Genomic DNA, 115,343 nt, shown 5'->3' with positions numbered 1-115,343 from the left:
TAGCGTCAGCAAGACCGTCTCCGATGAACTGGCGGCCAGTGATGGCACGGCGGGTTCTGACGGCGCGGGTTCGGTGAAGGATCAGTTTCTGTCCTACATGAACCAGACCGACGCGGAGAAGGTGCGGCAGCGGTTGACGGGCGTCAGCAAGGCGGAATACGACGCCATGACGCCGGAAGAGCAGGCGGCGGTTGACAAGCAGGTGACCGAGCTGCAGAAGCAGAAGACGGATCAGCAGGTCGCTGAGCGGGAGGTGAAGACCAGGATCGCCATGGCAAAGGCGGAAATGGCCTGATCTGTTGGCGCCTCGGGTGCTCTGCCTAACGGCAGAGCGTTTCGCCTTCGGCGAGTTACTTGGAAAAGCACCCCAAGTAACCAAGGGTGCTTGCTCTCGGTTGGGCCCGACTTCGTCGGGTTCCTTCACTCCGGTCCCGCTCCGTGGGCCCGCGCCGAACGGACATCCATGTCCTGACGGCGCTCTCGCGGCATCCATGCCGCTCGACCCACTCCGCGAAACCTGCGTTCAGCCTGCACCAAAGTCGCGATAGGTGTCGTCTGAGGGTTATGTGTTTGGAGATCAAAGTCAAAAGCAGATCAGAAGCAGATCGAGGGCGGGTCAAGCGCCAAGGACGTGTGGGAGTGAGCTTGCTCACGAAGGGGCCGGTACATCCATCGGATATCTGGCGTGTTGGATAAAGCATTCGCGAGCAAGCTCGCTCCCACAAGGAGGGGGGCTATCAGCAAAAATATCGGCGCCTGAGCTGGCCTCTTCCCGGCTAAAGCCGGTCCCACTAACAGCAGCGCGTGCAATCAGTGGGACCGGCTCCGACTGTAGGACCGGCTTTAGCCGGGAAGCTCTTGACCTGCTCTTGATCTGCTTTTGATCTTCATACGCAAAAAGTCCAGTCACCGCCAAACGCGACTTGGGTGCAGGCTGAACGCAGGCGACGCGGAGTGGGCCGAGCCGCAGGGATGCGGCGAGAGCGCCGTCAGGACATGGATGTCCGTTCGGCGCGGGCCCACGGAGCGTCGCCGGAGTGAGGGAATTCCGACGCAGGAGGAACCTAGCCAGGAGCAAGCACCCTTGGTTACTTGGGGTGCTTTTCCAAGTAACTCGCCGAAGGCGAAACAGTCTGCCCCCAGGCAGACGCCCTTGATCTTGATTTTGCTTTTAATAGTGCTCGGCGCTAAACGACTTCCGCCCGATAGGGCAAATCCGGCCCCTCCCGCGTACAGGTCACCGCCGCTGCCGCCACCGCAAACTCCAGCATCTTCGTCAGCGTCTCCCGGTCCACGCCCGCCAGAGCAGCTGGCGCATCCAGACCCCGCTCCGTCAGAAACGCAATCAGCGCCGCCTGAAACGTATCACCGGCACCCACCGTATCCACCGTCTCCACCTTGCGCGCCGCCACCGACCACGTACCCAGCGCCCGCGTGAATATCGTCGCGCCCTCACGCCCGCGGGTCATGATCACCCACTGGCAATTGTCCTTCAGCCAGCCCTCGGCCACCGCCGCCGCGTCCTTCTGCGGATACAACAGCTCCAGGTCCTCATCACTGACCTTGATGATGTGCGCGTGCTCGGCAAACTTCGCCACCTGACCGCGCCACAGCTCAATGCTCGGCGCCGGATTCAGCCGCACGTTGGGATCGAAGGTAATCAGCCGCTTGCCGCTTTCCCGCCGAACCAGCGTCAGCAGCGCGGCGGCGATCGGCTGCACCACCAGCGAAAACGAACCGACGTGCAGGCCCCGCACGCTGTCGTCCAGCGCAGGCAGATGCTCGACGCTCAGCATCCGGTCGGCGCAGCCTTCGCCGCGAAAACTGTACTGCGGCGAGCCGTCGGCACCCACGGCGACCATCGACAGCGTAGTCGGCGCGTCGATGTGCACGAGAAAGTCATCGCGCACGCCTTCTTCAGCCAGCACTTTCAACAGGCGCTTGCCCAAGTAATCGCTGGAGATGCCGGCAAAGAACCCGGCATCGATGCCCAGCCGGCGCAGCCCCACGGAGACGTTGAACGGCGAACCGCCGGCGATGGCCTGATAACCCACTTTGTTGCTTTGTCCGCTGTCCGGCTGACAGAAAAAGTCGAACAGTGCTTCGCCACAGACCAGATACATAGTTGCTCCATAAAGGCCGACGGGGCTGTCCGTCAGAGGCCCTGCAATTGAGTGCGATAGTGCTGATAAACCGCCTGATACGCCGTAACGTGTTCGGCAACCGGCCGGGTTTCGCTGGCCGGATCGAGGCTGACGCAACGTTCGGTCAGCGCCTGCAGCGATTCGCCGTCGCCGACACCCCCGGCATCGGCGTGGGAATGACACCACGCCGCCTGGATCGCCGCGCCCAGTGCCGCCGCTTCGGTGCCGGTGGTGCAGATGACCGGCGTGTCCATGATGTCGGCGACGATCTGCCGCCAGATCGCGCTTTTAGCGCCGCCGCCGATCAGGCGGATGTTATCGCTTTTAATGCCGCTGTCACGCAACAGGTCCAGACCGTAGCGCAGCCCGAAGGTGGTGCCCTCGACCACCGCGCGGCACAGGTTGGCCTGGGTCAGGTTGGTGCTGTCCAGCCCGAGAATGCTGCCGGTGGCGTGGGGCAGGGCGGGCACGCGTTCGCCGTTGAGGAACGGCAGCACGAGTACGCCCTGGGCGCCAATCGGTGAGGAGGCGACCGCCGCGTTGAAGGCGCCGATGTCCAGGGTGAACAACTCGCGGATGGCACTGGTGGCGTTGGTCAGGTTCATGGTGCAGATCAGCGGCAGCCAGCCGCCCGACGAGGAACAGAAGGTCGCCACTGACGGCTGCGCACTGACATTACCCGCTTCGGCGAAGGCGTAGACCGTGCCCGACGAACCCAGGCTCATGGTGATTGAGCCCGGTGCAATATTCCCGGTGCCGATCGCGCCCATCATGTTGTCGCCGCCGCCGCTAGAGACGATGGCGTTCGGATTGAGGCCCAGCCGCTGGGCGATGGCAGGAAGAATCGTGCCCACCGGCTGATGCGCTTCGATCAGTTCCGGCAGAGCCCTGACCAGCCGGCCATTGGGTTCGATGTGCTCAAGAATGTCGAGGTCCCACGCGCGGGTGCGCACGTTGAAATAACCGGTGCCCGACGCATCGCCGAACTCGCTGCAGCTGCGGCCGGTCAGCCAGTAATTGAGGTAGTCGTGGGGCAGCAGGATCTTGTCGATGCGGGCGAACAGTTCGGGGAAGTGCTCTTTGCTCCACAGCAGTTTGGAGACCGTGTAGCCCGGCGCGATGGCGATACCCAAGCGCTCCAGCGAACCGGCTTCACCGCCCAGATACGCCAGCAGGCGATCATTTTCCGGGGTGGATTCGGTGTCGCACCACAGCTTCGCCGGGCGCAGCACCTGGCCTGAGTCATCGAGCATGACCAGCCCATGTTGCTGCCCGGACACGCCGATGGCCTGGATGTCGGCACCGGACACACCGGCCTGCTGCAACGCCACCGTCGTGGCCTGCTCGAACGCATCGAGCCATTCCTGCACATCCTGTTCGCGGCGACCGTTGGCGCCACTGATCATGTGGTGCGCACCCGAGCCTTCGCCCAGAACCTTGCCGCTGACCGCATCCAGAACAATCGCCTTGGTGCCTTGGGTGCCGCAATCGATGCCGAGAAACATGTTCCACCTCAGACGGTTTTCGCCAACAGGTTTTCCAGGGTTTTGCTGACGCCCAGTTCTTTCAGGCTGTTCAGGTTGTGCTCGAACGATGCCACGAACTCGGCAGACTGGGGAATCGCCGCGCCGAAGATTTCTTCCACTTCAAGCAGCCGCTGAGTGACCAGCACGTCATCGGCCACCAGCGCCTTGCAGAAGTCCGCGCGCGGGTCGACCACGGTGTACGGCACGCCGTTCTCGCCGGTGAAATCGCCCGTGCGGTTGCCCTGCAGGTACAGCGCCCAGGCCGCGACCACCAGCGAGGCTCGGTCCATGTTGCCGCCGTCGAGGATCAAACGGTTGATGGTCGGCACGGTGAATTTCGGAAATTTCGACGAGCCGTCGGAGCACACCCGCTCCAACTGATCGGCGATGGCCTGATTGGAAAAGCGGTCGATCAGGGTCTGTTTGTACTCGGTCAAATCGATGCCCGGCACCGGCGCCAGTTGCGGGGTGACGTCCAGGTCCATGTAGGTGCGGATGTAGTCGACGAACAACGGGTCATTCATGGTTTCGTGGACGAAGCGATAGCCCTTCAGCGCGCCCAGATAGGTCAGCGCCAGGTGGCTGCCGTTGAGCAGTTTGATTTTCATTTCTTCGTACGGGGTCACGTCGTCGGTGAACTGCACGCCGACCTTCTCCCAGGCCGGGCGGCCGTTGACGAACTTGTCTTCCAGCACCCATTGCACGAAGGGTTCGCAGACCACCGGCCAGGCGTCATCAATCCCTTTCTGGTCGTGCAGCTGCAGGCGGTGGGCGGTGCTGGTCATCGGCGTGATGCGGTCAACCATGGCGTTGGGAAAACTGACGTTTTCAGCGATCCAGTCATGCAGCTCCGGGTCTCGCAGTTGGGCGAACGCCAGCAGGGCCTTGCGGGTCACGGCGCCGTTGTGCGGCAGGTTATCGCAGGACATCAGGGTGAACGCCGGTGTGCCTTCCGCGCGGCGTCGGGTCAATGCCGCGCACAGGTAACCGAAGACAGTTTTCGGTGTGGCAGGGTGTTCGAGGTCGTACTGGATCTGCGGCAGGTGGCTCATGAATTCGCCGGTGCTGTCATCGATGCAATAGCCGCCTTCGGTGATGGTCAGCGAGACGATGCGAATGTCGGCGCTGGCCAATTTGTCGATCAGCGCCAGGTCACTGTCGGTGGACATGAGCATCTGGCTCATGGCGCCGATCACGCGGGTTTCGGTGTCCTGGGTGTCGCCCAGTTCGAACAGCGTGTAGAGGAAGTCCTGGCCCTTCAGCGCCTCGAAGTTGCCGCGGTCTTCTTCGCGCAGGCTGACCCCGCAGATGGCCCAGTCCAGGCTTTCGCCGCTGCGTTCATTGGCGCCGAGGGACATCAGCGCATCGGTGTAAAACGCCTGGTGGGCGCGGTGGAAACCGCCGACGCCGATGTGAGCAATGCCCTGGCGGCGCTCATCGAGGGAGTAGGCGGGGATGGCAATGCCGGCGCCCAGATTGGAGAGGTTCTGCTTGTTCAGTTTCATGACGGTGTTCCCGAATTCTGTGATGGGCGATGACTCAGGCAGCGGCCTGCAGCGCGCGGCGGATGACCTGGCCCTGGGCGTCGAACAGGTGGCAGTGCGCGCTGTTCAGGTGCAGTTTCAGGGTCTCGCCGTACTGGCTGGCCAGGTCACCGCGAATACGCATGGTCAGCGGCTCGCCCGAGGTGGTGCGCACGTGGCAGTAGGTGTCGCTGCCCAGGCGTTCGCTGACATCGGCGATGACGGTCAACTGGCAATCGCCTTCGTTGGCCAGCTCCAGGTGCTCGGGACGAATGCCCAGGGTCACCGAGTCGCCGACGCTCTGTTGCGCGTTGGTGAAAGGCAGCAGCACTTTCGTCCCGGCGTCCAGGGTGACTTCGCAGGCCGAGGCCTGGACGCCGCTGATGATGCCCTTGAGAAAGCCCATTTTCGGCGTGCCGAGAAAGCCCGCGACGAACAGGTTGGCCGGGTGGTGGTACAGCTCCAGCGGCGAGCCCACCTGTTCAACGCGACCGCCGTTGAGCACGACCACCTTGTCGGCCAAGGTCATGGCTTCCACCTGATCGTGGGTGACGTAGATCATCGTTGCCTGCAGCTCTTTATGCAGGCGCGACAATTCCAGCCGGGTCTGCACCCGCAGGGCGGCGTCGAGGTTGGACAGGGGTTCATCGAACAGGAAGATTTTCGGGTTGCGCACGATGGCGCGACCGATCGCCACCCGCTGGCGTTGACCGCCCGACAGCTGCTTGGGCTTGCGCTCCAGCAACGGGCCGAGCTCGAGGATACGCGCGGCTTCATCGACCTTTTTCTTGACCTCGGCCTTCGGCGTGCCGGCCAGATCCAGCGCGAACGACAGGTTTTTGCCGACGGTCATGTGCGGGTACAGGGCGTAGGTCTGGAACACCATCGCTAGGTCGCGCTTGGCCGGTGTTACTTGAGTGATCTCGCGGCCATCGAGTTCGATGCTGCCGCTGGTGACGTCTTCCAGGCCGGCGATCAGGCGCAGCAGGGTGGACTTGCCGCAGCCCGACGGACCGACGAAGACCACGAATTCGCGATCCTTCACGTCCAGGTCGATGCCTTTGATGATCTGGTGGCCGTCAAAGCCTTTTTGCAGATTTCTGATTGTCAGGTTAGCCATGATGGGCTCCAGTTTTATTCTTCAAGAATATCGGGCGGTGTGCATCTACCTGCGGGATCGTTCCCACGCTCAGCGTAGGAACCCTCATGTTTCGGTTATTTCACGGCACCAAACGACAGCCCGCGAACCAGTTGTTTCTGGCTGATCCAGCCGAAGATCAGGATCGGTGCGCAGGCCAGGGTCGACACAGCCGACAACTTGGCCCAGAACAAGCCTTCAGGGCTTGAATACGAGGCGATTAGCGCAGTCAGCGGTGCGGCATTCGAGGAGGTCAGGTTCAGCGACCAGAACGCCTCGTTCCAGCACAGGATCAGTGACAGCAGCGCCGTCGAGGCCAGCCCGCCCTTGCAGATCGGGATCAGCACGCGAAAGATTTCCTGACGCGTGGTGGCGCCGTCCAGCCGCGACGCTTCGAGAATCTCTCCGGGAATGTCCTTGAAGTAGGTGTAAATCATCCACACCACGATCGGCAGGTTGATCAGCGTGTAGATCACAATCAGCGCGATGCGCGAATCCAGCAGGCCAAAGGTCTTGGCCAGCAGGTAGATCGGCATCAGCACGCCCACCGGCGGCAGCATCTTGGTGGAGAGCATCCACAGCAGCGTGCCCTTGGTCCGTTTGGTTTCGAAAAACGCCATGGAGTAGGCCGCCGGCACGGCGATCAGCAGGCACAGGATGGTCGCGCTGAAAGAGATCAGGATCGAGTTCCAGGCGAAGTGGAAGTAGTCACTGCGCTCCTGGATGTGCAGGTAGTTTTCCAGGGTCGGGGTGAAGAAGAACTGCGGCGGCGTGGCGAACGCGTCGATCTCGGTCTTGAAGCTGGTCAGGACCATCCAGAAGATCGGGAAGAAAATCAGCGCCGCGATCAGCCACGACAAGGTGCCCAGCAGGGCACTTTGCAGGCGACGGGATTGTTTGAGCGTCATCATGGCCTTGCCCTCAAGACTTGTCGGTGAGGTTTTTGCCGATCATCCGTACCAGGATGATTGCAGCAATGTTGGCGATCACGACGGCAATCAAACCGCCTGCCGATGCCATGCCCACGTCGAATTGCAGCAGTGCCTGGTTGTAGATCAGGTACGCCAGATTGGTGGAAGCGAAGCCCGGGCCGCCATTGGTGGTGGTGAAGATTTCGGCGAACACCGAGAGCAGGAAGATCGTTTCGATCATCACCACCACGGCGATCGGGCGCGCCAGGTGCGGCAGGGTCAGGTGCCAGAAGATCGCGATCGGGCCGGCGCCATCCAGACGCGCCGCTTCTTTCTGTTCCTGATCCAGGGATTGCATGGCGGTCATCAGAATCAGGATCGCGAAGGGGAGCCACTGCCACGACACAATGATGATGATCGACAGCATCGGGTAATTGGCCAGCCAGTCCACCGGCTGGGCGCCGAACAGCTTCCAGACCCAGGCGAGGATGCCGGACACCGGGTGGAAAATCAGGTTCTTCCAGATCAGCGCGCTGACCGTCGGCATGATGAAGAACGGCGAAATCAGCAGCACACGGACGATGCCGCGACCGAGGAATTCACTGGCCTCCAGCAGAGCCGAGATCAGTACGCCGAGGATCACGCTGATGGCCAGCACGCTGCCGACCAGCAACAGCGTGTTCATGGCGCCGGGCAGGAAGCCTGCGTCGGTGACGAAGAATTCGAAGTTCTCCAGCCCGACGAATTCGTTTTCGCCGGGGTTGAGCAGGTTGTAGCGGATCAGCGAAAAGTAGATGGTCATGCCCAGCGGCACGATCATCCACACCAGCAGCAACAGCACCGAAGGGCTGACCAGAAACCAGCCGGGCTTGGTGACGCTGCCTTTGACGGACGACTTATCATCGGCTGCAGCGGTGCGTGGGGTGAGGGTTGAGGTGTTCATGTCGACTCCGAACCGGGCAAACGCGTGAGCGTGAACGTGGGCGGCAGGCGATCTGCGCCTGCCGCCTTAAAGCAGCGGGTGTCAGCCCTTTTTCGGGTAACCCGCGCGCTTCATTTCACGCTCGGCCACGCTTTGCGCGCTGGTCAATGCCTGATCCACGCTGGAGGTGCCCACCAGTGCTGCCGAGAACTGTTGGCCGACGGAGGTGCCGATCGACTGAAACTCGGGGATGGTTACCAACTGGATGCCCACGTACGGCACCGGCTTGAGGGTCGGCGCTTTCGGCGTGACGGCCTTGAGGGATTCCAGGGTGATATTGGCGAACGGCGCGGCTTGTTTGTAGGCATCGGTGTAGGTCGATGCGCGGGTGCCTGGCGGAACGTTGGACACGCCGTCTTTCTCGGCGACCAGCGCGGCGTACTCTTTGGACGTGGCCCATTCGGTGAAGGCGCGCGCGTCCTTGTCGTTCTTCGCGCTGGTCGGGATCGCCAGTGCCCACGAGTACAGCCACGCCGAGCCCTTGTCGGTCACTTCGTGTGGCGCGTAGGTAAAGCCCACGCTGTCAGCCACTTTGCTCTGGGATTTGTCTGTCACGAACGAGCCGGCGACGCTGGCATCCACCCAGATTGCGCATTTGCCGCTGTTGAACAGCGCGAGGTTTTCGTTGAAACCGTTGCTGGAAGCGCCGGGCGGGCCGTCCTTCTTCATCACGTTGGTGTAGAAGGTCAGCGCGTTCTTCCATTCAGGCTGGTCGAATTGCGGCTTCCATTGTTCGTCGAACCAGCGCGCGCCAAAGGAGTTGGCGATGGTGGTGATCAGCGCCATGTTCTCGCCCCAGCCGGCCTTGCCGCGCAGGCAGATGCCGTACTGTTCCTTGGACTTGTCGGTGAGTTTGTCGGCGAATTCGGAGATCTGCGTCCAGGTCGGACGCTCCGGCATGGTCAGGCCGGCGGCCTTGAACAGGTCTTTGCGGTAGTAGGTGATCGAGCTTTCTGCGTAGAACGGCAGGGCGAAGAGTTTGCCATCAACCGACAAGCCATCGCGTACCGAAGGAAACACGTCGTCCAGCGCGTAGGACGCAGGCAGATCGTTCATTTCCTTGAGCCAGCCCTTAGCGCCCCAGAGTGAGGCTTCGTACATGCCGATGGTCAGCACGTCGAACTGGCCGCCCTTGGTGGCGATGTCGGTGGTCAGGCGCTGACGCAGCACGTTCTCTTCCAGCACGACCCACTTGAGCTTGATGTCCTTGTGCTGTTCTTCGAAGGTCTTGGACAGCCGCTGCATGCGGATCATGTCGCTGTTGTTGACGGTGGCGATGGTGACTTCACCGGCTGTGGCGGTGGTGCAGAGAGACAGGAGGGTCAGACAGGTACCGGCAAGGAGAACGTTTGCAGAGGTCTTCATTTATCACTCCTCTTCTGCGCCAAGGCTGACGTCAGAAGCTTGGTTATTGTTTTTGTTTCTTCCGGAGGCCAGGAAGAATGTCAGTTGATTACAGCCTTGTACGCGCCGGTTGACAAATCCTGCGGCGCACTTGAACTGATACTTTTTTGCACCGGGGATTCAGCCGGCCACGTCGTAGAACTGCGCCCGCGCATGGTGCGGGGCAGTTCCAGCGTAGTTGAAGGGTGCGAACGGGTAACGAATCAGTACAGGTTTTGTTCGGTCAGGCGCTGTACGGCGAGGCGGCGATAGTGGGAGGGAGTCATCCCTTTGAGCTTCTGGAAGCGCCGATTGAAGTTGGAGATGTTATTGAAACCCGACTCGAAGCAGACATCCGTCACCGGCCGGTCGCCGTCGGCGAGCAGTTCGCAGGACTTGCTGATGCGCAGGCGATTGACGAATTCGACGAAGCAGCGACCGGTCGCCTGCTTGAACACCCGAGAAAAGTACGTCGGCTTCATGCCCAGGTACTCTGCCACTTCTTCCAGCGGCAACTCGCGGGCGTAGTGGGTGAAGATGTATTCCACGGCCTTGTTGGTGCGTTCCACGGCGTGATCGTCGGACAGCTGCGAGGCGGTGGTGCCCGACAACAGCTGGAAATCATCACTGGCCGCCAGCAATTCCAACAGAATGAAGAAATGCCCCAGGCGGGTCATGCCCGTGGTGTCGGCGATTTTCTGCATCAATTTGGTGGCCTGGCGGAGGGTGCGCTTGCAGCGGAATTCGATGCCGTACCGGGCGCGCTCGAGCAGTGGCGCCAGGGTCTTGAGTTCGGCGAAGACCTGATTGCCGCTTTCGAGCAGCTCTTCGGTGAAATTCACCAGCATGTCGCGCTTGGGGACGACCTCGTCTTCCTCGATCTGGCTGATCCAGTTGTGCGGCAGATTGGGGCCGGTGAGGAACAGGGTCTCAGGGTAGAAATTGCCGATGTAATCACCGACGAAGACCTTGCCGGAGCTGGCAACGATCAGGTGCAGCTCGTATTCCTTGTGGAAATGCCAGCGCACCAGCGGGCAGGGGAAACCATGCTCACGGTAGATGATCGACAGGCCATTGTGGTCGTCCATCAGCTCGTAGGAAGGTTCGGTGACTCTTGTTGTTTTGGTCATGCGTGTGCCGGTCTGGAGAGTGGCGTGGGAATAATGTGCACTATTTATTGGGCGGAATACAGATGCGGGTTTTAAACAGATGCAGCTGAACGCACGAATTCAGTAGGACCGGCTTCAGCCGGGAAGAGGCCGTTTGAGCGCCATCAATCCTGCGGTGTGACGTCCGACGCCTTCCCGGCTAAAAGCCTGCAGTGGGTCATTGGGAAGGTCTTCAGCCAGGGAGGGCGCGAGCAGGATCGCCTCGGGACCACGTTACATACCGTCGCTTAAAAAATTCTCCGCGAAGTGGCGCATGAAAGTTCGATGTGTACTATCCACATCAGTCGACAAAGGGATAGGCTGATGCGGAGCAGGGACATGATCAGAATGGTCGAGGACGATGGTGGGTATGTGGTCGAGGTCAAAGGCAGTCATCGCCAATACAAGCACCCGTTAAAAATGGGACGCGTCACGGTTCCTCATCCCAAGGATGACCTGCCAAAAGGGACGGTTCACAGCATATTGAAACAGGCCGGCCTCAAATGAATGTCCCAACGCGAATGAGCTCGGAAGGATAAAGCATGAAATTACCCGTCGTTTTACACAAGGATCCCGACTCGGTGTACGGCGTCACCGTGCCTGATATCTCGGGATGTTTTTCCGCTGGCGCGACCATTGGCCAGGCGCTGGACAATGTGAAAGAAGCCCTGGCGCTGCACTTTGAAGGGCTGGTCGCTGATGGCGAGGCGCTGCCGCAGCCGATGGACATCGACGCGCATATCAATAACCCGGACTATCAAGGAGGCGTGTGGGCTGTGGTCGAATTTGACGTGACGCCGTATTTTGGCCGCTCGGTGCGGTTCAATGCGACGCTGCCGGAAGTGCTGCTGGAACGCATCGATGCCCGCGTCAGGAGCGATCAACGTTACCGATCGCGTTCGGGATTCCTGGCAACAGCGGCGTTGCGCGAGCTGCACGAATAAGTCCGCGCAATGCCGCTTGGCTGCGGCGTTGCGAGCACCGTCCGCGAACGCCTCCAGAGAGCCGCCACCCCATGAAAAAAATCCTTGTGATTGGCATTGGCGCGGGCAATCCCGAGCACATCACCGTTCAGGCCATCAAGGCGCTGAATCGCACCCAGGTGTTTTTCATCCTCGACAAGGGCTACGCCAATGACGACCTGCTGGCGTTACGCCGGGACATTTGCGAGCGCTATATCGAGGGGCATGACTATCGTCTGGTGCAGGTGAGCGATCCAAAGCGCAGGGGCGATTCTTCGTCTTACCGCAGCGGGATCGAACACTGGCACGAGCAACGCGCCGTGCTGTTCGAGCAGTTGATTGCCGATGAAGTAAAGGCCGGCCAGACCGGGGCGTTTCTGGTGTGGGGCGACCCGGCGCTGTACGACAGCACGATGCGGATTCTCAACCAGGTGCTCGCCCGGGGTCGCGAGTCATTTGACTATGAAGTCATCCCCGGCATCACCAGCGTGCAGGCGCTGGCCGCCGGGCATCGCATCGGCCTGAACCGCATTGGCGAGCCGATTCACATTACCACCGGCCGGGAGCTAGCAGCGCAGCAGGGCGCGCACATCAGCAACAGCGTGGTGATGCTAGACGCCCATTGCACCTTCGAGCGGTTTGTCGATGAAGACTTGCATATCTATTGGGGCGCTTACCTGGGCACCCCTGACGAAATGCTCATTTCAGGCCCGCTGCACGATGTCAGCGCGCAGATACGTCAGGCGCGTGAAACAGCGCGAGCGCAGAAGGGCTGGATCATGGACACCTACCTGCTGCGCCGCGCCGTCCGCTAGGCACAATGCCTCAAGCGTTTCTGTTTTTAGCTTCTATCCACTGCGACATGTATTGCGTGCTCTTGTGCTGATGGTGGCGAAGCATGGCGCCGGTGAAGTTGGCCGTGCGATGGGCCTGGAGCGTGTCACGCAACGCGAGTATGCGTTCGATGAGCGCGGCGCAATGGCGATCATGGCCAAAGCGCGCCGGCAGCAATTGCCAGCCGTCCCGTTGCGCCTGTTGCCAGCGCGCCTGATCGGTGTAAAGGCTGACGGCCGCGTCGGCCAGCCCCTGCGCATCGCAGGCCACGGCTCCGGGAAACGCCAGCTCGCCGTGCATGGCTTCGGCACCGATGGGCGTGGTGACGGTCGGCGTGCCGCAGACCATGGCGTCGATGATCTTGCCCTTGATCCCCGCGCCGAATCGCAACAGCGCAAGGGAAATCCGCGCTGCGCCCATCACCTCCAGCGCATCTTCAGCCCAGTTCATGATGTGAAACCCCTGGGCGCCGTTATGCAGCGCTGCGGCCTTGGGCGGCGTGTACGCGCCGTACACATGAACCTGAGCGGAAGGCAGTTGCGCGCGGATCAGCGGCCAGACGGTGTTTTTCAGCCACAGCACCGCATCCCAGTTCGGCGCGTGGCGGAAGTTGCCGATGGTGATGAAATGCGCCCGCTCTTCAAAGGAGCGAGCGCCATCGGGCACCTCCCTCACAAGCAGCGGTACCCAATGCAATTGGGCGGCGGGCACTGAAAACCGCTCGGTCAGCAGGCCGATTTCGACATCCGACACCATCAGGCTCAGGTCACTGCGGTGGATGGCGGCGATCTCGCGCTGGGCCAGGTCAGTGGTTGCCATCCGGGTGAACAGATGATCCCGTGACGACTGAAAATAATCAGTCAGGTCAGCATCAGGCTTGCCGTCGAGCCGTTCCTTGACCGCCTGATGACGGGCATGGCGCAGGCTCTGCAGGTCGGAACTCTCCAGCAGACGGATCGCGTTCGGGCAGTGTTTTTCCACCCGCCAGCCGAATTGCTCTTCCATCAGGAACTGGTCGAACAACACCACGTCGGGCTGCAGCTCACTGATGAAGGCGTCGAAGCTGCTGTGATTGAGGGCGATGGCGACTTCGGTGATGCCCAATGCGGCGAGATCGGCCTTGTGCTCGCCTTCGGTGGCGGCGCTGGCGAAGGTGATCTGCCAGCCCTGTTCGAGAAAACAGTCGATCAGCTGCATGACATGGCCGCTGGCCGCTGACGATCGCGGCTCTGGCCAGACGTAGCCGATAATCAGCACATGGATCGAGGGGCGCTGCGTCAGATGCTCAGTTGCCAAGGATGCCCTTCACCTTGTCACGCAGCTGGTCGATGGAAAACGGCTTGCCGATATTGTGCATGCCCTCCGGCACATCAACAGAATCCGCGTAGCCACTGGCGAACAGCACCGGGATGTCGGGGCGAATCTCACGTGCCCGATTTGCGAGGTCTTTACCGTTCATGTCGGGCAGGCCCAGGTCGGTCATCATCAGATCGATGGTCTGGTCAGCGTTGTTCAGAAACGCAAGGGCCTCGGCGGCGTCGGCTGCTTCCAGCACGGTGTACTCAAGCTCCTCGAGGACGTCGACAATCAACATCCTGACGATGTTGTCATCTTCGACCACCAGAATCGTGCGGGGTGAATCGGACATGAAAAGTTCCTTAATTAGGCAGGGAGCGCATCGCACGGCATAGGGGGTATACAGCGTTTCGCTGCGGGCGCAATTGTGACAAGTTCCGCGACGCAACAACATGATTCAATTGAGTGTAGTGGCTTTTGGATTGCACTCAAATGTACAGTGCGAGCCCAATTGTTCTCCGTCTATTGTCAGAAAATTCAACCTTCTACGTCAGATGCTGGAGTTTTTGCCGCGATTTGCGGCAAACTCCGTCGTTTAGACGAATCCGCCTGAGCCCTTGCGATGATCACCCACTCTGCAGTCGATGAGCAACGTTTCCGCAAACTGTTAAGCCGCAACGTCAGTTTACCTTTGGCCGTCGGCGTACTGAGTGCGGCCTTCTTTGTCATTCTGATTTCCTACTTGTTGTCGGCGATCCAGTGGGTCGAACACACCGACCGGGTGATCAACAATATCAATCGCTCGCTCAAGCTCTCGGTGGACATGGAAACCGGGATGCGCGGCTTCCTGCTGACCGGGGATGAGCGTTTTCTTGACCCCTACGAAGTCGCCAAACCGGCCATCATGAGCGAGCTCCAAGGGCTTGAAGAGCTGGTCGCCGACAACCCGGATCAGGTCGACCGCTTCAAGCGCCTGGCCGCGCTGCAATCATCGTGGAACGAGTTTGCTCAGGAGATGATCACCCTGCGGCGCACCGGCGGCGACTACCAGACGCCGATCAAGGACCGTCGCGGCAAGCGCCTGGCGGACGAGATGCGTGAGCAATACGAACAGGCGGCGAACGTCGAGCATCAGCTGCGACTGACACGCAACACCGACGTGACCCACACCACGGTGATGTCAGTCTCGCTGTACATCGCGTTCATTCTGATCGTCAGCGGGATCCTTGCCTGGGTCGGCCGTCGCGACATGACCACGCTGTCCAATACCTACGCCGCGAACCTCAAGGCCCAACAGCTTGACGCGGATCGCTTGTCCCACGTCGCCTGGCTGCGCAACGGTCAGAGCGAACTGGCCGAGCAGGTCATCGGCCAGCTCACCCTCAATCTGCTGGGCCGCAATGTGCTGCACTTCTTCGCCCAATACCTGGGCGCGGTGGTGGCCGCGGTTTACGTGCGCCAGGAGCACGGCGGTCTGGTGCGCGTCGCATCCTATGGTTTCTCCCGGGAGCAGGAGCAGCACGAGCAGTCGATCTACAGCGGTGAAGGGGTGGTCGGCAAGGCGGCCGAGCAGGATCAGATCATCACCCTGAACAACGTCCCTCAGGATTACTTCAAAGTCACCTCCGGCCTGGGCGAAGGTTCGCCGCGCAGCGTCGTGGTGGTGCCGACCAGCAACGATGACCACGTCAACGGCGTGATCGAGCTGGGCTTCCTCCGTGAGCTGACGCCCCGTGACCTGGAGTTTCTCGAACTGGTCGCCGAGAACGTCGGCACCTCCATCGAGGCCGCGCGCTATCGTCAGCGCTTGCAGGAAGTGCTCGCCGAAACTCAACAGCTCAACGAAGAGCTTCAGGTGCAGCAGGAAGAATTGCGCACCGCCAACGAAGAGCTGGAAGAGCAGTCGCGGATCCTCAAGGAATCCCAGGCCCACCTGGAAACCCAGCAGGCGGAGCTTGAGCAGACCAACGAGCAGTTGGCCGAGCAGGGCAAGGCACTCGCTGACCAGCGTGACGCCCTGGACCGCAATAACGAAGAATTGCACATCGCCCAGATTGAGCTGGAAGCCCGAGCCGACGAGTTGCAGCGCTCCAGCAAATACAAATCCGAATTCCTCGCCAACATGTCCCACGAGCTGCGCACGCCGCTCAACAGCTCGCTGATTCTGGCCAAGCTGCTGGCGGAAAACCCCCAGGACAACCTCTCCGAAGAGCAAGTCAAGTTCGCAGAATCGATCTACTCGGCCGGCAACGATTTACTCAACCTGATCAACGACATTCTGGATATTTCCAAGGTCGAGGCCGGCAAGCTCGACATGCGCCCGGAGAACAGCAGCGTCAGTCGTCTGGTGGACGGCCTGCGCATGACCTTCGAACCGCTGGCGGCCGAGAAGAAGCTGGAGTTCTCCGTGGAGATTCAGTCGGGCACGCCGGTGTCGCTGTACACCGATCGCCAGCGCCTGGAGCAGATCCTCAAAAACCTGCTGTCCAACGCGATCAAGTTCACCGAAAGCGGCGCGGTCAGCCTGACCGTGTCGCGGCAGCCCGGCGAAGGCGTCGCCTTCACCGTTCGAGACTCCGGCATCGGCATCGCCGAGGAGCAGCAGGAAAGCATTTTCGAAGCGTTCCGTCAGGCCGATGGCACCACCAATCGCCGCTACGGCGGCACCGGCCTGGGTCTGTCCATTTCCCGGGATCTGGCGCGCCTGCTTGGCGGCTCGATCAGCGTGACCAGCGCGCCGGGGCAGGGCAGTATTTTCACCCTGGTGCTGCCGGAAGAGTACGTCGAGCAGGAGCCTTCGCAGTACGCCGAGGCACCGGTGATTGCCGTGCAGCCTGCGCCCGTTGTGGCGCGCGTCACCCCACCGACGCCAACTCCCGCCAGGTCTGCACCTCCCGCAGCGCCGATTCCGCGTTTTGCCGATGACCGTGAAAAAGCGCCGTTCAGTAAACGCTGCATTCTGGTGATCGAAGACGAAGTGCGCTTTGCGCAGATCCTCTATGACCTGGCCCATGAGCTGGGCTACAACTGCCTGGTGGCCCACGCCGCCGACGAAGGCTTCGATCTGGCGTCCTCTTTCGTGCCGGATGCGGTCCTGCTGGACATGCGCCTGCCGGACCATTCCGGCCTGACGGTGCTGCAACGCCTGAAGGAGCTGCCGAGCACCCGGCACATCCCGGTGCACGTGATTTCCGTCGAAGACCGTCAGGAAGCCGCGCTACAAATGGGCGCCATCGGCTACGCCGTCAAGCCGACCACCCGCGAGGAACTCAAGGACGTCTTCGCCCGCCTCGAAGCCAAGCTGACGCAGAAGGTCAAACGCATTCTGCTGGTGGAAGACGATGCTTTGCAGCGTGACAGCATCGCGCGTCTGATCGGCGACGACGACATCGAGATCACCGCGGTCGGGTTCGCTCAGGATGCCCTCGACCTGCTGCGCGACAACGCCTACGACTGCATGATCATCGACCTGAAACTGCCGGACATGCTCGGCAACGAGCTGCTCAAGCGCATGTCCACCGACGAGATCTGCGCGTTCCCGCCGGTCATCGTCTACACCGGGCGCAACCTGACCCGGGACGAAGAAGCCGAGCTGCTGAAGTACTCGCGCACCATCATCATCAAAGGTGCGCGCTCGCCGGAGCGCCTGCTCGATGAGGTGACGCTGTTCCTGCACAAGGTCGAGTCGCAGCTGTCGAACGAGCGCCAGAAGATGCTCAAGACCGCGCGCAGTCGCGACCGCGTGTTCGAAGGGCGCAAGATTCTCGTGGTCGACGACGACGTGCGCAACATCTTCGCCCTGACCAGCGCGCTGGAGCACAAGGGCGCGATCGTCGAAGTCGGGCGCAATGGACTGGAAGCGATCGAGAAGCTCAATACCGTCGATGACATCGACCTGGTGCTGATGGACGTGATGATGCCGGAAATGGACGGCTACGAAGCCACCATCGAGATCCGCAAGAACCCCCGCTGGCGCAAGCTGCCGATCATCGCCGTGACCGCCAAGGCCATGAAAGATGACCAGGATCGCTGCCTGCAGGCGGGTTCGAATGACTATCTGGCCAAGCCGATCGATCTGGACCGGCTGTTCTCGCTGATTCGCGTGTGGCTGCCGAAGATGGAACGTATCTGAATGGATCGGATCAATTGACCGCCCGTTGCCCGACCATGAGTGTTGCCGATGCCTGAACGAGACGCCGATATCGAGTTGCGCTTGCTGATTGAAGCGATCTACTTGAAGTACAGCTACGATTTCCGCGATTACTCGGGGGCGTCGGTGAAACGACGGGTCACCCACGCGTTGCGTCAGTTTGAACTGAAGACCATTTCCGCGTTGCAGGAGCGCGTGCTGCATGACCCTTCGGCGTTCATGCAGCTGCTGCAGTTCCTGACGATTCCGGTCAGCGAGATGTTCCGCGACCCGACGCACTTTCTGGCCATCCGCGAAGAAGTCGTGCCGTTGCTGAAGACCTACCCGTCGGTGAAAATCTGGATTGCCGGGTGCAGCACCGGGGAGGAGGTCTACTCGATGGCGATCCTCCTGCGCGAGGAAGGGCTGCTTGAACGCACGATCATCTACGCCACTGACATCAATCCCCATTCCCTGGAGAAGGCCAAGCAGGGCATCTTCTCCATGGAAAACATGCGCGGCTACAACGAGAACTACCTGAAGGCTGGCGGCAAGCGGCTGTTTTCCGAGTACTACACTGCGGCCTACGATTACGCGATCTTCGACAAGACCCTGCGTGAGAACGTGACCTTTGCCGACCACAGCCTGGCAACCGACAGCGTGTTCTCCGAGACCCAGTTGATTTCCTGCCGAAACGTGCTGATCTATTTCAACAAGAAGCTGCAGGACCGCGCGTTCGGGCTGTTCCATGAGTCCCTGTGCCACCGCGGCTTCCTCGTGCTGGGCAGCAAGGAAACCCTCGACTTTTCCGGGTACAAAAACCAGTTCGACCCTCTGGTCAAACACGAGCGGATCTACCGCAAATCATGAGAACGTCGTTTCCCGGCAACACCCCGGAGCAGCCCGCGCTGCCGGCGGTGGACGCGATTGTGGTCGGCGCATCCGCCGGTGGTGTCGAAGCGCTGCTGAAGATTTTCCATACGCTGCCCAGAGGCTTTCGCTTGCCGATCCTCGCGGTGCTCCACGTGCCGGACCAGCGTCGCAGTCAGTTGGCCGAGGTTTTTGCCGTGAACCTGGCGATCCCGGTCAAGGAAGCGGACGATAAAGAAACCATCAAGCCCGGCACGCTGTATTTCGCCGGGCCGAGTTATCACCTGTCGATCGAGAAAGATTTCAGTCTGTCCTTGAGTCAGGAGGAACGGGTGCATCATTCGCGCCCGAGCATCGACATCCTGTTCGAATCGGCTGCAGACGCCTATGGTGAACGGCTGGCAGGCGTGTTGCTGACCGGTGCAAACAGCGATGGCGCGCGCGGCACGGCACGAATCAAGGAGTACGGTGGTCTGACCGTGGTCCAGGACCCGGCCCAGGCGCTCGCGCGGGCCATGCCCGAAGCGGCGCTTGCCCTTCATACGCCGGATTTTCTATTGCCTTTGCCCGACATTGGGTCCTTGCTTGTCGAGCTGGAACGAATTGCATGCTGAGTGAAATCAAAGCCAAACTGCTGATCGTGGATGATCTGCCTGAGAACCTGCTCGCCCTCGAAGCGCTGATCAAGCGCGAGGACCGTCAGGTGTTCAAGGCGTTGTCCGCAGACGAGGCGTTGTCGTTGTTGCTCGAGCACGAGTTTGCGATGGCGATTCTCGACGTGCAGATGCCGGGGATGAACGGCTTCGAACTCGCCGAGCTGATGCGCAGCACCGAGAAGACCAAGAACATTCCCATCGTGTTCGTCAGTGCCGCCGGGCGCGAGCTGAATTACGCGTTCAAGGGCTATGAAAGCGGTGCCGTGGATTTCCTGCACAAGCCCCTCGACATTCATGCGGTGAAGAGCAAGGTCAACGTCTTCGTCGATTTGTATCGCCAGCGCAAGGCCCTGAAGCAGCAGCTCGAAGAGCTTGAGCGCAGCCGCGCGGAGCAGGAAGCCCTGATGCGCGAGCTGAAATCGACGCAGAGCGAGCTGGAGCGTGCGATCCGCATGCGCGATGACTTTATGTCGATCGTCTCCCACGAGGTGCGCACGCCGCTCAACGGCCTGATTCTCGAAACCCAGCTGCGCAAGTTGCACCTGGCCAAGGACAACGCGTCGGCGTTCACCATGGAAAAGCTCCGGGCCATGGTGGATCGCGATGAGCGGCAGATCCAGAGTCTGATACGGCTGATCGAAGACATGCTCGATGTGTCGCGGATTCGTACGGGCAAGTTGTCGATTCGTACCAGTCCCTTTGATTTGTCGGAGTTGGTGGTCAATCTGGTGGAAAGTTATTCCGCGCAGATCGCCGCCGCCGGCAGTGTGGTGACGCTTCACGCTGACACGCCGGTGATTGGGGTGTGGGATGAGTTTCGCATCGAGCAGGTGGTGGCGAATTTGTTGACCAACGCGTTGCGCTACGGCGCGCATAAGCCGATCGAGTTGCGCGTGTACAGCGAGGCCGGCGAGGCACGGGTGGAGGTGCGCGATCACGGGATCGGGATCAGCGCGGAAAACCAGAAGCGTATTTTTCAGCAGTTCGAGCGGGTCGCGGCCAGTCATGCGGTGGCGGGGCTTGGTCTTGGGTTGTTCATTTCCGATCAGATTGTCAGCGCTCATGGCGGGCGGATCAGTGTCGAGAGCGACGAAGGGTCGGGGTCGATGTTTCGGGTATCGCTGCCGCTCTGATCAAGATCTCTAAGATCAAGATCACAAGCGTCTGCCTGGGGGCAGACTGTTTCGCCTTCGGCGAGTTACTTGATAAAGCCCCAAGTAACCAAGGGCTTGTGCTCCTGGTTGGGCTCCTCCTTCGTCGAAGTACCTTCACTCCGGTCCCGCTCCGTGGGCCCGCGCCGAACGGACATCCATGTCCTGACGGCGCTCTCGCCGCATCCATGCGGCTCGGCCCACTCCGCGAAACCTGCGTTCAGCCTGCACCCAAGTCGCGATTGGTGTCGTCTGGGCTTCCTGCGTATGAATATCAAAATCAACGGCAACGGCTTCCCGGCTAAAGCCGGTCCCACTAAACACAAGCGCTGCTGTTAGTGGGACCGGCTTTAGCCGGGAAGAGGCCAGCCCAGGCGCCAACATTTTGCTGATGGCACCGCCTTCATGTGGGAGTGAGCTTGCTCGCGAATGCTGTTACTGTCGCTGTGCTTTAGATCTTCATACACAAATATCCCAGACGACGACAATCGCGACTTGGGTGCAGGCTGAACGCAGACGACGCGGAGTGGGCCGAGCGGCATGGATGCCGCGAGAGCGCCGCTAGGACATGGATGTCCGTTCGGCGCGGGCCCACGGAGCGTCGTCGGAGTGAGGGTACTCCGACGGAGGAGGAGCCCAACCAGGAGCACAAGCCCTTGGTTACTTGGGGCTTTTCCAAGTAACTCGCCGAAGGCGAAACGGGAGGCCGTTAGGCCGACCCATCTGGTGATCAATCAAATAACTGATCACTCTGCGCAACCTCCAGCGCGGGCCATGGTCGTAATGGCAGCTATCTATAAGATCAAAGGCGTTCAAATGAGCTCTGATGCAGAAAATGTCGTACTCATCGTCGAAGACGAGCCGCTCATTCTGATGCTGCTGTCCGACTACCTGTCGGGCGAAGGCTATCGGGTGTTGCAGGCGGAGAACGGGGAGCAGGCATTCGAAATTCTTGCCACCAAACCCCACCTCGATTTGATGATCACCGATTACCGCCTCCCCGGCGGGGTGTCTGGTGTGATGATTGCCGAGCCCGCCGTCAAGCTGCGACCGGAACTCAAGGTGATCTTCATCAGCGGCTACCCGGCAGAGATCGTCGATTGCGGCAGCCCGATCACCAAAAAGGCCCCGATCCTGGCCAAGCCGTTCACCATGGAAACCCTGCATTCGCAGATCCAGACCCTGCTCAACTGATTCCGCCGCCCTTCGGATACAAACAACAAAGCCGGCAATCGCCGGCTTTTGTGTCTGCACCGGTCTCGCGTCAGCCCTCGATCATCTCCCGCACCTTGGCCGTCAGTTGGTCAAAGGCAAACGGCTTGGTGATCATCTGCATCCCTTCTTCAAGGGACCCCGAGCGGGCGCTGGCGTTTTCCGCGTAGCCGGTGATGAACAGCACTTTCAGGTCCGCGCGCAGCTGGCGGCCAATGTCGGCCAGCTGCCGGCCATTCATGCCCGGCAGGCCAACATCGCTGATCATCAGATCAATACGCTGGCCGGATTCCAGAATAGGAATCGCCCCGACCGCATCACCAGCCTCGACGTACGCATAACCCAACTCGCTCAACACCTGACTGACCAGCGCGCGCACCGCTGGATCATCTTCGACCAGCAGGATGGTTTCGCCCTCACGGGCCTGCGCCGTGTCGTTGGGGAGGGCGGGAGCATCTTGCTGCGACACCCCGTGATAACGCGGCAGGAACAGCTGAACCGTGGTGCCGTGGCCAACCTGGCTCTCGATCGCTACGTGTCCGTGGGACTGCTTGCTGAAGCCGTAGATCATCGACAACCCCAGGCCGGTGCCCTGGCCGATCGGCTTGGTGGTGAAAAAGGGATCGAATGCCCGGCTGATGACGTTCTCCGGCATGCCGCAGCCCGTGTCGCGCACGCTGAGCACCACGTAGTCGCCGGGCAGCAGGTTTTCGTAGGCGTTGGTGAAGTCGCGGTCGAGGCGGCGGTTGAAGGTCTCGATCATCAGCATGCCGCCATCGGGCATGGCGTCGCGGGCGTTGAGCACCAGGTTGAGCAGGGCGCTTTCAAGCTGATTCGGGTCAGCCTCGGCGGTCCACAGTTCCGGGTCCAGGCACATGTCAAGGCGGATGCTCTCGTTGACGCTGCGGTTCAGCAGTTCGCCCATGGAATTGACCAGATCGTTCATCAAGACCGGCTTGGGGTCCAGCGACTGACGGCGCGAGAACGCCAGCAAACGATGGGTCAGGGCGGCGGCGCGATTGGCCGAGGTCACGCCCAGGTCGATCAGGCCATCGAGATCGTCGGTGCGACCCCGCGCCAGACGACGCCTCAGCAGTTCGAGGCTGCCGATGATGCCGGTCAGCATGTTGTTGAAGTCGTGGGCGATACCGCCGGTGAGCTGGCCCACCGCTTCCATCTTCTGCGACTGGCGCAGGACTTCTTCGTTGTGGCGCAGCTGGGAGGTGCGTTCCTCGACCTGCTGCTCCAGGGTTTCGTTGAGCTGTCGCAGCTGCTGTTCGGCCAGCTTGCGCTCGGTGATGTCGGAGGTCACGCCGGACAGCAGGCTGACGCGGCCATTGCGCGCACGGATCGCCCGAGCCCGGATATCGATCCAGTGCACCGAGCCGTCCGGCCAGACATTGCGAAACTCGATGATGAAATCGGCGCCGCTGTCCAGCGTGTGCTGCAACACGGATTGCATGCGCGGCTGGTCTTCGGGGTGCACCGAGCTCAGCCACTCGTGATAGGAGAGCGGATCGCGCTCATCCCGGCCGAAGTGCGCCTTGGTGATGTCCGAGCAATCCAGATCGAGGAACTCGGTGTCCAGCTGCCACGACCCCAGCCGTCCGGCTTTCAGCGCATGTTGCAGGCGCTGCTCGCTTTCCAGCAGTTCTTCCAGTCGAGTCCGTGCTTCGTATTGTCGTCGACGCCCGCGCACGGCGGTGCTCACCAGACTGATGAGCGTGGCAGGGTGAAACGGCCGCTCCAGAAACGTGACGTTGCCGAGCATCTTGCCCAGGTGCGCCGAGGGGTTCTGTTTCGGGCCGCCGTGATGAGTCAGCAACACGATGGGAAAGTCAGACCAGGCCGGTTGGTTGGCCAGCAGGCTGAGCAGCGGGTTGATGTCCGCGCTGCGCAACGCTTCATCAGCGATGATCGCAAGTCCCGCGCCGGACATCAGTTCACTGCACAGCTGCGGCAGATCGTGGGTGATGATCGCCGGGTAGCCGGCTTCCTGCAGCATGGTCAGCGCGAGCTGACTGTCGCGTCCGAGGGGGGCGAGGATAATCGCCCGCTCCGATAACTGTCCCGGAGTGCTCACGCGTCGGTGTCCGGTAGTAGCGGATTGTTATCGCCGTTGTACTGAGGGATGCCACGCAATACGCCCTGAAAGGCTTCCAGCGGTTCGCCGATGGTCATGCCGGACCCACTGATGCGGTATTCACGAATGGTTGACTCATGGGTGCCTGTGCGTTTTTTGATGACGGAAATGGCCCGACGGACCTGACCCATTGCTTCGAAGTACCGCAGCAGAATTACCGAATCCGCGAGGTAGGTGATGTCCACCGGCGTCTGCATGTCGCCGACCAGACCGTGCTGGGCGACGGTCATGAACGTCGAGGCGCCATGACGGTTGAGGTAGAGCAACAATTCGTGCACGTGCAGGACCAGCGCGTTTTCTTCAGGCATCGCCGCCTGATAGCCGTTGAGGCTGTCGATCACCACGGTCTGGATGCCCAGGTCGTCGACACAGCGGCGAACGCGGTGAGCGAATTCACCCGGGGACAATTCTGCCGCATCGACCTGCTCGATGAGCAGATTGCCGGTCGCTTCAAGTGCACGGAGGTCAATGCCGAGTTTGCTCATGCGCGTGTACAGCAGGCCGAGCTCTTCATCGAAGATAAACAGCGCGGCCTTCTCGCCACGCTCCACCGCTGCAGCGGCGAACATCAGCGAAATCAGCGATTTACCGGTCCCGGCTGGCCCCAGAATCACCGTGCTCGAACCGCTGTCCAGCCCGCCGCCGAGCAGGGCGTCAATTTCCTTGATGCCGCTGCTCATCTGGCGGCTGACATACCCGGTGCGGTGCTCGGCCGCCACCAGACGCGGAAACACCTGGATCCCGTCGTCCATGATGTTGAAGTCGTGGTAGCCGCCGCGGTACTTCTGGCCGCGGTATTTCACCACCCGCAGGCGTCGACGCTCGGCGCCATAGGTCGGCGTCAGGCCTTCGAGACGGATGACGCCGTGGGCAACGCTGTGCACGGTTTTGTCCAGGGATTCGGTGGTGAGGTCGTCAAGCAGTACCACCGTGGTGTCGTAGCGCGCGAAGTAATGCTTGATCGCCAGGATCTGCCGGCGATAACGCAAGGAACTCTGCGCCAGCAGGCGGATTTCCGAAAGACTGTCGATGATCACCCGCGAAGGTTTGACCTGCTCGACAATTTCGAAAATCTGTTTGGTGGCCTCGCCCAGTTCAAGGTCCGAGGAATACAGCAGACTCTGCTGATGGGCAGCGTCCAGCAAATTTTCAGGGGGCGTCAGTTCGAACACCGAGATGTTCTCGTCCAGATCCCAGCCGTGGGAGCGTGCGCCGTCGCGCAATTCGCGTTCGGTTTCAGACAGCGTGATATACAGACCACGTTCGCCCGCCGCCGAGCCAGCCAGCAGAAACTGCAGCGCGACGGTGGTTTTGCCGGTGCCGGGCTCTCCTTCGAGGAGAAACACGTGGCTGCGCGAAAGACCACCCGTAAGGATGTCATCCAGGCCCACGATACCGGTTGCCGCTTTTGATGTAGTCAAGAATCGCCCTCTTGCGACCTGAGAAAGGGTCGGGCGCCGAAACGGGTTCGACTGCCCAGGCCGTCATGGTCGGGAAGTCCGATTCCATGCAGCCATCACTCTGGACCGTGCCGGGCTGAGACCGTTCAGTTTATTGCCGGCCGACCGATGGCATTCCCGTGGATTTCTGCGGGTTCGCTGTCCGGCAAATGGCGCAACCGTGGCCTGCGGGCGCACATAGTGACTTGCTATGATCCGGCGTCAAGCAATTACCCTCGTCTGGCCCCCTACAAGGATCCCAAGCCGTGTCTGACTACAGTGCGTTCAAGGTCGAACTGGCCGACCACATTGCCCACGTCCAGATCAATCGTCCGGAAAAAATCAACGCGATGAACGCAGCGTTCTGGCTGGAGATCATCGAGATTTTCCGCTGGGTCGAGGACACCGACGACGTCCGCGTGGTGGTGCTCAGCGGCGCAGGCAAGCACTTCTCTTCCGGTATCGACCTGACACTGCTCGCGTCGGTGGCCAGTGAACTGGGCAAGGACGTGGGCCGCAATGCGCGCCTGCTGCGGCGCAAGATCCTGCAGATGCAGGAATCGTTCAGCGTGGTCGACCGCTGCAGCAAACCGGTGCTCGCTGCCATTCAGGGCTATTGCATTGGCGGCGCCATCGACCTGATCAGCGCCTGTGACATGCGCTACGCGGCGGACGATGCGCTGTTCTCCATTCGCGAAATCGACATGGGCATGGCGGCGGACGTCGGCACTTTGCAGCGCCTGCCGCGACTGATCGGCGACGGCATGATGCGCGAAATGGCCTACACCGGTCGCAACGTTGGCGCCGAAGAAGCGCTGCGCATTGGCCTGGTCAATCGCACCTTCGCCGACCTGTCGCAGTTGCACGAAGGCGTGTTCGCCATCGCCCGGGACATCGCCGGTAAATCACCCATCGCCATCAGCGGCAGCAAGCGCATGATCGGCTACATGCGCGATCACAGCGTGGACGACGGCCTCGAATACGTTGCCACCTGGAACGCTGCCATGTTGCAATCGGCCGACCTGAAGCTGGCGATGGTGGCTCACATGAGCAAACAGAAGCCGGTCTTCGACAATTGACTGACCTATTTGAATCCGTAGCCACCTGCCGTTTCTGAGCCTCTCTACCGGGCCGCAGACGGCCAGGCCGGTGAGCAGAGGAGTTGAGGCATGACGCGCCCGAAGCGTTGGACCACCGCCGTGCTTGATGTTCAGGCCCCCGGCGGTTGGGCTGTGGTTCAGAGTGACCAGGGCTTTTTGAAAGACAGCAACGGCGTGCTGTTCCCCCGCGAATGGCTGAAGCGGCAGGACCTGCCCTTGATGCATGAACACGGCATTGGCCATTTCGATGGCGAGCCGGTGTACGTGCAGACCCTTCGCGATTCTCAGGCGTTGGCGCTGGAGGGCACGCAGTGGCAGACCCTGCGCCAGTTCATGCTCGCCGACGACGCCGATGTGTTCCAGATGCTCGGCTACGCGGCGCAGATCAGCACCTGGGCCCGGGAATACCGTTTTTGCGGCAGTTGCGGCCAACCGGCCCGGCAGGTGCCGGGGGAGCGGGCGATGTATTGCCCGCACTGCGATCTGCGTGCCTATCCGCGGATCTCGCCGAGCATGATCGTGCTGATCACCCGCGGCGATGAGGTGCTGTTGGCGCGCTCACCGCGTTTTGTGACCGGGGTCTACAGCACTCTGGCCGGGTTCGCCGAGCCGGGTGAGTCGGCCGAGGACTGTGTGCGGCGGGAGGTGATGGAGGAAGTGCAGGTCACGGTCAAGAACATCCAGTACAAGGGCAGCCAGTGCTGGCCGTTTCCGCACTCGATGATGCTGGGCTTTCACGCCGAATACGACAGCGGCGACATCGTGCCCCAGGCGGACGAAATCGAAGACGCACAGTGGTTCAGCATCCACGACCTGCCGCCATTGCCGGCCAGTCGCTCGATTGCGCGCTACCTGATCGATCTGTATCTGGCCCAGCGCTCAGGCTCAGTTGAACCAGTGCTGCCAGGCCAGGCGGACGGTTAACCCCAGCACCACGGTGATGAACACAGGGCGGATGAACTTGGCGCCGCCCTTGATCGCTGTTTTAGCGCCCATAAAGGCGCCGGCCATTACCGCCACGCCCATCGTCAACCCGATGACCCAGTCCACCGAGCCGTTGATGGCGAAGATCATCAGCGCGGCGGCGTTGCTGATGAAGTTCATGCTGCGGGCGACGCCGCTGGCTTTCACCAGATCGACCGGGTAGATCAGCAGCGTGCTGACAGTCCAGAACGCTCCGGTGCCGGGACCGGCCACGCCGTCGTAAAAGCCCAGCCCCAGGCCTTGGGGCAGTTGCCATTTGGTCTTGATCGGCGCGTTGCTGTCCAGCGGCGCCTTGGGCGTGCCGCCGAAAAGCAGGTACAGCCCGCAGCCGAACACGATCACCGGAAGCATCTGGTTCAGCAGTTCGGCGGGGAGATAATGCGCGACCACCGCACCGATCAGCGCGCCCACTGCGGTACCGATCAGCGCGGGTTTCCACTGCGCCGGATGAAACAGCTTGCGGCGGTAAAAGGTGTAGCCGGCGGTGGCGGAGCCGAAGGTCGAGCTGAGCTTGTTGGTGCCCAGCACCAGGTGCGGCGGCAGACCGGCAGTGAGCAGGGCAGGCGTGGTCAACAGACCGCCGCCGCCGGCAATGGCATCGATGAAACCGGCGACAAAGGCAACGACAGCCAGCACCAGCAGGGTGGTGGGTTCAACGGTGAGTTCGAACGGCATGGGAAGGCGCTTATCGGGCAGATGGGCAGAAGGGCTGCCCGTAAGCGCAGCATTCTACCTGCAAGGCGTGGCAGCGGTGAATGGTTGATTGGGACTTGGGGCACACGGTGTAGGACCGGCTTCAGCCAGGAAGAGGCCGGCGTGAACACCCTCAATTTCGCGGTGTGGCGCCCGACGCCTTCCCGGCTAAAGCCAGTCCCACTCACAGCGTATGCGGTGTGTCAGGGCGTACGCGCTCTTTATTGTGGGACCGGCTTCAGCCGGGAAAAGGCCGGCGTGAACACCCTTAATTTCCGGTCTGACAATTGACTCAAATATCCGAAACATTCACCCAGCGCATCTCCTTCGCCGCAATGCGAATCGCTGTGGCCAGGCGCTCGACCTCCATGGCCTCGGCGAAGTCCGTCCCGTTCGAACCCTGCCCACCCAGCGCCTGAATCAGTTCAAAAACCTCCAGCGTCTTTAGCTCGTTGTAGCCCAACTGATGCCCCGGCGCCGGGCAAAAAGACGCATAGCCCGGTTGCGCAGGTCCCGCCAGAATCCGCTGGAAGCCGTCCCGCCCCGGGGCGCCGGCCTGGTACAGCCGCAGCTCGTTCAAGCGTTCCTGATCAAACGACAACGTGCCTTCGGTGCCACCGATCTCGAAGCTCAGGTGATTCTTGTACCCGTGCTTGAGCCAACTGCTGCCGAACGTACCCCGCGCGCCGTTGGCAAAGCGCAGCAGGGCGTAGGTCTGGTCATCGATGCTGATCGCCCGTTGCTCTTCGCTGCCGTGGGTGGCCGGGCGTTGTCGGTGCACCGTTTGCGAGTCCGCGCACACCGCCTCTACGTCGCCGAGCAGGTACCGCGCCATTGCCAGTAAATGGCTGCCGAGGTCGGCCAGGGCGCCGCCGGCATGGGCCTCTTCACAGCGCCAGGACCAGGGCGACAGCCCATCGCCCATGAAGTCCTCGCTGAATTCCCCCTGGAAACTGACGATCCGCCCCAGCTCGCCGCTTTCGATCATCTGCTTCGCCAGCCCGATGATCGGATTGTGCTGATAGTTGTAGCCCACCCTCGTCACGACGCCTGCTTTAAGCGCCGCCGCCTGCATCTCCCGCGCCTGTTCCAGACTCACCGCCAGCGGCTTCTCGCAGTACACCGCTTTGCCCGCTTCAAGAGCGGCCATCGCCATGGGGAAATGAAGTAGGTTCGGCGTGGTGATCGCCACCAGACTGACCGCCGGATCGCTGATCAACTGTTGCCAGTTGCCATGACTGCGTTGGAACCCCCAACTGCCTGCGCACTGTTCCGCGCGCGCAACATCCGCATCGGCCAGCGCGACGAGCTTGAGGTTGAAGGGAAGATCGAAGGTGGTGCGTGCGTTGTGGAACGCCAGGGCATGAGCCCGGCCCATGAAACCCGTGCCGATCAGGCCGACGCCCAGTTCTGGAAGAGAATTCCCGCGCATGACAGCGTGTCCTTTGAGACCTGTTGTTGTGCGGAAAATGTAGGCGGTCGGGGGTTCCCGATGGAATCTTTATTCCATCAGGAACGCCTCAGGTTTACCTCAGCGGCTCAAGTGTGCTCAAGAGGCTCAGGACAGGAACCCGCCGTCCACATTCAATGCCACGCCCGTGGTGTAGCTCGAGGCATCGCTGGCCAGGTACAACACCGTCCCCGCCATTTCGCTCGGCGCCGCCACCCGCTTCAGGGGAATCTGCGCCAACGCGGTGTTGAGGATCTTCTCGTTACTCACCAGCGCCGAGGCGAATTTGGTGTCGGTCAGGCCGGGCAGCAGGGCGTTGCAGCGGATGCCGAACTGCGCGCACTCCTTGGCGAACACCTTGGTCATGTTGATTACTGCCGCCTTGGTCACCGAATAGATGCCTTGATACACGCCCGGCGAGACGCCATTGATCGACGCCACGTTGATGATGCTGCCGCCGCCGTGTTCGCGCATCAGCTTGCCTGCCTCCACGGACATGAAGAAGTAGCCCCGGATGTTCACGTCGACGGTCTTCTGGAACGCGCCGAGGTCGGTGTCCAGCACGTTGCAGAACTGCGGGTTGGTCGCCGCGTTGTTCACCAGAATGTCCAGCCGACCGAACTGTTCGCGGATCTGCGCAAACACTGCTGTGATCTGTTCCATTTCACCGATGTGGCAGGCAATGGCCGTGGCTTGACCGCCCTCGGCGATGATCGCGTCCGCCACTTGCTGGCAGCCGTCGATCCTGCGGCTCGAGACGATGACATGGGCGCCTTGCTGGGCCAGCAGCTTGGCAATCGCCTCGCCGATGCCACGGCTGGCGCCGGAGACGAAAGCGATCTTGCCATCGAGGTCGAACAGTTGAGTCTTGGACATTGTTGTTTTCCTTGTCGTGTCGCAATCAGAGGCTGGAACGCTCAATCACTTGCAGGGCCATGCGCTCGAGCAGCGCGTTCATGTGAATGAACTGAGCGAAGCGCTTGTCCTGGGTCTGGCCGTGGAAGAAGCGGTAGTAGATTTGCTGGACGATGCCGGCCAGACGGAAAAGCCCGTAGGTGTAGTAAAAGTCGAAAGTGTCGATGGCAATGCCCGAGCGCTCGGCGTAGTACGCCACGAACTGCTCGCGGGTGAGCATGCCGGGCGCATGGCTGGGCTGGCGCCGCATCAGTTGCACCGGCGCCGGGTCGTCCGCCTGAATCCAGTACGCCAGGCTGTTGCCCAGGTCCATCAGCGGATCCCCCAGGGTGGTCAGCTCCCAGTCGAGCACGCCGATGATCTGCATCGGGTTGTCGGGGTCGAGGATCACATTGTCGAAGCGGTAATCGTTGTGCACCAGACTTGAAACGGGATGGTCCGCGGGCTTTTTCTCGTCCAGCCAGCGCGCGACCTTTTCCCAGCTGGGCGCGTCGTCGGTGCGTGCCTTCTCGTAGCGCTCGGTCCAGCCGCGAATCTGCCGCTCAACGTAACCTTCGGGCTTGCCCAGATCGCCGAGCCCGCAGGCGGTGTAATCCACTTGATGCAGCTCGACCAGCCGATCAATGAAACTCTTGCACAGGGTTTCGGTTTGCGCGGCGTCGAGGTTCAGCTCGGCGGGCAATTCGGCGCGCAGGATGATGCCCTTGACCCGCTCCATTACGTAAAACTCGGCACCGATCACCGTCTCGTCGGTGCAGTGCACATAGGCCTTGGGGCAATAAGGAAAGGCATCGCGCAACTGGTTGAGAATGCGGAATTCGCGGCCCATGTCATGGGCGCTTTTCGCCTTGTGACCGAACGGCGGGCGGCGCAGAACGAATTCCTGCTCGGGGTACTTCAGCAGGTACGTCAGGTTCGACGCGCCACCGGGAAACTGGCTGATCTGCGCGCTGCCGCTCAGGCCGGGGATATGGGCTTTCAGGTAAGGGTCGATCAACCCGGCGTCGAGTTCTTCGCCGGATCGAACCTGGGTGGATTGGTCGGTGAGCGCCATGCGTATCCCTGCAGATTATTTTGGTGGGCCAGGATCATTGGCTAATCTAATGCGTCCCCGCGCCAGCAAACAAGGGCTATTGGCGTGGGTGTTACGGGGCAATCAGCCGCCCTGATTCACGGACGGGGGCGTTGTCTTGCGCACAGTCCGGACGAAAAAAAACCGAAGCCGGGCAGCTTCGGTTCGTTCGAAAGGCAAGGCGTTCTCAGGAAGGGAACAGCTCGCTCAGTTTCATCGCCAGCATCATGTCGCCTTCAGCGCGCAGTTTACCGCCCATGAACGCCTGCATGCCGTCGGTCTCGCCGCTGACGATGCCTTCCAGGGTTTCGCCGTCCATCACCAGGGTGACCTGTGCGTCCGGGTTTTCGCCTTCCTGCAATTCGCAGGTGCTGTCCTTGACGATCAGGGAGAAATTCTTGGTTTCGTCGATGCGGAAACCGAACACCAGGTCCAGGCCCGCAGCAGCGGCTGGGTTGAACTTGGCTTTCATGGCTTGGACGGCGTTTTCTACGGAGCTCATGGTGTGATCCTTTTATATGAGTGATGACGAGCACTTTGCGAGTGCGATTGGCCGGGCTCAGCGGTAGGTGATGAGCTCCGGCGCCTTCATCAGTTGCAGGTGCGCATAACTGTTGAAGGAAGCCAGGGTCACCTCGCGCTCACGAAACTTCAGGAGGTTGAGCGAGGTGTTGACGATGTGCCAGTTGAGTTCGAAGGCCTGGGTGGCCGGCATGTGCGTGATCAGATGGAGCAGGGCAGTGATGGTGCCGCCCGAGGTGAACACAGCAATGCGATCACTCGGCCCGGCGCTGTCGAGAATGCCGCTCAGGCCCGCTTCAACCTGCTCGACGAAGGCCTGCCAGCTCTGCAGCGCGGCGGCGTCGTGGTCGCCCACCAGCCAGCGGCGAATGATCGCGGCAAACAGGCGCTGGAACTCGGCGCGGTTGTTGGCGGCGTCACGCATGATCTCGAAAGCTTCGGGCTCTTCATCCAGCATTGCAGGGAGCAGCGCGCGGATCACGCCTTCGGCGTTGAATTCATTGAAGGCGATGTCGGTTTCGAGTTCGGGTGTAGCGAGGCTGGCGGCATTGAGCTGGGCGATCACGGTTTCGGCCGTGTGGCGCTGGCGGAACAGGGCGCCGCTGATGCAGCGATCGAAGGTCAGGCCCAGCTGCGCCAGGTGCGCGCCGAGGATTTCCGACTGACGAAAACCGGTGGGCGACAGGACGTCGTAATCGTCCGCACCAAACGAGGCCTGGCCATGTCGTATGAGATAGATGCTGCCCACGACCGCGTCACCCTGGCACGTTGAAAGTGCTGGGAGGTTATGAGGACGGCCCGCGGTCTGTCAATGAAAAAACATACGCTCGTTTGAATTGGCCGATCTGTCCCGTATTCACCCGTCTCGTCACTGGCCCGGCCACCGGCGCGCCGGTATGCTTGGCCCCACTCGCGATCCTCTGCCGAGGATCTGCTGTACCGGTAAGGAGTTTCTGTGGAGTTCATTTTCGATTACGCCAGTTTCCTGGCAAAGACCGTCACCATCGTGATCGCGATCATTGTGGTGCTGGTGGTCATCGGTTCGATGCGCGGTCGCGGGCGTCGCAGCGCAGGAGGCCAGCTGCATGTCACCAAGCTCAATGATTTCTACAAAGGGCTGCGTGATCGCCTTGAAGGCTCGCTGCTGGACAAGGCCCGGCTCAAGGCGCTGCGCAAGTCCCAGGCCAAGGAGCTGAAGAAGGACAAGAAGTCCACCGAGGTCAAGTCTCGGGTCTACGTGCTGGACTTCGACGGCGACATCAAGGCCTCCGCCACCGAGAACATGCGCAACGAGATCACCGCGTTGCTCACCCTCGCCACGCCCAAGGATGAAGTGGTGCTGCGCCTCGAAAGCGGCGGCGGCATGGTCCACAGCTACGGCCTGGCGTCGTCGCAACTGGCGCGGATTCGTCAGGCGGGCATTCCGCTGACCATCTGCATCGACAAGGTCGCGGCCAGCGGCGGCTACATGATGGCGTGCATCGGCACCCGGATCATCAGTGCGCCGTTCGCGATTCTGGGGTCGATCGGCGTGGTGGCCCAGCTGCCCAACGTCAATCGCCTGCTGAAGAAGCACGACATCGATTTCGAAGTGCTGACTGCCGGCGAGTACAAGCGCACGCTGACGGTGTTTGGCGAAAACACCGAGAAGGGCCGTGAGAAGTTTCAGGAGGACCTGGACATCACCCACGAGCTGTTCAAGAACTTCGTCGCCAGCTACCGCCCGCAGTTGCAGATCGACGAAGTCGCCACCGGCGAGATCTGGCTGGGCATCGCGGCCAAGGACAAACTGTTGGTGGATGAGCTGAAGACCAGCGATGAATACCTGTCGGAGAAGGCCAAGACCGCCGAGGTGTTCCACCTGCACTACGCCGAGCGCAAAAGCCTGCAGCAGCGTGTAGGCATCGCCGCTAGCACGTCGGTTGACCGGTTGGTGACAGGTTGGTGGGGCAAGCTGACGCAGCAGCGGTTCTGGTGATTTCATAGGACCGGCTTTAGCCGGGAAGACGTCGGACGCCACACCGCAAGGTGGACGGTGTTTGCACCTTGATCCAGCTGAATTAAAAAGCCCCGGCTTCTCGCGAAACCGGGGCTTTTTGTTGCCTGTCGATCCGTGTGGGATCAACGCCGCCGGAACAGCGGCAGCGGCTCATCAGTGGCAGCCTGATACGTCACGGAAAAGTCCTTCAACCCTTCCAGCGCTTCGTACGGGTCTTTGTCGGCACGAATCGCGAACGCATCGAACCCGCAGCGGTGCAGGTAAAACAACTGATCGCGCAACACATCTCCAATCGCCCGCAGCTCGCCCTTGTAACCGTAGCGATCACGCAACAGGCGGGCGTTGGAGTAGCTGCGGCCGTCGGTGAAGGCCGGGAAGTTCAGGGCGATGACCTGGAATTGATCCGCGTCGTCACCGATTTCCTCGGCTTCCTCGTCGCTGTCCAGCCAGACACCCAGACCGCCGTCGCGGGCCTTCAACGCATGGGCATGCTCGCGCCACAGGTTCAGCGGCACGATCAGGTCGTCGCAGTTGGACAGGCTGTCGAACGTCGTGTCCTTGGGCAGCAGGTGCCAGGTCTCGTCGATGACCGCGTTGTTCTTAATGATTCGCTGCATAGACGCGCTCCTTGAAAGGGTCGATGCCAATACGCTGGTAGGTGTCGATGAAGCGCTCGTCTTCATTGCGTTTCTCAACGTAGACGTCGATCAGCTTCTCGATCACATCCGGCATGACGTCCTGTGCGAACGACGGCCCAAGGATCTTGCCCAGGCTGGCGTCACGGCTGGCGCTGCCACCCAGGGACACCTGGTAGAACTCTTCGCCTTTCTTGTCCACGCCGAGAATGCCGATGTGGCCGACGTGGTGGTGACCGCAGGCGTTCATGCAACCGGAAATGTTCAGGTCCAGCTCGCCGATGTCGAACAGGTAATCAAGGTCGTCGAAACGGCGCTGGATCGACTCGGCAATCGGGATCGACTTGGCGTTGGCCAGGGAGCAGAAGTCGCCACCCGGGCAGCAGATGATGTCCGTCAGCAGACCAATGTTTGGCGTCGCGAAGCCTTGCTCGCGCAGTTCGCCCCACATCGTGAACAGCTGGCTCTGCTCGACGTCGGCCAGGATGATGTTCTGCTCGTGGGACGTGCGCAGCTGACCGAAGCTGTAGGTGTCGGCGAGGTCGGCGATGCCGTCCAGTTGCTTGTCGGTGAGATCGCCCGGCGCAACGCCGGTGGGTTTCAACGACAGCGTCACCGCTGCGTAGCCCGGCTTTTTATGGGCCAGGACGTTGCGCGAGCGCCAGCGGGCGAAACCGGGGTGCTGTTGATCCAGCTGAGCCAGTTCGGCGCTGTAATCGGTCAGCGCCTTGTAGTCCGGGTCGACGAAGTGCTTGGCGACGCGATGGACTTCGGCCTCGGTCAGGGTGGTCTGGCCGCCGCGCAGGTGGGCCATCTCGGCCTCGACCTTCTCGGCGAACACTTCAGGCGTCAGCGCCTTGACCAGAATCTTGATGCGCGCCTTGTACTTGTTGTCGCGACGGCCGTAGCGGTTGTACACACGCAGGATGGCGTCGAGGTAGCTCAACAGGTCCTGCCACGGCAGAAACTCGTTGATGAACGCACCCACCACCGGCGTACGGCCGAGGCCGCCGCCGACCAGCACGCGGAAGCCCAGCTCGCCGGCAGCATTCTTGACCGGCTCCAGGCCGATGTCGTGCACTTCGATGGCGGCGCGGTCGGACGTCGAGCCGTTGATCGCGATCTTGAACTTGCGCGGCAGGTAGGCGAATTCCGGGTGGAAGGTGGTCCACTGACGGACGATTTCACACCAGGGGCGCGGGTCTACCAGTTCGTCGGCAGCGACGCCGGCGAACTGGTCCGTGGTGACGTTGCGCAGGCAGTTGCCGCTGGTCTGGATCGCGTGCATCTGCACGGTGGCCAGCTCGGCGAGAATGTCGGGGATGTCTTCGATTGCCGGCCAGTTGAACTGCACGTTCTGGCGGGTACTGATGTGCGCGTAGCCCTTGTCGTAATCGCGGGCGATTTTCGCCAGCATGCGGGCCTGGCGTGAAGTCAGCTGCCCATAAGGCACAGCGACGCGCAGCATCGGGGCGAAGCGTTGGATGTAGAGGCCGTTTTGCAGGCGAAGCGGGCGGAACTCTTCTTCGCTGAGCTCGCCGGCCAGATAGCGGCGGGTCTGGTCGCGGAACTGCTTGACGCGGTCCTCGACGATCCGCTGATCGTACTCGTCGTATACGTACATGGTGGTCCTGTTCTCAGGCGGTTCACTGCTGCTGGGCCAGCCCGAAAGGCGATGCGTTGTCGTCTGCTTTCAGGCTACCGAACAAATCTGCGCGCACGGCCGCGCACTCCTTGCGGAGCCGGGGGAGGTTACCAGTTTGCAGATATGCGCAAAAGTGATGTTTGAGTATATGCACAGAACCAAAAGTGCTAAGCAGCACGTCGGACCTGCATAACCTCACTTGTGATAAGGGCATGGCTCGACTTTACTCTGGCAATGGCCAACGACGCTCGTCGCTGGTCCGCGAGTTTTGCGATCACCCATAAAACAGACAAAAGGCGATGCAATGCGAAATCACCCGAAAGTTGCCAAATCCGAGAGCCATGTGGATGCATGGGCCATTCTGTTCATCATTGTGCTGGTGGTGGGGGCGGCGGTGTTCTGGGTGACGCACCAGTAGCCAGGACCTCCAGCCAGTGGGAGCGAGCTTGCTCGCGATGGAGTCTCGCAAATCCGCTGAATATTTCAGCGTCTGGAGTGCCGGATTCGCGGGCAAGCTCGCTCCCACAGGTTCTGTAATGCCTGAACGATCAAGTCGGCCATTAACACATCTGCCGCACTTACTCGTCATACCCCAGGTTCGGCGCCAGCCAGCGCTCCGTCACGCTCAAATCCTGCTGTTTGCGCGCCGTGTAGCTTTCCACCTGATCCTTGTCCACTTTCCCCACGGCAAAATACTGGGCCTGCGGGTGGGCGAAGTACCAGCCGCTGACCGCCGCCGCCGGGAACATTGCGTAGTGCTCGGTGAGGAACACGCCGCTGACCCCGGGTTTGCCGTCGCCCTGGGCCGGGTCGAGGAGGTCGAACAGCACGCCTTTTTCGGTATGGTCCGGGCAGGCCGGGTAACCGGGGGCAGGGCGGATGCCGGTGTATTGCTCCTTGATCAGCTCGTCGTTGCCCAACTGCTCGTCGCGGGCATAACCCCAATACTCTTTGCGCACCTGCTGGTGCAGCCATTCTGCGCAGGCCTCGGCCAGCCGGTCCGCCAGCGCCTTGACCATGATCGCGTTGTAGTCGTCGCCTTTGTCCTGGTACGCCTTCGACACCTCTTCCGCGCCAATGCCGGCGGTGGTAATGAAGCCACCGACGTAATCGGTCACGCCGCTGCCCTGGGGCGCGACGAAGTCGGCCAGGGAGAAGTTCGGCTTGCCGTCGGTCTTGATGATCTGCTGGCGCAGGTGATGCAGCTTGGCGAGTGGCGCGCCGTTATCGTCGAGCAATTGAATGTCGTCGTGGTCAACCTGATTGGCTGGCCAGAAGCCGAACACGGCGCGGCTGCGGATCAACTTCTCGTCGATCAGTTTGCGCAGCAGGTCCTGGGCGTCCTTGAACAGCGAGGTGGCTGCTTCGCCCACCACTTCGTCGGTCAGAATGCGCGGATACTTGCCGGCCAGGTCCCAGGAGATAAAAAACGGCGTCCAGTCGATGTAATCCACCAGCACGTTCAGGTCGATGTCTTCCAGCACCTTGACGCCGGTGAACGTCGGCTTCACCGGCTGGTAGCTGGCCCAGTCGAACTGCGGCTTCTTGGCGATGGCCGCGCCGTAGCTCAGGCGCTCGGTGCGGGCGCTGCGGGCGGAGGTGCGCTCGCGCACTTCAACGTATTCGGCGCGGGTCTTCTCGATGAAACCGGCTTTCAGCTCCTTGGACAGCAGCTGCGTCGCCACGCCCACGGCGCGTGAAGCGTCGGTGACGTAGATCACCGCGTCGTTGCTGTACTTGGGCTCGATCTTCACCGCCGTGTGCGCCTTGGAGGTGGTCGCGCCGCCGATCATCAACGGCAGGTGGAAGTCCTGACGCTGCATCTCGCGGGCGACGTGAACCATTTCGTCCAGGGAAGGCGTGATCAAGCCGGACAGCCCGATGATGTCGCACTTCTGCTCACGGGCCACCTGCAGGATTTTCTCGGCCGGCACCATCACGCCGAGGTCGACGATGTCGTAACCGTTGCAACCCAGCACCACGCCAACGATGTTCTTGCCGATGTCATGGACGTCGCCCTTGACCGTCGCCATGAGGATCTTGCCCTTGGCTTCGGGCTTGTCGCCTTTCTCCTCTTCAATGAAAGGAATCAGGTGCGCCACGGCCTGCTTCATCACGCGGGCGGATTTAACCACTTGGGGCAGGAACATCTTGCCCGATCCGAACAGGTCGCCGACCACGTTCATGCCAGCCATCAGCGGGCCCTCGATGACCTCGATGGGGCGCTTGAACGATTGCCGCGACAGCTCGGTGTCTTCAACGATGTGCGTGGTGATGCCCTTGACCAGCGCGTGCTTGAGGCGCTCGTTGACCTCCCAGCCGCGCCACTCTTCGGTTTCCGCTTCCTTGACCGAGCCGTCGCCTTTGTACTGGTCGGCGAGGGCCAGCAGGGCGTCGGTGCCTTCCGGGGTGCGGTTGAGCACCACGTCTTCCACCGCGTCGCGCAGCTGGGCCGGGATCTGGTCGTAGATCTCCAGCTGGCCGGCGTTGACGATGCCCATGGTCAGGCCGTTGCGGATCGCGTGCAGCAGGAACACCGAGTGAATCGCTTCGCGCACGGGGTTGTTGCCGCGGAACGAGAACGACACGTTGGACACGCCGCCCGACGTCAACGCGTACGGCAGCTCGTCGCGGATGTAGGCGCAGGCATTAATAAAGTCGACGGCGTAGTTGTTGTGCTCCTCGATGCCGGTGGCGATGGCGAAGATGTTCGGGTCGAAAATGATGTCTTCCGGCGGGAAGCCGACTTCGTTGACCAGAATGTCGTAGGAGCGCTTGCAGATTTCCTTCTTGCGCGCCTCGGTGTCGGCCTGGCCGGCTTCGTCGAAGGCCATCACCACCACCGCCGCGCCGTAGCGCTTGCACAGCTTGGCGTGATGGATGAACTGCTCGACGCCTTCTTTCATGCTGATCGAGTTGACGATGCCCTTGCCCTGAATGCACTTGAGGCCGGCTTCGATGACTTCCCATTTCGACGAGTCGATCATGATCGGCACGCGGGAAATATCAGGCTCGCCGGCAATCAGGTTGAGGAAGGTCACCATGGCCTTCTTCGAGTCCAGCATGCCTTCGTCCATGTTGATGTCGATCACCTGGGCGCCGGCCTCGACCTGCTGCAGGGCGACTTCCAGGGCTTCGGTGTAGTTGTCTTCGCGGATCAGGCGGGCAAAACGGGCAGAGCCGGTGATGTTGGTGCGCTCGCCGACGTTCACGAACAGCGAACTGCGATCAATGGTGAACGGCTCCAGACCCGAGAGGCGACAGGCCTTCGCGATGTCCGGAATCGGCCGCGGCGCGTACGGGGCGACGGCGTTGGCGATGGCCTTGATGTGCGCCGGGGTGGTGCCGCAGCAACCGCCGACGATATTGAGGAATCCGCTCTGGGCGAACTCCTCGACGACTTTGGCCATCTCTGCCGGGGCCTCGTCGTACTCACCGAATTCGTTAGGCAGGCCGGCGTTCGGGTGCGCCGACACGTGGGTTTCGGCTTTATTGGACAGCTCTTCCAGATACGGCCGCAGCTCGCTGGCGCCCAGCGCGCAGTTGAGGCCCACGGAGATCGGCTTGGCGTGACGTACCGAGTTCCAGAACGCTTCGGTGGTCTGGCCGGAGAGGGTGCGGCCCGAGGCGTCGGTGATGGTGCCGGAAATCATGATCGGCAGCTCGAACCCCAGCTCGTCGAACACGCCCTGAACGGCAAAGATCGCTGCCTTGGCGTTCAACGTGTCAAAGATGGTTTCGATGAGGATCATGTCCGCACCGCCTTCGATCAGGCCTTTTGTGGCCTCGGTGTAGTTCTCCACCAGTTCGTCGAAGGTCACGTTGCGGTAGCCGGGGTTGTTGACGTCCGGCGACAGCGAGCAGGTGCGGCTGGTCGGGCCGAGCACGCCGGCAACGAAGCGCGGTTTGTCGGGGGTTTCCAGGGTTTTGGCGTCGGCGACCTGTCGGGCCAGGCGCGCGCCTTCCACGTTCAGTTCATAGACCAGCGCTTCCATGCCGTAGTCGGCCTGGGACACCTGGGTGGCGTTGAAGGTGTTGGTTTCGAGAATGTCGGCGCCGGCGTCGAGGTATTCCTTCTCGATCGCGCCAATCACATCGGGCCGGGTCAGGATCAACAGGTCGTTATTGCCCTTGACGTCGCTCGGCCAGTCGGCGAAACGCTTGCCGCGGTAGTCTTCTTCCTCCAGCCGATAGCTCTGGATCATCGTGCCCATGCCGCCATCGAGGATCAGGATTCGCTGTTGAAGTGCCTGCTGGAGTGCTTGAAGACGCGCGCTGCGATCTGACATGAGGTTACCCGGATGAAGAAGTACGAAATAAGGTGGCGCTGAAAAGAGCGAAATAATAGCAAACCTGCGCGGATTTAAATCATTCCGGGATTTACATGAATTCTGTTCATGTTGCAGGCCATTAGCCACAGGTAGAATTCGGCCGAATCATTTTCAGGACGCCCGTTCCATGCTGCATCGCGTGCTCGCCAGTTCCCTGGCCTTGTTGTTTTGCGGTGCAGCGTTCGCGCAGTCACCCCTTCAGTCTCCGGCTGTTTCCTACAGCCGTGATATCCAGCCGATCTTCACCGAGAAGTGCGTTGCCTGCCATGCGTGCAATGACGCTGCCTGCCAGCTGAACCTGGGCAGCGGCGAAGGTGTGCTGCGCGGTGCATCGAAGGTGCCGGTTTACGAAGGCGACCGCAGCAAGGCGGTCGCACCCACCCGGATTTTCGTCGACGCGCAGGGCCCTGACGCCTGGCGTAAAAAAGGCTTTTATTCAGTGCTGGACGGGCAGAGCAATCAGGCGGCGCTGATGGCAAAGATGCTCGAGTTCGGGCACGGCGCGCCGTTGGTGCCCAACGCGCGGCTGCCGGACGGCATCGTGCTGGGCCTGAATCGCCAGAACATGTGCCCGTTGCCCAACGAGTTCGCCGCCTATGCCAAGGCGCGTCCGGGGCAGGGCATGCCCCTGGCGGTGACCGGCCTCACCGACGCTCAATACAGCACGCTGCAACGCTGGCTGGCAGCCGGGGCGCCGGTGGAACAGACGCCGCTGCAACCGATTGCGCGGGAAACGGTGCAGATCAACGAATGGGAAAGCCTGCTCAATCGTCCCGGATCGAGCGAAGCGCTGGTCGGCCGCTGGCTGTACGAACATCTGTTTCTCGCCCACGTGTATTTCAGCGACGGCGAGCCGGGGCATTTCTTCCAGTGGGTGCGCTCGCGCACGCCAAGCGGCCAACCCGTCGACCTGATCGCCACGCGCCGCCCCGACGATGATCCTGGCACCACCTTCTATTACCGCCTGATGCCGGTGCAGGGCGTTATCGTCCACAAGACCCACATCACCTACCCGATGGGCCCGCAGAAGCTGGCCCGGGTCAAGCAACTGTTCTACAGCGGGACCTGGCATGCCACCGAGCTGCCCGGCTATGGTCCGCAGCATCGGGCCAACCCGTTTGAAACGTTCCAGCAGATCCCCGCCGTCGCGCGTTACCAGTTCATGCTGGATAACGCCGAATACTTCGTGCGCACCTTCATTCGCGGCCCGGTGTGTCGGGGCGAGATCGCCACGGACGTGATTCGCGATCATTTCTGGGCCTTGTTCCAGGAGCCCGGCCACGACCGTTACATCACCGATGCGGCCTATCGGGCCAAGGCCACGCCGTTGCTGGCGATGCCGGGGCAGGACGATGACATCGGCAGCGTTCTGACCCTGTGGCACGACTACCGTGACAAGCGCAATCAATACGAAGACCTGCGCAGCGATGCCTACGCGCACATGCCGCCGCCGGGATGGGCGACCCTGTGGGCGGGGAACGACAATGCGCTGCTGACCATCTTCCGCCACTTCGACAGCGCCTCGGTAAACAAAGGCTTGATCGGCGCGCTGCCCAACAGCGTCTGGCTGTTCGACTACCCCTTGCTGGAGCGCACCTATTACCAGCTGGCGGTGAATTTCGACGTCTACGGCAACGTTTCCCATCAGGTGCAGACGCGTCTGTATTTCGACCTGATCCGCAACGGCGCCGAGGTCAATTTCCTGCGCCTGATGCCGGCGGACAAGCGTGACGACATCCTCGGTGACTGGTACCAGAACGGCGGCAAAGTGAAGATGTGGCTGGATTATCAGGCCATCGACGATCACACCCCGACCGGCCTGAAGCTCGATGAGCACAACCCCAAGCGTGACTTCGAGCGCAAGTTGATCGAGCGTGCGGGCACCTTGAACGTGACGCCGGACCCGATCAATCGCTGCGACGGCGCGTACTGTTCGCGTGAGGGACTGGACCCGGTGTTCAGCGACGTCGAGCAGACCCTGAGCCGGCTGACGTCGCGGCCGGCGGCGGGGCTGAAGGTCATTCACCAGTTGCCGGAGGCGACGATGCTGCGCATCCAGGACGGCAGCGGCAAACGCATCATTTACAGCATGCTGCGCAACCGCGCCCACAGTAACGTCGCCTTTCTGATGGGTGAGGATTACCGCTACCAGCCGGGCCTGGACACGCTGACGATCTACCCGGGAGTGCTGAGCAGCTACCCGAATTTCATGCTCAATATCCCGGCCAGTGAAGTCGGCGCGTTTGTTGACGCGATGGAGCAGGCCCATGATCACAAGCAGGCGTTTGACGCCATCGTCCAGCGCTGGGGCGTGCGCCGCAGCCATCCATTATTCTGGACCTACTTCCACGACCTGGACCGCTACCTTCAGGAAACCGAACCCCGCGAGGCAGGGGTGCTGGACATGAATCGGTACGAGAATCTGTGAGTCGCAGGGGCGCCGTTATTTAAGGAATCTTCACATTCGGCGTCGGCCCGACTGACGCTGGTCCAAACGGGGAAACCCTTATGGAACATGGCGTGCAGCCATTATGCAGCCCGTCAGTGGCGTCGAACCTTTTTGCAATTTTCGAAGTCGGACCCTGTGAGTCGCTCTCCGACGCCGTGCCTTGCCGGTATGGCGCCTGGGGTCAATCCAGACGAAGCAAGAGGTTGCAGATGTTGATTTCGGTTCAGGCCCTGCGGGCACTCGCCGCGTGGGCTGTTGTGTGTCACCACTTCATGCAGATTTTTTTCGACTTCCATCCGAGTGGGCCGGTCGGCCGCTTTTTCACTGAAAAAGGCGCGGTCGGCGTCGACATTTTTTTCGTCATCAGCGGTCTGGTCATCTACCTGTCAACCGTGGACAAGGACATCCCCGCCGGCCGTTTCATGCTCAACCGGGTTATTCGTATCGTCCCGGCGTACTGGCTGTACACCTTGGTGATGGGTGTATTGGTCGTGGTCGCCCAGCCGCTGCTGCCCCACCAGGTGGTCGACTGGCAGAGCTTTGTGCTGTCGCTGCTGTTCATCCCTTCGGAAAACCCCGGCGGTTACGGCCTTTATCCCACCCTCAACGTGGGCTGGACGCTGAACTACGAGATGCTGTTCTACGTGCTGTTCTCGATGGTCTTTCTCTTTCAGCAGCGTCTGCGCCCGTTGATCCTGGCGGCGGCGCTGTTCGCCATTACTGACGTGCTGGGTCGGTCGGGCCTGGTCAGCCGGTTCTACGCCAATGACATCGTTTACGAATTCCTCCTCGGCATCTTCGTCGGCGTGATGTATCGCCGGGGCTGGATCAGCGAACGGTTGTGGCTGCCATTGATCGCGATCGGCGCCGCGCTGTTCACCATCGACCACCTGCAACCGGCGCCTCGCATCATCAATTGGGGCCTGCCGAGCGCTGTGATTGTGGTGGCCTGCATCTCCCTCGAACCCTATCTGCGCAACTACCGCCTTCTCAAAGTCATGGGCGATTGCTCGTATTCGGTGTACCTGCTCCACGTGCTGGTGCTGTACGCGGGCTGGCTGGTGAGCGAGCGTTATGGCATTAACCCGTACGTGGTGTTTGCCGTCTGTGTGCCGGTCATCGCCCTGGGGGCGTGGCTCAGTTATGAGTGGATCGAGAAGGGCCTGTACCGACGCATGAAGGGCTGGCTGGACCAGAGAAGGGCGAGCAAGGAAGCAGCTCTGTCGTGACGGGTTTTTAGTCTAGGCGAACCGCTTACCTGACTAAAACACTAGGGCTTTGTCAGGCGCAGTTGATTGGCGTAAACTGCGCCCCACGTCTGCGAGGAATTTTCATGACCGCTATTACGATTACTGATGCCGCCCACGATTACCTGGCCGATCTGCTGGAAAAGCAGAACACCCCCGGCATCGGCATCCGCGTGTTTATTACCCAGCCTGGCACCCAATACGCTGAAACCTGCATTGCCTACTGCAAGCCGGGCGAAGAGAAACCTGAAGACACGGCCATCGGCCTGAAAAGCTTCACCGCCTGGATCGACGCGTTCAGCGAAGCGTTTCTGGACGACGCCGTTGTTGATTACGCGACTGACCGCATGGGTGGCCAACTGACCATCAAGGCGCCAAACGCCAAAGTGCCGATGGTCAACGCCGACAGCCCGATCAACGAGCGTATCAATTACTACCTGCAGACCGAGATCAACCCGGGTCTCGCCAGTCACGGCGGCCAGGTGACCTTGATCGAGGTGGTGGAAGAAGATGAGGCGAATGTCGCCATTCTCCAGTTTGGCGGTGGTTGCCAGGGTTGCGGTCAGGCAGATGTCACGCTCAAGGAAGGCATCGAGCGCACATTGCTGGAGCGCATCCCCGAGCTGACCGGTGTGCGTGACGTGACCGACCACACCCAGAAAGAAAACGCGTATTACTGAGTCAACGTGTGATACCAGGAAGTATGGTGTTGCAGGCAAGCCCCGACGGGTTCGGGGCTTTTTTGTGGGCGCTCGCCAAGGTCTAGAGGCGCACGCTAGGGCCTGAACACATGGACATGGCCCGCGCGATACAGCGATGACTCGCTGAACACGTCGTTGCCCAGTACCCGACCCACCAGGATCAGCGCGGTGCGACGAAATCCCTTGATCCGCACCTTCTCCTCGATGTCTGCCAGTGTGCCGGTGACCCAATCCTGATCCGGCCAGCTGGCGCGATGCACCACGGCGATGGGGCAGTCGGCGCCATAGTGCGGCGTCAGCTCGGCGACGATCTTGCCGAGGTTATTGACCCCCAGATGGATCGCCATGGTTGCCCGGTGCCGTGCCAGATCGCCCAGGCTTTCGCCTTCGGGCATGTCGGTTTTGTCGGCGTAGCGGGTCAGGATCACGCTCTGGGAGATGTCCGGCAGCGTCAGCTCTGTCCCGAGCAACGCGGCGCAGGCGGCGGTGGCGGTGACGCCGGGGATGATTTCGAAGGGGATCTGCAGCTCGCGCAGGCAGCGGATTTGTTCGCCGACCGCGCCATACAGGCTCGGATCGCCGGAATGCACACGCGCCACGTCCTGGCCCTGTGCATGAGCGGATTTCATCAGCTCGATGATCTGCTGAAGGTGCAATGGAGCGCTGTTGGTGACCTGAACTGCCTGATGACCTTCCAGCACTGCTTCAGGCACCAGGGAACCGGCGTAAATGATCACCGGGCAGGAGCGGATCAGCCGCTGGCCTTTGACAGTGATCAGGTCCGGATCGCCGGGGCCGGCGCCGATGAAAAAAACAGTCATGGGGTGTCCTGATTGGGGTTCATTTGAGCAGTGGCTCGTCGGATGCATTCTCCCTGAGCGCACTCGGTCTGACTTTGTAGGACTGGCTTTAGCCGGGAAGGGGCCCTCGGGCACACCAGCAAAATCTGCGGTGGGACCACTGACGCCTTCCCGGCTAAAGCCGGTCCTACAGTTCTAGCCGGTCCTACAAGGTTGAGCCGGCCTATGAGATTGCTCCAACCCTAACGTTTGCGGTTGCCAGAGCAAAGGTCGCGTGGGGGCTTTTTCGGCGGGGGATGACCAAGGTCGCGGGCGCGCCGGTCAACCGTGTCACCATCGCCAGCGCCGCGCTTTCTGCCACGCCGTAGCAGCCGGTGCGTTCGAAGGCGATGTCCGAACGGTAAGTCAGCTGTGCCTCGTAAGCCGCCAGATCATCCGCGCTGAAAAACCCGATCGTCAGCCCCAGCTCATGACCCAGTTCCAGCAGCCCTACCTCAGCCGACTTGCCGTCAATGGAGGCGAGGGCGGCAACGTCTTTCAGCTCAAGACGACCCTCCCGCAACCCATCCTCCATCAACCGCCGAAGCTCCAGCGCCGAACAGCCGCGCTGGCAGCCCAGACCGACCACCCACAGCGGCCGATTGCGCACTTCATTCACAGAGCAGGCTTCAAACCGACGTGCGTCTCGGTCGCTTCATTGCGCCGAAACAACCAGGCGCTGATCCAGCCCAGGGCAATCCAGAAAACCGCATTGGTTAGCAGCGACGCGATCTTGAATTGCGCTTCAAGGGCTTCCGGCGCCAGTGCCGAATGCACCGCCGGTTGCGGCGCGCCGACGATATGCGGCACCACCAGGATCACCGCGCCCAAGGCCTTCAACACCCAGTGCCGTGCAAACACTATCAATGCCAGGCCTGCAGCCGTGGAGGCGGCGGTGCCGACCCACCAGATCTGCCGTTGGGTCAGATCCGCCGCGACAGTGCCGGGCAGCTCGGGCGGCAAACCAAGAGTGGGCGCCAGCACGAACACCGCATAACCGGCCAACCCCCACAGCACGCCTTCGCGGGCACTGGTCGGCGTACGCAGGGTGTACAGCGCCGCCAGCATCAGGGCGAAGCCGACCGCGACCACCAGATTGCCGCCGGTGGTGGACAGCACGCGCTGCCAGCCGTCTTCCGGCTCCCAGGCTTCGGCGTCATGGACGTGGCCGGCCATCGCACCCTCGGCGTGCTCGTGCATCTCGGCAGCCGGGGCCTTTTCGTAGGTCTCCGCCTGCAGGATCAGTGGCGCCACCGAGAAGCTCTGCAGCAGTGTCAACAGCAGGGCGGCGAGCAGTCCGGTGAACCCGGCCGTTTGCGCAATTCGCTTGAACATGGCGGCAGGTCTCAATGGCACGGGAAGGCGGAGCTGTGACGGGTGTCGTGTGCCGCGTTGTGCACTGCATCGATGTGGGAGAAGCCGGCGAAGTACACCAGAAACGCACCGAGAAACATCGCGCTGACGGCGGCGACAAGGCGCTGGCTTTGGGTGGCGGTCACGGCTGTTGTGGTGTTTGTGCTGGTGCCGGTGCCGGACGTCTGGCGGGGTGTGCTGATGGACATGGCGCTTCTCTCTGAAGTGGATTCAGCGGACGGAAGGACGCGAAGACACCGCAGGCGAAGGCCGGCAGTGATCAACAGCGCCCGCCCACCGCGGGTTGTGTTATGTAGCGTTATCGGGCCGGTCTCCGGGCTCGCGAGGGGCACATGCATCAGCCGTTACAGCCGACGTGCCTTCAAGAATCGCCTTCCCATATCGCTGCCGACACAGTGGATCTGACTCTTCACTCGCTTACCGTTGCGGGGGCAGCACCGGACTGATACACACCCGAAGGTCTGTACGCACCGGTTTCCCGTTTCACCCTGTGAAGGGCACCCGTAACAAGGTATGTAGGAGACCACGGGCTGTTTAGCTCGTCAATCGGCCCTTCAGCCGATGCGTCAATCAATGCAGGGATCGGTGCGTCAATTGGCGCGGCGATCATTGCAAAGCGCGATTGACCGGCCTCCAGTCACTGCGTAGCCTTGCGCACTTGAGGTTCGCCGGGCGCCTTTATCAACTACCAAGGCCACCGGCGCTAAGAAGGGAATGCGGTATCAAGCCGCAGCTGCCCCCGCAACTGTAAACGGACAGCTTCATTGCACAGCCACTGCGCGAGCGGGAAGGCGCGATGAATACCAGTCGCCTGATGATGCCTGTCAGCGACCGGCCGCCGTGAGCCAGGAGACCTGCCTCGAATCGGACCGCCTGCAAGCGGCCGAGGAATTCCACTACAACCGGGCGGGGTGATCCGGTGGCGAATCGAACCGCGCGCCTGCTTCCACCGGCCTGCGCTGTTTTCGTCCTCGTTGCCCCGCCGCACGCCTGAGGGCAACCGATGAAAACACTGGCCAAACTCCCCGTCACCATCGTCACCGGCTTTCTCGGCTCGGGCAAAACCACCTTGCTGCGGCACATGCTGGACAACGCCGATGGCCGACGCATCGCCGTCATCGTCAATGAATTCGGCGAACTGGGCATCGACGGCGACATCCTCAAGCAATGCACCATCGGCTGCACCGAAGAAGAAGCCGTCGGTCGCGTGTACGAACTGGCCAACGGCTGCCTGTGCTGCACCGTTCAGGAAGAGTTTTTCCCGGTGATGCAGGAACTGGTCGCCCGTCGTGGCGACCTCGATCACATCCTCATCGAAACCTCGGGTCTGGCCCTGCCGAAACCCCTGGTTCAAGCCTTCCAGTGGCCGGAAATCCGCAACGCCTGCACCGTCGACGCCGTGATCACCGTGGTCGACAGCCCGGCCGTGCTCGCGGGCACCTTCGCCGCGTTCCCGGACCAAGTCGACGCTCAGCGCAAGCTCGACCCGAACCTGGATCACGAATCGCCGCTGCACGAACTGTTCGCCGACCAACTGGCCAGCGCCGATCTCGTCGTGCTGAACAAGGCCGACATGCTCGACGCTGATGCTCTCGCCGCCGTGCGTGCCGAAGTCGCCGAAGAACTGCCGCCGGCGGTGAAGATCGTCGAAGCGAACCGGGGCCAGCTGCCGATCAGCGTGTTGCTGGGCCTGGGCGCCGAGTCCGAGCTGCACATCGACGGGCGCAAGACCCACCACGATCACCACGAAGGCGACGATCATGATGACCACGACCATGACGCCTTCGATTCCATCTCCATTACGCTGCCTCAGGCCGACGAATCGCTGTTGCTCGACGCGCTGACCCAGGCCGTCGTCCAGCACGGCATCCTGCGTGTCAAAGGCTTCGCCGCCATTCCCGGCAAACCCATGCGCCTGCTGGTGCAAGGTGTCGGCACGCGTTTCGACAAGCATTTCGACCGCGCCTGGAAGCCAGACGAAGCTCGGGAAACCCACCTGGTGCTGATCGGCCAGGAACTGGACGCCGGCGTCCTCGAAGCGCAATTGCGCGACGCAGTCTCAGGCATAAAAGGCTAACCATGCACCTGCTGCGTACACAGCCCGGCGGCTTCGTCCCCGACGACAGCATCGCTGACCTGGGCCAGACGCCCGCCGAGCTGGTGATCCTGTGCAGCGCCGACTCGAATCTGGCGCTGCTGGCTGAAACCGCGCGGCAATTGCCGGATAGCTACCCGAGCCTGCGCCTGGCCAACCCGATGCAGGTGCAAAACCATGCGTCGGTGGATCTGTACGTCGACGAGGTGCTGCGCCACGCCAAAGTCATCCTGATTTCCCTGCACGGCGGCATCGGCTACTGGCGTTACGGCGTCGAGCGGTTGGTGGAGCTGGCCGCGAGAGGCGTGAAGCTGATTCTGGTACCCGGCTGCGACCGGCCGGACCCCGAGCTGAGCGGCCTGAGCACGGAATCCGTCGAAGACCGCGAGCGGCTCTGGCATTACCTGCGTCAGGGCGGCAAGCACAACGCGCTGGCGCTGTTCAATTTCATCGCCACACGCTGGCTGGGTGGCGACTACCCGTGGGCCGAGCCGCAAACCCTGCCGCGCACCGTGATTTATCATCCGCACAACGCCAATGCCGACCTGGCCCGCTGGCAGGCCGACTGGCGCGCCGATCAGCCGGTCGCGGCCGTGCTTTTCTATCGCTCCCACCTGCAGGCAGCCAACACTGGCTTCATCGATGTGTTCTGCGAGCGCTTGTCGGCCCAGGGCCTGAACCCGTTGCCGATTGCCGTCGCCAGCCTGAAGGAAGCCGGCTGCATGAGCGCGATACAGGACTGGCTCGACGAGGTGGATTGCGAGGTCATTCTCAACACCACCGGCTTCGCCCAATCCAGCCCGGAAGCGCCGGATGTTCGGCCGTTTCGCCGGGACATTCCGGTCATTCAGGCCATTTGCGCCCAGGACAACGAACCCGCCTGGCAGGCCAGCGCCCAGGGGCTGGGCCCCCGCGATCTGGCGATGCACATCGCGCTGCCGGAACTGGACGGGCGCATCATCAGCCGGCCAATCAGCTTCAAGGACCTGGCCTGGCACAGCGAGCGCAGCCAGTCCGACGTGGTTTGCTACCGCGCCCAGCCGGAGCGCATGGATTTCGTCGCCGAACTGGCCCGGCGCTGGGTGCTGCTCGCCCGCACCGCCAACACCGACAAGCGCGTAGCGCTGATTCTGGCCAACTATCCAACCCGCGACGGGCGCATCGGCAACGGCGTCGGCCTCGACACGCCAGCGGCCGCGCTGAACATCCTTAAGGCCATGCAGGCGGAGGGTTACCCTGTTGAGGACTTGCCCGAGACCGGTACTGCGCTGATTCACGCCTTGCTCGGCGGCGTCACCAATGACCCGGACAGCCTCGATCGACGGCCGTGCCACCAGAGCATGGCCATGGACGAGTACAGGGCGGCGTTTCAAGCGCTGCCGCAAGCCAATCGCGATGCAGTCATCGCGCGATGGGGCGCCCCTGACACCGACCCCATGTGTCGGGACGAGCGGATGATGATCGCCGGCCTGCGTTTCGGCATGACCTTCGTCGGCATTCAACCGGCGCGGGGCTACAACGTGGACCACAGCGCGGTGTATCACGACCCTGATCTGGTCCCGCCCCACGGCTATCTGGCGTTTTACTTCTGGCTGCGCAAACGCTATGGCGCTCATGCTGTCATCCACGTCGGCAAGCACGGCAATCTGGAATGGCTGCCGGGCAAAGGCGTCGGTCTGTCCGAGTATTGCTGGCCGGACGCGATCCTTGGCCCGATGCCGAATATCTACCCGTTCATCGTCAACGATCCGGGCGAGGGCGCCCAGGCCAAGCGCCGCACCCAGGCGGTGATCATCGACCACTTGATGCCACCGCTGACCCGCGCCGAAACCTACGGTCCGTTGCGCGACCTTGAACTGCTGGCGGACGAATATTACGAAGCGCAGCTGCTTGATCCGCGCCGCGCCAGGGAGCTGCAAAAAGACATTCTCAGGCTGGTGCGCGAGACCCACATCGACCGCGAACTGGCGATGGACGGGGACGCCAACAGCGAGGCCGACGCCGCCGTGTGGCTGCCGCGTCTGGACACCTACCTGTGCGACCTGAAGGAGTCGCAGATCCGCGACGGCTTGCACGTATTCGGCGAGTCGCCCACCGGCCGGCTGCGCATCGACACACTGCTGGCGATGGTGCGCGTGCCTCGCGGCGATGGTCGCGGCGGTCAGGCCAGTCTGCTGCGGGCGTTGAGTCAGGCGCTGGCGCTGGATTTCGACCCGCTGGACTGTGATCTCGGTGCGCCATGGACCGGCGACAAACCTCACGCATTACATGAAGTCAGCGCTGAATCATGGCGCACGACGGGTGATACCCGTGAGCGGCTGGAGCTGTTGGCCGCGCAGATGATTGAGCAGATTGCCAGCGGCGTGCCTCTCAGTAATCGGTTAGAAAACAACAGCTTGTCTGACGTTGTTCAGTCCCTGCATGAAGTGGTTATCCCTCGCCTCGACGCCTGCGGTCCAGCAGAAATGTCGAACCTGCTCCGCGCGCTAAGTGGGCGATTCGTCCCGGCCGGGCCGAGCGGCGCCCCCAGTCGTGGACGGCTGGACGTGTTGCCCACCGGGCGCAACTTCTTCTCCGTGGACGTGCGCAATCTGCCGACCATGACCGCGTGGCGCATTGGTTTCCAGTCGGCAAATCTGTTGCTGGAAAGGCACTTACAGGACCATGGTGATTATCTACGTCAACTGGGGCTTTCGGTCTGGGGCACGGCGACCATGCGCACCGGCGGTGATGACATCGCCCAGGCCATGGCGCTGATGGGTGTGCGTCCGGTGTGGGCGACGGGCAGTCAGCGCGTCGATGACTTTGAAATCCTGCCCCTGAGCCTGCTCGACCGGCCGCGGGTCGATGTCACCCTGCGGGTCTCCGGTTTCTTCCGCGACGCCTTCGCCAACCTGATCCGCCTGTTCGACGCCGCAGTGCAGGCCGTCGCAGCACTGGACGAGCCCGACGACATGAACCCGCTGGCCGCCCGCGTGCGCCAGGAGCGCCAGCAATTGCAGCGCGACGGTCTGGATGCCGAGCAAGCGGCGAAGCAGGCTGGCTGGCGCATCTTCGGGGCCAAGCCAGGCGCGTATGGCGCAGGGGTACAGAACGCCATCGACGGGCGCTTGTGGCAGAGCCGCGAAGACCTCGCCGAGGTCTACCTGAACTGGGGTGGCTACGCCTACGGCGGCAGCGACGAAGGCACGCCGGCCCGTGACGGTTTTGCCAAGCGGCTGAGCCAGGTTCAGGCGGTGCTGCAGAACCAGGACAACCGCGAACACGATGTGCTGGATTCAAACGATTACTACCAGTTCCAGGGCGGCATGCTGGCGGCAGTGGAAAGCCTGTCCGGCGAGAAAGTCGCCAGTTATCACGGCGACCACAGCCAGCCTGATCTGCCGAAGATCCGTACGCTGAAGGAAGAGCTCAACCGGGTGGTGCGCTCCCGGGCGGCCAACCCGAAGTGGATCGAAGGGGTCAAGCGCCACGGCTACAAGGGTGCGTTCGAGATGGCGGCGACGGTGGATTTCCTGTTCGCCTTCGACGCTACCACCGAGCTGATCGACGATCACCAATACGCACTGCTGGCCGATGCCTATCTGCTGGACGCCTCGACCCGCGATTTCATCCAGCAGCACAACCCGGATGCGCTGCGGGACATGACCGAGCGCATGCTCGAGGCGCAGCAGCGCGGCCTGTGGCAGGAGCCCGGCGAGTACCGCGAGGCGCTGGAGAATCTGCTGCTGGACATCGAAGAGTCATGAGCGTGAATGAGGGCCTGCACAGCAGCCTGTGCAGACGCCTGACTGGATTGAACACTGTGATTGACCCGCGGCTTTACGAGAACCGACCATGACCGACACCCCACATTTTCCCCTCGCTGCCGTCGTCGGTGCCGATGACCTGAAGCTCGCCCTGTGCCTGACCGCCATCGACCCGAAAATCGGTGGCGTGCTGATCGAGGGCCCGCGGGGCATGGCCAAATCGACCCTGGCCCGAGGGCTGGCGGATCTGCTGGCCAGCGGTCAGTTCGTCACGCTGCCGCTGGGTGCAACCGAAGAGCGCCTGGTCGGCACGCTGGACCTCGACGCGGCGCTGGGTGAAGGCCGCGCGGCATTCTCGCCGGGGGTTCTGGCCAGGGCGGATGGCGGCGTGTTGTACGTCGACGAGGTCAATCTGCTGCCGGACCATCTGGTCGATCTGTTGCTGGACGTGGCCGCCAGCGGGGTCAATCTGGTGGAGCGCGACGGCATTTCCCATCGCCATGCCGCGCGCTTTGTGCTGATCGGCACCATGAACCCGGAAGAAGGCGAACTGCGCCCGCAGTTGCTCGACCGTTTCGGCCTGAACGTGGCGTTGAGCGGGCAGACATTGCCGGAACAGCGCGGGCAGATCATTCGCCGCCGTCTGGATTTCGACGCCTCGCCTGAGGCGTTCTGTCAGCACTGGGCCCCGCAGCAGCAGGCGTTAAAGGCGCGGTGTGAAACCGCCCGGAGCCTGTTGCCGACCATCGAGCTGGATGACGTCAGTCTGGGCCTGATCACCGAGCGTTGCTTTGCGGCCGGGGTCGACGGTTTGCGTGCGGATCTGGTCTGGTTGCGCGCGGCCCGTGCCCATGCCGCCTGGCGCGGCGGTGCTCAGATCACCGAAACCGACATCGACGCCGTGGCCGATTTCGCTCTGCGCCATCGTCGTCGGGAGCCGCAACCGCCGCATCAGTCTCAATCCCCGCCGCCTGCGTCATCAGAGCAAAGCCCGCCGAGACCCGACAACGGCGCTCAGCCGCAGCATGACGCGCCAGAAACCGGCGAGGGCAGTTGGGGTGAGTTACCCGCCCGCAGCGTGAAGGCGGGCAGTCGTAAAGAAGTACCCCACTGGCCAAAAAAGCCCTAGGCATTCGCCCCCGCCTGTCGAAGGGGGCGAATGCCAGCCCTCGACCGGGTGCCCTGGGTGGCGGTAGAAACGGCGCTGCCCGCCCCGGTGCGGAGGGCGCCATTGCCTGGCTGCCGACCTTGCTGCGCGGCCGCCCTCGGGCTCGTGCCGATCTGGTACGTCAGCCCCGCAGTCGCCGGCCGGAGCAGCTCTGGCTGGTGATCGTCGACGCGTCGGCATCGACCCGGCGCAATCAGGCGTTGAGTCAGGCGAAGGGTTTATTGGCGGGGTTGTTCGATGATGCGTATCGGCAGCGCGCCAGGCTGGCGTTGCTCACCGCCAGCGGCAAGGGCGCGCGCTGGCAGCATCAGGGCTTGAAAGCCAGCGCCGCGTTGCAACCCTGGCTGGATGCATTGGGCGCTGGGGGCGGCACGCCGCTGTTCGAAGCGATCAATCAGGCGGCGGACTGGTCTGCAAAACGGCAGAAGCGCTGCCCGGCTGAACAGCTACGGGTGCTGATTCTCACGGACGGGCGCGTCAAAGACATGCCGGCGCTATCAACGCGACCGGCGCAGCCGCTTCCCTTGTTCGGCGGCCCCGTGTTGCTGATCGATATCGAGCGCGGGCCCATTCGACTGGGCCGCGCCCGGGACATCGCCGCTCAGCTGGACGCCGACTACCGTCACATCGACGAGTGCTGAGCGCGCGTCGTCGGCAGGGGTTAGATCAGCAGGTCTTCAGGCGGGCATGGTCCACGGCTCAAGGTTGTAGCCTTCGCCGCTGATCTCGGCACGGGCCTGTTCCAGGAACTGCGCCAGTTGTTTCGGATCGGAGTAGGCGCTGCTGGGGATCTGCTTGCGGCCAATGCGGGTGCTGGTGCGGTCGACGACGGTCAGGCTCAGTTCGCCATTGCCGTCCTGCGGGGCCCAAGCCACGCACTGGAAGGGTTCAAAGGCGTGACCGGCAATCAGCAAAGCATCGTTGAAGCGCAAGGGGGCGTTCATGGACTGTCCTCAAAGTGCCCGTATCCGTTGGCACCGGCGGCGGGCGTTTCGCTCGGTGGTTACGCGTATTGCTACTCGTGTTGCTACTTGTACTGATGACCGTCCCCCACGGCTGAGTCACACCCATTTCTGAAATTTCTTGATTTATTTTAAGCGTCGGTCCGATCGCGCTTCCTCGCCGCGCTTGGGCCAAACTCCTGCAATGCCTTGGCAGCGCACGCCCGATCGCCGTCTATCTCAGGCCACGCTGCTAAGCACGTTTCGATCTTAGGCTTATAGATAATCGATCCAAGGACGCGTCAAAAATCTTGCTATGGTGTCAATCGGCCTTCACAAGCTACTGTTTAAAAACGTTTTCCCACGATCACTATGCGACCCCGGCGCCAAGGAAACTCACATGCATGATCTGGCCTCCATCCGCCGCTTGCTGATCGTCGAACCGTGCGAGGAATGCCTGCAGTTGGTCCCCGGCTTGCGCATCGCGGGTTGGGATGTCGACAGCTGCACCCTTGAAGAGGCAGCGCTGCGTCCCTGTGACGTGGGCCTTATCCGCCTGCTGCCCGAGCATTTCGAACACCCCGAAGTGGTCAAATCCCTTATCTCCCGAAGCAATACAGAGTGGATCGCAGTCCTGACCAGCGAGGACCTGCGCCGCGAGCACATCGGTGATTTGGTCTGTGAGTGGTTTTTCGATTTCCATACCTTGCCCTTCGATGTAGCCCGGGTGCAGGTGACATTAGGCCGCGCCTACGGCATGGCACGGCTGCGTGCCAAAGGTGCCAGTTATGCCAAAGGCGGCCCGTATGGAGAGAGCCCGGGTCCGCAACTGCTGGGGGAAAGCCGGCCCATGCGCGAATTGCGGCGATTGCTGAGCAAACTGGCGCCCACCGAATCGCCGGTGCTGATCCGTGGCGAAGGCGGGACGGGAAAGGAGCTGATCGCGCGCACGCTGCACGCGCAGTCCCAGCGCCGCGAGCAGCCATTCATCTCGATCAACTGCGGGGCGACGTCGGAGCATTTGCTGCAGGAAGAGCTCTTCGGCGAGGCAGGGGAGGACGTCGACGCATCACGCCAGCGCAGGACGGGGCGCATCGAAGAAGCCAACGGCGGCACGCTGTTTCTCGACGAGATTGGCGATCTGCCCCTGGAGGTCCAGGCCAATCTGTTGCGGTTCCTGCAGGATCCGCACATCGAGGTGGCAGGCGAGCGGATCCCGGTCGATGTGCGGGTGCTGGCGGCGACCAATGTCGACCTGGAAGCGGCGATTCGCATGAAGCGTTTTCGCGAAGACCTGTATTACCGGCTCAACGTCTTGCAGGTGGGCACCGCGCCGCTGCGCGAGCGGCACGGCGATCTGGCCTTGCTGGCCAATCACTTCGCCCAGTTCTACAGTCGGGAGACCGGCCGGCGGGTGCGTAATTTCAGTCAGGACGCGCTGGTCGCCATGGGCAAGCACGACTGGCCCGGCAACGTGCGGGAGCTTGAAAACCGGGTACGTCGCGGGCTGGTGCTGGCCGAAGGGCGGCAGATCGAAGCGTTCGACCTCGGGCTTCTGGGCGAAGAAGAGATCAGCTCCAGCATGGCCACTCTCGATGAGTACAAGTCTCGGGCGGAACGGCAGGCGCTGTGCGATGTGTTGACCCGTCACAGCGACAACCTCAGCGTGGCGGCCAAAGTGCTGGGCATCTCTCGCCCAACGTTTTATCGCCTGCTGCACAAACACCAGATTCGCTGATCGCGCGTCGGGCGAGTTGTCCGGCGGCGCTTACGTCCGGCTGGTAGGCATTCAGTCGTTAATCAATTGGGCAACCCGTTGCAACACTCGCTCACTGCGGTAGCTCCAGCTCCCGCCGATCACTTTGAAGGTCTGCCCATGGGCCACCAGCCACTGCCGGCTGGCCTCGAAGAATGCCTGGCGCTCGCTCAGGTCTGGCTGGCAACGCTGGCCGTCGCCGATCCATTCGACGCCTTCCGGCGAGAGCAACAGGTGCAGATCGTAATGGCGCTCGGCTAGTGCGGCTTCGAGCCAGGCCGGGCAGTCGTTGAACAACGCGCGACTCCAGAGGATGTTGCTCAGCAGGTGAGTGTCAAGAATCAGCAGCGCCGGTTTTAGCGAACGGGCGGCGTCTTCCCAGGCCAGCTGCTCATGGGCGATGACATCGATGTCTGCGTAAACGGTGTCCCGCTGCACCTCATCGATGAACTGGCGCACGTATTCGCCCACCAGCACGCCACCGAACTGCCGTTGAATCTCTTCCGCCAGCCAGCTCTTGCCGCTGGATTCGGGCCCTGTCAGTACCAGCACTTTCATCCCGGTCAACGCGCCAGCGCGGGGTCGGCGCGCCAGTCACGCCAGCCTTGCACGGCGAGCAGGGTGAACAGCGCGTACAGGCCGGCGGTGAGGTACAGCGCTTTGTAGAGGAACAGGCCGACGAAGATCACGTCGAGAAGGATCCACAGCGGCCAGCACTGCACGCGCTTCTGCGCCATCCATACCTGCGCCACCAGGCTGTAGCCGGTCAGTGTGGCGTCGAGCCAGGGTTGAGCGGCGTCGGTAAAGTGGGCCATGGCCGCGCCGAGGACAAGGCTGACCAGCGCGCCGGCCACCAGACTGAGCAGCAGGCTGCCACTGCCCAGCGAGGTGACGATGCGGCCGTTGTCCGCCGCGCCCCGGCGGGTCCATTGCCACCAGCCATACACCTGGAGCCCGGCGTACACCACCTGCAGCAGCATGTCGGAGTAGAGCTTCACGTCAAAGAAGATCCAGGTGTAGAGCAACACCATGACCAGCCCTATCGGCCAGCACCACGGGTTCTGTTTGACTGTCAGCCAGACGGCAATGACACCGAGTGCGGCGGCGAACAGTTCAAGCCCTGACATGGCAACTCCTGAGGAAACGATGAAAAAACGGGTCGGCGATTGTAGGCGCTTTATCGCCCGAGGTGGGGCGCGATGATGCGTCGGAAGCGTTTGAAAAGGCACTGGAAAAACAGCCCGGGCAACCCGCGGGGTTCATAGAGGAAATGTAACGACGATGAGACAAACGTCAAAGCCTTCGCGCCAGTATTCATGCTAGCGCGTTCGTCAAAAAGGTCTGCTAGCATCGCCGCGCTCATGCCCGAGCCAGACAGCCTGCGTTCATGCTTTTTTTACGCTCGACCGTTTATCGTTCGCGCAACAGTTTGTAATACAAATCAAGAGAGCCTTGCCATGAGCGGGCTCCAGCCGGGGGAATGATGGATCTTTGGACCGCCGCACAGGCACTGATACTTGGAGTTGTAGAAGGGCTTACGGAGTTTTTGCCGATTTCCAGTACGGGCCACCAGATCATCGTCGCGGATCTGATCGGTTTTGGCGGCGAGCGCGCGATGGCGTTCAATATCATTATTCAGTTGGGGGCGATCCTGGCGGTGATGTGGGAGTTTCGTCGCAAGATCCTCGACGTGGTCACCGGGCTGCCGACGCGGCCCGAAGCGCGGCGGTTCACCGCCAACCTCATCGTCGGCGTGCTGCCCGCCATGGTCCTCGGGGTGCTGTTTTCCGATCTGATCCACGAATACCTGTTCAACCCGATCACCGTCGCGGTGGCGTTGGTGCTGGGCGGTTTCATCATGCTCTGGGCCGAGCGCCGCGAGCATGTGATTCACGCCGAGACCGTGGATGAGATGACCTGGGTGGATGCGCTGAAGGTCGGCTTCGCGCAATGCCTGGCGATGATTCCGGGAACTTCGCGGTCGGGCTCGACCATCATCGGCGGGCTGCTGTTCGGCCTGTCACGCAAGACCGCCACCGAGTTTTCGTTCTTTCTGGCGATGCCGACCATGATCGCGGCTTCGGTGTACTCGGGGTACAAATACCGTCACCTGTTCCAGCCCGACGACCTGCCGGTGTTCGCCATCGGCTTCATCGCCGCGTTCATCTTCGCGATGATCGCCGTGCGCGGTTTGCTCAAGTTCATCGCGACCCACAGCTACGACGTGTTCGCCTGGTACCGCATCGCGTTTGGCTTGCTGATCCTGGCGACCTGGCAATTCGGCTGGGTCGACTGGTCCAGCGTGCAGGGCTGATCTTCCGATGACTCAACGCTTCGAACCGCAAAACCCGGGTCGCCCGGCCGCTGCTAAACCCGTCGCCGTGCGCTTTCTGAAACTCAAGCTGCTGACGCTGCTGTTGCTGTGCGGCTTGCCGGCCTACGGGGTCGTCACCTACTGGACAAGCGGCGGCAGTTGGCTACCGGCCGCGATCTACGCACTGATGAGCGTCGTCGCATTTGCTGTGTATGGCTACGACAAGAAGCAGGCCCGGCACAGCGGACAGCGCACGCCGGAAAAGCTGCTGCACGGGATCGAACTGCTCGGTGGCTGGCCCGGCGCGATGCTGGCTCAGCAAGTGTTTCGCCACAAGACCCGCAAGTTTTCCTACCAGTTGGTGTTCTGGCTGATTGTCCTGCTGCACGAGTTGTTCTGGATGGACCGTCTGCTGTTCGGCGGTCGCCTGATCTCGCGCCACCTGTTCTGAGCCGCTTTTTAGCAGACGCGGCGACGGTTATAGCTTCAACGCCACCTGCCTGCGCTTCGACAGTTTGCCGACCACCAATTGATGGGAGCGGGTCAGCAAGTCCTTCAGCTCGTCTTCGCCCATGGCGAACGGGTAGGCGAGGGTGACCCAGTGGGCACGGGCCAGGTACGGCGCAGGGCGTATGCCCGGACGGTCGACGTAGCCGAGGAACAGCTCAGCGCCGACCTTGAACGACAGATCGTTGCCGGCCAGGCCCATCACCGCAAACATTTTGGTGTCCGCGATGGAGAACACCCTGACGCCGCCCCATTTGTAATCCTCCCGCGCGCCCGGAAGATTCAGGCAGAACGCGGCGACGTCTTCAATCTGCATGGGAGTGTTCCTGAATGCGGGTGAGGGGTGACCGGCAGCCTGCGTTAACCATTTGAACGACCGCCATTCGACGCCAGGTCCGCCAGAATCGGGCAGTCCGGCCGGCGGTCGCCCTGGCAGTGGCTGACCAGGTTCTGCAGGGTGTCACGCAGGCCGGCCAGTTCCTCGATCTTCTGGTTGAGTTCGAGGATGTGCTTGTGGGCCAGCGCCTTGACGTCGGCGCTGGCGCGGCCGCGGTCCTGCCAGAGGGTCAGCAGTTTGCCGACTTCTTCCAGGGAAAACCCCAGGTCTCGCGAGCGTTTGATGAACGCCAGGGTGTGCAGCTCGTCCGGGCCGTACAGGCGATAGCCGCTGTCGGTGCGGGTGGCGGCCGGAAGCAGGCCGATGGATTCGTAATAGCGAATCATCTTGGCGCTGAGGCCGCTGCGTTTGGCGGCTTGTCCGATGTTCATGAGGCGTCTCCCGTGTCGTTGGGCGTGTCTTTGGGGTCGTCTTTGGATTCGTTGTTGGGTGTCCAGGTTTTCAACAGCAGGGCGTTGCTCACCACGCTGACGCTGGACAAGGCCATGGCCGCGCCTGCCAGCACCGGATTGAGCAGGCCGAACGCCGCCAGCGGAATGCCGATCAGGTTGTAGACGAAGGCCCAGAACAGGTTCTGGCGGATCTTCGCGTAGGTCTTGCGGCTGATGTCGAGGGCGGCGGGGATCAGCCGCGGGTCGCCACGCATCAACGTGATGCCGGCGGCGTGCATGGCCACGTCCGTGCCGCCACCCATGGCGATGCCGATGTCGGCCGCGGCCAGGGCAGGGGCGTCGTTGATGCCGTCACCGACCATCGCCACCACGCCGGTTTTCTTCAGCGTCACGACAGTTGCAGCTTTGTCGGCGGGCAACACTTCGGCATGCACGTCGCGGATGCCCAGCGCCTCGGCCACCACCCTGGCGCTGCCGGGATTGTCACCCGTCAGCAAGTGGCTGCTGATGTGCCGGGCGTTCAGTTGGGCGATGGCCTCAACGGCGCCGGCCTTGAGGGTGTCGCCGAAGGCAAACAGGCCGAGCACCCGACGCTGTGGGCTCAGTTCGATCAGCCACGACAGCGTGCGGCCTTCGGCTTCCCATGCCTGAGCGCGCTCGTTCAGAACGTCCCCGGCCAAGCCGCCTTCGTCCAGCAAGCCGCTTTCCTGCAGCAAGCGGTGATTACCCAGCGCCAACTCGCGGCCTCGAAGGGTGCCGGCGATACCGCGTCCGGCCAGCGCGCGGCTATTGCCGACGTTATCCAGGCTCAGCCCGCGTTCGGCGGTCACCTCCAGCACGGCTTTGGCCAAGGGGTGTTCGCTGCCACGCTGCAGCGCACCGGCCAGTTGCAGCAAAGTGTTTTCATCACCGTCGAGGGCAGCCATGTGGGCAATGCGCGGCCTGCCGGAAGTCAGCGTGCCGGTCTTGTCGAAGACCACCGTGGTGACTTCATGGGCACGTTCCAGGGCTTCGGCGTCCTTGATCAAAATGCCGTGGCGTGCGGCCACGCCGGTGCCGGCCATGATCGCAGTCGGCGTCGCCAGCCCGAGGGCACAGGGGCAGGCGATGACCAGCACGGTGACGGCGTTGATCAGCGCAGCTTCCAGTGACGCGCCAGCCATCAGCCACCCTGCCAGCGTCGCGACGGCAATCAACAGGACCACGGGCACGAACACCTGACTGACCTTGTCGACCAGTTTCTGGATCGGCGCCTTGGCAGACTGGGCGTCTTCCACCAAGCGGATGATGCGGGCCAGCACGGTTTCCGCGCCCAGCGCCCGGGTGCTGATCAGCAGCCGGCCCTCGCCATTGATTGCACCGCCGGTGACCCTGTCGCCGGGCTGTTTCGGCACCGGCAGGCTCTCGCCGCTGATCAGGGCTTCGTCGGCGTGGCTCTGGCCTTCGAGCACCTCGCCATCCACCGGAAAGCGCTCGCCAGGTTTCACCACCACCGTATCGCCGACGCTCAATTCGCTGATGGCGACGTCCGCTTCCTGCCCGTTAACCAGTCGGATCGCGCGCTCTGGGCGCATGGCTTCCAGGGCCCGGATCGCGCTGGCGGTCTGGCGCTTGGCGCTGCTCTCCAGGTATTTGCCGAGCAGGACCAGGGCGATGACCACCGCCGAGGCCTCGAAATACAGGTGCGGCATCGTGCCGGGGCCAGCGCTTAGCCATTGGTAAACGCTCAAACCGTAACCGGCGCTGGTGCCCAACGCGACGAGCAGGTCCATGTTGCCGGCGCCGGCGCGCACGGCTTTCCAGGCGGCAACGTAAAAGCGCGCGCCGAGGAGGAACTGCACGGGGGTGGCCAGAGCAAACTGCAACCATGCCGGCAGCATCCCGTGGACGCCGAACGGCTGCAGCAGCATTGGCAAGACCAGCGGCAGTGCGAGCACGATGGCCACGATCAACTGCCAGCGCTCGGTGCCGTGGCGTTTGCGCTGGTCGGCTTGCTGGGTGGCTGGGTCCTGTTCGAGGCTGGCGCCGTAACCGGCCTTGTCGACGGCGGCCACCAGCACAGCCGGATCGATCTGCCCGCTGACCTCGACGTGGGCGCGTTCGTTGGCGAGGTTGACCGTGGCAACTTGAACGCCGGGCACTTTGCGCAGTGCGCGCTCGACCCGGCCGGCGCAACTGGCGCAGGTCATGCCGGTAATGGGCAGATCAAATGTGTGGGCACTGGGCATCGCGGGCACTCCGGCAAGTCGATTGCCAGTAAGGATCAACCTTGCCCTTCTGGCAAGGTCAAGAGGTGCACAGCGTTGAATGTGTTGACTGGATCGTTTGCACGCTCCCACGCAGGACAGCCCATTGGCAACCTGCGACAATCCCAGCCCCTTTCGGCCAGGCGAGCGGCAAACCGTGTACGACTTCAACGATTTGTACTACTTCGTGCAGGTGGTCGAGAACAAGGGGTTCGCGGCCGCCGCGCGCAAGATCGAGGTGCCGAAGACCAAGCTCAGCCGGCGCATCGCTCAGTTGGAGGATCGGCTGGGGGTGCGGCTGATCCAGCGCACCACGCGCAAATTCACGGTGACCGAGGTGGGGCTGGATTATTACCGGCACTGTGTGGCGATGCTGGTGGAGGCCGATGCCGCCGAGAAGGTGGTCGAGCAGTCGAGGTCCGAGCCCCAGGGCATCGTGCGCATCAGTTGCCCGCCGGCGCTGGGTTCGATGGGGGTGAGTGACACGATCGCGAAGTTTCTGGTGCTGCACCCGAAAGTGCAGATTCAGGTGGAGAGCACGAACCGTCGGGTGGATGTGTTGGGGGAGGGGTATGACATCGCGCTGAGGGTGCGTTTTCCGCCGCTGGACGATGAGAATCTGGTGATGAAGGTGTTGGGCGAGAGCCATCAGCGGTTGGTGGTTCGTCCCTCGTTGCTGGAGGGCAGGATGATTCGAATGCCGCAGGAGTTGGTGGGGCTGCCGAGTATGGATCTGGCGCCGGCGAACCGTGAGCACCGTTGGGCGTTGATCGGGCCGGGGGGTGAGCGGATCGAGATTGCTCATCAGCCGCGCTTTGTGACGTCGGATCTGGATGCGTTGCACCGGGCGGCGGTGGAGGGTGTGGGGGTGGTGCAGATGCCGGAGATTATGGTTCGGCATTCGTTGCATGAGGGGCGGCTGGTTGAGGTGCTGCCGGGGTTTCGTCCGCCGAGTGGGTTGATTCATGCGGTGTTTCCTTCTCGGCGGGGGTTGTTGCCGTCGGTGAGGGGGTTGGTGGATTTGCTGGCGGAGGATTTTGGGGCGAATGAGAAGGCGGATCGGGAGGCGTGTGAGTTGGCGGGGCATCTGTAGGCTTTTTCAAGATCAAGATCAAGATCAAGGTCTTTAAGATCAAGAGCGTCTGCCTGGGGGCAGACTGTTTCGCCTTCGGCGACTTACTTTTGAAAAGCACCAAAAGTAAGCAAAAGTGCCTGCTCTCGGTTGGGCCCTTCGTTCCTCAGGGTTCCTTCACTCCGGTCTCGCTCCGTGGGCCCGCCGCCATCCGCCATCCATGGCGGGGGGCGGCTCTCGCCGCATCCATGCGGCTCGGCCCACTGCGCGAGACCTGCGTTCAGCCTGCACCCAAGTCGCGATTGGCGGTGTCTGGACCTTCTATGTACGAAGATCAAAAGCAGATCAGGGGCAGATTAAAAGCTTCCCGGCTGAAGCCGGTCCTACAGTCGGAGCTGGTGCCACTGACTCAACGCGCTGCTGTTAGTGGGACCGGCTTTAGCCGGGAAGGGGCCGGTGTGAACGCTATCCATGTCGGGATTTTCCGCAGATGCCTCGAACCAACATCGGTGCGCATTTTGATTGTCCTGTGAGCGGGACGATCTATCGCGTTTGCACCCTCTAATCACGCATTACCTCACAGGGTAGGATGACGCCACTTGATCGCCAGGCGGCGATTCTTACCTTGGGAAGCACTTTATGAAACTCTTGCACATCGATTCCAGCATCCTCGGCGATCACTCCGCTTCGCGTCAGTTGAGCCGCAGTGTCGTTCAGTCTTTTACCGCTATCACCCCTGATACTCAGGTGGTTTACCGCGATCTGGCGAATGAGCCACTCAATCATTTCTCCGGCGCCACGCTGGCCGCTGCCGGTACGCCGGTGGAAGGGCGTGACGCGGCGCAGAGGCTGGAAGTGGAAACCAACGAAGCGACGCTGGAAGAGTTTCTGTCGTCGGACGTGGTGGTCATCGGTGCGCCGATGTACAACTTCAGCATCCCGAGCCAGTTGAAGGCGTGGATTGACCGCATCTGTGTGGCCGGTTGCACTTTCCGCTACACCGAAGCCGGTCCGGAAGGGCTGTGCAAGGGTAAGAAAGTGATCGTCGTGTCGACCACGGGCGGTCTGCATCAGGGGCTGCCGAGCGGTGCAGGCCATGACGACTTGCTCAAGGTGGTGTTCGGTTTCATTGGCGTCACCGACCTGCACTTTGTCGTCGCTGAAGGCCTGGCTTATGGCGACGAGCCGCGTGCCGCTGCCATGGCTGCCGCGCAGAAGACCATCAGCGAAACGCTGTTCGCGTAAGCCCGACCCGTCGAGCGTTCCCGCGAGGGGCTCGAAGCGATTAAAAAAGTTACACTCGAAAGCCCTGTCATCACCGGCCTGCACGCCGTCTGTTGACGGGGCTTTCGTCGTTTTGCGGCCGCACGTTCAGCCCGGCGACAGCCTTTATGACTTCTTTGCGCGTAACCTCTTCGAAGCACCGTAGAATGCCGGCCATCCGGTCGGTTCTGCGTCAAACGGCGGCCGACGTCTTCAATTCATCGAGCTTGGCCCGCCTTGTGCACCATTGATCCTCAAACGTTTCGGAATGTTATCGAACCCCACGGGTCAGATAGCGACAGACGCCGTTTTCGCGGGGCTTTGGCCCTTGAGCGTCTGAATGGCCAGGCATGGGTTGATAAGGTGAGGGGCATTGCAATGATGCGTCTTTGTGCAGTGATGATGATCAGCCTGCTGGGCAGCCTGATTTCGGTGCAGGCCAGTGAGCTGCAGAGCTGGAGCGTGGGCTTTCACGAGCTGACGTTTCTCGATCCGCTGGATTCCCGGCCCATGCACGCCTACGCCTTTTACCCCTCCACCGACGATGAGCACGTCACCCGCGTTCAGGGTTATCCGATTGAGGCGTCGGAAGACGCGACCATTGCGATGGGCCGTTTCCCGTTACTGATGCTGTCCCACGGCAACACCGGCACGCCGCTGGCGCAACATGATCTGGCGACATCCTTGGCGCGCAAGGGGTTTGTCGTCGTGGCGGTGTTCCATCCGGGCGACAACTACATGGACCACAGCCGTCTGGGCAGCCTGAGTAATCTCTACGGCCGCCCGCTGCAAATATCCGAAGCCATCAGTGCCGCATTGATCGACCCGATGCTGTCGCCGTACATCAGCGCGCGCCGGGTCGGGGTGATCGGTTATTCGGCGGGTGGCGAAACGGCGTTGATTCTCGCCGGTGCCCAGCCTGATCTGCAGCGTCTGCGCCATTACTGCACCGAGCGCCCCCAGGACCGGGATGCCTGCAAGACCCAGGGCGAACTGGTGGCAGACCGTGATGACCTGCACGCCCAGGCCGATCCCCGGGTAGGCGCGTTGATGTTGATGGCGCCGCTGGGATTGATGTTCGGTCGGCAGACCCTGGCGGATGTGCACGTGCCGGTGTTGCTTTACAGCGGCGACGGCGACGAACTGCTCGCCATCGACAAGAACGCCGAAGCGCTGGCGCGCAAGCTGCCCGATGTCTCGGATTTCAAACTGTTCGCCGGGGCAGGGCACTTTGTGTTCATGGCGCCCTGTGATGACGAGCAACGCGCCACCCAGCCCGGGCTGTGCACCGACGCCATTGGCGTCAACCGCGAAAGCATTCACCGCGACCTGAGCACGGAAGCCGTGCGCTTTTTCGGCACCGCCCTGGGCTCGCCGACCAGCACCGCCGGGATGCAGACCGCGGCCCATCGCGAGTTCGAACCCGCCAACACCCTGGATCAGTAAGGCTCATCGAGAACCTGAGCCCACCCGCGCTGCCTACTGGGCGTCCGCCGCGGGTGAGGGCGTGGGCTTGCCACGAATCACTTTGCCGCGTCGCTCGGCAATCTCCCGCGCCTGACCATCACGCTGCCCGCCGGTGCGTGCCTCGCTGATCAACGCCGGAATCAGCGGCCCTTCCGGCAGATTTTTCCAGAACCGCGCCGGAAGATGGCCCTGCATGACTTTCGGATTGAGCCGCGCCGGATTGAAGATGTGGCTGTAGTAGGTCAACCAGAGATTGCCATGGGGATCGTCGGCATTGCGCGCCAGCGACTGCCACGCCTCCGGGCACACCGGCTGATGAATCAGCTGTTTGCCGTCATAGAACACGCCGTCCTTGGGCGTCGCGATCATCCAGCGATGACGACCCATGCGCCCGATGAAATGCTCACTGGCGGTGCGCAGAATGTCATGGGCGGGCTCGTGCCACGCGACGTATTCCGGCAGGCAGGTCATCTCCAGCAACGCCGCCTTCGCCGCGACGTCTTCGGCGTTGTCGATCACCGGCAGCGCCACGAAGCGCAAGAATGCATGGAGATGATGGGCTTCACGGCTGACCTGTTTCAGGCGCCGGTGCAGTTCGCTGCCGAGTTTGTCACCGGCCAACATGGCCGTGCGATCACCGTGGCTCACGCGCCATAGCACTTCATAGAGCAGCGTCCAGCGCTGATCGCCGCAGAATTGCGCCGCGTTTTGCAGCAGTTCCAGCAATTCCAGGGGAATGCGCGCGCGGAACGGACCAGGTTCGTCGGGGTAATCGGTGTCGCTGGCGAATAGGTCGGCGTCCTGCTGCACGCTCCAGCTCACTTGATCGGGGTTGATCTGGTGGCTCATCAGCCAGCGCGCCTGTTGCCGCCAGGTGTCGAATGAGTTGGCGCAATCGAGAATGATCATCCCCACAGCGCCATTTGTTGCGGCTGCGGTTTGTCCCGCAGTTGCTCGCGCAGATCAATGCTTGAGCTCTCGGCTTGGCGCGGATGGTAGTCGCTGGTGATGATGAACGGCTTGGCCTTGGCCAGCACGCAGCGCAGGCGGGTCAGGTCTTCATAGCGAATGCGACGTTGGCGGCGCAACTCGACCAGACGCTTTGTGGTGCGGATGCCAATGCCGGGGATCCGCGCGATCATCGCCGGCTCCGCGCGGTTGAGGTCCAGCGGGAAGATGTCGCGGTGCTCCAGCGCCCAGGCCAGTTTCGGGTCGATGTCCAGGGCCAGATGCCCCGGGCCTTGCAGCAGTTCGTTGGCGCTGTAGCCATAGCTGCGCAGCAGGAAGTCGGCCTGATACAGCCGGTGCTCGCGCATCAACGGCGGCGCGGCGTGGGGAACGCTTTTCGGGCTGTTGGGAATCGGGCTGAACGCCGAGTAGTAGACGCGCTTGAGGCGGAAATCGCCGTACAGCGACTCAGCGGTGTGCAGGATGGTGCTGTCATCGGTTTCGTCGGCACCGACAATCATCTGCGTGCTTTGGCCGGCCGGCGTGAATTTCGGCGCCCGCGGCTCGTTGAGAATGGTTTGCTGGCCAGTGTAGATCGTCTGCATGGCCTGCTTGATCGAGCCCATTTCCTTTTCCGGCGCGAGGGTCTGCAGGCCCAGCTGGGTCGGCAGCTCGATGTTGACGCTGAGGCGGTCGGCGTAGCGGCCGGCTTCTTCGATCAGCGCGGGATCGGCTTCGGGGATCGTCTTCAGGTGGATGTAGCCACGGAACTCGTGGTCTTCACGCAGCAGTTTGGCCACGCGAATCAGCTGTTCCATGGTGTAGTCCGCCGAGCGGATAATCCCGGAGCTGAGAAACAACCCGCTGACGCAGTTGCGGCGGTAGAAGTCCATGGTCAGCGTGACCACTTCTTCGGGGCTGAAGCGTGCGCGGGGCACGTCGCTGGACCGGCGATTGACGCAGTACTGGCAATCGTACAGACAGAAGTTGGTGAGGAGGATTTTCAGCAGCGAGACACAGCGCCCGTCAGGGGTGTAACTGTGGCAGATGCCCATGCCGGTGCTCGAGCCGAGGCCGGATTTGCCCTCGGAACTGCGCTTGGGTGCGGCACTGCTGGCGCAGGAAGCGTCGTACTTGGCCGCGTCGGCGAGGATGCTCAGCTTGTCGATCAGCTGCATGGATTTTCTCGATACTGTTTTTATGTACAGTATCGAGTTGTCCGGGGATGAACAAGGGCCGATCGGATGGATGGCCGGTCGATCAACTGATGCGCTGTACCAATTCCTTCAATTCACCAAAATCTTTAACGCGATGGAAGTTGGCATTCCCCATGAAGGCCGAAAAATCCGTATCGCCATAGCCCGCCACTTGCGCACCGGCACCCAGTCCGGCCTCGACGCCCGGAATGCTGTCTTCCACCAGCAGACACTGAGTCGGCGGCAGGCCCAGCAATTCTGCAGCGTGTTCGATCAGTATCGGGGACGGTTTCCACGATTGCACTTCATAGGCACTGACGATCAGGCCATGGAACACGTCCAGCAGGCCAACGGTGCTCAGACAGGTTTCGATCTTGCTGCGCGGGCCGTTGGAGGCGACACATTTAGGCAGCGACAGGTTGCGCACGAACTCGACCGCGCCGGGCATTTCTTCCAGCCGTTCCCGCAGCAGCGGCAGGGTGCGCGAGCGGAATTCGGTTTCGATGTCGTCGCTCGGCAGCCACGGATAGTCGCGGCACAGGCCTTCCAGGCACAGCGCAAACTGCACGCCACGAAAGCGTTGCAGCACTTCGTCAACGGTCAGCAACACCTGGTGTTTGTTAAGGATGTCGCGCAGCAGGCCGGCGGCGAGCCGTTCGCTGTCAACCAGTGTTCCGTCGCAGTCAAAAATGACGCCGGCAATATTCAAACAGGGTTCTCCTTGTTTCTCGATCAGGTTGCTTGATCGGAATGCATGTGCAGATGTCTGGAATCCGGGTAGGGGCTGTTCGACCGGCATTATCCCGAAAAGTTGGCATTGATGTCCGGGCACTGACTTACGGTACGGCCCGTTCAGTCCACCCTACGGCAGCGCAGGCCTTTAAACATTGGTGCGAGCAGGCCGACGGCTTGATCGTCAGGCCTGCACATGAAGCGCCGGTTACAGCTCGACCGGCGTGACCAGCGTCCCTTTCTCGAAATGACCACTGACGTTGGCGAACACCAGATCGGCCATGGCCTGGCGCGTTTCGTAGGTCCCCGAGCCGATGTGCGGAGTGAGCACCACGTTGTCCAGCTTCAACAGCTCGGCTGGCACGTTGGGTTCGTCTTCGAACACGTCGAGGCCCGCGCCGGCGATTTCCGAGGCCAGCAGCGAAGCCACCAGGGCCTTCTCGTCGACAACGCTGCCGCGAGCGACGTTGATCAGAAACGACTTGGGTCCGAGCGCCCTGAGCACTTCGGCGTCGATCAGGTGCTGGGTGTCCGGGCCACCGGGGACGATGACAATCAGGTAGTCCGAGTCCTGAGCCAGGTGCTGAAGGTTGTCGTAGTGCTGGTAGGACACATCGTCATAGGCCCGACCACGGCGGAAGTAGGCGATGTTCATCTCGAACGCAGCAGCACGTTTGGCGATGGTCTTGCCGATCTTGCCCAGACCGACGATGCCGCAGGTCTTGCCGCACAGGTCGTTGCCCAGGGGAAATTTGCCGTTGGGCCACTGGCCGGCCCGCACGAAGCGCTCCGCTTCGCTGATGCGCCGGGATACGCCGAGCATCAGCGCCATGGCGGTTTCGGCGACGGCGTTGTTGAGCACGTCGGGGGTGTTGCTCAGTTTGATGCCACGGCGCGCCAGGTACTGAGTGTCGACCGCGTCATAGCCGACGCCGAAGCTGTTGACCACCTCCAGATTCGGCAGGCGATCGAGAATGGCGTTGTCGGTGCCGAACACGCCGCTGGTGACGACGCCGCGCACCTTGGTCCCGTGCTGACTGGCCCAGGTGTCGATGTCGTTGATGTCGGCGAGTTTGTGCACGCGGTAATCGCGCTCGAGGTTTTGCATCAGCGAGGCGTGCATCGGGCCCCAGACCAGAATGTCGGCTTTCTTGTCACTCATTGTGTTCTCCTTTGTCAGGCCAGATAGGTGTCGGTGCTCAGCACCTCGGCATAGGCAAAGCCCAACGCTGACATGAATGCGGCGTGAACCTGGGCGGCAGGCACTACGCTGCCTTCGAATTCCAGGTCGCGGCTGGCGCAGGCGTCGTGGATGACTTTGACGGTGTAACCGAGGTCCGCCGCCGCACGGGTGGTGGCCTCGATGCACATGTGGCTCATGGAACCGATGATGACCAGGTTCTCGATGCCTTTGTCTTTGAGCAGCGCTTGCAGCCCGGTTTCACGAAACGAGTTGGGGAAGTGCTTGAGCACCACCGTTTCGCTTTCAAGGTTCAGGACTTTGGGGTGCAGCTTTGCGCCATCGGAGCCAGGGGTGAAGAAGGGGGCGGCGGCGCCTGATTCATGGCGGATGAACACGACCAGATCCCCGGCGTCCCGAGCGGCCTGAATCACCTTGGCGGCGTTGTCGGCGGCTGCATCGGCGCCTGCGAGGGGCCATTTGCCGCCGGGAAAGTAGTCGTTCTGGATATCGACTACGATGAGCGCTGTGGTGGACATTCGGGCTTCCTTGTTGAATGGGTAGGGTGGGTCAGAGTAATGCCTGCCCGAGCGTAGGGCCACTCCCGCTTCACAGGTTGAACGCGATGCTTTTTGTAGGGCCGTATCCAGCCCTGTTTGAATCAGCAGCGCTCCCCGCTGTCCATAGCCCGCCACCCCGTTTGAGTAACCAGCGAGAAGTCATGCCCGTGAATGGAATCAGCCGCCACCTCCATGCCCTAGCCAGCCTGATCCTGCTGGCGGTCCTCGCCGGTTGCAGCGCGCAACGCAGCCAGGAACCCGCGCCGGAACCCTCGGTGGTGCGCAGTGAAATCGTGCGATTGTTGCCTGCCACTGTCGCCGACCGCCAGGGCTGGGCCCAGGACATTCAGCGGGCATTCGAGGCGCAGCAGATCAACCCCAGCGTTGAAAACCTCTGTTCCGTGCTGGCCGTGACCGAGCAGGAATCCAACTTCCAGGTCGACCCGGCCGTCCCCGGCATGGGCAAGATCGCCCAGGATGAAATTGACCGTCGCGCCAGCAAGGCGCACATCCCTAACCTGCTAGTGCGCAGCGCACTGGACATCCGCTCCTCGACCGGCAAGACCTTCAACGAACGCCTCAGCGCCGCCCGCACGGAAAAAGACCTGAGCGCAATCTTCGATGACTTCATCGGCATGGTGCCGCTGGGTCGTACCCTGTTCGGCAATTTCAACCCCGTGCACACCGCCGGGCCCATGCAGGTCAGCATCGAATTTGCCGAGCGCCAGGCCCGGGATTATCCGTATCCGGTGGAGGGTTCTATTCGCCATGAAGTGTTCAGCCGTCGCGGCGGCATGTACTTCGGCATCGCCCACCTGCTGGGTTATCCGGTCAGCTATGACAGGCCGCTGTACCGCTTCGCCGACTTCAACGCCGGCTGGTACGCCAGCCGTAATGCGGCGTTCCAGAGCGCTCTGGCGCGGGTGTCCGGCAAACGTCTGGCGCTGGATGGCGACCTGATCAGCTACGGTTTCGGCCCGGCGCTGGGGCAGACCGAACTGGCGGTTCGCAGCCTCTACCCGCAGCTGGACATGCGCAACACGACCATCCGCAGCCAGTTGGAGAAGGGCGAAACCCTGGCCTTCGAGGACACCGAGCTGTACGCGAAGATTTTCGCCATGGCCGACAAGGCCGCCGGCAAGCCGCTGCCTAGGGCGATTTTGCCGGGCATCGTGCTGGAAAGTCCGAAGATCACCCGCAAGCTGACCACGGCCTGGTTCGCCCAGCGGGTGGAAGAGCGGCGGGTTCGCTGCATGGCGCGGGCGTCCGGGTCATTGAAGTGAGGGCGTGATTGTCAAAAGCTTCCCGGCTAAAGCCGGTCCCACATTCAATTTGCAGGAGGCACCCTTGTGAGCCGTGACATCGAAACACCGATCATCATCACCAGCAGCAACCCGGTGGCCGAAGAGCAGGCCGCGGATGCTCAAGTCGCTGACGCCATGCTGTTCGGATCGCCGAAAGACCGGCTGGACTTCTACCGCAAGGAAATCCAGTACGAGACGGCCATCCTCTCCAACCGCACCAACGCCTATTTGTCCGCGCAATCGTTTCTGGTGATCGCCTTCGCCTCGTCGATGGCTAATCTCAATCCCGAGTGGGGCAAGATGTTCACGCTGGTGGTGCCGCCATTCCTGACACTGCTCGGGCTGATCAGCTCCATGCACGCCTGGCCCGGCATCCGCGCCGCTTACGAAATCATCGATCACTGGCATTTCAAGCAGGCTCAATTGCTCAGCAGCCAGCCGGCCATGGGGCTCGCCTACGACGACTCGCCCCTGTTCAGCGAGCACGAATCCAGCGAGAAGGGCTATCGTAAATCGCTGATGTTCTCCATGCGCACGCCGTGGCTGTTCACCGTGTTCTGGTTTTTGCTGGGGGCCTTTTCCATCTATGTTCAAGTGGTCGACAGCGTGTTTTAAGGCCGTGACGATCGCGCCGATAAAGAAACAGCGAAAACGGGCTGATGTTACCTTGACACCAAGTCATGGCAGGCGTATTTCGTCTGCCCGGTTCACGCCCGTTGCAGCGCCTGCAAACCCGTTAGCCAGACAGCCTGTTGGTCCGCGCCTTGCAACAACTTGCCGCTCAACGTTCCGTGCTGTTTTTTTGACCATTCCGCATATTTCACAGGCCCGCTCAAGTCGACCAACTCTAACTCTCGACGTGCACTCACTGGAGCCACCCTCATGGCAGCATTGCAACAAATCACCGTTGACGCGCTCAAGCGCTCGGAATCCCAGCTTGCCGTTCAGTGGCACGCCGACCTGGAAGCCAGCGGCGCGACCCGCAATCTCAAAACCGAAGAGATCCGCCAGCAAGTTACCGACTTCCTGCGCCTGCTGACGTCGACCCTTGAGAAGGGTGGCTCGGTCAATATCACCACCACCGAGTGGGATGACGTTCGCCACTTCCTGGAAAAACTCTCCAGCCAGCGTGCGTTGGCCGGTCAGGATTCCCAGCAGACCGCCAGCTTCATCTTCGCCCTCAAAGGCCCGTTGTTCACACAACTGCAGCGCGACTTCGCCGACCAGCCCGCGCTGGTTGCCGAGCAAGTGATGCAGATATCCGAACTGCTCGACGGCCTCGGCCTTCACACCATTCGCACCTATCAGAAGTCCCGCGAGGCGGTGATCAAGCGTCAGCAGGAAGAGCTGCTCGAGCTGTCCACCCCCGTGGTGAAACTGTGGGACGGCGTTCTGGCGTTGCCGATGATCGGCACGCTGGATTCGCAACGCACCCAAGTGGTCATGGAATCCCTGTTGCAGCGCATCGTCGACACCGGCGCGGAAATCGCGATCATCGACATCACCGGCGTTCCGACCGTCGACACCCTGGTGGCCCAGCACTTGCTCAAGACCGTCACGGCGATTCGCCTGATGGGCGCCGATTGCATCATCAGCGGTGTGCGTCCGCAGATTGCCCAGACCATCGTGCACCTGGGCCTGGATCTGCAAGGCGTCGTCACCAAAGCCAACCTCGCCGACGCGCTGGCACTGGCCCTGCGCCGTCTCGGCGTCACCATTACCAAGGCGGTATGAGCCCATGGAGCGCATCCCGATTCTGCAGATGGGCGACTTTCTGCTCGTCACTATCCAGGTGGACATGCATGACCAACTGGCGATGACGCTGCAGGACGACCTGTCCGAACGCATCAGCCGTACCTCGGCCCGTGGCGTGCTCATCGACATCTCCGCACTGGACATGGTCGATTCGTTCATTGGCCGGATGATCGGCATGATTTCCGGCCTGTCGCGGATCATGGACGCCGAAACCGTGCTGGTGGGCATGCAGCCTGCTGTCGCCATCACCCTGGTCGAACTGGGCATGACCCTGCCGGGCGTCAGCACTGCGCTGAACGTCGAGCGCGGCATGAAACTGCTGCGCGAGAGAGCCTATTCCCAATGAGCGTGCGCAGCAGCGGCACTCAACCCATTCGCATCGAGCAGGATGTCGTGCTGGCCCGCCAGACCACTCGCAAGCTGGCTCAGGAATGCGGCATGCGCCTGATCGACCTGACCAAACTGGTGACAGCGGTCAGCGAGCTGGCGCGCAACACCATGGTCTATGGCGGCGGCGGTGACATGGACTGGCAGATCATCGAGGACGGCGTGCGCGTTGGCCTGAGCCTGACCTTTCGCGACGAAGGTCCGGGGATTCCCGACCTGAAGCTGGCGATGACCGACGGCTGGACCTCCGGCGGCGGTCTGGGCCTTGGCCTGACCGGTGCCAAGCGGCTGGTGGACGACTTCGAGCTGGACACCGCGCCCGGCGCAGGCACCCGTGTGACGATCTGCAAATGGACGTGAGCGTGCACAGCCACTTGACTCAGGTGTTGCCCATCGAGGACATCAGTCAGGTCGGCCACGCCCGACGCACCGCGCAAAAGCTCGCCGAACAGGCCGGCTTCGACGAGGCCGACTGCGGCCGCGTTGCGCTGGTCACCACGGAGCTGGCGAGCAACATTCTCAAGCACGCGCAGAGCGGCGAATTGCACGTGCGTGTGCTGCCCGGCGATGTTTCCGGCGACGCAGCTTCTGCGGTGCCGGGCGTCGAGATCATTGCCATCGACCGGGGCAAGGGGTTCGACGTGCAGAACTGCATGGCCGACGGCTTTTCCAGCCGTGGCACCCAGGGCATCGGCCTGGGGTCGATTCTGCGTCAGGCGCAAGTGTTCGACGTGCACAGCGACGCTCGCGGCAGCGCGCTGCTGGCGCGTTTCTTTCCGCGCAAAAGCGTGGTGAAGGACCTGCGCCTTGGCATCACGCAGCAGTCGCTGCACGATGACCCGGCCTGTGGCGATGTGTGGGAAGTTGCGGTCAAGGGCCAACAGGTGGCGATCATGATGATCGACGGCCTGGGCCATGGCCCTGAGGCCGAAGAGGCCGGGATGGCCGGTGCCCGGGCGTTCATACGCAACCCGTTCGCCGATCCTAGTGTGCTGCTGGAAGACCTGCACTTCGACATGCGCGGCAGCCGGGGCGGCGCGGCTGCCCTGGCGCTGTTTGACGGCGCGTCAGGCAAGCTGCGCTTCATCGGCATCGGCAATATCGGCGCGACGCTGATCGGCGACGACAAAACCCGGGGCATACCCTCGCACCCGGGCATTGTAGGCCTGCAATACCGGAAGATTCCGCCGATTGACTACGCCGACTGCACCGGTCAGTTGCTGATCATGTTCAGCGACGGCCTGCAATCGCGTTGGAATCTTCGCGACTATCCGGGTCTGATGTACCGACACCCGGCGATCATTGCAGCGGTGTTACACCGCGATTATTGCCGGGGCAGGGACGATGTAACGGTATTGGTGATGGCTCTGGAGACGCTCGATGACTGACAACACTGCCCGCGAGACGCTCGAGGGCTCCCCCGCACTGGCGACCGAACTCGAGCTCCAGCGCGTGCGAGCCGAAGCGGCAGCCCTTCGCGCCGAGCTCGACGAGACGAACCAGGGCGTACTTGCCCTGTACGGCGAGCTCGACATGCAGGCCGAGCAGCTGCGCCAGGCTTCTGACCTGAAGAGCCGTTTTCTGGCCTACATGAGCCATGAGTTCCGCACGCCGCTGGGTTCGATCCTGAGCATCGCCAGCCTGCTGTCCGACGAATTGGACGGCACGTTGAGCCCGGAACAGCACAAGCAGGTCGCCTTTGTCAGCAACGCCGCGCGGGAATTGAGCGACATGGTCGATGACCTGCTCGACCTGGCGAAGATCGAAGCGGGCCGCATTTCCATCTCGCCGGCGTGGTTTGACATGTTCGATCTGTTTTCGGCGCTGCGCGGGATGTTCCGGCCTATCGTCGACACCTCGGCCGTGGACCTCATTTTCGAAGAGCCCGCGGGTCTGCCGAGGCTCTACACCGATGATCAGAAGCTCGGGCAGATCCTGCGCAACTTCATTTCCAACTCCCTGAAATTCACCCAGCGCGGCGAAGTACGGGTGTCGGCGCGGCTGGAGTCCGAGGACTCGATTCGCTTTGCGGTGACCGACACCGGCATCGGTATTCCTCAGGAGCTCCACGGCGCGCTGTTCGAAGATTTCATTCAGGTCGACTCGCCGCTGCAAAAACGCCTGCGCGGGACGGGGCTGGGTTTGTCCCTGTGCAAACGCTTCGCCGAATTGCTCGGTGGCCACGTGGGCGTGGAGAGCGAGCCCGGTGTCGGCTCGACGTTTTATGTGGTGATCCCGTTGGCACTGGCCCAGGAGCCTGCGGATGAAGCCTGAAACCCGGCTGCTGATCGTTGATGACAACACCGCGACCCGCTACGCCCTGCGTCGACGCATGGAGCGCCAGGGCTTTGTGGTATCGGAAGCCGGCACCGGCACCGAAGGCCTTGCGCTGATCGCCGAGCGGATCCCCGACGCGCTGATTCTCGACGTCAACCTGCCGGACATGAGCGGCTTCGACATCGTTCGGCAGTTGCGCGCTGCGCCCCGCACGGCGCTGTTGCCGGTGGTTCACGTCTCTGCGGCCTCGATCCAGACCGGCGACATCGTGACCGGCCTTGAAGCCGGCGCGGACGCGTATCTGGTGCACCCGGTCGACCCCGACGTGCTGCTCGCCACCCTGCGCACACTGCTGCGGGTGCGTGACACCGAATACGCGTTGCGCGACAGCGAAGAGCGCTTTCGCGAAATTTTCGCCAACGTCTCGGCGCCGATTGCGGTGATGGACGGCCATCTGAAAGTCCACGAAGCCAACCATGCCTTTGCCCAGTTGCTGGGGCAGGCCGCTGGCGACAACTCGGTGCTGCGCAGCTTCAGCGAAGACCAGGGCTCGGCGCTGGACGGGCTGCGTGAAGCGCTGGAAGCGGGCGAGCGCTGGATGGGCACGCTGAGCATGCGGGTCAAGGGCGAGCTGCGCGAAACCGAATGGCAGGTGTCGCCGTATCGGGTCAGCGGCATGAGCCTGGTCTTCATCGAAGACGTCACCGAGCACCGCCGCCGCGAACAGTCGCATCTGCAGCAGCTGGACTCGGTCAACAGCCGGCTCGCCCACGAAGTTGCCGAGCGCGCCCGGACCGAAGAGCAGTTGCTGCAGGCGCAGAAAATGGACGCCATCGGCAAGCTCACCGGCGGCATCGCCCACGACTTCAACAACCTCTTGACGGGCATCGTCACCGGGCTTGAGCTGATCAAGAAGCGCACCGAAGACGGTCGCACCGAAAAAGTCATGACCTACGCCGATGCCGCATTGGCGTCGGCGAAAAGCGCGTCGGCATTGACCCATCGTCTGCTGGCCTTTGCTCGCCAGCAGCCCCTCGACACCCGCGCTGCGGACGTCAATCAGTACGTGCGCTCCCTTGAAGACCTGCTGGGCCGCACCATCGGCAAAGGTATCTGCCTGACCCTTGAGCTGACGTCGCGCAGCGCTGTGGCGATGGTCGACGCCGGCCAGCTCGAAAGCGCCGTGCTCAATCTGGTGATCAACGCCCGTGACGCGTTGCCCGCGGGCGGAAACATCTGGATCAGTACCTTCGAGACCTATTCCCAGGGTCATTCCCGCATGGCGGACGGCGCGTACATTGCCCTGACCGTGCGCGATGACGGCGTCGGCATCGAGCACCATCTGATCGATAAAGTGTTCGACCCGTTCTTCACCACCAAGCCCATCGGCCAGGGCACCGGCCTGGGCCTGTCGACGATCTATGGTTTCGCCCGCCAGTCGGGTGGCGACGTGCAGATTCGCAGCGTTGTCGGCCACGGCACCGAGGTTACGCTGCTGCTGCCGGCGGCGGACGAGCAGCGCGTCGAGCCGCAGCAGCCTGCCGCCGTCGTCGCGCAGGGGGCAGGGGAGCACGTACTGATCGTTGAAGACACGGCCTCGGTGCGCATGTTCGTCAATGAAATCCTCACCGATGCCGGTTATCGCTGCACCCCGGTTGCCGATGTCGGCAAGGCGCTGTCCTGCCTTGAGCACGACAGTACCATCGACCTGTTGCTCACCGACGTCGGGATGCCCGAAATGAATGGCCGTGAGGTGGCCCAGCGCGGCCGAAGCTGGCGTCCCGACCTGCCGGTGCTGTTCATGACCGGCTACGCCGAGAACGCGCTCAATCGTCAGGACTTTTTGGGCGAACGGATGGACATGATTCTCAAACCCTTCCAGTTGGTGGAATTTCTGTCGAAAGTGAGGGCCATGGTCGACAGCTGAATGCGAATGAATGGTTTTTTTCTCGTGAATCAGTCAGTTCGGAGTATTTGAGCCGGTCGGTTTTTGTTACCGTGTGTGGCATCCCCATCCGTGCCGCCTTTCCGGCACATATTACCGACGCCGTTTGCCCAAACGTTGACGGTGAAGGAGCGAGACCTTGACCCTTAGCGACGACGACGGCCTTCAGGGCGCGATTGAGCATTGCGCGCGTGAACCGATCCAAATCCCCGGCAGCATTCAGCCCCAGGGCTTTCTGCTGGTCATCGACGAAGCGGCTTCGACCATCATTCAAGTCAGTGCCAATGTCAGCGACTGGCTCGGGCTGGAGCCCCAGTCGTTGATCGGCGCCACCCTCACCCGCGTGTTCGCCGAGCCCGAGCGGCTGCTCCAACGGCTGCAAGCGCTGCCTGAAGAAGAACAGAACCCGTTCCACATCGGTGAAGTGTGGTTCCTTTCGGGTTCCAGCACGGCTCAGCCGATGACCATGATGGTTCATCGTCACGATCATGTCCTGATCGCCGAGTTCGAGCCGGCCGGTGACATGACCGGCGCCTACGGCAATGTTTACCCGCTGATGCGCGGGTTCATCAGCCAGATGACCGTAGACGAAAGCATCGAAGCGCTGTGTCAGCGATCGGTCTCCGAGGTCAAGCGCATCACCGGCTTCGGTCGGGTCAAGGCCTACCACTTCGATGTCGATGGAAACGGCCTGGTCAATGCCGAAGCGGCAGATGACGACTATGAAAGCCTGCTCGGCCTTAGCTTCCCGGCGTCTGACGTGCCTGCCCAGGCCCGGGCGCTGTATCTGGCCAACCGTATTCGCGTCATTGAAAACGCCAACTACCAGCCATCGCCGCTGTTACCCGCCAACAATCCCCTGACCGGCGCACCGCTGGACTTGACGTTCGCCACGTTGCGCAGCGTGTCGCCGGTGCATCTGCAGTACATGCGCAACATGCAGACGATGGCCTCGATGTCGATCTCCATCGTGGTGCGCGGGCGGTTGTGGGGCCTGATTTCCTGCCACCACGCGACGCCGCGCCGGGTCAGCTTCCAGACCCGGACCGCCTGTGAACTGCTGGGCAGCGTCTTGTCCCTGCAGATCGAGAGCAAGGAAGCCCATGCCGCCAACCAGCGCATGCTCAGCCTGCGCCGACAAATCGTGCAGATGCTCGCGGCCATGGCCGACCTCGACAGCGTGACCGGCGGCCTGCGCGCGATGCCCGAGGTGTTGCTGGGTTTCGTCGGTGCCAGCGGCGCGGCGGTGATTTCCGGCGCCAGCGTCGATGTCTACGGCGAAACCCCCGAGCGCGAGCAGATCGTCAAGCTTGCCGAGTGGCTGAGCGGCCGTGATCCCCACGAGGTCTTCCGCTCCGACAACATCAGCCGCGACATTCCCGAGCTGCCCGTGCTGGCCACCTCGGTCAGCGGCGTGCTGGCGACGGCGATCTCCGAGCTGCATTCCAACTTCATCATCTGGTTCCGGCCCGAGCAGGCTCGCGTGGTCAACTGGGCAGGCAAACCGGAAAAAAGTGTCAGCCCGAGTGGCTCGCTGAACCCGCGTCACAGCTTCGCCCTGTGGCAGCAGACCGTGCGCGGGTTCTCCCGACCGTGGGACGACATGGATTGCGAAGCGGTGATCGAGCTGCGAGCGGCCGTGCTCGGCATCGTCCTGCGCAAGGCTGAAGAAATGGCCGCACTGGCCGATGAATTGAAGAAATCCAACAAAGAGCTCGAAGCGTTTTCCTACAGCGTCTCCCACGACTTGCGCGCGCCGTTGCGCCACATTGCCGGGTACGCCGAGCTGTTGAATGACATCGAAGGCAGCAAGCTGTCTGACCGAGGCGTACGCTTCCTGGAAAACATCAGTGATTCGGCACGATTCGCCGGTACGCTGGTCGACAACCTGCTGAGCTTCTCGCAGATGGGCCGCTCCGCGATGCGTTTCTCCGACGTGGACCTGAATGCCATGGTCGAGTCGATTCGCCGGGAAATGCTGCCTGATTACGAAGGCCGCGCGCTGGAGTGGAAGGTCACCGGTCCACTGCCCGTGGTCATTGCCGATGCGGCGTTCCTGCATTTGGCGATGCGCAACCTGTTGTCCAACGCGATCAAGTACACCCGCAACCAGGACCCGGCAGTGATCGAGGTGGGGAGTTACGAGGAAGACGGCAAGGTCGTGGTGTTCATCCGCGATAACGGCGTCGGCTTCGACATGGCCTACGCCAGCAAGCTGTTCGGTGTGTTCCAGCGCCTGCACCGCATGGAGGAATTCGAAGGCACCGGCATTGGCCTGGCAAGTGTCCGACGGATCATCGAACGCCATGACGGCACTGTGTGGGCGCACAGCCAGTTGGGCCATGGCGCCACTTTTTATTTTGCGCTGCCCAAGCGCGGTTTGACCGTAACTCTTTGAGTGTCGAAGGAGACGCCCAGTGCTTAAACCCATTCTTCTGGTGGAAGACAATCCGAACGATCTCGAGCTGACCCTTGTCGCTCTGGAACGTAGCCAGTTGGCCAACGAAGTTATTGTGTTGCGTGACGGTGCAGAAGCCCTTGATTACCTGCTGCGCCGCAACCACCATCACGATCGCGTGGTGGGCAATCCGGCGGTGATGCTGCTGGACCTGAAACTGCCAAAAGTCGACGGCCTTGAAGTGCTCAAGGTCATCCGCGAAACCGAGGAACTGCGCAGCATTCCCGTCGTGATGCTCACGTCTTCCCGCGAAGAACCCGATTTGGACCGCGCCTACTCGCTGGGTGTGAACGCTTACGTGGTCAAGCCGGTCGAATTCAAGGAATTCGTCTCGGCGATCTCGGATCTTGGCGTGTTCTGGGCAGTCCTGAACGAGCCACCGCCGGGTTCCCTGCGACTCGCCCGTCGCCCGGGCTCCTGAATCCGGCGCTTGCTGGCCTGCGTCAACGCATTCGCGCAAGCCCCTACTGGAACAATGACTTTTATCCATGTCGTTATCGCAGCTTAAATTGCTTTTGGTCGAAGACAGTTCGCTCGATGCGGAGCTGATTCTCCTCACCCTCGAAAACAGTGGGCTGAAGGTCGACGCTACGCTGGTCTACAACCACCAGGACGTCGAACGTGAGCTGACCGCCGCACGTTTCGACCTCATTCTCAGCGATTATCTGTTGCCGGGCTCGTCAGGAGCCGACGTGCTCAATAGCGCGTTGCGGCTGGCCCCGAAGACGCCGTTCATCTTTCTCTCGGGGATCTTCGGCGAGCAGCATGCCGTCGAGATGATGCGCATGGGCGCCATTGATTACGTCCTCAAGCAGAACATGAAAATGCTGCCCAAGGCGGTGGTGCGCGCGGTGTCCGAAGTGCAGGAGCGGGAAAAGCGCCTGTACGCCGAGAAGACGCTGCAAGTCGCGGAAGTGCGTGCGCATCTGGCGATCGAAGCGGCCGACATGGGCGTCTGGACCTACGATCCGCGAACCGACACGCTGCTGTGGGACGAGCGCTGTAAAACGCTTTACGGCGTTGAAGCCGACGCCCACGTTACCCTCGCCCTCATGTTCCTGCTCTGCCATCCGGATGACCGCGATCAGTTGCACAGCAAGGTCATGGCCGCGCTGACGGTGGACACCTCGTTCCAGATCGAGCACCGCCTGATTACCGATGAGGGCGAGGAGCGCTGGGTCTTCGCCAATGGCCGCTCTCTGTTCGAAGACGGCCAGTGCGTGCGCTTTACCGGTGTCATGCAGGACATCACCGAACGCAAAAATGCCACCCAGGCGCTGCTTCAGCTCAATGAAATTCTTGGCGAACGCGTGGTTCAGCGAACCCGCGAGCGTGACCGCACCTGGGAGCTGTCCCGGGAGCTGCTGGGTGTATTGCATTTCGACATGACGCCAATCGCCCTCAACCCGGCGTGGGAGGCGACGCTGGGATGGGGTCGGGATGAGGTCGGCCAGCAGCGTTTGAGCGAATTCATCCATCCGGATGATCTTGCCGCCACGTTGCGCGAGACCGCCAGCATTGCCGACGGCCACGTGACCACGCGCTTCGTCAACCGCATGCGCCATGCCGATGGTGGCTTTCGCTGGCTCTCGTGGACCATCGTGCCGGACGACGGGCTGATGTACGCCGCGGTCCGCGACATCACCGGCGAGCGGGCGGTGGTGGACGAACTGGCGGCGACCAACAAGCGTCTGCGCGATCAGATCAAGGAGCGCGAACGGGTCGAGGCCGCCTTGCAGCAGATGCAGCGGCTCGAGGTAGTCGGCCAGTTGACCGCCGGCGTCGCCCACGACTTCAACAACCTGCTGACGGTGATCCTGACCAGCGCGAACTTCCTCAGCCGGGATCTGGAAAAAGGCGTGTTCACCAAGTCGCCGCAGCGCCTGCAGAACATCCGCGAAGCGGGCGAGCGGGGTGCCAAGCTCACCAGTCAGCTGCTGTCGTTCTCCCGTCGCCAGCGCCTGGAGCCCGTTGCGCTGAACCTCAACGACACGATTGACGGCATGCGCGAGCTGCTGGGTCGAGCATTGGGCGGCAGCGTTTGGGTGGAAACCGAACTCGCCGAGGACCTGTGGAGCGCGTTGGTGGACCCGACGCAGACCGAGATGATCATCCTCAACCTGGCGATCAACGCCCGGGACGCTATGCCCCAGGGCGGGGAACTGCGCTTGAGCACCTGGAACGAGATGGTTTATCGCCTGCCGTTACGGCAGGAAGATCCGGAGCCCGGCGCGTATGTGGTGTTGTCGGTGAGTGACTCCGGCTGCGGCATGAGCGCGGAAGTACTGGCCAAGGCCTTCGAACCGTTCTTCACCACCAAGGCGGTGGGCAAGGGCTCGGGGTTGGGTCTGGCGCAGGTGTTCGGCTTCGCCAAGCAGTCCGGTGGCGGCGTGAGCATCGACACCGCCGAAAACGCCGGCACCACGCTGCGGGTGTATCTGCCCAGCGTGGCGCGCACGGCGGTCCCGGTGGTCAGCGCCTCCGACATGCCCGGCCGCGCCGATGCGGACACCAAGCACCGCACGATTCTGCTGGTAGACGACGACCCGGACGTACGCTCGGTGACGGCGATGATGCTGGTCTCGCTGGGGTATTCGGTGGTCGAAGCGGACAGCGGCGACGAAGCGCTGAAGAAGCTCGACGCCGGCATCGAACTGCTGCTGACCGACTTCGCCATGCCTAACATGACCGGTGGCGAGCTGGCGGAAATCGTCCGCCGCGACCACCCGCAGCTGCCGATCATGTTCATCACCGGCTTCGCCGACATCGACATCCTCGACGTCGACCCGAAGCTGATCGTGCAGAAGCCGTACAAGGAAGAGGAACTGGCGAAGAAACTGGCCCGGGTGTTGATGCAGGCGTAGGTCCGAAATTCCGCGGGCTGAAGCCGCTCCCACCGGGATTGCACTCATCTGCAGGGCCTGCGACGGGCTCCCATTGTAGGACCGGCTTTAGCCGGGAATGCGTCGGGAGCCACACCGCAAGATTCATGGCGTACGCACTGACCTCTTCCCGGCTAAAGCAGGTCCTGCTCCCGATTGCGCACACCCGCACGGCTCTTGGTTCTGCCGGGATTTTGGGTACGCCGCCATTCCCTGTGGGAGCGAGCTTGCTCGCGAATGGGCCATGACATGCCGATGAACATCCATCGGCTGAAACATTCCTCACTCATCCCGCGTCAGCACTTCCAGCAATTCAATCTCAAACACCAGATTCGAATGGGGTTTGATGTGCGCGCCCATCGAACGCTCGCCGTATGCCAGCGCCGCAGGCACCCGCAACGTGCGTTTGCCGCCGACCTTCATGCCCATCAGGCCGATGTCCCATCCCTTGATCACCCGACCGGTGCCGATGATGCACTGAAACGGCTTGCCGCGCTCCCACGAGGAATCAAACACGGTGCCGTCTTCCAGGGTGCCGGTGTATTGGGTGATGATCAGCGCGCCTTTGACGACGGCCTTGCCGGTGCCTTCCTGCAGGTCGACGATGCTCAGTTCTTCATTCATGTTCAGGTTTCCACAGCGAGAGGAAGCGGGATGCAGGCTGGCCAAGCGTAAGCAGCCGGGAGATTGGCTAGGTCAAATCGTGCAGGTCTCGCCCGAGGGGCGGGGTCAATGACCATTCGGAAAAGCTCACCTTTAACCCTTGCCGCTCCGGTGTGCAGCACATAGGACCCACCGTGTAGCGGTCCGCGTCTGGAAAGGGAGCAAGTCTAAGCAGCGGCCAGGTCATTCCGTCGGTGGAGTATTGCAGGCGCAGCACTCCATCGGAAACGGTCACACGAAGCCAGAAATCGGTTGGGTCGCCAGAAAAGCTGCAGGGTGCCCAATCCGACGTGCCGCGTGTCAGCACGCTACTGATCATTGGCATTCCATCGTTATATTCGATTCCTGCCTTCAACCAGGTCTCCTCATTGAGCCTGACCATCATCCCCGCCTGGTCATAGAGCTCGCGAAAATCGGCATTCACTCTGATTTGAGCGGTAAAGCCACCAGTGGTCTCAAACCCCAGGAAATGTCCGCTGTCTCGAATGAACCCGTAATGGGTTTCACGCCAGAAATCGGTTTGAAGGTCAGTCACAATTTCTAACGTATGTTCAGCGATGCTTTGGCAATGGCTCGGCTTGTTCAGCCATTCGGCAGTCTGCCAAATTGACGCTTCAGCGTTCTGACTGCCCACTTCAACCTGTTTTTTATCCACCAGGCTACCTCCGTCGTTAATAGCTGTATCCAGAAGTGAAGGACTGAATCGAACGCATGATCGCCGCCCCTCGGTTATCGGCGCAAGTGAGACTAGGAACAGCGACAGCTGAGGGCTCGCCGGCAACGCTCCAGACGTGTCATCAGGAAAAAAACGGCGCGGCCCTTTACAGGGTCGCGCCGTTTTTCGTGGCTCTGAGGATTCAGGTCTGACGGATCGGACCTGACGAATCAGGCCCCCTCATCACGCGATGACGTCAGTGCTCCACTCGCCATTCACCAGGCGCTTGAGGCCCAGCGGGTTGGCGTTTTGCAGCGCCGCCGGCAGCAGGCTGTCCGGGTAGTTCTGGTAGCAGACCGGGCGCAGGAAACGATCGATCGCCAGGGTGCCCACCGACGTACCGCGCGCATCGGAGGTCGCCGGGTAAGGACCGCCGTGAACCATGGCATCGGACACCTCAACACCGGTTGGGTAGCCGTTGACCAGGATGCGGCCGACTTTCTCTTCCAGCACCGGCACCAGCCACTGGTACTTCTGCAAGTCGGCGGTTTCGCCGATCAGCGTGGCGGTCAACTGGCCGCGCAGGGCCAGCAGTGCGGCTTTCAGTTCCGCGTCGTCTGCCACTTCGATCAGCAGCGTGGTCGGGCCGAATACTTCTTCCTGCAGCAATTCGTCGCCGTTCAGCAACATGCTGACGTCGGCCTTGAACAGCTGAGCCTGGGCCTGCTTGCCTTCCTGCGGCTTGCCGGCCAGGTGCGTGACGCTCTTGTGCGCCAGCAACTTCTCGACGCCTTTGCTGTAGCTGCGCAGGCCGCCTTCGTTGAGCATGGTTTGAGGTGGCTGACCGCCCATGTGCTCGGTCAGCTGCTCGGTGAACGCGGTCAGGGCAGGGGAGCGAATGCCGATCACGACACCCGGGTTGGTGCAGAACTGACCTGCGCCCATGACCACGGAAGCGGCGAGTTCGCCAGCGATGGCAGTGCCGCGCGCCGTCAAGGCGCCAGGCAGCAGTACCACCGGGTTGATGCTCGACATTTCGGCGAAGACCGGAATCGGCTGCGGACGCTCGGAGGCCAGTTTGCACAGGGCGTTACCGCCGTGCAGCGAACCAGTGAAGCCGACCGCTTGAATGGCCGGGTGCTTGACCAGGCCTTCGCCGACGCCGCTGCCGAAGATCATGTTGAACACGCCTTTTGGCATACCGGTTTTTTCGGCAGCGCGAATGATAGCGTTGCCCACCAGATCAGCCGTCGCCATGTGGCCGCTGTGGGCTTTCACCACAACCGGGCAACCGGCAGCCAGTGCCGAAGCGGTGTCGCCGCCGGCGGTGGAGAAGGCCAGCGGGAAGTTGCTGGCGCCGAACACGGCCACCGGGCCGACGCCGATGCGCTGCTGGCGCAGGTCGACACGTGGCAGCGGCTTGCGATCCGGCAGGGCTTGATCGATACGCGCGCCAAGGAAGTCGCCGCGGCGCAGGACTTTGGCGAACAGGCGCATCTGGCCGGAAGTACGGCCACGCTCGCCCTGGATACGACCGGCCGGCAGCGCGGTTTCCTGGCAGACGAGGGCCACGAAGTCATCGCCCAGGGCGTCGAGTTCGTCAGCGATGGCATCAAGGAACTCGGCGCGACGGGCCGGGCTCAACTGGCGGAATTCAAGAAAGGCGTCTTTGGCGGCCGAGGCAGCGGCGTCGATTTCCGCGTCGGTGGCCTGATGGAAGGTGTAGGGCAGTGCTTCGCCAGTGGTGGCGTCGAGGCTTTTATGGCGTGCTTCGCCGAGGCCACTGCGGGCGCCGCCGATGAAGTTCTGACCGAGAACGGTAGGCATCTGCTTCTCCTGTTATTTTTGGGGCGAATCGATCAGGCATTTAGCCTGATGGGGAATTCGAAATCGTATGAAGCGTAGCGGCGACAAGCTCAGCGGCTCATCGCAAAGTCGACAGTCATCATACAACTGCATTTTTTCAGCCGCAAGGCGCGCAGCCGTGAGGGGGGCTGAGCAATGCCCGGCCATCAAAATAGCCGGGCATTGAGCGGTGATCAACATGCGTCAGGTAGTCATACCCGACCCATAAGTCGATCAGGCGTTCGGCTCGTCCGTGTTGATGTACTCGGGCACCTTGGCCAGCGGCAGGCGACGAGCTTGCTCGATGCTGATGCCCGGGCGTTCCGGCAGGGGCTCGAGCTTCTGCGGCTGGCCGGTGGTCAACGCGCGTTCGATGGCCTCGACCACCCGCACGTCGCGCCAGCCTTCGTCGCCGTCCGGCTCCGGCTCGCGGTCCTGCAGGATGCAGTCGGAGAAGTACTGGGTCTCACCGCCGAACTGGTCGACCACCGGGTGCGTGTGCTCGGTGGTCTGGCCGTCGATGATCGCCCGGTAACCGATCGCCACGCCTTCGCCGAAACCGAAGCAGGGCGAGGCTTCAAACTCACCCTTGGTGCCGATCAGCTGGAAACGCTCGGTGGACGGCAGGCTGTAACTTACGGTGAAGGTGGCCAGGCGTTCTTCGGCAAAGCGCAGTGTCACGTTGACCGTGTCGAAGGTGTTGATCTCGCGGCCCGGCGTCTTGATGCCGACGGCGTGAACTTCAATCGGTTCGGCGGCAAACAGGTTGCGCACGGCGTTGATCGGGTACGGGCCCATGTCGGCCACGGGACCGGCGTCGAAGCCGCTCTGCATGCGGTGGTTGGCCGGGTCGGTGGTCTGGGCGAAGGTGGCGGTGAACAGGCGCAGGTCGCCGAGGTCGCCGGCGCGCACGCGGTGGACCATTTCGACGGTGCCGGGCTCGAAGTGCAGGCGGTAGGCAACCATCAGTTTGGCGCCTGAGCGCTTGGCGGCTTCGGCGATGGCCAGGCAGTCTTCTTCGTTGGCGGCCATGGGCTTTTCGAGCAGCACGTGGATGCCGGCTTCGAGTGCCGGAACGGCGAATTCGCGGTGGCGGAAGTTGGGGGTTGCCAGGTAGATGGCGTCGATTTCGCCGGAGTTGAGCAGGGTGTCGAATTCGTCGTAGTGGTAGCTTTTGAGGTCGTAGAGTGCCGCTAGTTGGTCGGCCTTGATGGGGTCGCCGGTGACGAGGGCGGTCATGACGGAGTTGTCGGTTTGTTCGAGTCCCGGCATGAATGCGCCTTGGGAGATCCAGCCTCCAGCGACCACTGCGTAGCGGATTTTGCCGTTTGCGTCTGGCATGTATAAGCCTCCATTTCTCAGCGGACGGTGTGTCCGGCAGCTCTGTAGTCGGCAGGTTCAGGGGTGAGAAGTTCAATCCAATCGTGGGTCGCTTTCCAAGATCAAGATCAAGATCAAGATCAAGATCAAGATCAAGACCGTCTGCCTGGGGGCAGACTGTTTCGCCTTCGGCGAGTTACTTGGAAAAGCACCCCAAGTAACCAAGGGTGCCTGCTCCTGGTTGGGCCCCTCCTGCGTCGGGGTTCCTTCACTTCGGTCTCGCTCCGTGGGCCCGCCGCCATCCGCCATCCATGGCGGGGGGCGGCTCTCGCGGCATCCATGCCGCTCGGCCCACTCCGCGAGACCTGCGTTCAGCCTGCACCCAAGTCGCGTTCTTCGGTGTTTGAACCTTTTGTGTATGAAGATCAAGATCAACAGCTTCCCGGCTAAAACCGGTCCTACTGAATGCGCGCGGTGTGTGTAGGACCGGCTTTAGCCGGGAAGGGGCCGGTGGGAGCGCCTTCGATTTCCCCCATCAGCCAAACTCCATCAGCAGATCCCGCAGCCGGTCCAGCGCGGGGTCGATGTCGAGCAGGTCAATCGCACCGAAGCCCAGCATCAGCCCATCGCGGGGTGGCGCTTCGCTGTAGAAACCGTGGAGGGGGTAGAGGCCCAGCGCGGTATCCCGGGCGCGGTCGACCAGGATGTGCAGGTCGATCGCAGGCAGCAGCGAGGGCTTGAGCATTACCGCCATGTGAAACCCCGCCGTGCACGGAATGGTTTCCAGCCAGGGCGCCAGATCACCGGCGATGCGCGACAGGATGCGTTCGCGGCGTCCGGCGTAGGTGCTGTGGCAGCGGCGGATGTGTTTGTTGAGCAGGCCTTCGCTGATGAATTTGCTCAGCGCCCATTGCGGCAGGGTCGAGGTGTGCCAGTCGGTCAGTTGCTTGGCCTTGATCACCGCTTCGAGGATCGCCGCCGGCAGCACGGCGTACCCCAGGCGCAGTTCGGGCAGCAGGGTTTTCGAAAAGGTGCCGACGTAGGCGACGACGCCGTGCTCGTCCATGCTTTGCAGCGAGTCAGTGGGACGGCCTTCGTAGCGGAATTCGCTGTCGTAGTCGTCTTCGATGATGATCGCGCCGATCCGCCGGGCCTTCTCCAGCAGGGCGTGGCGCCGTGCGAGGCTCATGGGCATGCCCAGCGGCATCTGGTGGGACGGGGTGACGTAGATGGCGCAGACATTGTCGGGAATCTCATCGACGATGATGCCTTCGCTGTCCACCGGCACGCCGGCCACCTCCGCCCCTTGGGCGGCAAACAGCAGGCGCGCGGGTGTGTAGCCGGGGTCTTCCACGGCCACGCAGCTGCCGGGTTCGATCAGCACGCGAGCGATCAGGTCCAGGGCCTGTTGCGCGCCATTGCACACCACCACGTCATCGGTCCCGCAGCGGACGCCGCGGGCAAAGGCGATGTGCCCGGCAATGGCGGCGCGCAGGGCGGGCAGGCCTTCGGGCTGGCTGTAGAAGCCGCGTTCGGTGGACATCTGCCGCACCGCGTGGTGCACGCAGCGCCGCCACTCGTCATGGGGGAACTGGTTTTTCGCCGTCGCGCCGCCGAGAAAATCGTAGCGCAGGGTGCCCGCGCGGGTCGGGTGGCGCAGGGGCAGGGAGATGCGCTCCCATTTCGCCACAATGTGGGCGCTGGCCAGCGGCGAAGGCGCCGGCCGAGTCGGGCTGTAAGCGCTCAAGGCGTTGACGAACGTGCCGCTGCCGACCTTGCCGACGAGGTAGTTTTCGTAGGTCAGTCGGCTGTAGGTGTCGGAAATGGTTTTGCGCGACATCCCCAGTTGCGCTGCCAGCAGGCGACTGGGCGGTAATTGAACACCTGCCGCCAGCCGGCCGGACACGATACTGTCGCGCAGCTGTTCATAAACTTGATGGGCGAGGTCCTTGCGGCCCTCGATAACGATGTGTAATTCCACGCAAACCCCTGAACAGCGCCGACGGTGCGGATGCACGCCGGTGGATTTTAGCCAGTGCAGCCGCGCGCGTGACATCAACCGATGCAACGTTTACGCGCCAAGGTGCTCTTAGAGTTAGGCATAAACCTGACACGCACAGGCAGGACGGTCCGGACAGCGCTCGCAGAGCCCTGGGCCGCCGCTCCCATCCACTTGAAGATGGAACCCCGAACACATGACCACCCCGGACAAGCAGTACGTGGAATGGCTGGTTGAGCAATCGATGCTCAACGCCGCAAAGCAACGCGCAAAACTGTACGGCGGCCAGGGCCGTCTCTGGCAACGGCCTTACGCCCAGGCCCGTCCGCGGGACGCTTCGGCCATCGGCTCGGTCTGGTTCACCGCCTACCCGGCGTCGATCATCACCCGCGATGGCAGCTCGGTGCTCGAAGCGCTGGGCGATGAGCAGCTCTGGCACGCGCTGTCGGAAATCGGCATCCAGGGCATTCACAACGGCCCGTTGAAAGCCTCCGGGGGTTTGAAAGGCCGCGAGCGCACCCCGAGCATTGACGGCAACTTCGACCGCATCAGCTTCGAGGTGGATTCGTCCCTGGGCACCGACGCCCAGTTTCTCAACCTCAGCCGTATCGCCGCTGCGCACAACGCGATCGTCGTCGATGACGTGATCCCGTCCCACACCGGCAAGGGCGCGGACTTCCGCCTGGCCGAGATGGCCTACGAAGAGTACCCGGGCCTCTACCACATGGTGGAAATCAAGGAAGAAGACTGGTCGCTGCTGCCGGAAGTCCCGGCCGGCCGCGATGCCGTCAACCTGCAGCCTGCTACCGTCGATGCGCTGCGCGACAAGCATTACATCGTCGGCCAGTTGCAGCGGGTGATCTTCTTCGAACCCGGCGTCAAGGAGACCGACTGGAGCGCCACGCCCGTTGTCACGGGTGTCGACGGCAAGGACCGCCGCTGGGTCTATCTGCATTACTTCAAGGAAGGCCAGCCGTCGCTGAACTGGCTGGACCCGAGTTTCGCCGCGCAGCAGATGATCATCGGCGATGCCTTGCACGCCATTGACGTGATGGGCGCGCGAGTGTTGCGCCTGGACGCCAACGGCTTCCTCGGCGTCGAACGCAAGGCCGACGGCACGGCGTGGTCCGAGAGCCACCCGCTGTCGATCACCGGTAACCAGTTGCTCGCCGGCGCGATTCGCAAGGCCGGCGGTTTCAGCTTCCAGGAGCTGAACCTGACCATCGACGACATCGCGGCAATGTCCCACGGCGGCGCCGATCTTTCCTACGACTTCATCACCCGTCCGGCGTATCAGCACGCGCTGCTGACCGGCCGTACGGAGTTTCTGCGGCTGATGCTGCGTCAGGTGCATGAGTTCGGCATCGACCCTGCGTCGCTGATTCACGCGCTGCAGAACCACGATGAACTGACCCTGGAGCTGGTGCATTTCTGGACGCTGCATGCTCACGATCAGTACCTGTATCAGGGCCAGACGTTCCCGGGCAACATCCTGCGCGAGCACATCCGCGAGGAGATGTACGAGCGTCTGGCCGGCGAGCACGCACCGTACAACCTGAAGTTCGTCACCAACGGCGTGTCCTGCACGACGGCGAGCATCATCACCGCAGCGCTGGGCATTCGCGAGCTGGATAGCATGACCGCCGCCGACATCGACAAGATCCAGCACATTCATTTGCTGCTGGTGATGTTCAACGCCATGCAACCGGGCGTGTTCGCGCTGTCGGGCTGGGACCTGGTGGGCGCACTGCCGCTGCCGGCCGAGCAGGTGGAGCACCTCATGGGTGACGGTGATACCCGCTGGATCCATCGCGGTGGCTATGACCTGGTCGACATGGACCCGGACTGCGAAGTCTCGGCAGGTGGCATGCCCCGGGCACGGGCGCTGTACGGCAGCCTCCCTGAACAGTTGAAGCGCCCGGATTCGTTCGCCTCGCAGTTGAAAAAACTGCTGGCGGTACGCCGTGCCTACGACATCGCTGCCAGCCGGCAGATCCTGATTCCGGACGTCGAGCATCCGGGGCTGCTGATCATGGTTCACGAACTGCCGGCCGGGAAGGGTACGCAGATCACTGCGCTGAACTTCAGCGCGGAGGCCATCGTCGAGACCCTGCACCTGCCGGGCATTGCACCGGGGCCGGTGGTGGACATCATCAACGAGCGGGTCGAAGGCGACCTGACCGAAGAGGGCGAATTCACCATCACACTGGACGCCTATGAAGGCCTGGCGCTGCGCGTGGTGAGCATGGCGGCACCCATGATGTAAACGGGCCTTGCTTAGTGGGACCGGCTTCAGCCGGGAAAGCGTCAGTCGTCACACCGCTGAAGTGAGGGTGTACGGCCTGGCCTCTTCCCGGCTAAAGCCGGTCCTACAGGAGATACGCATGCGTGAGGGATCGCGCCTTTTATTCACCGTCTGCCGTTCGCGCAGACCTGTTCAGGTCGTTTTCTGTGTCAGTTGCTCAATCCGTTCGCGCCCCTGTCTTCGTTCACCTGTGGAGTTATCGCCTGACGTTCCTGCTGTCCGGGATGTCCTTGGGCGCGTGGGCACCGCTGGTGCCTTTCGCCCGTGATCGCGCCGGGCTTGAAGAAGCCCAGCTTGGCCTGCTGCTGTTGTGCTTCGGCCTCGGTTCGATGCTGGCGATGCCGCTGGCGGGCATGCTCACCACGCGCAAGGGCTGCCGCTTTGTTTCGCTGATCGGCGGGACCTTGATCTGCTGCATGCTGCCGTTGCTCGCTACGCTGTCCTCCCTGCCGGCGCTGGCAGTAGCGCTAGCCGTGTTTGGCGCGGGGCTGGGCAGCATCGATGTGGCGATGAACGTGCAGGGCCTGATGGTCGAGCGCGATCACGGGCGGCCGATGATGTCGGGGTTCCACGGGCTGTTCAGCCTCGGCGGCATCAGCAGTGCGCTGTTGATGACCTTGCTACTGTGGTTGGGCGCGTCGCCGTTACTGGCGGTGGTCGTGGTGGTGGCGTTGATCGCCGGGATGTTGCTCTGGCACGCGCGCTACCTGGTGCCCCATGGCGCGGACGACCCATCCGCGCCATTCGCCTGGCCGACCACAAAGGTGGTGATCGTCGGGATTCTCTGCTTTATCGCGCTGCTGGTGGAGGGCGCGATGCTCGACTGGAGCGCGGTGTTCCTGAACCGGATGCACCAGATCGATTTATCAGTGGCCGGCGGCGCGTACGCGGTGTTCTCCCTGGCCATGGCAGCGGGGCGCTTTTCCGGGGACTGGTTGAGGAACCGCTTCGGCGCGGTGAACCTGCTGATCGGCGGCGGGCTGCTGGTGATGGTCGGGTTTGCCATGGCCATCCTGCTGGATCCGTGGCCGTTGTTCCTGCTGGGCTTCGCGCTGATCGGGCTGGGATTGTCCAATACGTTTCCGGTGTACTGCTCGGTGGTCGGTGCGCAGACCAGAATGCCAGCGGGGCTGGCGATCGCGGTGATTACCGGGATTGGATACTGCGGGATTCTGCTGGGACCCGCGTTAATCGGTTTTGCTGCCCACCTCATCGGCCTGCGGGAAGCGCTGCTCTGCGTGGGTGCGTTGATGCTGGCGCAGGTGCTGACGGCACGGCGGATGGCGAAGGGCTGAGGAAAGCCATCAGTTTTGCGGTGTGGCATCTGACGCCTTCCCGGCTGAAGCCGGTCCTACCAAAATCGCGTATCCAGCCATCCAGCAAATCTTCAACCCACTGGCGCCTCTGTTAGACTTCGGCGCCTTGAAACTCAGGGGCTTCCCATGACCGACCCGATTCGTCTTACCCAATACAGTCACGGCGCCGGCTGCGGCTGCAAGATCTCGCCCAAGGTGCTGGAAACCATCCTCGCCGGCAGTGGCGCGCAGAACTTCGACCCGCGCCTGTGGGTCGGCAATGCCTCCCGCGATGACGCGGCGGTCTATGCCATCGACGACGAAAAGGGCGTCGTGTCCACCACCGATTTCTTCATGCCCATCGTCGATGACCCGTTCGACTTCGGCCGCATCGCCGCGACCAACGCCATCAGCGACATCTACGCCATGGGCGGCGATCCACTGATGGCCATCGCCATTCTGGGCTGGCCGGTCAACGTGCTGGCCCCTGAAATCGCCCGCGAAGTCATTCGTGGCGGACGGGCTGTGTGCGATGCCGCGGGCATCCCGCTTGCCGGCGGTCACTCCATCGACGCGCCCGAGCCGATTTTCGGTCTGGCCGTGACCGGGCTGGTGGAAAAGCGCTTCATGAAACGCAACGACACCGCGACTGTCGGCTGCAAGCTGTTCCTGACCAAGCCGCTGGGCATTGGCATCCTCACCACCGCCGAGAAAAAAGGCCGGCTGCGCGACGAAGACATCGGCCTGGCCCGTGACGTGATGTGCACGCTGAACAAGCCCGGCAGCCGTTTCTCCCGACTGGCCGGCGTCACTGCCATGACCGACGTCACCGGCTTCGGCTTGCTCGGGCATCTGGTCGAGATGGCCGACGGCAGTCAGGTCACTGCACGACTGAATGCTGCCGCCGTCCCGCGTCTGGGCAGCGTCGATTTCTACATCGAAAAGGATTGCATCCCCGGGGGCACCCACCGCAACTACGACAGCTACGGCGAGCGCATCGGCGCGTTGACTGACGCGCAGAAGTTGCTGCTGTGCGATCCGCAAACCAGCGGTGGCCTGTTGATTGCCGTCGAGCCGGCCGAGGAATCGGCGTTCTTGGCAATTGCCGACGAACTGGGCCTGAGCCTTGCGCCGATCGGCGAACTGGTGGAGCGACAGCCACTCGCGGTTGAGGTGTTCTGATGCGCGACAACAGCGCCGACCTGCGGGAGATTTTCCTCAACGACGTGCCAATGATGGACGTGCGTGCGCCGGTTGAATTCACCAAGGGCGCGTTCCCCGGCGTGATCAATCTGCCGCTGATGAACGACGTCGAGCGGCAGAAGGTCGGCACCAGCTACAAACAGGACGGGCAGCAGGCCGCCATCGAACTGGGCCACAAATTAGTGTCAGGCGGCTTGAAAGAGGCGCGGATCGAGGCATGGGCGAGTTTTGCACGTAACAACCCCGAGGGTTTTTTGTATTGCTTTCGCGGCGGGCTGCGTTCGCAGATCACTCAGCAGTGGCTCAAGAGCGAAGCGGGCATCGAGTACCCCCGTGTCATCGGTGGCTACAAGGCGATGCGCAGCTTTTTGATCGAGGTGACTGAACAGGCGGTGGCCGAGTGCGATTTCGTGTTGATCGGCGGCCTGACCGGCAGCGGCAAGACCGAGGTGCTGCAGCAGCTCGACAACGGGCTGGATCTGGAAGGCCATGCCAACCATCGCGGCTCGAGCTTCGGCAAACATGCAACGCCGCAGCCGGGGCAGATCGATTTCGAGAATCTGCTCGCCGTGGACATCCTGAAGAAGCGCGCCCGGCACCTGAATCAGTTCGTGGTCGAGGATGAAGGGCGGATCGTGGGCAGTCGTGCGGTCCCCCTTGAGTTGTACCGGACGATGCAGGACGCGCCGTTGGTGTGGCTGGAGGACAGTTTTGACAGCCGGGTCGAGCGAATTCTGAAGGATTATGTGACGGATCTGTGTGCGGAGTTCATCGCCGTGCAGGGCGTTGAAACGGGTTTTGCGGCGTACGCCGAGCGGCTGAAGCAAAGCCTGTCGAGTATCGTTCGGCGGTTGGGCGGTGAGCGTTATCAGCGGCTGGCGGCGATCATGGACAGTGCCTTGGCTGAGCAGGCGCGCAGCGGGGCGGTGGATGAGCACCGAGGCTGGATCAGCGGGATGTTGGGTGAGTATTACGATCCGATGTATGCGTTTCAGCGGGACAGCAAGAACCCCCGGATCGAGTTCGCCGGGGATCAGAGGGCTGTTGTCGAATATCTGAAACAGCGGAAACTGAACTACCGCGGTTGAAGATCAAGATCAAGAGCGTCTGCCTGGGGGCAGACGTTTCGCCTTCGGCGAGTTACTTGATAAAGCCCCAAGTAACCAAGGGCTTGTGCTCCTGGTTTGGCCCCTCGTACCTCGGGGTTCCCTCACTCCGGTCCCGCTCCGTGGGCCCGCGCCGAACGGACATCCATGTCCTGACGGCGCTCTCGCCGCATCCATGCGGCTCGGCCCACTCCGCAAAACCTGCGTTCAGCCTGCACCCAAGTCGCGATTGGCGGTGACTGGGCGTTATGTGTATGAAGATCAAGATCAAAAGCTTCCCGGCTGAAGCCGGTCCTACAGTCGGAGCCAATCCCACTGGATGCATGCGCTGCTGTTAGTGGGACCGGCTTTAGCCGGGAAGAGGCCAGCCCAGGCGCCACCAATTTTGCTCATCTCACGCCCATCCTGTGGGAGCGAGCTTGCTCGCGAATGCTTTATCTCGCACACCTGATATTCGGTGGATGTATCAACCCCTTCGTGAGCAAGCTCACTCCCACAAGTCCTTAGCGACTGATCTGCCCTTGATCTGCTTTTGATCTTCCACGAGGTAGTCCAGACACCGCAAAACGCGACTTTGGTGCAGGCTGAACGCAGGTTTCGCGGAGTGGGCCGAGCGGCATGGATGCCGCGAGAGCCGCCCCCCGCCATGGATGGCGGATGGCGGCGGGCCCACGGAGCGGGACCGGAGTGAAGGAACCCCGAGGTACGAGGGGCCAAACCAGGAGCAAGCCCCCTTGGTTACTTGGGGGGCTTTTTCCAAGTAACTCGCCGAAGGCGAAACAGTCTGCCCCCAGGCAGACGCTTGTGATCTTGATCTCAGCCTTACAACAAAGCGGCGCCGACCAGGCCACTCAGGACCCCGACCAGCATGGTCAACACCCCAACGGTCACCAGCACCTTGGCGTCGAAAGACTTACGCAGCATCAGCAGCGACGGCAGGCTCACGCTCGGCAGGGTCATCAGCAACGCCACCGCCGGCGCAGTGCCCAGGCCCAACGTCAGCAGCGTCTGCACGATCGGGATTTCGGCGGCGGTGGGGATCACAAACAACGTGCCGACAATCGCCAACGGCACCAGCCACAACAGGCTGTTGCCCATCGCGCCGTCAACGTGAGGGAACAACCAGACCCGCGCGGCGCCGAGGATCAGCACGGCGATGACGTAGATCGGGATGGTGGTCCAGAACAACTGCCAGAGCGTCTTGCCCCAACGCACCAGCAGGCTGCCTTCCTCCGGCGTCTCGGCATTGGCCACGGCTTCCAGCGCCTGTTCAGGCACCACTTCCGGGCGGGAGATGCGTTGCGCCACCAGCGAAACACCGATCACTAAAACAAGGCCCGCCACCAGTCGCAGCGCCGTAAAGCCCCAACCCAGTACGAAGCCCATGAACACCAGCGTGGCCGGGTTGAGCACCGGGTTGGCGATCCAGAAGGCCAGCGCTGCGCCCACCGACACGTTCTGCTTGCGCAGGCCCGCAGCCACCGGCGCCGCGCAGCAGCTGCACATCATGCCGGGCAGGGCGAACAGGCCGCCGCGAAGGGTGGAGCCGAGTCCGGCGCGGCCGAACATTTTCAGCAGCCAGTCACGGGGAATCAGCACCTGCACCAGCGAGCCGAGGATCACTGCCAGCACGGCGGCTTTCCAGATCGCCAGAAAGTACACCTGGGCGTACGCCAGAGCGGCGGCCCACGGCGTGGCCGGGTTGTCGTTGATGATCGAGCCGCCGATGTTATGGGTGTCGGCCGCGATGAAGGATTTCAGGTAATACGGCGACCACTTGACGTAGTACAAGCCGATGGCGGCCACCAGCAGGAACGCCAGGGGTTTCCACCAGAACGACCAGCCGCGGCGTTCGGAGGTGAGCGGAAGGGCAGTCATGACAGGCACCAGAGCAGGAAATCGAGGGGGCGCGATGATACGCCGTGGCCGGGCATTATAGTAGGTGTCGCAAGGTGTGTCGGCTCACGCCCGTCCGCCGAAATCCAGCCCGGAGGCGCGCAGCAGCTCCTGGGTGTAGGGCTGGCGCGGATGGCTGAAAATCTCCCGCGCCGCCCCTTGCTCGACCACTTTGCCGTCCTTGATCACCAGCACGTCATGGGCAAGCGCGTGAACCACCGCCAGGTCGTGGCTGATGAACAGATAACTCAGGCCGTGACGGATCTGCAAATCCCGCAGCAGCGCAATGATCTGTTTTTGCACGGTGCGATCCAGCGCCGAGGTGGGTTCGTCGAGCAGAATCAGCTCCGGTTCCAGCACCAGCGCTCGGGCAATGGCCACCCGTTGGCGTTGACCGCCGGAGAATTCGTGGGGGTAGCGATGGCGGCTGTCCGGGTCGAGGCCGACTTCGCCGAGCACGCGGATGACCGTCTGTTCACGCTCGGCCGGGGTGCCGATGCCGTGGGTCAGCAGCCCTTCGGCGATGATCTGCTGCACCGTCATGCGCGGGCTCAAACTGCCGAACGGGTCCTGAAACACCACCTGAAGGCGCTTGCGCAGCGGCCGCATCAGTTGCTGGCTGCGCAGGCTCAGCTCCTTGTTGGCGAAGCGGATGCTGCCTTCGGAATCGATCAGTCGCAGGATCGCCTGACCCAGGGTCGATTTGCCCGAGCCGGATTCGCCGACGATGCCGAGGGTCTGGCCTTTCAACAGCTCGAAACTCACCCCGTCCACCGCCTTGATGTACTGCCGCTCGCGTCGCAACAACGGCTTGGCCAGAGGAAACCAGACCTTCAGAGCGTCCACCGACAGCAGCGTTTGAGTGTGCTCGCCGGGCACCGGTTCGCCGTCGGGTTCGGCGTTGATCAGCAGGCGGCTGTAGGGGTGTTGCGGAGTGGCGAACAGCGTCTGGCAGTCGGCCTGCTCGACGATCTCGCCGGCGCGCATCACACAGACCCGCTGGGCGACGCGCCGCACCAGATTGAGGTCGTGGCTGATCAACAGCAGCGACATGCCCAGCCGCTGTTGCAGGGATTTAAGCAGTTCGAGAATTTTCAGCTGCACCGTGACGTCCAGCGCGGTGGTCGGCTCGTCGGCGATCAGCAGCTCGGGCTCGTTGGCCAGGGCCATGGCGATCATCACCCGCTGGCGCTGCCCGCCGGACAGTTGATGGGGCAGGGCCTTGAGCCGCTGCGGCGGGTTCTGAATCCCTACCAGCCCGAGCAGCTCCAGGGTGCGCTCGCGGGCGGCCTTGCCCTTGAGGCCCTTGTGCATGGCGAGGATTTCGCCGATCTGTTTCTCCACGGTGTGCAACGGATTCAGCGAGGTCATCGGCTCCTGAAAGATCATGGCGATGCGGTTGCCGCGCAGGCCCCGAAGTTCTTTGTCGCTCGCGTGCAACAGATCGACGCCCCTGTAGCGAATGCTGCCCTGGGTGCTGACGGACTTTGCCGGCAGCAGGCGCAGGATCGAGTGCGCGGTCACCGACTTGCCCGAGCCGGACTCGCCGACCAGCGCCAGACACTCGCCGGGCTGGATGTCGAGGTCGATGCCGTGCACCACTTCGGCACCGTTGAAGGCCACGCGCAGGTTGCGGATCTGGATCAGAGGGTCATTCATGGCAGCGCTCATGTGCGGGGGTCGAAAGCGTCACGGCAGGCTTCGCCGATAAACACCAGTAGCGTGAGGATCAACGCGAGGGCGCAGAACGCTGTGACGCCGAGCCATGGCGCCTGCAGGTTGCGTTTGGCCTGGCCGATGAGTTCGCCGAGGGACGCGCTTTCGGCGGGCATGCCGAAGCCGAGGAAATCCAGCGCGGTCAGTGTGGCGATGGCGCCGGTGACGATGAATGGCAGGTAGGTGAGGGTGCTGGTCATGGCGTTGGGCAGAATGTGCCGCCACATCAAGGCGCCGTCGCTGAGGCCCAAGGCGCGGGCGGCTTTGACGTATTCCAGATTGCGCCCACGGAGGAACTCGGCGCGGACCACGTCGACCAGCGCCAGCCAGGAAAACAGCGACATGATCCCCAGCAGCCACCAGAAATCCGGCTCGACGAAGCCCGACAGAATGATCAACAGGTACAGCACCGGCAGCCCCGACCAGACTTCCTGCAAGCGCTGGCCGATCAAATCCGCCAATCCGCCGTAGTAGCCCTGAATCGCCCCGGCGAACACGCCGATCACCGTGCTGATGGCGGTCAGCGCCAACGCAAAGAGGATCGACACGCGAGTGCCGAACAGCACCCGCGCCATGACGTCCCGGGCCTGGTCGTCGGTGCCCAGCCAGTTGCGCGCGCTGGGCGGGCTGGGGGAGGGCTCGCGGAGTTCGTAATTGACCGTGTCGTAGCTGAACGGGATCGGCGCGAAGAGCATCCAGCCCCCCTTGTCGGCGATCAGTTTGCGCACGTAATCGCTGGAATAGTCCGGCTCGAAAGGCAGCTCGCCGCCGAAGTCGGTTTCGAGGTATTGATGCACGGCCGGGAAGTACAGGTCGCCCTGATAGCGGACGATCAGCGGCTTGTCGTTGGCGATCAGTTCGCCGCACAGGCAGATGATCAACAGCGCCACGAACAGCCACAGCGACCACCAGCCACGCCGGTTGGCCTTGAAGTTGGCGATGCGGCGCCGGTTTTGCGGGGAAAACTCGAACATCAGGCGCTCCTCGCGGAAAAGTCGATGCGCGGGTCGACCAGGGTGTAGCACAGGTCGCCCACCAGCTTGATCAACAGGCCGAACAGGGTGAACAAAAACAGCGTACCGAACACCACCGGGTAATCCCGGGACACCGCTGCTTCGTAGCTCATGCGGCCGATGCCATCGAGGCCGAAGATGGTTTCGATCAGCAGTGAGCCGGCGAAGAACACCTCGATCAGCGCCTGGGGAATGCCCGCCACCACCAGCAACATGGCGTTGCGGAACACGTGTCCGTAGAGCACGCGCTGCTCGCTGAGGCCCTTGGCCCGGGCGGTGACCACGTACTGGCGGCCGATCTCGTTGAGGAAGCTGTTTTTGGTGAGGATGGTCAGGGTCGCGAAGCCGCCGATGACCAGCGCGCTGACCGGCAGTACCAGATGCCACAGGTAGTCGCGCAGCTTGCCCAGTGGCGAGAGGCTGTCGAAGTCGTCCGAGAACAGACCCTGGGCCGGAAACCAGCTCCAGTAGCTGCCGCCGGCGAATACCACGATCAGCAGAATGGCGAACAGAAACGCCGGGATGGCGTAGCCGATGATGATCACCGTGCTGCTCCAGACATCAAAGCGGCTGCCATGCAGCACGGCCTTTCGGATGCCCAGCGGGATCGAAATCAGGTAGGTGATCAGCGTCGCCCAGAGCCCGAGGGACAGGGTCACCGGCAGCTTTTGCAGAATCAGCCCGGTCACCGTGGCACCGCGAAAAAAGCTGCTGCCGAAGTCCAGCTGCGCGTAATGGGTGAGCATCAGCCACAGGCGCTCGTGCAGCGGCTTGTCGAACCCGTATTGGTGCTTGATCGCTTCGACCAGCTCCGGGTCCAGCCCTTGAGCGCCTCGGCTGATCCCGCCGGTCGCCGCGACTTCGCCACCGCCGCCACCAATGCCGCCCGTTGGGCCCATGCCCTGAACCCGGGCGATGGCTTGCTCGACGGGACCGCCCGGCGCGGCCTGCACGATGAGGAAATTTACCACCAGAATGCACAGCAGCGTGGGAATGATCAGCGCCAACCGGCGCAGGGTGTAGGCGAACATGTCACTGACCCTCCGTTGTCAGTGCGGCACGGGTATTCGCGATGCTGCTTTGGGGTGCCAGACGCGCAGCCATCTGTGCATCGGTTAGCGGCACGCGGCTGACTTCCCACCAGCTTTCCAGCCCGACGTCGTAGGTTGGCTCGATCGCCGGCCGGCCAAACCGGTTGGCAAACACCACCGGTGTGCCTTGGGAGTAGTAGTTCGGAATCATGTAGAAACCCCAGAGCAGGACCCGATCCAGCGCCCGCGCGTAATGCAGCATGTCGTTGCGGTTGTTGGCCGCGACCAGACCGTCGATAAGGCGATCGACCGCCGGATTGCGCAGCACCATGGCGTTGGAACTGCCAACCTGGCGGGCGCTTTGCGAGCCGAACAGGTTGTACAGCTCACGGCCGGGGGAGAGGATCGGATTGCCGTTGGCGGGCAGCGTGACCACGATCATGTCGTAGTCCCGGGCGTTCAATCGGTTCATGTACTGGGCCGAGTCCACGCGACGAAAATTCAGGGTGATACCGATCTGCGCCAGCACGCGCTTGTAGGGCAGCACCAGCCGCTCGAAACCGCCCTGGCCGTCGAGGAAGGAAAACTCCAGCGGCTGACCGGCAGCGTTCACCAGTCGGTTGTTCTTCGCGTGCCAGCCGGCGTCGGCCAGCAGCTTGAGGGCCTTGAGCTGTTTGTCGCGGATGTAGCCGCTGCCGTCGGTCTTCGGTGCGCGCCAGACCTGATCGAAGACTTCGTCCGGGATCTGCCCGCGCAGGGGCTCGAGAAGGCTCAGCTCTTGCGCGTCGGGCAGCTCGGTCGCGGCCATTTCGCTCTTCGGGAAGTAGGTTTGTTCGCGCACATAGAAGTTGCGCATGATCTGGCCGTTGACCCACTCGAAATCCCAGAGCATGGCCAGGGCTTCGCGCACCCGGCGGTCCTGGAACATCGGTTTGTCGAGATTGAACACGAAGCCCTGACCGGCCACCGGGCGGCGCCTGGCCAGAATGGTTTTCTGCAGACGGCCGTCCTGCAGGCTCGGCGCGGTGTAGCCAACGACGTAGCCGGCCGAGGAGAACTCGCGGTTGTAATCGAAGTTGCCGGCCTGGACCAACTGACGGGCCACGTCGACATCGCCATAGAAATTCACCGTCAGCGCGTCGAAGTTGTACAGCCCACGGCTGACCGGCAGGTCTTTGCCCCACCAGTCCTTGACCCGCTCAAAGCTGACACTGCGCCCGGCGTCGACCCGCGAGACCCGATACGGCCCGCTGCCCAGCGGCGGTTCGAAGCCGCCGCCCTTGGTGAAGTCGCGGGTCTTCCACCAGTGCTCGGGCAGGATGCGCAGGCTGGCGAGGTCCAGGGCGAGGGTGCGATTGGTGCCGGTCTTGAAATCGAAACGGATCTGCCCCGGCGCTTCGATGACCGCGTCCTTGACGTCGGCGTACAGCGGGCGATAGCTGAAGCTGCCCTGGGTGATCAGCGTCTGCCAGGTGTAGCGCACGTCTTCGGCGGTGATCGGCGTGCCGTCATCGAAGCGTGCCTTGGGGTTGAGGTAGAAGCGCACCCAGAGATTGTCGGGGTCGCGTTCCATTTTCTCGGCGACCAGCCCGTACACCGTGTAGGGCTCGTCCAGTGAGCGATAGGCCAGTGGCGCATACACCCACGTGTCGATCTGGCTCACGGAAATGCCTTGATCGACGTATGGCGTGAGGTAGTTGAACTGGCCGATCTCCTCGGACGCGCGGCTCATGGAACCGCCTTTGGGCGCGTCAGGGTCGACGTAATCGAAGTGCTGGAAATCAGCGGGGTATTTCGGCGCTTCGCCATAGACGGTCAGCGCGTGCACCGGCGCGGCAAAGGCCTGGGGAATGCCCAGCATCAGCGAGCTACAGAACAGCACCGAGTACAGCAATGCCACGCCCGGTAAACGGCGCGGCAATGAAAAGGGGGTGGCAGACATGCGGACAATCCTTGTGAGCAGCCCGACGCGCCGCAGGAATGGCGCGTCGGGGACTAGCGCTTAGAAGTGATACGTCGCCCGCGCAAACAGCGTGCGGCCCAGTGGGTCGGCGTAACGAGGGTCATAGCCGGACTGGAAGTTGTAGGCCTGGTTGGTGAACGGCGGGTCGCGGTCGAACAGGTTGCGCACGCCGGCATCGACGTCCAGCACCTTCTCGAAGGTGTGGCCCACCGACAGGTCCCACAGCGAGTACGACGGCACGGTGCCGTTGGTGGTGCGGTCGTAGTCGTTGTAGCCGCTGGTGAAGCGGTTGGTCAGGGAGGCACGGCTGTCGCCGAGGGTCCAGCTGCCGATCAGCACGTGTTTCCAGCGCGCGATCACGCCATCACCCTGGAAGTCGCCGACCTTGTCGGTGTACGGACCGTCGATGATGTTCTGGAAGTCGTAGCGATTGACGTACGTCCCGGTCAGCCCCAGACCGAACTGGCCATACGGCGTGTTCGGGAAGCGGTAGTCCAGGGTCACGTCGACACCGTTGGTCTTGACGATGCCCAGGTTGGAGTTGCCGGTGACGATGTTGGCGATGGAGCCATCGGCGTTGCGGATGATGCGGTCGCCATACAGATCCGACTGGTCGAACACGGTGGATTCAGGAAACGACTGGATCTGATTGGAGATGTGAATCCACCAGAAATCCAGGCCCATGGAGAGGTTGTTCATCGGTTGATAAACGAAGCCCAGGGTCACGTTGCGGGCTTTCTCCGGGGACAGGCTCGCGTTGCCGCCGCTGCGGTTGAGGAACTGCTGATTACAGTCACGACCGGCCTGGCCGCCCGGCTGCACGGTCCCGCCGGCGCACAGCGTCGGGTCATCGTAGTAACCCTGGCTGTAGGCCAGACTTTGCGGGGCATACAGCTCGTACAGCGACGGCGCACGGAAGCCCTCGCTGTACGCGCCGCGCATCACCAGCTCTTTGAACGGCTGGAAGCGGAACGAGTATTTCGGGTTGGTGGTGCTGCCGAAGTCGCTGTATTTGTCGTGGCGCACGGCGGCGGTCAGTTCCAGGCTGTCGATGACGGGGACGTTCAGCTCGGCGTACTCGGCCTTGACGGTACGATCGCCGGATACGGAACCGGCCGAGTCAAGACCCAGGCTGCTGATGTCGTCAACGAAGTCCTCGTAATCCTGGTGGAGTTTTTCCTTGCGGTATTCGCCGCCCAGGGCCAGGCCGGATTCGCCGGCACCGAACCAGTTGCCGATCTCGCGGCTGATACGTCCATCCACCCCGTAGACACGGCCAACGGCGGTGGAGTATTCGCCGTGATACGCGGCGTCGTCGATGAACTGCTGACCCGCCGCCGATTGCGGGCCGAACGGGTTGAGCAGACCGCTGGCCAGGCCGGCCTTGAGGGCGGAGTCACTGACGTAACCCGAGGTCACGCTGGACACGACCTTGCTCTGGTTGTAGTTGGCGCCGAGGTTGTAATCCCAGCCGCCGACGGTGCCGTCGAAGGTCAGCAGCAAACGCTGGTTGGTGTTCTGGTCCTTGCTGCCACGGGGGCCGGCGGCCGTCTCACGCCAGGCGGTGTCCACCGGCTGGGTAGGGTCGAGAGCGAAGTTGTTCGGGCCGGGCGTAATGCCGTTGCCCGGGTAGTAGGGCGAAGACGGGTCGATGCTCAGGCCGGTCAGTGGCGCGGGGCCGATGCTGGTGGCGTTGTTGTTGCGGGCAAAGAAGTATTCGAGGCTGACGTTGTGGTCCTCGGCCAGCTTGCCGGTGGCGCGGCCGAAGAACGAGGTCTTCTCGGTCTGCGGCACCAGGTCGATGTAATCGCGGGTGCTGAACCGGCACAGCCCGTTCACGCTCACCAAGCCCGGTCCGGCGCAGTTCGGTGCGAGGGGGTTGCTGCTGTTGTTGCCCTGATAGTAGTTGCCGGGATAAGCGGTGCCGGAAGTCTGGTTGAGGCCACGGCCCGGGACGTAATCCTTGTCGAAAGAGCGGTCGTTGGCGTCGAGGTTCTGCTGCTTGTTGTAGTTGAACACGCCCATGACGTTGAAGCGGTCTTCGTCCAGATCGCCGAAACCCCAGCTGGCGCTGACGTCCTTGCTGGCGCCGCCACCGCTGGCGGTCGGGGTGTCGCCGCCGAGGCTCAGGGTGCCGTCGGTCAGGGATTTTTTGGTGATGAAGTTGATCACGCCGCCGATGGCGTCGGTGCCGTACAGCGCCGAGGCACCGTCGCGCAGCACTTCGATGCGGTCGATGGCGGCGAACGGAATCATGTTCAGGTCGATGGCGCTGCCGTTGGGCGTGCCGACGCCGGACAAGGCGTTGTTGGCCAGACGGCGGCCGTTGAGCAGGATCAGGGTTTTGTTGGCGCCGATGCCGCGCATGTCGGCATAGGACGCGCCACCGGTGGAGGCGCCGACCGAGCCGGCGCTGTTCATCATCGACTGACTGCCGGTGATGCGCTGGACCATCTGTTCGGTGGTGGTCACGCCCTGTTTCTTCAGCTCGTCGGCGCGCAGGATGGTCACCGGCACGGCAGTTTCCGCATCGGCCCGGCGCACGGCCGAACCGGTCACCTCCACCCGTTTGAGCTGGGTGGTCGCCGGCGCAGCAGCCACCGCCGCCGCGGGGACAGCGGCTTCACTGCCAGGTGCGGCATCGGCGGCGCTGTCCGTGCTGTCGGCGCCATAGGCCGGGCTCATGCCGACCGCCAGTGCGCAAATCAGCGCACGGGGGTGGCGTTGTACGGCAACAACAAGGGGCTTGAGGGTAAAACCGGGAAAGCTCATCAGCATGGTAGTTTCCGACTTATTCCAGATGTTATTGAAATGGCCTTGTGAGCCCTCGTTGCTCCGAGGCGGTTGTAGCGCTCGGGAATTTCCTTATTTCAAGCAAGCCGCTCCCCTCCGGGGCAAAAACCCGGACGGCGGTGAATCGGGAGTAGGGTGCGCAGGGCCGCAGCGGGGTGCGGCGCCTGCTTCAGGTGCAGATCAGGTGCGGGTCATGTGTCGATCATTTGGACGTCATCACTGAAATCTTGGTGATGCCCGAGCGCTCGATCGACGCCATCGCCTTGGCCACCTGGCCATAGTTGACGTTGGTGTCGGCCTGCAATTGCACGCGCACCTCCGGGTCCTTGGCCTTGACGTCCTTGAGGCTGAGCTCCAGGGATTCCGGCGCGACTTCGGATTTGGCCAGGTAGAACTTGCCGTCCTGATCGACGCTGACCACCACCGGGTCTTTCTTGTCGGCGGGGGCGACGGCGTCGGTTTTCGGCAGGTTGACCTTGATGGCGTTGGTCATCAGCGGCGCGGTGACGATGAACACCACCAGCAACACCAGCATCACGTCCACCAGCGGCGTGACGTTCATTTCGCTGAGTACCTCATCGCTGTCTTGGGTGGAGAACGACATCAGCTCGCCTCCCGCACAGCCTGGCTGTGCTTGCTGGCAATGGCCTGACGGTTGATGCTAAAGGCGCTGCGTTGGGCGAGGGCGTCGAAGTCATGGGCGAAATCATCCATGTCGGCGACGGCGAGCTTGAGACGCCGCAGGAAGAAGTTGTAGATCAGCACCGCAGGGACCGCGACGGCAATGCCGACCCCGGTGGCAATCAGCGCGTGACCGATGGGGCCGGCCACGGTTTCCAGGCTCGCCGAACCGCTGGCGCCGATGCTTTGCAGCGCTTCCATGATCCCCCAGACGGTACCGAACAGGCCGATGAACGGCGCCGTGCTGCCGATACTGGCGAGGATGGCCTGACCGGCTTCAAGTGCGCGGCGTTCTTTCTGGATCTGCTGGCGCAGGTTGCGCTCCAGGCGGTCGGAGCGGTTGATGGTGTGGGCGAGCTGCTGGGTGTTGCGCGGTGTTTCGTCGACCGCCATGGCTTCGAAACCGCTGTTGGCGATCCGCGCCAGTGAGCCCGGGTACTGGCTGGAATGCTCGGCGGCGGTGAGCAGATCCGGCGCTGCCCAGAACGCTTTGGCGAACTGTTTGTTTTGGGTCTTTAAGCGCAAGTACTGTGCGGATTTGATCAGCAACAGTCCCCAGCTCAGCACTGAAAACACCACCAGCGCCCAGAGTACGCCGGGGACAATCATCGAAGAGATCGATTCGTTCATGGTTACACCTCACCCGCTATATAAAGAGTTGTTGTTGATCGGCTGACCGGGTTCATTCGGGCAGCTTGAAGTCGATGGTTTGCGTCGCGAAGCCTTCGATCGGGGTGTCACCGCGCTTGGCCGGAATAAACTTCCAGTTGCGCACCGTCTCTACCGCCGCATCGTCCAGCACCTGTTTGCCGCTGGATTTGGTCACCTCGACCGTGCCGGCGCGGCCGTTGGGCAGCACCTTGATGCGCAGGATCACGCGGCCTTCCATGCCTTTGCGCAGCGCCGCGCCGGGGTATTCCGGTGGCGGGTTGCCCAGGCTGGCGAGCCCGGAAATCGCCGCCGATTCCTTGACCGGTGCCGCCGGGGCCGCGGCAGGCGCTGGCGGCGCGGGGGATGGCGACGGTGTGGCGGGCGCAGGCGGGCTCGGCGTAGCCGGTGCAGCAGGCGCAGGCGGTGTCGGCTTTTTCACCGGTTCGGGTTTCTTCACCGGCTTGGGCTTCTCGACCTTGGGTTTTTCCACCGGCTTCTCGACAGGCTTCTCCACCGGTTTCGGCGGCGGCTTGACCGCGTCGGGGTCCTCGACCGGTTGCTCCGGTTCAGGGGGCGGCGGGGGCGGTGGCGGCGGTTCAGGTGGAGGCGGCGGTGGCGGCGGCTCCGGGGTCGGCGGTGTCGGGCTGGTCAATTCCACGGTCATCTCGGGCACTTGCGGCGCAACTTCCGGGACGTCGGCTTTTGCAGTCTGCATATACCACCAGATAGCGCCGTGAATAAGGACCGAGGCGGCAATCAATATCAACACGTGCGTCCGGCTTAGTTCACCCGGACGCGATGTGTTTTCCTTGAAAGGAATACGCGGCCAGGCCATGGACAGTGCGTCCGGCGCCGGGTCAGGTATGGCTTTCGTTTTTACCGCGTCATTCATTAAAGCTCCCTCGGGTGGTTGAAGGGCAATAAGGGTCCGTTCAAACAAGTCACCCTGTTTGAAGTTGACGTCCGTGCTTTCGCAAAGCACGAGGTTTGGGGAGCAGGTCGTTGAAGAACCACTCTTATAACTGCCGTTGCAGCGTGGGCTATGGAGACGACATTGCAGTTCCCTGATTTCTTGTTGAGTACGAAGAAGTACGTCTTTATTTCAGAATGACTATGTAACGATCATCGCTATTGCAACCGCTATGCCAGTGCAGGGCTCTAGCCTGCTGTTTCCGGGCTGGGGCGGGGCGATGTCGCATTCCTGTAACTTTTTAGCGAATTTCGTCGAGTCTGGGTCAGTTCGCTCTATAGAGGCAGGGTAAGTTGCCGAACCAAAGGGCGAACCTATCCACTCAGGTTCACCGCGTGTTTGCACGGTGACCTGTTCCGATTCAATCAGAAGTGCGCTGCACCAAACGTGATTAAGTGGGTGCAAGTTGGTGCGTGAGTGCTTACGTGATCATTGCGATAAGTCCTTAAAGTGTGACTTGTCAGTCATGGCGTGAATGGTGTTTAACAGTGGCGCACACTTCCTGAAAATGATCAGTGATCGTTTTTAGTGTGTGTGGATCAACAGCGATGCCTGTTGCGCGTTATTCAAACCGTTATGTGAGCAGGCGCATCTGTCCCGAAAAAAAACAATAAAAAGTGGCCGCCGGATCGCTATAACAGCGACAGCCATTGACGCAAAACAAATGTGGGGCACCGCAGCGAATTGACGCTGGGTTTCAGCCGGAGCGCTGAAGGGTGATGGGGCGGGTGGCTGGCTCGCTGACGGAGGCGTGCAGCGGAAAAGGCAAGGCGCGGCGTGGGCGGATCGGGTGTGAAATGCGCATGTCTGGCACGAATCGAATTCCTTATCGACGGACGCCAGACTTCTGGTCGGCGTCCTGCACTGTTTCGGACGGGGTAATGTCCGGTTCCTGCACACGGGTGCGTGGTGCGCACCGTTTGGCAGCGTAGACTCGCGGCAGCCGGGGCTGGACGCGAAGCGTTTCGTGGTACTGACGTTCCACAAGAGAAACACTAGAAAGAAGTGTGCCAAAACGTGTCCGGTTGTAACATTTCTGACGCAGTGTCCTTTCTGCGCGGCGTTCCGGCTGTCTATTCCGGGCCCATACGCGCGGTGTCATCGATTCTGGAGCGCATCAATGAGCCACTTTTTCCCAGTTCGTCCGGGTTATCGCCAGCTTCGCGAGCGCTTCATTGCCGCAGCCACGGCGGCTGGCGCGCGGTTGAGTGAATACGTTCACCCGTTGTCGGGTCCTTTTGGCGAGCCGCTGGCCACGGACGTCGCCTGGCTGGGCGACCCGGATGCGCGGCGGGTGTTGGTGGCGCTGAGTGGCACCCATGGCGTCGAGGGTTATTACGGCTCCGATTGCCAGAGCCGCTGGCTCGAGGGTTTTGATCCATGCGCGCTGCCCGAGGGCGTTGCGGTCCTGATGATTCACCTGATCAACCCCTGGGGCACGGCGTGGATGCGCCGGGTCAACGAGGACAACCTTGATCAGAACCGCAACTACCTGGACTTTAATCGGCCGCTACCGGACAACCGCGCCTACGCCGACGTCCACGGGATTTACGCCTGCGAGCAGCTGCGCGGGCCAAAGCGCGATCAGGCGGATGCGTTGTTTCAGGCAGCGATCGACGCGCGGGGTTGGGCAGGGTTGATGTCGGTGGTGGAGGCGGGGCAGTACGCATTCCCCGATGGGTTGTTTTTCGGCGGCAGCGGGCCGAGCTGGTCCAATCGCACCCTGCGCAGCATCGTCGGGCGATACCTGCAGGACGCCGAGGTGGTGACCTGTTTCGACCTGCACACCGGCGCGGGGGATTACGGTCATCCGATGCTGATGAGCATTGTCGAGTCGGCTTACCCCGCGCTCGATGACGCCAAAGCGTTATTCGGGCCGTGGCTGTTCACGCTGATCACCGGCGCCAATCGGGTCAGCGAAACCGGTGTCGCGGCGACCTCCACCGGCTACACCTCGCAGATGCTCCTCGACGCCTTGCCGGGCGTGCACCTGATGCCGTTTGTCATCGAGTGCGGCACGTACCCGGGCGCAGAGGTGCATGGGCATTTGCGGGATGATCACTGGCTGCACCTGCACGGCGATCCCCTGGACGAGACCGGTCGACGGATCAAGGAAGGGCTGCTGGAGCAGTTTTACCCGGCGGACCCGGACTGGCAGGAAGTGGCGTGGGTGAGGACGCGGCAGGTGTGGGACAGGGCGCTGGCGGCGTTGCCGGGGATTCGCGCAATCAGATGAAGGATCGGGCAAGGTGGGAGCGGACTTGCTCACGATATAGGGTGGGCCATCCGCTAAATCTTCAGCGACTGAAATGCCGTCTTCGTGAGCAAGCTCACTCCCACATGTCGTGCTGCCCGTTAACCCTGTAACAGCCGCTGGGCCAACGCTGGCAACAGCACCTCGCATGACGCTTCGATCTTGAGATCCAGCAGATCATCCGCCCGGGTTTTGCCCAGGTTGATGGCGATCAGCGGTTTGCCCTGATCCTTGATCGCGCGGCACAGGCGGAAGGCGGAGAACGCCATCAGCGACGACCCCACCACCAGCAGTCCCTGGGCTTCTTCCACCCGATGCATGGCCTTGGCCGCCGTGGGTGGCGCCACGTTTTCGCCGAAAAACACCACGTCCGGCTTCATTCGCTCGCCGCCGCAGTGGGGGCAGTGCGGCACCTGGAAGCGTTCTTCGAAGGCGGGGTCCAGCAAAGTGTCGCCATCCGGCGCCTGCACCGCATCGACGCCCGCCAGGTACGGGTTTTGCTCGATCAGGGTCAACTGAATGATGTCGCGTTCGGTGCGGTGGTGGCAGTCCAGGCACAGCACCCAGTGCAGACTGCCGTGCAATTCCACGACGTCATGACTGCCGGCCTGATCGTGCAAGGTATCGACGTTCTGAGTGATCACCCCGCTGATGAGATCGTGTTGCTGCAAGCGGGCAATCGCTTCGTGGGCCGGAGTGGGTAGCGCGGCGCGAACCCGGGGCCAGCCGAGCATTGCCCGGGCCCAGTAACGGCGCCGGGCTTCAGGGGCATTGAGGAATTCCTGAAACATCATCGGCTGCCGACCCCGCCGCACGCCCTCGCTGTCGCGGTAATCCGGAATACCGGACGACGTACTGATCCCGGCGCCGGTCAGCACGAGGAACGAGCGGTCGTGCATCCAGTGCAGCAGGGTGTCGACGTAGGTGTCAGGAACATCAGGCATGCACAGGTTCTCAAGAGCGGCTGTGCGCTGATACTAGTGGGACAGGCTTCAGCCGGGAAGAGGCCTCGGTCAGCACCCTCAATTTTGCAGAGTGACGCCTAACGTTTTCCCGGCTGAAGCCAGTCCTACGAGTGACCGTGTTGTGTCAGTGGGACCGAGATCAATTTGTAGGACCGGCTTCAGCCGGGAAGGGGTCGGTTCAGGCGCCATCCATTTCAGACCATAACCGCTTTCCCTAACTCAACAACTCCGCAAACGCTTTGTCGTCCTCCAACACCTTCGGCAGCGCCGCGAACACTGCTTCCAGATCAACCCCCTCCAGCAATGGCCCATCCACTTCCTGCTTCGCCTGCGCCGTGGCGCCGCCGTGATTTTCCAGCGCAGCGGAAATGGTCAATGCCTGGGCAACAATCCGTGGCTGGGTCGCGTCTCCCGGCGCCTGCATGGGCCGCGCCTGATAGGCGATGGCGTTCTGGATGACCTCCGGCAATCCCCAGCGTCGGGCCAGTTCCGCGCCGACTTCCGGGTAACCAAAGCCCAATTGCAAGGTTTCAATCGCCGCACGCCCGGTTGTCCCGGTCTTGGTCACGCTGTTTATGCGCTCGGCAACGGCTGGTGCGCCGGTCTGGATCAGCAGCTCGCCGATGTCGTGCATGACCCCACAGGTGAAGGCGATTTCGGCATCGGCGCCGGACTGTTTCGCCAGCAAGCGGCAGATCCCGGCCACTTGAAAGCTCTTCAGCCAGAAGCCCTTCAGGTCAAAACTCGGCCCTGCCTTGAACGCGCCGGTGACTGCGGAGGCCAGCACCAATGTGCGCAGGGTGTTGAACCCCAGGCGCATGGCAGCGTCCTCGATGCTCGACGACTCTCGCGCACCGCGAAAGCGCGCGGAGTTGGCCAGCCGCAGAATTTTCGCCGCGATCACCGGGTCTTTTTCGATGTTGCCGGCAATGCTGCCCAGGTCCGACGACGGGCTGTCGAATTGCTTGATCAGGTCCTGCGCCACCTTGGGAATGCTGGGAAGACTGCTCAAATCGGCGAACAACTGATCGATACCCATGGGTGCTGCTCCTGTCTCAGACGATTTACACACCTTAGGCAACATTGGCGAAACTGCACGCGTCTCTGGGCGGTTTTGCTACAGACGGCACAAACCGGCGCGCACAGGCACGCTAGCGGCGGATCTTTTTCAGCTCATCGGCCGCCGAGGCGGTTTGCAGGGAGAAAAATCAGTAATATGGCGACACACCGGAACGGGTTGCGTCCTGCTCCGGGCCTTATCGATGAAACGCCAGACGCCGGACACTCCCGGCCGAGCTGGCCTGGACATAGAGGGTGTCATGGGTAACGAAAGCATTAACTGGGACAAGCTCGGCTTCGACTACATCAAGACCGACAAACGCTACCTGGCACACTGGCGCGATGGCGAGTGGGACCAAGGCACCCTGACCGAAGACAACGTGCTGCACATCAGCGAAGGCTCGACCGCGCTGCATTACGGCCAGCAATGCTTCGAAGGCCTCAAGGCCTATCGCGCCAAAGACGGCTCGATCAACCTGTTCCGACCCGACCAGAATGCCGCGCGCATGCAGCGCAGCTGCAGCCGCCTGCTGATGCCCCACGTGCCGACCGAGCAGTTCATCGAAGCGTGCAAGCAAGTGGTCCGCGCCAACGAGCGCTTCATCCCGCCGTATGGCACTGGCGGCGCGCTCTACCTGCGTCCGTTCGTGATCGGCGTCGGCGACAACATCGGCGTGCGCGCTGCGCCCGAGTTCATCTTCTCGGTGTTCTGCATCCCGGTGGGCCCGTACTTCAAGGGCGGCATGAAACCCCACAACTTCGTGATCTCCAGCTACGACCGCGCCGCGCCACAAGGCACCGGCGCTGCGAAAGTCGGCGGTAACTATGCCGCGAGCATGATGCCAGGCAGTGAGGCCAAGAAAGCCAACTTCGCCGACGCCATCTACCTCGATCCGCTGACCCACAGCAAGATCGAAGAGGTCGGCTCGGCCAACTTCTTCGGGATTACCCACGACGACGAGTTCATCACGCCGAAATCGCCGTCGGTGCTGCCAGGCATTACTCGCCTGTCATTGCTCGAACTGGCGCAGAGCCGCCTGGGCCTGAAGGTCATCGAAGGCGAGGTGTTCATCGACAAGCTCGACCTGTTCAAGGAAGCCGGCGCGTGCGGCACTGCGGCGGTGATCACTCCGATCGGCGGCATCAGCTACAAAGACAAGCTGCACGTGTTCCACAGCGAAACCGACGTCGGTCCCGTGACCCAGCGCCTGTATAAAGAGCTGACCGGCATTCAGTACGGCGACATCGAGGGCCCGGCGGGCTGGATCGTCAAAGTCTGATTCGACGCGTCCTGCAAGCCTGAAAAACCACCGCCTTCGTGCGGTGGTTTTTTTTGCCTTCGATTCGGTCAGGTGCGCAATCGCAGACGTCAGGGTAGGAAACCACTGAACTGTTCACCCGGTGCAATACCGGTGAGTGGGCTATGGTTCAAACGCGCACGTTCTTTCAGTCGGACCGGTTTTAGTCGGAAATTCAGCGTCCATCGACGACAAAAAAAGGATACGTCATGCACTTACCCGTCTCCCGTCCCGCCGCTTTCAACCGGCCACTGACCCTGTCCTTCGG

95 protein-coding genes and 2 riboswitches (2 of these 97 running past the window's edge) are annotated in these 115,343 nt (G+C 62.2%); of the genes, 43 read left to right on the top strand and 52 right to left on the bottom strand.

From position 1 onward, the window contains the following. A protein-coding gene (locus IFT47_RS06235) for a hypothetical protein (protein ID WP_192172106.1) crosses the window boundary here: on the top strand, positions 1 to 295 show its final stretch. It extends 320 nt beyond the left edge of the window; the window shows 295 of its 615 coding nt (coding positions 321-615); the start codon falls outside the window, past its left edge; its stop codon occupies positions 293 to 295. Between the two features lie 892 nt (positions 296 to 1,187). On the opposite strand, the gene IFT47_RS06230 is transcribed toward IFT47_RS06235, so the two are convergent. The 8 genes from IFT47_RS06230 to IFT47_RS06195 form a co-directional block, all read right to left on the bottom strand. After that, positions 1,188 to 2,123 carry a carbohydrate kinase family protein gene (locus IFT47_RS06230; RefSeq protein WP_192172105.1) on the bottom strand — a complete coding sequence of 312 codons (936 nt, stop codon included), beginning with the start codon at positions 2,121 to 2,123 and terminating at the stop codon, positions 1,188 to 1,190. Between the two features lie 32 nt (positions 2,124 to 2,155). Beyond that, positions 2,156 to 3,649: a xylulokinase gene (gene xylB / locus IFT47_RS06225; protein ID WP_192172104.1), complete on the bottom strand. Its 1,494-nt coding sequence runs from the start codon at positions 3,647 to 3,649 to the stop codon at positions 2,156 to 2,158. An 8-nt stretch (positions 3,650 to 3,657) separates the two neighbouring features. Beyond that, complete coding sequence (locus IFT47_RS06220) at positions 3,658 to 5,175, bottom strand: mannitol dehydrogenase family protein (protein ID WP_192172103.1); 1,518 nt, start codon at positions 5,173 to 5,175, stop codon at positions 3,658 to 3,660. A 34-nt stretch (positions 5,176 to 5,209) separates the two neighbouring features. Beyond that, positions 5,210 to 6,313 carry an ABC transporter ATP-binding protein gene (locus IFT47_RS06215; protein WP_192172102.1) on the bottom strand — a complete coding sequence of 368 codons (1,104 nt, stop codon included), beginning with the start codon at positions 6,311 to 6,313 and terminating at the stop codon, positions 5,210 to 5,212. 95 nt (positions 6,314 to 6,408) lie between these two features. Further along, positions 6,409 to 7,242: a carbohydrate ABC transporter permease gene (locus IFT47_RS06210; RefSeq protein ID WP_108121930.1), complete on the bottom strand. Its 834-nt coding sequence runs from the start codon at positions 7,240 to 7,242 to the stop codon at positions 6,409 to 6,411. Between the two features lie 10 nt (positions 7,243 to 7,252). Beyond that, positions 7,253 to 8,185, bottom strand: coding sequence for a carbohydrate ABC transporter permease (locus IFT47_RS06205; RefSeq protein WP_192172101.1), 933 nt, complete (start codon positions 8,183 to 8,185; stop codon positions 7,253 to 7,255). 81 nt (positions 8,186 to 8,266) lie between these two features. Beyond that, positions 8,267 to 9,589 (bottom strand): ABC transporter substrate-binding protein, encoded by a 1,323-nt coding sequence (locus IFT47_RS06200; protein ID WP_192172100.1) that lies wholly within the window; start codon positions 9,587 to 9,589, stop codon positions 8,267 to 8,269. A 242-nt stretch (positions 9,590 to 9,831) separates the two neighbouring features. After that, positions 9,832 to 10,737, bottom strand: a complete 906-nt coding sequence (locus IFT47_RS06195; protein ID WP_192172099.1) for an AraC family transcriptional regulator — start codon at positions 10,735 to 10,737, stop codon at positions 9,832 to 9,834. 342 nt (positions 10,738 to 11,079) lie between these two features. Between IFT47_RS06195 and IFT47_RS06190 the strand changes: the two genes are divergently transcribed. The 3 genes from IFT47_RS06190 (at position 11,080) to cobF (ending at position 12,532) form a co-directional block, all read left to right on the top strand. Then, positions 11,080 to 11,262 (top strand): type II toxin-antitoxin system HicA family toxin, encoded by a 183-nt coding sequence (locus tag IFT47_RS06190; protein ID WP_192172098.1) that lies wholly within the window; start codon positions 11,080 to 11,082, stop codon positions 11,260 to 11,262. A gap of 35 nt (positions 11,263 to 11,297) precedes the next feature. Next, positions 11,298 to 11,699, top strand: a complete 402-nt coding sequence (locus IFT47_RS06185; protein ID WP_192172097.1) for a type II toxin-antitoxin system HicB family antitoxin — start codon at positions 11,298 to 11,300, stop codon at positions 11,697 to 11,699. Positions 11,700 to 11,770: 71 nt separating this feature from the next. Further along, the gene (gene cobF / locus IFT47_RS06180; RefSeq protein WP_192172096.1) at positions 11,771 to 12,532 is read left to right on the top strand and encodes a precorrin-6A synthase (deacetylating); all 762 of its coding nucleotides are present in this window, start codon (positions 11,771 to 11,773) and stop codon (positions 12,530 to 12,532) included. A 10-nt stretch (positions 12,533 to 12,542) separates the two neighbouring features. On the opposite strand, the gene IFT47_RS06175 is transcribed toward cobF, so the two are convergent. After that, positions 12,543 to 13,808, bottom strand: coding sequence for a glycosyltransferase (locus IFT47_RS06175; protein WP_407073226.1), 1,266 nt, complete (start codon positions 13,806 to 13,808; stop codon positions 12,543 to 12,545). Between the two features lie 28 nt (positions 13,809 to 13,836). Then, on the bottom strand, positions 13,837 to 14,199 hold the full coding sequence (locus IFT47_RS06170) for a response regulator (protein WP_192172095.1): 363 nt from the start codon (positions 14,197 to 14,199) through the stop codon (positions 13,837 to 13,839). A 270-nt stretch (positions 14,200 to 14,469) separates the two neighbouring features. Here IFT47_RS06170 and IFT47_RS06165 point away from each other — a divergent pair, with 270 nt between their 5' ends. The 5 genes from IFT47_RS06165 to IFT47_RS06145 all read left to right on the top strand — a co-directional run bounded on the left by IFT47_RS06165 (position 14,470) and on the right by IFT47_RS06145 (position 21,847). Continuing rightward, the gene (locus tag IFT47_RS06165; RefSeq protein WP_192172094.1) at positions 14,470 to 17,979 is read left to right on the top strand and encodes a response regulator; all 3,510 of its coding nucleotides are present in this window, start codon (positions 14,470 to 14,472) and stop codon (positions 17,977 to 17,979) included. A 48-nt stretch (positions 17,980 to 18,027) separates the two neighbouring features. After that, positions 18,028 to 18,846: a CheR family methyltransferase gene (locus IFT47_RS06160; protein WP_192172093.1), complete on the top strand. Its 819-nt coding sequence runs from the start codon at positions 18,028 to 18,030 to the stop codon at positions 18,844 to 18,846. Beyond that, the gene (locus IFT47_RS06155; protein WP_192172092.1) at positions 18,843 to 19,460 is read left to right on the top strand and encodes a chemotaxis protein CheB; all 618 of its coding nucleotides are present in this window, start codon (positions 18,843 to 18,845) and stop codon (positions 19,458 to 19,460) included. The genes IFT47_RS06160 and IFT47_RS06155 overlap by 4 nt, the downstream gene beginning before the upstream one ends. Further along, positions 19,454 to 20,635, top strand: coding sequence for a hybrid sensor histidine kinase/response regulator (locus IFT47_RS06150; RefSeq protein ID WP_192172091.1), 1,182 nt, complete (start codon positions 19,454 to 19,456; stop codon positions 20,633 to 20,635). The genes IFT47_RS06155 and IFT47_RS06150 overlap by 7 nt, the downstream gene beginning before the upstream one ends. A gap of 834 nt (positions 20,636 to 21,469) precedes the next feature. Continuing rightward, positions 21,470 to 21,847 (top strand): response regulator, encoded by a 378-nt coding sequence (locus IFT47_RS06145; RefSeq protein ID WP_074885442.1) that lies wholly within the window; start codon positions 21,470 to 21,472, stop codon positions 21,845 to 21,847. Between the two features lie 70 nt (positions 21,848 to 21,917). Here the strand turns inward: IFT47_RS06145 and IFT47_RS06140 are convergent, their stop codons facing one another. Both IFT47_RS06140 and IFT47_RS06135 read right to left on the bottom strand, forming a co-directional pair. Continuing rightward, positions 21,918 to 23,948, bottom strand: a complete 2,031-nt coding sequence (locus tag IFT47_RS06140) for a response regulator (RefSeq protein WP_192172090.1) — start codon at positions 23,946 to 23,948, stop codon at positions 21,918 to 21,920. Continuing rightward, on the bottom strand, positions 23,945 to 25,429 hold the full coding sequence (locus tag IFT47_RS06135) for an ATPase domain-containing protein (protein WP_192172089.1): 1,485 nt from the start codon (positions 25,427 to 25,429) through the stop codon (positions 23,945 to 23,947). Before IFT47_RS06135 ends, IFT47_RS06140 begins: the two co-directional genes overlap by 4 nt. A gap of 284 nt (positions 25,430 to 25,713) precedes the next feature. On the opposite strand from IFT47_RS06135, the gene IFT47_RS06130 reads away from it, so the two are divergent. Both IFT47_RS06130 and nudC read left to right on the top strand, forming a co-directional pair. Beyond that, on the top strand, positions 25,714 to 26,526 hold the full coding sequence (locus tag IFT47_RS06130) for a crotonase/enoyl-CoA hydratase family protein (RefSeq protein ID WP_192172088.1): 813 nt from the start codon (positions 25,714 to 25,716) through the stop codon (positions 26,524 to 26,526). A gap of 90 nt (positions 26,527 to 26,616) precedes the next feature. Next, on the top strand, positions 26,617 to 27,471 hold the full coding sequence (gene nudC, locus IFT47_RS06125; protein ID WP_192172087.1) for an NAD(+) diphosphatase: 855 nt from the start codon (positions 26,617 to 26,619) through the stop codon (positions 27,469 to 27,471). Here the strand turns inward: nudC and IFT47_RS06120 are convergent. The 6 genes from IFT47_RS06120 to IFT47_RS06095 all read right to left on the bottom strand — a co-directional run bounded on the left by IFT47_RS06120 (position 27,433) and on the right by IFT47_RS06095 (position 32,931). Continuing rightward, complete coding sequence (locus IFT47_RS06120; protein ID WP_192172086.1) at positions 27,433 to 28,206, bottom strand: TSUP family transporter; 774 nt, start codon at positions 28,204 to 28,206, stop codon at positions 27,433 to 27,435. The two genes, nudC and IFT47_RS06120, sit on opposite strands and share 39 nt — an antisense overlap. Positions 28,207 to 28,516: 310 nt before the next feature. After that, positions 28,517 to 29,656 (bottom strand): Gfo/Idh/MocA family protein, encoded by a 1,140-nt coding sequence (locus IFT47_RS06115; RefSeq protein ID WP_192172085.1) that lies wholly within the window; start codon positions 29,654 to 29,656, stop codon positions 28,517 to 28,519. A gap of 126 nt (positions 29,657 to 29,782) precedes the next feature. Next, positions 29,783 to 30,550 (bottom strand): SDR family oxidoreductase, encoded by a 768-nt coding sequence (locus IFT47_RS06110; protein WP_065991408.1) that lies wholly within the window; start codon positions 30,548 to 30,550, stop codon positions 29,783 to 29,785. Positions 30,551 to 30,575: 25 nt separating this feature from the next. After that, on the bottom strand, positions 30,576 to 31,643 hold the full coding sequence (locus IFT47_RS06105) for a phosphotransferase family protein (RefSeq protein WP_192172084.1): 1,068 nt from the start codon (positions 31,641 to 31,643) through the stop codon (positions 30,576 to 30,578). Positions 31,644 to 31,848: 205 nt separating this feature from the next. Beyond that, positions 31,849 to 32,163 carry an SCP2 sterol-binding domain-containing protein gene (locus IFT47_RS06100; protein WP_074887795.1) on the bottom strand — a complete coding sequence of 105 codons (315 nt, stop codon included), beginning with the start codon at positions 32,161 to 32,163 and terminating at the stop codon, positions 31,849 to 31,851. A 57-nt stretch (positions 32,164 to 32,220) separates the two neighbouring features. Next, the gene (locus IFT47_RS06095) at positions 32,221 to 32,931 is read right to left on the bottom strand and encodes a histidine phosphatase family protein (RefSeq protein WP_192172083.1); all 711 of its coding nucleotides are present in this window, start codon (positions 32,929 to 32,931) and stop codon (positions 32,221 to 32,223) included. A 207-nt stretch (positions 32,932 to 33,138) separates the two neighbouring features. On the opposite strand from IFT47_RS06095, the gene sohB reads away from it, so the two are divergent. Next, a complete protein-coding gene (gene sohB, locus IFT47_RS06090) occupies positions 33,139 to 34,161 on the top strand; it encodes a protease SohB (RefSeq protein ID WP_192172082.1) in 1,023 nt (340 codons plus the stop codon). Between the two features lie 143 nt (positions 34,162 to 34,304). Here sohB and IFT47_RS06085 read toward each other — a convergent pair whose 3' ends face one another. From IFT47_RS06085 to metH, 3 genes are all read right to left on the bottom strand, one after another. Next, positions 34,305 to 34,799: a DUF934 domain-containing protein gene (locus IFT47_RS06085; RefSeq protein ID WP_133771327.1), complete on the bottom strand. Its 495-nt coding sequence runs from the start codon at positions 34,797 to 34,799 to the stop codon at positions 34,305 to 34,307. Further along, positions 34,783 to 36,441 (bottom strand): nitrite/sulfite reductase, encoded by a 1,659-nt coding sequence (locus IFT47_RS06080; RefSeq protein ID WP_192172081.1) that lies wholly within the window; start codon positions 36,439 to 36,441, stop codon positions 34,783 to 34,785. Before IFT47_RS06080 ends, IFT47_RS06085 begins: the two co-directional genes overlap by 17 nt. 599 nt (positions 36,442 to 37,040) lie before the next feature. Further along, on the bottom strand, positions 37,041 to 40,751 hold the full coding sequence (gene metH, locus IFT47_RS06075; protein ID WP_192172080.1) for a methionine synthase: 3,711 nt from the start codon (positions 40,749 to 40,751) through the stop codon (positions 37,041 to 37,043). Between the two features lie 169 nt (positions 40,752 to 40,920). Here metH and IFT47_RS06070 point away from each other — a divergent pair, with 169 nt between their 5' ends. The 3 genes from IFT47_RS06070 (at position 40,921) to nfuA (ending at position 45,169) form a co-directional block, all read left to right on the top strand. Next, positions 40,921 to 43,221 (top strand): fatty acid cis/trans isomerase, encoded by a 2,301-nt coding sequence (locus IFT47_RS06070; protein WP_192172079.1) that lies wholly within the window; start codon positions 40,921 to 40,923, stop codon positions 43,219 to 43,221. Positions 43,222 to 43,451: 230 nt separating this feature from the next. Beyond that, positions 43,452 to 44,471: an acyltransferase family protein gene (locus IFT47_RS06065; protein WP_192172078.1), complete on the top strand. Its 1,020-nt coding sequence runs from the start codon at positions 43,452 to 43,454 to the stop codon at positions 44,469 to 44,471. Positions 44,472 to 44,575: 104 nt separating this feature from the next. Next, on the top strand, positions 44,576 to 45,169 hold the full coding sequence (gene nfuA, locus IFT47_RS06060) for a Fe-S biogenesis protein NfuA (protein ID WP_133771305.1): 594 nt from the start codon (positions 44,576 to 44,578) through the stop codon (positions 45,167 to 45,169). 95 nt (positions 45,170 to 45,264) lie between these two features. Here the strand turns inward: nfuA and cobM are convergent, their stop codons facing one another. From cobM to IFT47_RS06040, 4 genes are all read right to left on the bottom strand, one after another. After that, the gene (cobM, locus tag IFT47_RS06055; RefSeq protein ID WP_192172077.1) at positions 45,265 to 46,011 is read right to left on the bottom strand and encodes a precorrin-4 C(11)-methyltransferase; all 747 of its coding nucleotides are present in this window, start codon (positions 46,009 to 46,011) and stop codon (positions 45,265 to 45,267) included. A gap of 202 nt (positions 46,012 to 46,213) precedes the next feature. Then, positions 46,214 to 46,648, bottom strand: a complete 435-nt coding sequence (locus IFT47_RS06050) for a cobalamin biosynthesis protein (RefSeq protein ID WP_192172076.1) — start codon at positions 46,646 to 46,648, stop codon at positions 46,214 to 46,216. Next, positions 46,645 to 47,364 (bottom strand): CbtA family protein, encoded by a 720-nt coding sequence (locus tag IFT47_RS06045; RefSeq protein WP_192172075.1) that lies wholly within the window; start codon positions 47,362 to 47,364, stop codon positions 46,645 to 46,647. Before IFT47_RS06045 ends, IFT47_RS06050 begins: the two co-directional genes overlap by 4 nt. 11 nt (positions 47,365 to 47,375) lie before the next feature. Next, entirely contained in the window at positions 47,376 to 47,591 is a 216-nt protein-coding gene (locus tag IFT47_RS06040; protein ID WP_192172074.1) for a CbtB domain-containing protein, read from the bottom strand. 99 nt (positions 47,592 to 47,690) lie between these two features. After that, positions 47,691 to 47,923: riboswitch (cobalamin riboswitch) on the bottom strand. 124 nt (positions 47,924 to 48,047) lie between these two features. Beyond that, positions 48,048 to 48,279, top strand: a riboswitch (cobalamin riboswitch). 127 nt (positions 48,280 to 48,406) lie between these two features. Here IFT47_RS06040 and cobW point away from each other — a divergent pair. The 4 genes from cobW to IFT47_RS06020 all read left to right on the top strand — a co-directional run bounded on the left by cobW (position 48,407) and on the right by IFT47_RS06020 (position 55,056). Continuing rightward, positions 48,407 to 49,480, top strand: a complete 1,074-nt coding sequence (cobW, locus tag IFT47_RS06035) for a cobalamin biosynthesis protein CobW (RefSeq protein WP_192172073.1) — start codon at positions 48,407 to 48,409, stop codon at positions 49,478 to 49,480. Positions 49,481 to 49,482: 2 nt separating this feature from the next. Next, entirely contained in the window at positions 49,483 to 53,247 is a 3,765-nt protein-coding gene (gene cobN, locus IFT47_RS06030) for a cobaltochelatase subunit CobN (protein ID WP_192172072.1), read from the top strand. Positions 53,248 to 53,335: 88 nt separating this feature from the next. Next, a complete protein-coding gene (locus IFT47_RS06025) occupies positions 53,336 to 54,376 on the top strand; it encodes an ATP-binding protein (RefSeq protein WP_192172071.1) in 1,041 nt (346 codons plus the stop codon). A gap of 53 nt (positions 54,377 to 54,429) precedes the next feature. After that, positions 54,430 to 55,056 (top strand): VWA domain-containing protein, encoded by a 627-nt coding sequence (locus IFT47_RS06020; RefSeq protein WP_192172291.1) that lies wholly within the window; start codon positions 54,430 to 54,432, stop codon positions 55,054 to 55,056. 36 nt (positions 55,057 to 55,092) lie between these two features. On the opposite strand, the gene IFT47_RS06015 is transcribed toward IFT47_RS06020, so the two are convergent. Continuing rightward, positions 55,093 to 55,359 (bottom strand): hypothetical protein, encoded by a 267-nt coding sequence (locus IFT47_RS06015; RefSeq protein ID WP_192172070.1) that lies wholly within the window; start codon positions 55,357 to 55,359, stop codon positions 55,093 to 55,095. A 397-nt stretch (positions 55,360 to 55,756) separates the two neighbouring features. On the opposite strand from IFT47_RS06015, the gene IFT47_RS06010 reads away from it, so the two are divergent. Next, positions 55,757 to 57,094: a sigma-54 dependent transcriptional regulator gene (locus IFT47_RS06010; RefSeq protein WP_192172069.1), complete on the top strand. Its 1,338-nt coding sequence runs from the start codon at positions 55,757 to 55,759 to the stop codon at positions 57,092 to 57,094. A gap of 51 nt (positions 57,095 to 57,145) precedes the next feature. Here IFT47_RS06010 and IFT47_RS06005 read toward each other — a convergent pair whose 3' ends face one another. Together IFT47_RS06005 and pnuC are read right to left on the bottom strand one after the other, a co-directional pair. Further along, complete coding sequence (locus tag IFT47_RS06005) at positions 57,146 to 57,670, bottom strand: AAA family ATPase (protein WP_192172068.1); 525 nt, start codon at positions 57,668 to 57,670, stop codon at positions 57,146 to 57,148. Between the two features lie 5 nt (positions 57,671 to 57,675). Next, on the bottom strand, positions 57,676 to 58,239 hold the full coding sequence (gene pnuC, locus IFT47_RS06000) for a nicotinamide riboside transporter PnuC (RefSeq protein ID WP_192172067.1): 564 nt from the start codon (positions 58,237 to 58,239) through the stop codon (positions 57,676 to 57,678). 356 nt (positions 58,240 to 58,595) lie between these two features. Between pnuC and IFT47_RS05995 the strand changes: the two genes are divergently transcribed. Both IFT47_RS05995 and IFT47_RS05990 read left to right on the top strand, forming a co-directional pair. Continuing rightward, positions 58,596 to 59,426 (top strand): undecaprenyl-diphosphate phosphatase, encoded by an 831-nt coding sequence (locus IFT47_RS05995; protein WP_192172066.1) that lies wholly within the window; start codon positions 58,596 to 58,598, stop codon positions 59,424 to 59,426. Between the two features lie 7 nt (positions 59,427 to 59,433). Further along, positions 59,434 to 59,877, top strand: a complete 444-nt coding sequence (locus IFT47_RS05990) for a DUF1294 domain-containing protein (RefSeq protein WP_192172065.1) — start codon at positions 59,434 to 59,436, stop codon at positions 59,875 to 59,877. A 27-nt stretch (positions 59,878 to 59,904) separates the two neighbouring features. On the opposite strand, the gene IFT47_RS05985 is transcribed toward IFT47_RS05990, so the two are convergent. Genes IFT47_RS05985 through IFT47_RS05975 form a run of 3 tightly spaced genes read right to left on the bottom strand, consistent with a single transcriptional unit; the run spans position 59,905 to position 62,950 of the window. Beyond that, positions 59,905 to 60,249: an MmcQ/YjbR family DNA-binding protein gene (locus IFT47_RS05985; RefSeq protein WP_192172064.1), complete on the bottom strand. Its 345-nt coding sequence runs from the start codon at positions 60,247 to 60,249 to the stop codon at positions 59,905 to 59,907. 44 nt (positions 60,250 to 60,293) lie between these two features. Continuing rightward, positions 60,294 to 60,701 carry a Cu(I)-responsive transcriptional regulator gene (gene cueR, locus IFT47_RS05980; RefSeq protein WP_192172063.1) on the bottom strand — a complete coding sequence of 136 codons (408 nt, stop codon included), beginning with the start codon at positions 60,699 to 60,701 and terminating at the stop codon, positions 60,294 to 60,296. Beyond that, positions 60,698 to 62,950: a heavy metal translocating P-type ATPase gene (locus IFT47_RS05975; protein WP_192172062.1), complete on the bottom strand. Its 2,253-nt coding sequence runs from the start codon at positions 62,948 to 62,950 to the stop codon at positions 60,698 to 60,700. Before IFT47_RS05975 ends, cueR begins: the two co-directional genes overlap by 4 nt. Positions 62,951 to 63,125: 175 nt before the next feature. Between IFT47_RS05975 and IFT47_RS05970 the strand changes: the two genes are divergently transcribed. The 3 genes from IFT47_RS05970 (at position 63,126) to IFT47_RS05960 (ending at position 66,749) form a co-directional block, all read left to right on the top strand. Further along, complete coding sequence (locus IFT47_RS05970; RefSeq protein ID WP_192172061.1) at positions 63,126 to 64,061, top strand: LysR substrate-binding domain-containing protein; 936 nt, start codon at positions 63,126 to 63,128, stop codon at positions 64,059 to 64,061. A gap of 618 nt (positions 64,062 to 64,679) precedes the next feature. Then, a complete protein-coding gene (locus IFT47_RS05965) occupies positions 64,680 to 65,285 on the top strand; it encodes an FMN-dependent NADH-azoreductase (protein WP_192172060.1) in 606 nt (201 codons plus the stop codon). A gap of 396 nt (positions 65,286 to 65,681) precedes the next feature. Then, complete coding sequence (locus IFT47_RS05960) at positions 65,682 to 66,749, top strand: alpha/beta hydrolase family protein (RefSeq protein ID WP_192172059.1); 1,068 nt, start codon at positions 65,682 to 65,684, stop codon at positions 66,747 to 66,749. 33 nt (positions 66,750 to 66,782) lie between these two features. Here IFT47_RS05960 and IFT47_RS05955 read toward each other — a convergent pair whose 3' ends face one another. From IFT47_RS05955 to IFT47_RS05935, 5 genes are all read right to left on the bottom strand, one after another. After that, a complete protein-coding gene (locus IFT47_RS05955; protein ID WP_192172058.1) occupies positions 66,783 to 67,679 on the bottom strand; it encodes a TIGR03915 family putative DNA repair protein in 897 nt (298 codons plus the stop codon). Further along, entirely contained in the window at positions 67,676 to 68,896 is a 1,221-nt protein-coding gene (locus tag IFT47_RS05950; protein ID WP_192172057.1) for a putative DNA modification/repair radical SAM protein, read from the bottom strand. The genes IFT47_RS05955 and IFT47_RS05950 overlap by 4 nt, the downstream gene beginning before the upstream one ends. Before the next feature lie 82 nt (positions 68,897 to 68,978). After that, positions 68,979 to 69,623, bottom strand: a complete 645-nt coding sequence (locus IFT47_RS05945) for an HAD family hydrolase (RefSeq protein WP_192172056.1) — start codon at positions 69,621 to 69,623, stop codon at positions 68,979 to 68,981. Positions 69,624 to 69,854: 231 nt separating this feature from the next. Continuing rightward, on the bottom strand, positions 69,855 to 70,808 hold the full coding sequence (locus tag IFT47_RS05940; protein WP_192172055.1) for a 2-hydroxyacid dehydrogenase: 954 nt from the start codon (positions 70,806 to 70,808) through the stop codon (positions 69,855 to 69,857). 14 nt (positions 70,809 to 70,822) lie between these two features. After that, positions 70,823 to 71,365 carry a cysteine hydrolase family protein gene (locus tag IFT47_RS05935; RefSeq protein WP_192172054.1) on the bottom strand — a complete coding sequence of 181 codons (543 nt, stop codon included), beginning with the start codon at positions 71,363 to 71,365 and terminating at the stop codon, positions 70,823 to 70,825. Positions 71,366 to 71,547: 182 nt separating this feature from the next. Here IFT47_RS05935 and IFT47_RS05930 point away from each other — a divergent pair, with 182 nt between their 5' ends. The 11 genes from IFT47_RS05930 (at position 71,548) to IFT47_RS05880 (ending at position 84,376) form a co-directional block, all read left to right on the top strand. Continuing rightward, positions 71,548 to 72,669 carry a DUF1615 domain-containing protein gene (locus IFT47_RS05930; RefSeq protein WP_192172053.1) on the top strand — a complete coding sequence of 374 codons (1,122 nt, stop codon included), beginning with the start codon at positions 71,548 to 71,550 and terminating at the stop codon, positions 72,667 to 72,669. Between the two features lie 156 nt (positions 72,670 to 72,825). Continuing rightward, a complete protein-coding gene (locus IFT47_RS05925; RefSeq protein ID WP_192172290.1) occupies positions 72,826 to 73,305 on the top strand; it encodes a hypothetical protein in 480 nt (159 codons plus the stop codon). Positions 73,306 to 73,572: 267 nt separating this feature from the next. Continuing rightward, positions 73,573 to 74,424, top strand: coding sequence for an STAS domain-containing protein (locus IFT47_RS05920; RefSeq protein ID WP_192172052.1), 852 nt, complete (start codon positions 73,573 to 73,575; stop codon positions 74,422 to 74,424). A gap of 4 nt (positions 74,425 to 74,428) precedes the next feature. Continuing rightward, positions 74,429 to 74,791 carry an STAS domain-containing protein gene (locus IFT47_RS05915; protein WP_192172051.1) on the top strand — a complete coding sequence of 121 codons (363 nt, stop codon included), beginning with the start codon at positions 74,429 to 74,431 and terminating at the stop codon, positions 74,789 to 74,791. After that, positions 74,788 to 75,192, top strand: a complete 405-nt coding sequence (locus IFT47_RS05910) for an anti-sigma regulatory factor (protein WP_192172050.1) — start codon at positions 74,788 to 74,790, stop codon at positions 75,190 to 75,192. The genes IFT47_RS05915 and IFT47_RS05910 overlap by 4 nt, the downstream gene beginning before the upstream one ends. Continuing rightward, positions 75,189 to 76,220, top strand: coding sequence for an ATP-binding protein (locus IFT47_RS05905; protein WP_342345365.1), 1,032 nt, complete (start codon positions 75,189 to 75,191; stop codon positions 76,218 to 76,220). The genes IFT47_RS05910 and IFT47_RS05905 overlap by 4 nt, the downstream gene beginning before the upstream one ends. Continuing rightward, positions 76,213 to 77,106: a sensor histidine kinase gene (locus IFT47_RS05900; RefSeq protein ID WP_192172048.1), complete on the top strand. Its 894-nt coding sequence runs from the start codon at positions 76,213 to 76,215 to the stop codon at positions 77,104 to 77,106. The genes IFT47_RS05905 and IFT47_RS05900 overlap by 8 nt, the downstream gene beginning before the upstream one ends. Further along, positions 77,096 to 79,036 (top strand): response regulator, encoded by a 1,941-nt coding sequence (locus IFT47_RS05895; RefSeq protein WP_192172047.1) that lies wholly within the window; start codon positions 77,096 to 77,098, stop codon positions 79,034 to 79,036. Before IFT47_RS05900 ends, IFT47_RS05895 begins: the two co-directional genes overlap by 11 nt. Positions 79,037 to 79,193: 157 nt before the next feature. Beyond that, positions 79,194 to 81,452 (top strand): ATP-binding protein, encoded by a 2,259-nt coding sequence (locus IFT47_RS05890; RefSeq protein ID WP_192172046.1) that lies wholly within the window; start codon positions 79,194 to 79,196, stop codon positions 81,450 to 81,452. Between the two features lie 19 nt (positions 81,453 to 81,471). Continuing rightward, the gene (locus IFT47_RS05885; protein WP_192172045.1) at positions 81,472 to 81,933 is read left to right on the top strand and encodes a response regulator; all 462 of its coding nucleotides are present in this window, start codon (positions 81,472 to 81,474) and stop codon (positions 81,931 to 81,933) included. Positions 81,934 to 82,000: 67 nt separating this feature from the next. Beyond that, positions 82,001 to 84,376, top strand: coding sequence for a hybrid sensor histidine kinase/response regulator (locus tag IFT47_RS05880; protein ID WP_192172044.1), 2,376 nt, complete (start codon positions 82,001 to 82,003; stop codon positions 84,374 to 84,376). A 300-nt stretch (positions 84,377 to 84,676) separates the two neighbouring features. On the opposite strand, the gene IFT47_RS05875 is transcribed toward IFT47_RS05880, so the two are convergent. The 5 genes from IFT47_RS05875 to pdxR form a co-directional block, all read right to left on the bottom strand. After that, positions 84,677 to 85,018 (bottom strand): FKBP-type peptidyl-prolyl cis-trans isomerase, encoded by a 342-nt coding sequence (locus tag IFT47_RS05875; RefSeq protein WP_192172043.1) that lies wholly within the window; start codon positions 85,016 to 85,018, stop codon positions 84,677 to 84,679. 67 nt (positions 85,019 to 85,085) lie between these two features. Continuing rightward, positions 85,086 to 85,664: a DUF1349 domain-containing protein gene (locus IFT47_RS05870; RefSeq protein WP_342345364.1), complete on the bottom strand. Its 579-nt coding sequence runs from the start codon at positions 85,662 to 85,664 to the stop codon at positions 85,086 to 85,088. A gap of 291 nt (positions 85,665 to 85,955) precedes the next feature. After that, positions 85,956 to 87,539 (bottom strand): aldehyde dehydrogenase (NADP(+)), encoded by a 1,584-nt coding sequence (locus tag IFT47_RS05865; RefSeq protein WP_192172041.1) that lies wholly within the window; start codon positions 87,537 to 87,539, stop codon positions 85,956 to 85,958. A gap of 252 nt (positions 87,540 to 87,791) precedes the next feature. Further along, entirely contained in the window at positions 87,792 to 88,898 is a 1,107-nt protein-coding gene (locus IFT47_RS05860; RefSeq protein ID WP_192172040.1) for a Gfo/Idh/MocA family protein, read from the bottom strand. Positions 88,899 to 89,412: 514 nt separating this feature from the next. Further along, on the bottom strand, positions 89,413 to 90,858 hold the full coding sequence (gene pdxR / locus IFT47_RS05855) for a MocR-like pyridoxine biosynthesis transcription factor PdxR (protein ID WP_192172039.1): 1,446 nt from the start codon (positions 90,856 to 90,858) through the stop codon (positions 89,413 to 89,415). Positions 90,859 to 91,072: 214 nt separating this feature from the next. Between pdxR and treS the strand changes: the two genes are divergently transcribed. The 4 genes from treS to mnmH all read left to right on the top strand — a co-directional run bounded on the left by treS (position 91,073) and on the right by mnmH (position 96,767). Then, positions 91,073 to 93,142 carry a maltose alpha-D-glucosyltransferase gene (treS, locus tag IFT47_RS05850; protein WP_192172038.1) on the top strand — a complete coding sequence of 690 codons (2,070 nt, stop codon included), beginning with the start codon at positions 91,073 to 91,075 and terminating at the stop codon, positions 93,140 to 93,142. Positions 93,143 to 93,327: 185 nt separating this feature from the next. Continuing rightward, complete coding sequence (locus IFT47_RS05845) at positions 93,328 to 94,476, top strand: MFS transporter (RefSeq protein WP_342345359.1); 1,149 nt, start codon at positions 93,328 to 93,330, stop codon at positions 94,474 to 94,476. Between the two features lie 147 nt (positions 94,477 to 94,623). Continuing rightward, a complete protein-coding gene (gene selD, locus IFT47_RS05840) occupies positions 94,624 to 95,658 on the top strand; it encodes a selenide, water dikinase SelD (protein WP_192172037.1) in 1,035 nt (344 codons plus the stop codon). Then, positions 95,658 to 96,767, top strand: coding sequence for a tRNA 2-selenouridine(34) synthase MnmH (gene mnmH / locus IFT47_RS05835; RefSeq protein WP_192172036.1), 1,110 nt, complete (start codon positions 95,658 to 95,660; stop codon positions 96,765 to 96,767). The genes selD and mnmH overlap by 1 nt, the downstream gene beginning before the upstream one ends. 840 nt (positions 96,768 to 97,607) lie before the next feature. Here mnmH and IFT47_RS05830 read toward each other — a convergent pair. The 9 genes from IFT47_RS05830 to IFT47_RS05790 all read right to left on the bottom strand — a co-directional run bounded on the left by IFT47_RS05830 (position 97,608) and on the right by IFT47_RS05790 (position 109,421). Then, positions 97,608 to 98,663 carry a permease gene (locus IFT47_RS05830; protein WP_192172035.1) on the bottom strand — a complete coding sequence of 352 codons (1,056 nt, stop codon included), beginning with the start codon at positions 98,661 to 98,663 and terminating at the stop codon, positions 97,608 to 97,610. An 84-nt stretch (positions 98,664 to 98,747) separates the two neighbouring features. Then, complete coding sequence (locus IFT47_RS05825) at positions 98,748 to 100,340, bottom strand: ABC transporter ATP-binding protein (RefSeq protein WP_192172034.1); 1,593 nt, start codon at positions 100,338 to 100,340, stop codon at positions 98,748 to 98,750. Positions 100,341 to 100,348: 8 nt separating this feature from the next. Further along, positions 100,349 to 101,371: an ABC transporter permease gene (locus tag IFT47_RS05820; RefSeq protein WP_192172033.1), complete on the bottom strand. Its 1,023-nt coding sequence runs from the start codon at positions 101,369 to 101,371 to the stop codon at positions 100,349 to 100,351. After that, positions 101,371 to 102,441, bottom strand: coding sequence for a microcin C ABC transporter permease YejB (locus IFT47_RS05815; protein ID WP_192172032.1), 1,071 nt, complete (start codon positions 102,439 to 102,441; stop codon positions 101,371 to 101,373). Before IFT47_RS05815 ends, IFT47_RS05820 begins: the two co-directional genes overlap by 1 nt. Before the next feature lies 1 nt (position 102,442). Then, positions 102,443 to 104,302, bottom strand: a complete 1,860-nt coding sequence (locus IFT47_RS05810) for an extracellular solute-binding protein (protein ID WP_192172288.1) — start codon at positions 104,300 to 104,302, stop codon at positions 102,443 to 102,445. A 141-nt stretch (positions 104,303 to 104,443) separates the two neighbouring features. After that, positions 104,444 to 107,182 carry a TonB-dependent receptor gene (locus IFT47_RS05805; RefSeq protein ID WP_192172031.1) on the bottom strand — a complete coding sequence of 913 codons (2,739 nt, stop codon included), beginning with the start codon at positions 107,180 to 107,182 and terminating at the stop codon, positions 104,444 to 104,446. A 217-nt stretch (positions 107,183 to 107,399) separates the two neighbouring features. Further along, on the bottom strand, positions 107,400 to 107,801 hold the full coding sequence (locus IFT47_RS05800) for an ExbD/TolR family protein (protein WP_133771220.1): 402 nt from the start codon (positions 107,799 to 107,801) through the stop codon (positions 107,400 to 107,402). Further along, positions 107,801 to 108,508 (bottom strand): MotA/TolQ/ExbB proton channel family protein, encoded by a 708-nt coding sequence (locus IFT47_RS05795; RefSeq protein ID WP_172612468.1) that lies wholly within the window; start codon positions 108,506 to 108,508, stop codon positions 107,801 to 107,803. Before IFT47_RS05795 ends, IFT47_RS05800 begins: the two co-directional genes overlap by 1 nt. 52 nt (positions 108,509 to 108,560) lie before the next feature. After that, positions 108,561 to 109,421 carry an energy transducer TonB gene (locus IFT47_RS05790; RefSeq protein WP_192172030.1) on the bottom strand — a complete coding sequence of 287 codons (861 nt, stop codon included), beginning with the start codon at positions 109,419 to 109,421 and terminating at the stop codon, positions 108,561 to 108,563. A gap of 1,198 nt (positions 109,422 to 110,619) precedes the next feature. Here IFT47_RS05790 and IFT47_RS05785 point away from each other — a divergent pair. Further along, positions 110,620 to 111,735, top strand: coding sequence for a DUF2817 domain-containing protein (locus tag IFT47_RS05785; RefSeq protein WP_192172029.1), 1,116 nt, complete (start codon positions 110,620 to 110,622; stop codon positions 111,733 to 111,735). 119 nt (positions 111,736 to 111,854) lie between these two features. Here IFT47_RS05785 and IFT47_RS05780 read toward each other — a convergent pair whose 3' ends face one another. Together IFT47_RS05780 and IFT47_RS05775 are read right to left on the bottom strand one after the other, a co-directional pair. Then, entirely contained in the window at positions 111,855 to 112,697 is an 843-nt protein-coding gene (locus IFT47_RS05780; RefSeq protein WP_192172028.1) for an NAD-dependent protein deacetylase, read from the bottom strand. Positions 112,698 to 112,932: 235 nt separating this feature from the next. Then, positions 112,933 to 113,757, bottom strand: coding sequence for an HDOD domain-containing protein (locus tag IFT47_RS05775; protein ID WP_407073219.1), 825 nt, complete (start codon positions 113,755 to 113,757; stop codon positions 112,933 to 112,935). Positions 113,758 to 114,037: 280 nt separating this feature from the next. On the opposite strand from IFT47_RS05775, the gene IFT47_RS05770 reads away from it, so the two are divergent. Together IFT47_RS05770 and IFT47_RS05765 are read left to right on the top strand one after the other, a co-directional pair. Continuing rightward, entirely contained in the window at positions 114,038 to 115,057 is a 1,020-nt protein-coding gene (locus tag IFT47_RS05770; RefSeq protein ID WP_192172026.1) for a branched-chain amino acid aminotransferase, read from the top strand. Positions 115,058 to 115,284: 227 nt separating this feature from the next. Beyond that, on the top strand, positions 115,285 to 115,343 hold the 5' portion of the coding sequence (locus IFT47_RS05765; protein WP_192172025.1) for a serine hydrolase domain-containing protein. 1,183 nt of this gene lie beyond the right edge of the window; 59 of the gene's 1,242 nt are visible here — the first part of the coding sequence; its start codon is at positions 115,285 to 115,287; its stop codon lies beyond the right edge, outside the window.

It is taken from the genome of Pseudomonas sp. CFBP 13711 (genome assembly GCF_014842265.1).
In the GTDB taxonomy this organism is placed as follows: domain Bacteria; phylum Pseudomonadota; class Gammaproteobacteria; order Pseudomonadales; family Pseudomonadaceae; genus Aquipseudomonas.
This window is presented reverse-complemented; position numbering and strand designations above follow the sequence as displayed.

Excerpts from the sequence above, each read along its gene's own strand:
- IFT47_RS06085 (WP_133771327.1), bottom strand. The coding sequence starts at position 34,799 with ATGCAGCGAATCATTAAGAACAACGCGGTCATCGACGAGACCTGGCAC.
- pnuC (WP_192172067.1), bottom strand. The coding sequence starts at position 58,239 with ATGTCAGGGCTTGAACTGTTCGCCGCCGCACTCGGTGTCATTGCCGTC.
- IFT47_RS06190 (WP_192172098.1), top strand. The coding sequence starts at position 11,080 with ATGCGGAGCAGGGACATGATCAGAATGGTCGAGGACGATGGTGGGTAT.
- IFT47_RS06070 (WP_192172079.1), top strand. The coding sequence starts at position 40,921 with ATGCTGCATCGCGTGCTCGCCAGTTCCCTGGCCTTGTTGTTTTGCGGT.
- IFT47_RS06145 (WP_074885442.1), top strand. The coding sequence starts at position 21,470 with ATGAGCTCTGATGCAGAAAATGTCGTACTCATCGTCGAAGACGAGCCG.
- mnmH (WP_192172036.1), top strand. The coding sequence starts at position 95,658 with ATGCGCGACAACAGCGCCGACCTGCGGGAGATTTTCCTCAACGACGTG.
- IFT47_RS05785 (WP_192172029.1), top strand. The coding sequence starts at position 110,620 with ATGAGCCACTTTTTCCCAGTTCGTCCGGGTTATCGCCAGCTTCGCGAG.
- IFT47_RS05920 (WP_192172052.1), top strand. The coding sequence starts at position 73,573 with ATGGCAGCATTGCAACAAATCACCGTTGACGCGCTCAAGCGCTCGGAA.
- IFT47_RS05915 (WP_192172051.1), top strand. The coding sequence starts at position 74,429 with ATGGAGCGCATCCCGATTCTGCAGATGGGCGACTTTCTGCTCGTCACT.
- selD (WP_192172037.1), top strand. The coding sequence starts at position 94,624 with ATGACCGACCCGATTCGTCTTACCCAATACAGTCACGGCGCCGGCTGC.
- IFT47_RS06065 (WP_192172078.1), top strand. The coding sequence starts at position 43,452 with ATGTTGATTTCGGTTCAGGCCCTGCGGGCACTCGCCGCGTGGGCTGTT.
- nudC (WP_192172087.1), top strand. The coding sequence starts at position 26,617 with ATGACGCGCCCGAAGCGTTGGACCACCGCCGTGCTTGATGTTCAGGCC.
- IFT47_RS06110 (WP_065991408.1), bottom strand. The coding sequence starts at position 30,550 with ATGTCCAAGACTCAACTGTTCGACCTCGATGGCAAGATCGCTTTCGTC.
- IFT47_RS05925 (WP_192172290.1), top strand. The coding sequence starts at position 72,826 with ATGCTGTTCGGATCGCCGAAAGACCGGCTGGACTTCTACCGCAAGGAA.
- IFT47_RS05995 (WP_192172066.1), top strand. The coding sequence starts at position 58,596 with ATGGATCTTTGGACCGCCGCACAGGCACTGATACTTGGAGTTGTAGAA.
- IFT47_RS05860 (WP_192172040.1), bottom strand. The coding sequence starts at position 88,898 with ATGCCAGACGCAAACGGCAAAATCCGCTACGCAGTGGTCGCTGGAGGC.
- IFT47_RS05930 (WP_192172053.1), top strand. The coding sequence starts at position 71,548 with ATGCCCGTGAATGGAATCAGCCGCCACCTCCATGCCCTAGCCAGCCTG.
- IFT47_RS05900 (WP_192172048.1), top strand. The coding sequence starts at position 76,213 with ATGACTGACAACACTGCCCGCGAGACGCTCGAGGGCTCCCCCGCACTG.
- IFT47_RS05820 (WP_192172033.1), bottom strand. The coding sequence starts at position 101,371 with ATGTTCGAGTTTTCCCCGCAAAACCGGCGCCGCATCGCCAACTTCAAG.
- IFT47_RS05950 (WP_192172057.1), bottom strand. The coding sequence starts at position 68,896 with ATGCAGCTGATCGACAAGCTGAGCATCCTCGCCGACGCGGCCAAGTAC.
- IFT47_RS06040 (WP_192172074.1), bottom strand. The coding sequence starts at position 47,591 with ATGTCCATCAGCACACCCCGCCAGACGTCCGGCACCGGCACCAGCACA.
- cobW (WP_192172073.1), top strand. The coding sequence starts at position 48,407 with ATGAAAACACTGGCCAAACTCCCCGTCACCATCGTCACCGGCTTTCTC.
- nfuA (WP_133771305.1), top strand. The coding sequence starts at position 44,576 with ATGACCGCTATTACGATTACTGATGCCGCCCACGATTACCTGGCCGAT.
- IFT47_RS05985 (WP_192172064.1), bottom strand. The coding sequence starts at position 60,249 with ATGCAGATTGAAGACGTCGCCGCGTTCTGCCTGAATCTTCCGGGCGCG.
- IFT47_RS06220 (WP_192172103.1), bottom strand. The coding sequence starts at position 5,175 with ATGAAACTGAACAAGCAGAACCTCTCCAATCTGGGCGCCGGCATTGCC.
- IFT47_RS06185 (WP_192172097.1), top strand. The coding sequence starts at position 11,298 with ATGAAATTACCCGTCGTTTTACACAAGGATCCCGACTCGGTGTACGGC.
- IFT47_RS06210 (WP_108121930.1), bottom strand. The coding sequence starts at position 7,242 with ATGATGACGCTCAAACAATCCCGTCGCCTGCAAAGTGCCCTGCTGGGC.
- IFT47_RS05795 (WP_172612468.1), bottom strand. The coding sequence starts at position 108,508 with ATGAACGAATCGATCTCTTCGATGATTGTCCCCGGCGTACTCTGGGCG.
- IFT47_RS05880 (WP_192172044.1), top strand. The coding sequence starts at position 82,001 with ATGTCGTTATCGCAGCTTAAATTGCTTTTGGTCGAAGACAGTTCGCTC.
- IFT47_RS06165 (WP_192172094.1), top strand. The coding sequence starts at position 14,470 with ATGATCACCCACTCTGCAGTCGATGAGCAACGTTTCCGCAAACTGTTA.
- IFT47_RS05990 (WP_192172065.1), top strand. The coding sequence starts at position 59,434 with ATGACTCAACGCTTCGAACCGCAAAACCCGGGTCGCCCGGCCGCTGCT.
- IFT47_RS06010 (WP_192172069.1), top strand. The coding sequence starts at position 55,757 with ATGCATGATCTGGCCTCCATCCGCCGCTTGCTGATCGTCGAACCGTGC.
- IFT47_RS06115 (WP_192172085.1), bottom strand. The coding sequence starts at position 29,656 with ATGCGCGGGAATTCTCTTCCAGAACTGGGCGTCGGCCTGATCGGCACG.
- IFT47_RS06025 (WP_192172071.1), top strand. The coding sequence starts at position 53,336 with ATGACCGACACCCCACATTTTCCCCTCGCTGCCGTCGTCGGTGCCGAT.
- IFT47_RS05800 (WP_133771220.1), bottom strand. The coding sequence starts at position 107,801 with ATGTCGTTCTCCACCCAAGACAGCGATGAGGTACTCAGCGAAATGAAC.
- IFT47_RS06205 (WP_192172101.1), bottom strand. The coding sequence starts at position 8,185 with ATGAACACCTCAACCCTCACCCCACGCACCGCTGCAGCCGATGATAAG.
- IFT47_RS05830 (WP_192172035.1), bottom strand. The coding sequence starts at position 98,663 with ATGACTGCCCTTCCGCTCACCTCCGAACGCCGCGGCTGGTCGTTCTGG.
- IFT47_RS05955 (WP_192172058.1), bottom strand. The coding sequence starts at position 67,679 with ATGATCATTCTCGATTGCGCCAACTCATTCGACACCTGGCGGCAACAG.
- IFT47_RS06230 (WP_192172105.1), bottom strand. The coding sequence starts at position 2,123 with ATGTATCTGGTCTGTGGCGAAGCACTGTTCGACTTTTTCTGTCAGCCG.
- IFT47_RS05910 (WP_192172050.1), top strand. The coding sequence starts at position 74,788 with ATGAGCGTGCGCAGCAGCGGCACTCAACCCATTCGCATCGAGCAGGAT.
- IFT47_RS06155 (WP_192172092.1), top strand. The coding sequence starts at position 18,843 with ATGAGAACGTCGTTTCCCGGCAACACCCCGGAGCAGCCCGCGCTGCCG.
- IFT47_RS05940 (WP_192172055.1), bottom strand. The coding sequence starts at position 70,808 with ATGAGTGACAAGAAAGCCGACATTCTGGTCTGGGGCCCGATGCACGCC.
- IFT47_RS05825 (WP_192172034.1), bottom strand. The coding sequence starts at position 100,340 with ATGAATGACCCTCTGATCCAGATCCGCAACCTGCGCGTGGCCTTCAAC.
- cobN (WP_192172072.1), top strand. The coding sequence starts at position 49,483 with ATGCACCTGCTGCGTACACAGCCCGGCGGCTTCGTCCCCGACGACAGC.
- IFT47_RS05790 (WP_192172030.1), bottom strand. The coding sequence starts at position 109,421 with ATGAATGACGCGGTAAAAACGAAAGCCATACCTGACCCGGCGCCGGAC.
- IFT47_RS06005 (WP_192172068.1), bottom strand. The coding sequence starts at position 57,670 with ATGAAAGTGCTGGTACTGACAGGGCCCGAATCCAGCGGCAAGAGCTGG.
- IFT47_RS06160 (WP_192172093.1), top strand. The coding sequence starts at position 18,028 with ATGCCTGAACGAGACGCCGATATCGAGTTGCGCTTGCTGATTGAAGCG.
- IFT47_RS06120 (WP_192172086.1), bottom strand. The coding sequence starts at position 28,206 with ATGCCGTTCGAACTCACCGTTGAACCCACCACCCTGCTGGTGCTGGCT.
- IFT47_RS05960 (WP_192172059.1), top strand. The coding sequence starts at position 65,682 with ATGATGCGTCTTTGTGCAGTGATGATGATCAGCCTGCTGGGCAGCCTG.
- metH (WP_192172080.1), bottom strand. The coding sequence starts at position 40,751 with ATGTCAGATCGCAGCGCGCGTCTTCAAGCACTCCAGCAGGCACTTCAA.
- IFT47_RS05935 (WP_192172054.1), bottom strand. The coding sequence starts at position 71,365 with ATGTCCACCACAGCGCTCATCGTAGTCGATATCCAGAACGACTACTTT.
- IFT47_RS05815 (WP_192172032.1), bottom strand. The coding sequence starts at position 102,441 with ATGTTCGCCTACACCCTGCGCCGGTTGGCGCTGATCATTCCCACGCTG.
- IFT47_RS06100 (WP_074887795.1), bottom strand. The coding sequence starts at position 32,163 with ATGAGCTCCGTAGAAAACGCCGTCCAAGCCATGAAAGCCAAGTTCAAC.
- IFT47_RS06200 (WP_192172100.1), bottom strand. The coding sequence starts at position 9,589 with ATGAAGACCTCTGCAAACGTTCTCCTTGCCGGTACCTGTCTGACCCTC.
- cobF (WP_192172096.1), top strand. The coding sequence starts at position 11,771 with ATGAAAAAAATCCTTGTGATTGGCATTGGCGCGGGCAATCCCGAGCAC.
- IFT47_RS06215 (WP_192172102.1), bottom strand. The coding sequence starts at position 6,313 with ATGGCTAACCTGACAATCAGAAATCTGCAAAAAGGCTTTGACGGCCAC.
- cobM (WP_192172077.1), bottom strand. The coding sequence starts at position 46,011 with ATGACTGTTTTTTTCATCGGCGCCGGCCCCGGCGATCCGGACCTGATC.
- IFT47_RS06015 (WP_192172070.1), bottom strand. The coding sequence starts at position 55,359 with ATGAACGCCCCCTTGCGCTTCAACGATGCTTTGCTGATTGCCGGTCAC.
- xylB (WP_192172104.1), bottom strand. The coding sequence starts at position 3,649 with ATGTTTCTCGGCATCGATTGCGGCACCCAAGGCACCAAGGCGATTGTT.
- IFT47_RS06150 (WP_192172091.1), top strand. The coding sequence starts at position 19,454 with ATGCTGAGTGAAATCAAAGCCAAACTGCTGATCGTGGATGATCTGCCT.
- IFT47_RS06080 (WP_192172081.1), bottom strand. The coding sequence starts at position 36,441 with ATGTACGTATACGACGAGTACGATCAGCGGATCGTCGAGGACCGCGTC.
- treS (WP_192172038.1), top strand. The coding sequence starts at position 91,073 with ATGACCACCCCGGACAAGCAGTACGTGGAATGGCTGGTTGAGCAATCG.
- IFT47_RS05780 (WP_192172028.1), bottom strand. The coding sequence starts at position 112,697 with ATGCCTGATGTTCCTGACACCTACGTCGACACCCTGCTGCACTGGATG.
- IFT47_RS05805 (WP_192172031.1), bottom strand. The coding sequence starts at position 107,182 with ATGCTGATGAGCTTTCCCGGTTTTACCCTCAAGCCCCTTGTTGTTGCC.
- IFT47_RS06105 (WP_192172084.1), bottom strand. The coding sequence starts at position 31,643 with ATGGCGCTCACCGACCAATCCACCCAGGTTCGATCCGGCGAAGAACTC.
- IFT47_RS05895 (WP_192172047.1), top strand. The coding sequence starts at position 77,096 with ATGAAGCCTGAAACCCGGCTGCTGATCGTTGATGACAACACCGCGACC.
- IFT47_RS05875 (WP_192172043.1), bottom strand. The coding sequence starts at position 85,018 with ATGAATGAAGAACTGAGCATCGTCGACCTGCAGGAAGGCACCGGCAAG.
- IFT47_RS05975 (WP_192172062.1), bottom strand. The coding sequence starts at position 62,950 with ATGCCCAGTGCCCACACATTTGATCTGCCCATTACCGGCATGACCTGC.
- IFT47_RS05775 (WP_407073219.1), bottom strand. The coding sequence starts at position 113,757 with ATGGGTATCGATCAGTTGTTCGCCGATTTGAGCAGTCTTCCCAGCATT.
- IFT47_RS05865 (WP_192172041.1), bottom strand. The coding sequence starts at position 87,539 with ATGCCTACCGTTCTCGGTCAGAACTTCATCGGCGGCGCCCGCAGTGGC.
- IFT47_RS05810 (WP_192172288.1), bottom strand. The coding sequence starts at position 104,302 with ATGCTGGGCATTCCCCAGGCCTTTGCCGCGCCGGTGCACGCGCTGACC.
- IFT47_RS05770 (WP_192172026.1), top strand. The coding sequence starts at position 114,038 with ATGGGTAACGAAAGCATTAACTGGGACAAGCTCGGCTTCGACTACATC.
- IFT47_RS06170 (WP_192172095.1), bottom strand. The coding sequence starts at position 14,199 with ATGTCCGATTCACCCCGCACGATTCTGGTGGTCGAAGATGACAACATC.
- IFT47_RS06045 (WP_192172075.1), bottom strand. The coding sequence starts at position 47,364 with ATGTTCAAGCGAATTGCGCAAACGGCCGGGTTCACCGGACTGCTCGCC.
- IFT47_RS05965 (WP_192172060.1), top strand. The coding sequence starts at position 64,680 with ATGAAACTCTTGCACATCGATTCCAGCATCCTCGGCGATCACTCCGCT.
- cueR (WP_192172063.1), bottom strand. The coding sequence starts at position 60,701 with ATGAACATCGGACAAGCCGCCAAACGCAGCGGCCTCAGCGCCAAGATG.
- IFT47_RS06195 (WP_192172099.1), bottom strand. The coding sequence starts at position 10,737 with ATGACCAAAACAACAAGAGTCACCGAACCTTCCTACGAGCTGATGGAC.